92 protein-coding genes and 4 tRNA genes (2 of these 96 running past the window's edge) are annotated in these 115,343 nt (G+C 48.0%); 34 read left to right on the plus strand and 62 right to left on the minus strand.

Annotation, left to right across the window (positions count from 1 at the left end):
- Window positions 1-465: the final stretch of a DNA polymerase IV gene (gene dinB / locus HPS57_RS01725; protein WP_172179558.1), read on the plus strand. 612 nt of this gene lie to the left of the window's left edge; only the last 465 of its 1,077 coding nucleotides appear in the window; its start codon lies off the left edge, out of view; the stop codon is at window positions 463-465.
- A gap of 281 nt (window positions 466-746) precedes the next feature.
- Entirely contained in the window at window positions 747-2,381 is a 1,635-nt protein-coding gene (locus tag HPS57_RS01730; protein ID WP_172179560.1) for a family 43 glycosylhydrolase, read from the plus strand.
- Between the two features lie 111 nt (window positions 2,382-2,492).
- Here HPS57_RS01730 and HPS57_RS01735 read toward each other — a convergent pair whose 3' ends face one another.
- From HPS57_RS01735 to HPS57_RS01745, 3 genes are all read right to left on the minus strand, one after another.
- The gene (locus tag HPS57_RS01735) at window positions 2,493-4,802 is read right to left on the minus strand and encodes a TonB-dependent receptor (RefSeq protein ID WP_172179562.1); all 2,310 of its coding nucleotides are present in this window, start codon (window positions 4,800-4,802) and stop codon (window positions 2,493-2,495) included.
- The gene (locus tag HPS57_RS01740) at window positions 4,799-5,224 is read right to left on the minus strand and encodes a hypothetical protein (protein ID WP_172179564.1); all 426 of its coding nucleotides are present in this window, start codon (window positions 5,222-5,224) and stop codon (window positions 4,799-4,801) included. Before HPS57_RS01740 ends, HPS57_RS01735 begins: the two co-directional genes overlap by 4 nt.
- A gap of 664 nt (window positions 5,225-5,888) precedes the next feature.
- Window positions 5,889-7,544 carry a LuxR C-terminal-related transcriptional regulator gene (locus HPS57_RS01745; RefSeq protein WP_172179566.1) on the minus strand — a complete coding sequence of 552 codons (1,656 nt, stop codon included), beginning with the start codon at window positions 7,542-7,544 and terminating at the stop codon, window positions 5,889-5,891.
- Between the two features lie 197 nt (window positions 7,545-7,741).
- Here HPS57_RS01745 and HPS57_RS01750 point away from each other — a divergent pair.
- A tRNA-Ser gene (locus tag HPS57_RS01750) sits at window positions 7,742-7,829 on the plus strand.
- 202 nt (window positions 7,830-8,031) lie between these two features.
- Here the strand turns inward: HPS57_RS01750 and ilvC are convergent.
- The 6 genes from ilvC to HPS57_RS01780 form a co-directional block, all read right to left on the minus strand.
- Window positions 8,032-9,075 carry a ketol-acid reductoisomerase gene (gene ilvC / locus HPS57_RS01755; protein ID WP_172179568.1) on the minus strand — a complete coding sequence of 348 codons (1,044 nt, stop codon included), beginning with the start codon at window positions 9,073-9,075 and terminating at the stop codon, window positions 8,032-8,034.
- 12 nt (window positions 9,076-9,087) lie between these two features.
- Window positions 9,088-9,909: an acyl-[acyl-carrier-protein] thioesterase gene (locus tag HPS57_RS01760; RefSeq protein WP_172179570.1), complete on the minus strand. Its 822-nt coding sequence runs from the start codon at window positions 9,907-9,909 to the stop codon at window positions 9,088-9,090.
- Between the two features lie 33 nt (window positions 9,910-9,942).
- The gene (gene ilvN, locus HPS57_RS01765) at window positions 9,943-10,542 is read right to left on the minus strand and encodes an acetolactate synthase small subunit (RefSeq protein ID WP_172179864.1); all 600 of its coding nucleotides are present in this window, start codon (window positions 10,540-10,542) and stop codon (window positions 9,943-9,945) included.
- 289 nt (window positions 10,543-10,831) lie between these two features.
- Entirely contained in the window at window positions 10,832-12,529 is a 1,698-nt protein-coding gene (gene ilvB, locus HPS57_RS01770) for a biosynthetic-type acetolactate synthase large subunit (RefSeq protein ID WP_172179572.1), read from the minus strand.
- A gap of 9 nt (window positions 12,530-12,538) precedes the next feature.
- Window positions 12,539-14,341 carry a dihydroxy-acid dehydratase gene (gene ilvD, locus HPS57_RS01775; protein WP_172179574.1) on the minus strand — a complete coding sequence of 601 codons (1,803 nt, stop codon included), beginning with the start codon at window positions 14,339-14,341 and terminating at the stop codon, window positions 12,539-12,541.
- 137 nt (window positions 14,342-14,478) lie between these two features.
- Window positions 14,479-15,432, minus strand: coding sequence for a D-2-hydroxyacid dehydrogenase (locus HPS57_RS01780; RefSeq protein WP_172179597.1), 954 nt, complete (start codon window positions 15,430-15,432; stop codon window positions 14,479-14,481).
- A 415-nt stretch (window positions 15,433-15,847) separates the two neighbouring features.
- Between HPS57_RS01780 and kdsA the strand changes: the two genes are divergently transcribed.
- Window positions 15,848-16,609, plus strand: a complete 762-nt coding sequence (gene kdsA, locus HPS57_RS01785) for a 3-deoxy-8-phosphooctulonate synthase (protein ID WP_172179599.1) — start codon at window positions 15,848-15,850, stop codon at window positions 16,607-16,609.
- A 57-nt stretch (window positions 16,610-16,666) separates the two neighbouring features.
- Window positions 16,667-17,629 (plus strand): KpsF/GutQ family sugar-phosphate isomerase, encoded by a 963-nt coding sequence (locus tag HPS57_RS01790; RefSeq protein WP_172179601.1) that lies wholly within the window; start codon window positions 16,667-16,669, stop codon window positions 17,627-17,629.
- Between the two features lie 224 nt (window positions 17,630-17,853).
- Here the strand turns inward: HPS57_RS01790 and HPS57_RS01795 are convergent, their stop codons facing one another.
- The 6 genes from HPS57_RS01795 to gap all read right to left on the minus strand — a co-directional run bounded on the left by HPS57_RS01795 (window position 17,854) and on the right by gap (window position 27,712).
- The gene (locus HPS57_RS01795; RefSeq protein ID WP_172179603.1) at window positions 17,854-19,227 is read right to left on the minus strand and encodes a glycoside hydrolase family 57 protein; all 1,374 of its coding nucleotides are present in this window, start codon (window positions 19,225-19,227) and stop codon (window positions 17,854-17,856) included.
- Between the two features lie 99 nt (window positions 19,228-19,326).
- Window positions 19,327-20,628 carry a glycosyltransferase gene (locus HPS57_RS01800; RefSeq protein ID WP_172179605.1) on the minus strand — a complete coding sequence of 434 codons (1,302 nt, stop codon included), beginning with the start codon at window positions 20,626-20,628 and terminating at the stop codon, window positions 19,327-19,329.
- A gap of 21 nt (window positions 20,629-20,649) precedes the next feature.
- Window positions 20,650-22,590, minus strand: coding sequence for a glycogen debranching enzyme N-terminal domain-containing protein (locus HPS57_RS01805; protein WP_172179607.1), 1,941 nt, complete (start codon window positions 22,588-22,590; stop codon window positions 20,650-20,652).
- A gap of 186 nt (window positions 22,591-22,776) precedes the next feature.
- Entirely contained in the window at window positions 22,777-23,778 is a 1,002-nt protein-coding gene (gene miaA / locus HPS57_RS01810) for a tRNA (adenosine(37)-N6)-dimethylallyltransferase MiaA (RefSeq protein WP_172179609.1), read from the minus strand.
- A 75-nt stretch (window positions 23,779-23,853) separates the two neighbouring features.
- The gene (locus HPS57_RS01815; protein WP_172179611.1) at window positions 23,854-26,451 is read right to left on the minus strand and encodes a rhamnogalacturonan lyase family protein; all 2,598 of its coding nucleotides are present in this window, start codon (window positions 26,449-26,451) and stop codon (window positions 23,854-23,856) included.
- Between the two features lie 250 nt (window positions 26,452-26,701).
- Complete coding sequence (gene gap / locus HPS57_RS01820) at window positions 26,702-27,712, minus strand: type I glyceraldehyde-3-phosphate dehydrogenase (protein ID WP_135940305.1); 1,011 nt, start codon at window positions 27,710-27,712, stop codon at window positions 26,702-26,704.
- A 152-nt stretch (window positions 27,713-27,864) separates the two neighbouring features.
- On the opposite strand from gap, the gene mscL reads away from it, so the two are divergent.
- Together mscL and HPS57_RS01830 are read left to right on the plus strand one after the other, a co-directional pair.
- Complete coding sequence (gene mscL / locus HPS57_RS01825; protein ID WP_172179613.1) at window positions 27,865-28,257, plus strand: large-conductance mechanosensitive channel protein MscL; 393 nt, start codon at window positions 27,865-27,867, stop codon at window positions 28,255-28,257.
- Window positions 28,258-28,422: 165 nt separating this feature from the next.
- A complete protein-coding gene (locus HPS57_RS01830) occupies window positions 28,423-30,087 on the plus strand; it encodes a SulP family inorganic anion transporter (RefSeq protein ID WP_172179615.1) in 1,665 nt (554 codons plus the stop codon).
- Window positions 30,088-30,219: 132 nt separating this feature from the next.
- On the opposite strand, the gene HPS57_RS01835 is transcribed toward HPS57_RS01830, so the two are convergent.
- The 3 genes from HPS57_RS01835 to HPS57_RS01845 form a co-directional block, all read right to left on the minus strand.
- The gene (locus tag HPS57_RS01835) at window positions 30,220-30,954 is read right to left on the minus strand and encodes a Bax inhibitor-1/YccA family protein (protein ID WP_172179617.1); all 735 of its coding nucleotides are present in this window, start codon (window positions 30,952-30,954) and stop codon (window positions 30,220-30,222) included.
- A gap of 626 nt (window positions 30,955-31,580) precedes the next feature.
- Window positions 31,581-32,828 carry a type II toxin-antitoxin system HipA family toxin gene (locus tag HPS57_RS01840; RefSeq protein ID WP_172179619.1) on the minus strand — a complete coding sequence of 416 codons (1,248 nt, stop codon included), beginning with the start codon at window positions 32,826-32,828 and terminating at the stop codon, window positions 31,581-31,583.
- A 3-nt stretch (window positions 32,829-32,831) separates the two neighbouring features.
- Window positions 32,832-33,152 (minus strand): helix-turn-helix domain-containing protein, encoded by a 321-nt coding sequence (locus HPS57_RS01845; protein WP_172179621.1) that lies wholly within the window; start codon window positions 33,150-33,152, stop codon window positions 32,832-32,834.
- A gap of 356 nt (window positions 33,153-33,508) precedes the next feature.
- On the opposite strand from HPS57_RS01845, the gene HPS57_RS01850 reads away from it, so the two are divergent.
- The 5 genes from HPS57_RS01850 to HPS57_RS01870 all read left to right on the plus strand — a co-directional run bounded on the left by HPS57_RS01850 (window position 33,509) and on the right by HPS57_RS01870 (window position 36,246).
- Complete coding sequence (locus tag HPS57_RS01850; RefSeq protein WP_172179623.1) at window positions 33,509-33,838, plus strand: ArsR/SmtB family transcription factor; 330 nt, start codon at window positions 33,509-33,511, stop codon at window positions 33,836-33,838.
- A gap of 102 nt (window positions 33,839-33,940) precedes the next feature.
- On the plus strand, window positions 33,941-34,171 hold the full coding sequence (locus HPS57_RS01855) for a thioredoxin family protein (protein ID WP_172179625.1): 231 nt from the start codon (window positions 33,941-33,943) through the stop codon (window positions 34,169-34,171).
- A complete protein-coding gene (locus HPS57_RS01860; RefSeq protein ID WP_172179627.1) occupies window positions 34,168-34,542 on the plus strand; it encodes a nitrophenyl compound nitroreductase subunit ArsF family protein in 375 nt (124 codons plus the stop codon). The genes HPS57_RS01855 and HPS57_RS01860 overlap by 4 nt, the downstream gene beginning before the upstream one ends.
- A complete protein-coding gene (locus HPS57_RS01865; protein WP_172179629.1) occupies window positions 34,542-35,264 on the plus strand; it encodes an aromatic aminobenezylarsenical efflux permease ArsG family transporter in 723 nt (240 codons plus the stop codon). The genes HPS57_RS01860 and HPS57_RS01865 overlap by 1 nt, the downstream gene beginning before the upstream one ends.
- 13 nt (window positions 35,265-35,277) lie before the next feature.
- Window positions 35,278-36,246, plus strand: a complete 969-nt coding sequence (locus HPS57_RS01870; RefSeq protein ID WP_172179631.1) for a permease — start codon at window positions 35,278-35,280, stop codon at window positions 36,244-36,246.
- Between the two features lie 354 nt (window positions 36,247-36,600).
- On the opposite strand, the gene HPS57_RS01875 is transcribed toward HPS57_RS01870, so the two are convergent.
- Complete coding sequence (locus HPS57_RS01875; protein ID WP_172179633.1) at window positions 36,601-37,248, minus strand: enolase-like domain-containing protein; 648 nt, start codon at window positions 37,246-37,248, stop codon at window positions 36,601-36,603.
- A 14-nt stretch (window positions 37,249-37,262) separates the two neighbouring features.
- On the minus strand, window positions 37,263-38,492 hold the full coding sequence (locus tag HPS57_RS01880) for a porin (RefSeq protein WP_172179635.1): 1,230 nt from the start codon (window positions 38,490-38,492) through the stop codon (window positions 37,263-37,265).
- A 66-nt stretch (window positions 38,493-38,558) separates the two neighbouring features.
- On the opposite strand from HPS57_RS01880, the gene HPS57_RS01885 reads away from it, so the two are divergent.
- The 4 genes from HPS57_RS01885 to HPS57_RS01900 all read left to right on the plus strand — a co-directional run bounded on the left by HPS57_RS01885 (window position 38,559) and on the right by HPS57_RS01900 (window position 43,153).
- Window positions 38,559-39,551 (plus strand): lysylphosphatidylglycerol synthase transmembrane domain-containing protein, encoded by a 993-nt coding sequence (locus tag HPS57_RS01885; RefSeq protein WP_172179637.1) that lies wholly within the window; start codon window positions 38,559-38,561, stop codon window positions 39,549-39,551.
- Window positions 39,548-41,005: an aminoacyl-histidine dipeptidase gene (locus HPS57_RS01890; RefSeq protein WP_172179639.1), complete on the plus strand. Its 1,458-nt coding sequence runs from the start codon at window positions 39,548-39,550 to the stop codon at window positions 41,003-41,005. Before HPS57_RS01885 ends, HPS57_RS01890 begins: the two co-directional genes overlap by 4 nt.
- A gap of 278 nt (window positions 41,006-41,283) precedes the next feature.
- Window positions 41,284-42,207 carry a magnesium transporter CorA family protein gene (locus HPS57_RS01895; RefSeq protein ID WP_172179641.1) on the plus strand — a complete coding sequence of 308 codons (924 nt, stop codon included), beginning with the start codon at window positions 41,284-41,286 and terminating at the stop codon, window positions 42,205-42,207.
- Window positions 42,208-42,238: 31 nt separating this feature from the next.
- The gene (locus HPS57_RS01900) at window positions 42,239-43,153 is read left to right on the plus strand and encodes an alpha/beta hydrolase (protein ID WP_172179643.1); all 915 of its coding nucleotides are present in this window, start codon (window positions 42,239-42,241) and stop codon (window positions 43,151-43,153) included.
- Between the two features lie 128 nt (window positions 43,154-43,281).
- Here the strand turns inward: HPS57_RS01900 and alaS are convergent, their stop codons facing one another.
- From alaS to HPS57_RS01945, 9 genes are all read right to left on the minus strand, one after another.
- Window positions 43,282-45,921 carry an alanine--tRNA ligase gene (gene alaS / locus HPS57_RS01905; RefSeq protein WP_172179645.1) on the minus strand — a complete coding sequence of 880 codons (2,640 nt, stop codon included), beginning with the start codon at window positions 45,919-45,921 and terminating at the stop codon, window positions 43,282-43,284.
- A gap of 166 nt (window positions 45,922-46,087) precedes the next feature.
- The gene (locus HPS57_RS01910; RefSeq protein ID WP_172179647.1) at window positions 46,088-46,435 is read right to left on the minus strand and encodes a MerR family transcriptional regulator; all 348 of its coding nucleotides are present in this window, start codon (window positions 46,433-46,435) and stop codon (window positions 46,088-46,090) included.
- Between the two features lie 19 nt (window positions 46,436-46,454).
- The gene (locus HPS57_RS01915; RefSeq protein WP_172179649.1) at window positions 46,455-47,633 is read right to left on the minus strand and encodes an MFS transporter; all 1,179 of its coding nucleotides are present in this window, start codon (window positions 47,631-47,633) and stop codon (window positions 46,455-46,457) included.
- 64 nt (window positions 47,634-47,697) lie between these two features.
- Window positions 47,698-48,717 (minus strand): pectinesterase family protein, encoded by a 1,020-nt coding sequence (locus HPS57_RS01920; RefSeq protein WP_369811422.1) that lies wholly within the window; start codon window positions 48,715-48,717, stop codon window positions 47,698-47,700.
- A 56-nt stretch (window positions 48,718-48,773) separates the two neighbouring features.
- Window positions 48,774-51,032: a RelA/SpoT family protein gene (locus HPS57_RS01925; RefSeq protein ID WP_172179651.1), complete on the minus strand. Its 2,259-nt coding sequence runs from the start codon at window positions 51,030-51,032 to the stop codon at window positions 48,774-48,776.
- A gap of 56 nt (window positions 51,033-51,088) precedes the next feature.
- Window positions 51,089-52,432, minus strand: a complete 1,344-nt coding sequence (locus HPS57_RS01930) for a lytic transglycosylase domain-containing protein (RefSeq protein WP_172179653.1) — start codon at window positions 52,430-52,432, stop codon at window positions 51,089-51,091.
- Between the two features lie 8 nt (window positions 52,433-52,440).
- Window positions 52,441-53,148, minus strand: a complete 708-nt coding sequence (locus HPS57_RS01935; protein ID WP_172179655.1) for a DUF5683 domain-containing protein — start codon at window positions 53,146-53,148, stop codon at window positions 52,441-52,443.
- Window positions 53,149-53,283: 135 nt separating this feature from the next.
- Complete coding sequence (locus HPS57_RS01940; protein WP_172179657.1) at window positions 53,284-54,192, minus strand: ParB/RepB/Spo0J family partition protein; 909 nt, start codon at window positions 54,190-54,192, stop codon at window positions 53,284-53,286.
- A gap of 3 nt (window positions 54,193-54,195) precedes the next feature.
- On the minus strand, window positions 54,196-54,957 hold the full coding sequence (locus tag HPS57_RS01945) for a ParA family protein (protein ID WP_135939373.1): 762 nt from the start codon (window positions 54,955-54,957) through the stop codon (window positions 54,196-54,198).
- 230 nt (window positions 54,958-55,187) lie between these two features.
- On the opposite strand from HPS57_RS01945, the gene surE reads away from it, so the two are divergent.
- Both surE and lpxB read left to right on the plus strand, forming a co-directional pair.
- Entirely contained in the window at window positions 55,188-55,967 is a 780-nt protein-coding gene (surE, locus tag HPS57_RS01950; protein WP_172179659.1) for a 5'/3'-nucleotidase SurE, read from the plus strand.
- 21 nt (window positions 55,968-55,988) lie between these two features.
- Complete coding sequence (lpxB, locus tag HPS57_RS01955; protein WP_172179661.1) at window positions 55,989-57,116, plus strand: lipid-A-disaccharide synthase; 1,128 nt, start codon at window positions 55,989-55,991, stop codon at window positions 57,114-57,116.
- Window positions 57,117-57,206: 90 nt separating this feature from the next.
- Here the strand turns inward: lpxB and thiD are convergent, their stop codons facing one another.
- From thiD to pyk, 10 genes are all read right to left on the minus strand, one after another.
- Window positions 57,207-57,977, minus strand: a complete 771-nt coding sequence (gene thiD, locus HPS57_RS01960; RefSeq protein WP_172179663.1) for a bifunctional hydroxymethylpyrimidine kinase/phosphomethylpyrimidine kinase — start codon at window positions 57,975-57,977, stop codon at window positions 57,207-57,209.
- A 13-nt stretch (window positions 57,978-57,990) separates the two neighbouring features.
- Entirely contained in the window at window positions 57,991-58,527 is a 537-nt protein-coding gene (locus tag HPS57_RS01965; protein WP_172179665.1) for a thiamine phosphate synthase, read from the minus strand.
- Between the two features lie 6 nt (window positions 58,528-58,533).
- Window positions 58,534-59,664, minus strand: a complete 1,131-nt coding sequence (gene thiH, locus HPS57_RS01970; protein ID WP_172179667.1) for a 2-iminoacetate synthase ThiH — start codon at window positions 59,662-59,664, stop codon at window positions 58,534-58,536.
- A gap of 45 nt (window positions 59,665-59,709) precedes the next feature.
- Window positions 59,710-60,399: a HesA/MoeB/ThiF family protein gene (locus tag HPS57_RS01975; RefSeq protein ID WP_172179669.1), complete on the minus strand. Its 690-nt coding sequence runs from the start codon at window positions 60,397-60,399 to the stop codon at window positions 59,710-59,712.
- A gap of 4 nt (window positions 60,400-60,403) precedes the next feature.
- Window positions 60,404-62,092 carry a phosphomethylpyrimidine synthase ThiC gene (thiC, locus tag HPS57_RS01980; protein WP_172179671.1) on the minus strand — a complete coding sequence of 563 codons (1,689 nt, stop codon included), beginning with the start codon at window positions 62,090-62,092 and terminating at the stop codon, window positions 60,404-60,406.
- Between the two features lie 29 nt (window positions 62,093-62,121).
- Window positions 62,122-62,892: a thiazole synthase gene (locus HPS57_RS01985; RefSeq protein WP_172179673.1), complete on the minus strand. Its 771-nt coding sequence runs from the start codon at window positions 62,890-62,892 to the stop codon at window positions 62,122-62,124.
- Window positions 62,893-62,932: 40 nt separating this feature from the next.
- Window positions 62,933-63,547, minus strand: a complete 615-nt coding sequence (locus HPS57_RS01990; RefSeq protein WP_172179675.1) for a thiamine phosphate synthase — start codon at window positions 63,545-63,547, stop codon at window positions 62,933-62,935.
- 9 nt (window positions 63,548-63,556) lie between these two features.
- Window positions 63,557-63,754 carry a sulfur carrier protein ThiS gene (gene thiS, locus HPS57_RS01995; RefSeq protein WP_172179677.1) on the minus strand — a complete coding sequence of 66 codons (198 nt, stop codon included), beginning with the start codon at window positions 63,752-63,754 and terminating at the stop codon, window positions 63,557-63,559.
- A 457-nt stretch (window positions 63,755-64,211) separates the two neighbouring features.
- Window positions 64,212-65,354 (minus strand): site-2 protease family protein, encoded by a 1,143-nt coding sequence (locus HPS57_RS02000; protein WP_172179679.1) that lies wholly within the window; start codon window positions 65,352-65,354, stop codon window positions 64,212-64,214.
- 174 nt (window positions 65,355-65,528) lie between these two features.
- Window positions 65,529-66,980, minus strand: coding sequence for a pyruvate kinase (pyk, locus tag HPS57_RS02005; RefSeq protein WP_172179681.1), 1,452 nt, complete (start codon window positions 66,978-66,980; stop codon window positions 65,529-65,531).
- 518 nt (window positions 66,981-67,498) lie between these two features.
- Between pyk and HPS57_RS02010 the strand changes: the two genes are divergently transcribed.
- Together HPS57_RS02010 and HPS57_RS02015 are read left to right on the plus strand one after the other, a co-directional pair.
- Entirely contained in the window at window positions 67,499-67,798 is a 300-nt protein-coding gene (locus HPS57_RS02010; RefSeq protein WP_135939387.1) for an HU family DNA-binding protein, read from the plus strand.
- Between the two features lie 221 nt (window positions 67,799-68,019).
- Window positions 68,020-69,591: an Rne/Rng family ribonuclease gene (locus HPS57_RS02015; RefSeq protein WP_172179683.1), complete on the plus strand. Its 1,572-nt coding sequence runs from the start codon at window positions 68,020-68,022 to the stop codon at window positions 69,589-69,591.
- Window positions 69,592-69,806: 215 nt separating this feature from the next.
- Here the strand turns inward: HPS57_RS02015 and HPS57_RS02020 are convergent, their stop codons facing one another.
- The 3 genes from HPS57_RS02020 to HPS57_RS02030 all read right to left on the minus strand — a co-directional run bounded on the left by HPS57_RS02020 (window position 69,807) and on the right by HPS57_RS02030 (window position 73,440).
- The gene (locus HPS57_RS02020) at window positions 69,807-71,948 is read right to left on the minus strand and encodes a peptidylprolyl isomerase (protein ID WP_172179685.1); all 2,142 of its coding nucleotides are present in this window, start codon (window positions 71,946-71,948) and stop codon (window positions 69,807-69,809) included.
- A 220-nt stretch (window positions 71,949-72,168) separates the two neighbouring features.
- The gene (locus tag HPS57_RS02025; RefSeq protein WP_172179687.1) at window positions 72,169-72,756 is read right to left on the minus strand and encodes a lipocalin-like domain-containing protein; all 588 of its coding nucleotides are present in this window, start codon (window positions 72,754-72,756) and stop codon (window positions 72,169-72,171) included.
- A gap of 27 nt (window positions 72,757-72,783) precedes the next feature.
- Entirely contained in the window at window positions 72,784-73,440 is a 657-nt protein-coding gene (locus HPS57_RS02030) for an HAD family hydrolase (protein ID WP_172179689.1), read from the minus strand.
- Window positions 73,441-73,645: 205 nt separating this feature from the next.
- Between HPS57_RS02030 and HPS57_RS02035 the strand changes: the two genes are divergently transcribed.
- The 5 genes from HPS57_RS02035 (at window position 73,646) to HPS57_RS02055 (ending at window position 82,000) form a co-directional block, all read left to right on the plus strand.
- Window positions 73,646-73,717: transfer RNA gene (locus tag HPS57_RS02035), tRNA-Cys, on the plus strand.
- A gap of 399 nt (window positions 73,718-74,116) precedes the next feature.
- Entirely contained in the window at window positions 74,117-76,237 is a 2,121-nt protein-coding gene (pelA, locus tag HPS57_RS02040) for a pectate lyase (RefSeq protein ID WP_172179691.1), read from the plus strand.
- A gap of 41 nt (window positions 76,238-76,278) precedes the next feature.
- Window positions 76,279-77,595 carry a pectinesterase family protein gene (locus HPS57_RS02045; protein WP_172179693.1) on the plus strand — a complete coding sequence of 439 codons (1,317 nt, stop codon included), beginning with the start codon at window positions 76,279-76,281 and terminating at the stop codon, window positions 77,593-77,595.
- 50 nt (window positions 77,596-77,645) lie between these two features.
- Window positions 77,646-79,115: a pectate lyase gene (locus HPS57_RS02050; RefSeq protein ID WP_172179868.1), complete on the plus strand. Its 1,470-nt coding sequence runs from the start codon at window positions 77,646-77,648 to the stop codon at window positions 79,113-79,115.
- 17 nt (window positions 79,116-79,132) lie between these two features.
- Window positions 79,133-82,000, plus strand: coding sequence for a glycoside hydrolase family 95 protein (locus tag HPS57_RS02055; RefSeq protein ID WP_172179695.1), 2,868 nt, complete (start codon window positions 79,133-79,135; stop codon window positions 81,998-82,000).
- A gap of 234 nt (window positions 82,001-82,234) precedes the next feature.
- Here HPS57_RS02055 and HPS57_RS02060 read toward each other — a convergent pair whose 3' ends face one another.
- The 19 genes from HPS57_RS02060 to HPS57_RS02150 all read right to left on the minus strand — a co-directional run bounded on the left by HPS57_RS02060 (window position 82,235) and on the right by HPS57_RS02150 (window position 104,566).
- Window positions 82,235-82,720, minus strand: coding sequence for a hypothetical protein (locus HPS57_RS02060; RefSeq protein ID WP_172179697.1), 486 nt, complete (start codon window positions 82,718-82,720; stop codon window positions 82,235-82,237).
- Between the two features lie 674 nt (window positions 82,721-83,394).
- Window positions 83,395-84,843: an NADH-quinone oxidoreductase subunit N gene (locus HPS57_RS02065; RefSeq protein WP_172179699.1), complete on the minus strand. Its 1,449-nt coding sequence runs from the start codon at window positions 84,841-84,843 to the stop codon at window positions 83,395-83,397.
- Between the two features lie 14 nt (window positions 84,844-84,857).
- Window positions 84,858-86,354 (minus strand): complex I subunit 4 family protein, encoded by a 1,497-nt coding sequence (locus HPS57_RS02070; protein WP_135939398.1) that lies wholly within the window; start codon window positions 86,352-86,354, stop codon window positions 84,858-84,860.
- 18 nt (window positions 86,355-86,372) lie between these two features.
- The gene (gene nuoL, locus HPS57_RS02075) at window positions 86,373-88,340 is read right to left on the minus strand and encodes an NADH-quinone oxidoreductase subunit L (RefSeq protein WP_172179701.1); all 1,968 of its coding nucleotides are present in this window, start codon (window positions 88,338-88,340) and stop codon (window positions 86,373-86,375) included.
- A gap of 19 nt (window positions 88,341-88,359) precedes the next feature.
- Window positions 88,360-88,668: an NADH-quinone oxidoreductase subunit NuoK gene (gene nuoK, locus HPS57_RS02080; RefSeq protein WP_135939400.1), complete on the minus strand. Its 309-nt coding sequence runs from the start codon at window positions 88,666-88,668 to the stop codon at window positions 88,360-88,362.
- Window positions 88,669-88,671: 3 nt separating this feature from the next.
- A complete protein-coding gene (locus HPS57_RS02085; protein WP_172179703.1) occupies window positions 88,672-89,184 on the minus strand; it encodes an NADH-quinone oxidoreductase subunit J family protein in 513 nt (170 codons plus the stop codon).
- A 2-nt stretch (window positions 89,185-89,186) separates the two neighbouring features.
- Window positions 89,187-89,714: a NuoI/complex I 23 kDa subunit family protein gene (locus tag HPS57_RS02090; RefSeq protein ID WP_172179705.1), complete on the minus strand. Its 528-nt coding sequence runs from the start codon at window positions 89,712-89,714 to the stop codon at window positions 89,187-89,189.
- Window positions 89,715-89,729: 15 nt separating this feature from the next.
- Entirely contained in the window at window positions 89,730-90,812 is a 1,083-nt protein-coding gene (gene nuoH, locus HPS57_RS02095) for an NADH-quinone oxidoreductase subunit NuoH (protein WP_172179707.1), read from the minus strand.
- Window positions 90,813-90,823: 11 nt separating this feature from the next.
- On the minus strand, window positions 90,824-92,392 hold the full coding sequence (locus HPS57_RS02100) for an NADH-quinone oxidoreductase subunit D (protein ID WP_172179709.1): 1,569 nt from the start codon (window positions 92,390-92,392) through the stop codon (window positions 90,824-90,826).
- A gap of 12 nt (window positions 92,393-92,404) precedes the next feature.
- Window positions 92,405-93,061 carry an NADH-quinone oxidoreductase subunit B gene (locus tag HPS57_RS02105; protein WP_172179711.1) on the minus strand — a complete coding sequence of 219 codons (657 nt, stop codon included), beginning with the start codon at window positions 93,059-93,061 and terminating at the stop codon, window positions 92,405-92,407.
- Window positions 93,052-93,402 carry an NADH-quinone oxidoreductase subunit A gene (locus HPS57_RS02110; RefSeq protein WP_135939406.1) on the minus strand — a complete coding sequence of 117 codons (351 nt, stop codon included), beginning with the start codon at window positions 93,400-93,402 and terminating at the stop codon, window positions 93,052-93,054. Before HPS57_RS02110 ends, HPS57_RS02105 begins: the two co-directional genes overlap by 10 nt.
- Window positions 93,403-93,647: 245 nt before the next feature.
- Window positions 93,648-93,720 (minus strand) — tRNA-Lys (locus HPS57_RS02115).
- A gap of 269 nt (window positions 93,721-93,989) precedes the next feature.
- A tRNA-Lys gene (locus HPS57_RS02120) sits at window positions 93,990-94,062 on the minus strand.
- 127 nt (window positions 94,063-94,189) lie between these two features.
- Window positions 94,190-96,763: an ATP-dependent helicase gene (locus tag HPS57_RS02125; RefSeq protein WP_172179713.1), complete on the minus strand. Its 2,574-nt coding sequence runs from the start codon at window positions 96,761-96,763 to the stop codon at window positions 94,190-94,192.
- 85 nt (window positions 96,764-96,848) lie between these two features.
- Window positions 96,849-97,592: a monofunctional biosynthetic peptidoglycan transglycosylase gene (mtgA, locus tag HPS57_RS02130; RefSeq protein WP_253946431.1), complete on the minus strand. Its 744-nt coding sequence runs from the start codon at window positions 97,590-97,592 to the stop codon at window positions 96,849-96,851.
- 28 nt (window positions 97,593-97,620) lie between these two features.
- Window positions 97,621-98,319: an OmpA family protein gene (locus HPS57_RS02135; protein ID WP_172179717.1), complete on the minus strand. Its 699-nt coding sequence runs from the start codon at window positions 98,317-98,319 to the stop codon at window positions 97,621-97,623.
- A gap of 437 nt (window positions 98,320-98,756) precedes the next feature.
- A complete protein-coding gene (locus tag HPS57_RS02140) occupies window positions 98,757-101,393 on the minus strand; it encodes an endonuclease MutS2 (RefSeq protein WP_172179719.1) in 2,637 nt (878 codons plus the stop codon).
- Window positions 101,390-101,992, minus strand: a complete 603-nt coding sequence (lolA1, locus tag HPS57_RS02145; RefSeq protein ID WP_172179721.1) for an outer membrane lipoprotein periplasmic chaperone LolA1 — start codon at window positions 101,990-101,992, stop codon at window positions 101,390-101,392. The genes HPS57_RS02140 and lolA1 overlap by 4 nt, the downstream gene beginning before the upstream one ends.
- 60 nt (window positions 101,993-102,052) lie before the next feature.
- Window positions 102,053-104,566, minus strand: coding sequence for an FtsK/SpoIIIE family DNA translocase (locus HPS57_RS02150; RefSeq protein WP_172179723.1), 2,514 nt, complete (start codon window positions 104,564-104,566; stop codon window positions 102,053-102,055).
- Between the two features lie 107 nt (window positions 104,567-104,673).
- Here HPS57_RS02150 and HPS57_RS02155 point away from each other — a divergent pair, with 107 nt between their 5' ends.
- From HPS57_RS02155 to nudC, 9 genes are all read left to right on the plus strand, one after another.
- Window positions 104,674-105,378, plus strand: coding sequence for a 3'-5' exonuclease (locus tag HPS57_RS02155; protein ID WP_172179725.1), 705 nt, complete (start codon window positions 104,674-104,676; stop codon window positions 105,376-105,378).
- Window positions 105,371-106,564 carry a class I SAM-dependent rRNA methyltransferase gene (locus tag HPS57_RS02160; RefSeq protein ID WP_172179727.1) on the plus strand — a complete coding sequence of 398 codons (1,194 nt, stop codon included), beginning with the start codon at window positions 105,371-105,373 and terminating at the stop codon, window positions 106,562-106,564. The genes HPS57_RS02155 and HPS57_RS02160 overlap by 8 nt, the downstream gene beginning before the upstream one ends.
- 201 nt (window positions 106,565-106,765) lie before the next feature.
- Window positions 106,766-108,091 carry a tRNA lysidine(34) synthetase TilS gene (gene tilS, locus HPS57_RS02165; protein WP_172179729.1) on the plus strand — a complete coding sequence of 442 codons (1,326 nt, stop codon included), beginning with the start codon at window positions 106,766-106,768 and terminating at the stop codon, window positions 108,089-108,091.
- Between the two features lie 67 nt (window positions 108,092-108,158).
- On the plus strand, window positions 108,159-109,628 hold the full coding sequence (locus tag HPS57_RS02170; protein ID WP_172179731.1) for a right-handed parallel beta-helix repeat-containing protein: 1,470 nt from the start codon (window positions 108,159-108,161) through the stop codon (window positions 109,626-109,628).
- 28 nt (window positions 109,629-109,656) lie between these two features.
- The gene (gene cdd, locus HPS57_RS02175; RefSeq protein WP_172179733.1) at window positions 109,657-110,142 is read left to right on the plus strand and encodes a cytidine deaminase; all 486 of its coding nucleotides are present in this window, start codon (window positions 109,657-109,659) and stop codon (window positions 110,140-110,142) included.
- A 27-nt stretch (window positions 110,143-110,169) separates the two neighbouring features.
- Entirely contained in the window at window positions 110,170-110,973 is an 804-nt protein-coding gene (locus HPS57_RS02180; RefSeq protein ID WP_172179735.1) for an MBL fold metallo-hydrolase, read from the plus strand.
- Window positions 110,974-111,018: 45 nt separating this feature from the next.
- Window positions 111,019-112,512 (plus strand): glycoside hydrolase family 10-like protein, encoded by a 1,494-nt coding sequence (locus HPS57_RS02185; RefSeq protein WP_172179737.1) that lies wholly within the window; start codon window positions 111,019-111,021, stop codon window positions 112,510-112,512.
- Between the two features lie 42 nt (window positions 112,513-112,554).
- Window positions 112,555-114,288, plus strand: a complete 1,734-nt coding sequence (locus HPS57_RS02190; protein ID WP_172179739.1) for a bifunctional metallophosphatase/5'-nucleotidase — start codon at window positions 112,555-112,557, stop codon at window positions 114,286-114,288.
- Window positions 114,285-115,067, plus strand: coding sequence for an NAD(+) diphosphatase (gene nudC / locus HPS57_RS02195; protein WP_172179741.1), 783 nt, complete (start codon window positions 114,285-114,287; stop codon window positions 115,065-115,067). The genes HPS57_RS02190 and nudC overlap by 4 nt, the downstream gene beginning before the upstream one ends.
- 127 nt (window positions 115,068-115,194) lie before the next feature.
- Here the strand turns inward: nudC and HPS57_RS02200 are convergent, their stop codons facing one another.
- Window positions 115,195-115,343 carry the final stretch of a glutamine synthetase III family protein gene (locus HPS57_RS02200; RefSeq protein ID WP_172179743.1) on the minus strand. It continues 2,041 nt past the right edge of the window, so the window shows 149 of its 2,190 coding nt (coding positions 2,042-2,190); the start codon falls outside the window, past its right edge — the gene reads right to left on this strand; it ends in the stop codon at window positions 115,195-115,197.

Below are 115,343 nucleotides of genomic sequence, written 5' to 3' on the forward strand. Positions count from 1 at the left end.
CAATGGTCACTGCAAGGACTGACGAAGGAGTTCGGCAAAGCGGGGAGGATCTACTACAATTTCGCCCGTGGCATAGACGAGCGCCCCGTGATTGCCGAAAGGGAGCGCAAGAGTGTCGGATGCGAGACAACATTTGAGAAGGACATCCACAAGAAAGCGGCTGTAATCATCGAACTCTACCACATCGCAGAGGAGCTCATACGGCGGCTTGACAAATCGGGGTTCCAAGGATATACACTGACTCTTAAAGTGAAATATCACGACTTCACGCAAATAACAAGAAGCCATACCGACAGCATCGTGTTCTCAAAAATGAACAACATTCTCCCTGTTGCCAAAAGACTTCTTGCCGATGTTGAGTTTGACAAGGAGCATAAAATCCGACTTCTGGGGCTCAGTGTGTCCAACCAACGGGACGAACTGCTCCACAAAACGAATTGGACAGAGCAAGAACTCGGACTATAACCGCCAACCCAAGCATACCACAGGACGAGGCTTAATTGATAAAAAACAGTGGAAGGTGTGGCGGAGCCACAGTCCTTATGGTAACCCCTGACTTTAGTCATGGGAAAGGTCAATAATCCATACATAATGTGTGGCAGCGCCACACTCCTTTATAGCCTTTTGAAGAATAATACTATAAGATACTAATGTACAAAAGCTTGATTGCTTGGCATTATTTTTTATAGTACACTACTTAAAATAAAATAATACACCTAACTAAAAAAAACAAAATGAACTACAAAATGAAACGAGCATTAATGCTTTTGGCTATGACGGCAGCCATGACAAATGGCTCTGCAAAGCCTGAAAACACAGAAAGAACAATACGCAACGACTGCTTCTGGCAGACAGTCGATGGGGAGACTATCTATTCGCAAGGCGGAGGAATATTCCGGTTCGAAGACCCGGAGACAAAGAAAATGCGCTATTACTGGTACGGCGTGAAATACTACGCCGCAGAGGAATACCGCAAAGACCCTTCGGTCACCCTGCCGAATGCGCAATATGATTGCGTGACATGCTACGTCTCTGACGATTTGGCCAACTGGAAATCCCTTGGCGAAGCAGTCAGCCACGAAGAGATTGACAAGCATGCCGGCCGGACATGGCTGGGACGACTCGGCGTGGTGAAGGTGGACAGTGTCTACGCCATGTTCGTGCAGTGCGGCAGCCAAGTGCTTGTGGCAGAGTCTGCCAATCCTGCCGGCCCGTTCAAATGGGGCAGACTGATAAACATGAAGGACATGGTGGGCACGACAAACACAGGCGACCAGACTGTTTTCGTGGACGAGGACACAGGCAAAGGCTACCTGGTCTGCAGCAAAGGCAGCGGGCGCAACCGCATCTTCGTGGCGGAAATCGGACGCACCCAGGACGGCTCAATAGGACTTTTGGACTGCACAAAGGTCTATGAGGGAGCTGGCCGTGAAGGAAACTGCATGTTCAAGTATGGCGGAAAGTACTATCTCTGCGCCTCAAACCTCTACGGCTGGGACTGCTCCTACGCCTATTTCCTTGTCGCCGACAATGTGAAAGGACCTTACCGTGAGGCGATAGCCGGCTACAAGCGCCCGGACAACGACTATCCGCTGAACATAAGCAACGCCATGCAGATAATGCCGGGCAGCGAGCGCGACTATGCGCACCTCTCGCAAACGGGATTCTTCTACACACTGCGCGGCACCGGCGGCGAGCTTGTCCTGTACTGCGGCGACCGCTGGGCGGAGTTCGCAGGCAACGGCATCGGCTACAACCAATGGGTGCCATTGTCGTTTGACGGGGAAATCCCTCACTTCAACTCCATTTCGGAATGGCATCTTGACCCTAAGAACGCTTCATGGAGCGTCGGCAGCAAGAACAACTATGCCATAAACGGCAGCTTCGACGCCGACCGAAGGATAATCCCTCTCGCCGCCAAACCGCGCCAAGACTACCTCACAGGGTGGACAACAGAATTCCTGAAGGGCAGCATCGCCACTGTGGCAGACACACTCTCCCCTCGCCTTAACCACGCGAAAAGCCGAGAGGACAGACGGCAGACCACCGGCGAAATGGCACTCCTCATCACTGACACTCAGCCTTTCGAGCGCCGTGTCAGCCAGGAAATAACCGCCACGCCATACGTCCCCTTGCCCGACGGCTGCTACACGATGACGGCAAAAGTCAAGACAGAACAGCCATTCAAACAGCTCCGCATCTTCGCAGAAACAGGAGGCAGGGAGTTCAAGGCTTCTGCCAAAAAACAAAAAGGCGAATGGCAGACCGTCGAACTGAAAGGAATCCGCCTGACAGGTGGCAAAGTGAAGATTGGCATCCACGCCAAAGGCAATACCAATGCACGCTGCCTTGTGGACGACATCACCCTCATCCGCGAGTAAAGTCCACAGAAAACACCCCTTCCGCAACAACACTGAAACAACATCCCGACAAAGGCATTTTCCCGAGTCGCCGGCTTGACCGCCTCGAGTTGGCGACTCGGGAAAATGGATTCAGAAACGTGCTTTCTCCGTTGTGCCGGCACCTGTGCCACGGTATCGGTCACGTATTGTGTTGAAACGGTACTGCAATGTGAGCATAACGGAACGTGAAGAGGTGAAATCACGCCGGGCTGTCTGCACAGCATCACTATATAAGAAGAAATCCTTGCCCGACTTGTCAAAAATGTCCTTTGCCTCAAGCGTTATGCTGAACGTGTCTTTGAAAAAGGCTTTATACAGTTTCGCATTGACATGCCACGGAGTGTTCGACAAATAAGTGTTCCTGTCATAGCCACGTGTCATCAGCTGCGCATCCACATTCAGCCAGATGCCCAAAGGCATTTTCACGGCATTCTGCCATTGGAACATGAAAATCGGAGTGTTCATCGACATCGGTTTGCCACAGACATCAAGCGTAAGCCACTGCTTCATCATGCCCACATTGACCTTTGGCTGCCATGGTCCGACCGTAAACCGGCCGCCGGCAAACGCCTGAAAACAATGGCGACGGTCAAGATTCTCCGTCTTTATGAGTGTTGCCTCTCCATTCTCTCCATAAGGTTCGGTCACATGGTACACACCGTCCTTGAAATAAGTGTAGGACAGTTGTGCAAAGAACCGGTGCCATGACGCCGTCAATCCGACAGTATGCAGCTTGGCAGGGTTCAGGTACGGGTTGCCTGTCTCGTATGTCATACGGTTGATGTAAGAGACAGTGCCGTCAAGTTGCCCGTAGCCCGGACGCACCGTCTTACAGGAATAGTCAAGTCCCATTCTGACTTTGCCTATTTGCGCGGCAATGTTTAAGGAAGGAAAGATATTGTTATATGTACGGCTCTGGTCATCATTGCGTTGCCCATTCTCATAATAATCGAATGTCACATGCTCATAACGCACACCGACACCGACATTGAACACCCCTATCTGCTGACCGAACTCCACAAAAGAGGCTATGTTGCTTTCCTCCACACGACTGTCTGAGCCTCCCATTTCCGCAAGGTTTGTGGCAAAGACATTGGTGTTGCGTGAGTTGGTGTACTCCTCCCCTATTTCTATGCCGCCTTTTCCTATCGGATAGCTTATGACAAGTTTTTCCGCAAACATAAGGCTGTGGGTGGATGTCCTTGTGGTGACAATGCGGCCGTCGCCCGACTTGCTCTGCTCATCGTTGAACGCTGATTCGCGGTTTTTATACCAAAGGTAGTCGGCATTAAAGTCTATGCCGAGTTTTCCGGCAGAACCATTGTAGTAGATGTTGGCATAATGGCGCGGAAGAGCGAAGGATTCCTGCTCGACATTGATGTCATATTTGTCAAGCAACGTGCCATTCCGCGATATTTCCGACGGCATGCTTCCTGTTTGCTTGTGGCGGTTCCAACCGTTCTGATAGTATGCGCCTAACGAATGATTGCTGTTTATCATCCAGGAGAATCCCACTTTTCCCGTCATGTCGTTATACGAATCCTTGCCCGAAGTGCGGATAAGCTGTTTGTAAATGTGCTCCGCAGTTGTTGTGGTCATGTCGTTAGTGCGGTCAAACAGACTGTTGCCATGCCACCATCCATAGTTTGCAAACAGCTCAAAACCACGTGTGCGGTATTTCAAATCAATAGAGTTGCCGGTACGGAAATAATGCAGGAAACCGTTATCCGTCCTGAATGTTCCGCTCCATCCGTCACCTTTCGGAGTCTTTGTGCGTATGCGTATCACCGATTGCACGTCAGCCGAATATGCCGCACTTGGATTGGTGATGACCTCTACAGCCTTTATGTCCTGAGAATTCAGCTGTCCAAGGTCTTGAAGATTATTGACCTTGCGCCCGTTGACATAGATTGCCGGTGCACCTTTTCCGAACACCTCCACAGCCCCACCATTGCTAACGACCATCGGGACTTGTGCCAGCACATCATTAGCAGTGCCTGCAATGGCGAGTGAAGTGCCTTCAACGGTTGTCACCAAGGCATTGCCTTTCAGCGTTGTAGTCGGACGGACCGATTTCACGACAACATCGCCAAGTTGGACAGCAGCGGGTCTTAGGATTATTGTCCCCATATCACCGGACGCGGGTACAGCGACAGAAGCGGCATCATAGCCGACAAACGAGACTTTCGCCGTCAGCCTACAGTCCGATTCCAAAGCAAGGGAAAAGCTGCCTGCCTCATCCGTTATGCAGCCTGCCATGTAGTTTGAATCGCAATAAAGTACAATGTTGGCGAAAGAAAGCGGAGCATTGCTTTCGTCAAGCACCGTGCCCTTAATGTCACGGCAGAGTGCCGGACAAGCGGACATAATGCCGATTACAAATAAAAGAATCTGTTTCATCGTGCCCGTTTTTTAAGTTCCACAAGTGCATCAATAAGACTTCCGTCAAGGTTAATCCCTGCTCCCTTCATTTCTTCTGTCACTTTCCGCTTGACCTCATCAAGCATACGCCCATTAAGGTCTTCCCAAGAGTACACCTTTGAGAAATCATCATTGCCAACAACACGTGCATTCCGCTCTACTTTATTGCCAAGCGAGTCTGCCACATAATAAATCACGCCTGCACTGCAACCTCCTTTCACATCTTTGACATCGAACATGCCGACATATTCCACCATGCCTTTGGAACCAAGATGTGAGAGTACGGCATGTTCAAGGTTACGGTCACGACAGTCACCTTTACCGGAAAGATTACCACACGAAAAGAACATTGTCGAAGCCATCATAAATGCGATGGCACGAATTGAGATAGTTTTAGACATAAGCATCAAAATATTATTAGTTTTTTTAATAGTCCAACCAGCTAACACTTAACCGCTGATTTCTGATGCAAAATTACGCCTAAAACTATCTTAACTCCAAATATACAAATCTAAATTTACATTACACAAAGTATTGATTATCAGCACCACAATCCATTAAAAGTCTTAATATCGGCATTTCCAACCTTAATGTTTGCTTAATGCTGCCCGGTAAAATTCCACAAGTTGTTGTGAAATCAAATTTTCATATAAAATGTTTCGCACAAGATGTGGCAGAGCCACAGCCCTTATGGGAAACCTCCCCGATAAGCTAAACGAGCAGAGCGAAACTTGTTTCAGCTATGCCGTGGCGAGGGGAGGTAGAGCGAAGCTCAAACATCCCTGACTTCAGTCATGGGGATTAGAGATAATCTCCATAAGTTGTGTGGCAGCGCCACACTCCTTTCTGTTTCAACTCCTTAACCACAATAAAGGAGTGTGGTTCCACCACACAATGCAGAGAGCATTCTTGTTGTCCCCACTGCTGAAGCAGGGGGGGGGTACCGTAAGGACTGTGGCTCCGCCACACTTTACAGCGAAAATCCTGTTGCTGTATGCGAAGATAGGGGCTTGTCACAACTGAAATTGTATTGTATATGTTTACCGGAGAGTAATAAATGTTTGCTTAATGCGCCAATGTTTGGTGCAAGAACGCCACAATATCTTCCTTTTCCGGCACGCCGAGCTTCTTCCTCACTGAGGACTTGCGCACATAGATCGTTGCAGTCGTCTGGCTTGTGATGACACCGATTTCCTTTGTCGAGAAGCCTGCTACCATGAGGACTATAATCTGCGTTTCCTTCAGCGTAAGCATGTCGCCGAAACGTGCAATGAGCTTAGTGTGGAATCCGGAATAAAGATTGTCTATTACGGCAAAGATGTTGTCCCAATTAACCAATGCGCCGTTTGTCTCACCGTCCAATGACGAAATCTTGCGCAGCATCTCACGGTTCTGCTCCGTAGGAGTCTCTGCCACCATCTTGATTATGCCGAGTTGCCGGAGCATTGCACGGCGGAGCGCGTCAGAGGAGTTTGAGCCTGAAGGAGATTCAGGCGCTTCCTTCAGCTCGTCAACCATTTTCTGCAAAGCCTCGGCACGCTCCTCCGCCTCAACAACCTTTAGGCGGCGGTCGTGGACAACCCAGACCGAAATTCCCATGGTAAGCAGCAATGCCAGAATCAGGATTATGAGGACGGCCGCTTTCTGCTCGTTCTTGGCTTTGAGCACCAACGTTGTGTTCTCATTCCTCAAAGCGTTCCGTTCCGTCTCCCATTGCGACGCAGCCATCCTGTTGAACCGCTCCTGCTGGCGGTTCGTGACACCTGCAATATGCTTCACCGATAACTTCCGGCTCTTGCGGTAGTCAATCATCGTGCGTAAAAGCCTGCTGAAACTTTGGAAATAGGCGTTTTCGCTCTGTTCTTTCTCCGAAGCCATGCTGTCAGCGATGTCCAATTCCGAAGCTGCACCCGCAAGATCGCCTCTGTTGAAATGGTTCATCGCTTTCTGAAGATACAGGTAATGGGCAGCACCATTGTCCGGCGCTTTGCGGAAAACCTCATCTATCGCATGGTCACTTTCGCCGTATCGCCCCAACTCCGTAAGAATCTGAGCCCTGTCCATCTCAAACTGGAACTGCTTGTCGCCTATCTTGTTCGCCTTTGCAAAAGCTATAAGCTCATCAATAAGCATCAAAGCTGAGTCACACTTGCCGGCATACTCATAAGCCTCGCACAAAAGATACTTGTATTCCAGTTGCGCTTTAGGAGACTTATCGATACGCTGCAACCTTTTCAATATCGCAACATTCTTCTCGCCTTCATACAGTGACGCGCCCAAAAGCGCCCTCATGCGCAATGGCTCAACGACAACGCTGTCAGGAATTCCGGAACTTGCCGTCAGAGAATCCAGCAATCGCACAGCACCCTCAGTGTCGCCCACCCAAAACTTATGCCACGCATAAAGAGTCCCGCTTTCTACAGATTTTGCAATGTCCCGACCCTTATAGTATTCATAAGAACAATGTATCAACGAGTCAGAAACCATTGAACGGTTTTGTGCCTTATGCGCAAACGCCATGACATAATAGAACTTTGCCTTAAGAGAATCCTCCGCCAAATCGGAAGGCTCTACCCCCTCTATCATGGCCAATGCACTGTCGGGACTGTTCGGGACAATGCGCTCCGCATCGTCCAGCAGACCATTCTGATGTGACGCCGACCGTGTGCATGAAGCAATGACAGCAACTCCCAACACCAACATCCATATAAATTTCCTCATACGCTTTCCTTCATTATAAATACGCATGCAAATTTCGTGAAAAATATCGAGATATGCAAGAAATCACAAAAGATTTGGACAGCAAAAACAGGCACACAAAACCGATTTTCTTAAAATATTCTAATAATCCCCGCCATTTGCCGCATATACAGAAAATTATTGCTACCTTTGCATCGCTAAACGCAAAAGCATGCCTTGGAGAGGTGCTCGAGTGGTTGAAGAGGCACGCCTGGAAAGCGTGTAATCGGCAAAACCGATTCGCAGGTTCGAATCCTGTTCTCTCCGCAAAAAAACAAAACGGCTTGGTACTGAAAAAAGTATCAAGCCGTTTTTTTGTTCCATTCTGTCAACATCACTCTCCAACTAACAAATAAAATATGCTCTCTTCCCAAAGGTCGCTGTAAGCACATCGGGAAGAGAGCATATTTTATTTGTCTTTCCATTGAGCATACGGTCGATCCCAATATGCTTAATGAAAAAGATATTATCAGTTGTTTTCTGGGCGGAGCTGGCGTACCACCTCTGCTGTGCGCCACATCTCTGACTCACGGAGGGCAGCGAGTTCTTTCTCAAGTCCTACGCGATAGTCAGGCTTTGAGTTTGCGTCAATGGAGATTTGTGCCTCGTTGCCGGACTTGACGGAGGCGTAGAGTTTCTCGACCACCGGCTTGCATGCGTCGTGGAAAGGTCCCATCCAGTCGAGTGCGCCGCGCTGTGCCGTGGTAGAGCAGTTGGCGTACATCCAGTCCATACCCTTGGCAGCAAAGAGCGGCATGAGTGACTGTGTCAGCTCCTCGACGGTCTCGTTGAATGCCTCGGAAGGAGTGTGTCCGTTCTCACGGAGCACCTCGTACTGTGCAAGGAGGAGTCCCTGGATGGCGCCCATCAGTGAGCCGCGCTCGCCTGTAAGGTCGGACGTTGCCTCACGCTGGAATGTTGTCTCGAAGAGATAGCCTGAGCCGATGCCGATGCCGAGGGCTATGGTGCGCTCCCATGCGCGACCTGTGGCGTCGTTGTAGACGGCGTAAGAGGAGTTGAGTCCGCGTCCTTCGAGGAACATGGTGCGGAGTGATGTTCCCGAGCCCTTCGGGGCTACCATGATGACATCGATGTCCTTGGAAGGGACACAGCCTGTGCGGTCGGACCATGTTATGGCGAAGCCGTGGGAGAAATAGAGCGCCTTGCCCGGGGTGAGGTACTGCTGCAGTGTGGGCCATACGGACATCACTGCCGCATCAGACAAGAGGCACATGACGATGGATGCTTTCTCGGCAGCTTCCTCGATGGAGAAGAGTGTCTCGCCCGGAACCCATCCGTCGGCGACGGCTTTCTCGAAGGTCTTGCCCTGGCGCTGGCCGACAATGACGTCGAAACCGTTGTCGCGAAGGTTGCAGGCCTGTCCCGGTCCCTGTACTCCATAACCGATAACCGCGATCTTCTCGTCCTTAAGTACTTCACGAGCTTTTTCAAGCGGGAATTCCTCACGTGTCATTACCTCCTCGATAACGCCACCAAAATTCATTTTTGCCATAGTGTGATAATTTTATTTGTTATACTTAACTATTTTGTTTTTGAACTTAACAGACGAGCGCACACATTCTGTCTCTGTTGTGTGAGAATCATCAGTGTGCACCACCTTTGTAATGCGCACCTCGTATTCGTCCTCGGTCATCTGCTCTTTGTAGAAGCGGAGTGTGTCTCCTGCATAACACTCTGCCACATAGGCTATCTCAAGACGCGAAAGAGTCTTGCTCTTGTATGCCTCCAATGGGAAGAGGTCAAGCACATGCTCTATGTACTTCACGGAATTGACATGCCCGTTGACATCTATGTCGCTGTATTTCGCCACAAGTTCCGACGCCATTGGCACGTCCTTGGACATTTTCACCCTTCCGGGCTTGGCTATAGGGCATTCCTTGTCTTTCTCTGCCCAACTCATGATTTCACCGTCACGGATGTCCATCAGGTTGCATGGCTGCCGTGTCCCTGTGTCGATGAGGGCCCAGATGGAGCGGCCGTAGCCTATGGAGCGGCCGTCATGGGACTCTATGCGGAAATTACGGTTTGTGAAATAGCGCATTGCCGATTCCACCCATGTCTCGACAAAGAAATGTTCATACTGCTTAGGCATGTCCGTCATCTCGATCACAAGGCGCGACAGCACCCAAGTCTTGTTGACAGTGTTCAGGTACTTCATTCCAAAACCTCTGTCGGAGGAGTGGAAATCTGCCGCATTGAGCAGATGGTTGCCGAGATGCCCCATAAAGAGACTGTGGTCAATGTCGCAGTGGAATGGTTCGGCGACATTCTCGTAGCGTCCCACCCTGCCCCACTTTGCTATTCTTTCTTCTACGGATAACTCCATGCTTTGTTTGTTGTTTTTTTTATTCCAAAGGATTTATTCTGCCTGATTGTCACGCTCTTCCTCACGCTGTGTGAGATACTGGTCAAGGCGCTCTATGCAAGAGCGTGTGATTGCGATACGTCCCGAACGCACAAACTGCAGGACGCATCCAAAGCTGTCAAGCTGCCGGAACAGTCCGAGCACCTCCTCTGTGACACCAGTCTTCTCAACAATGGTGTATGTAGGGTTCACCTCCACCATTCTTGCAGAGGCGTGCCGCACGCTGCGGGAGATTTCCGGATTGGCGAGAACCATAGGGGTCGACAGCTTCAGGAGCGATGTCTCAACCATGAATATCTCGTCATCGACGAAACAGTTTGCCTGAAGGACATCAATCCTTTTCTCAATCTGCTTGACAAGCATCTCTGCCATGTCCTTCTTGCAGTAGCAGGTGATTGTGTACTTGTGCACACCGGGAGTTGATGATGAGGAGACGTTAATGGACTCTATGTTAACCTGACGGCGGGTGAAGACGGCCGTTATCTGGTTAAGGATGCCGGCATAGTTCTCGGAATATATTATCAGAGTGTACAGTGTCAGACCTGCACGGCTGTTGAGCAGCGCACCCTCACGCCCCGGAACCGACGGCCGCATGACAGCATTGCGTGAGAAGCTCTCAACCTGCATGCCCTGTGCGGCGTCAGTGTCAAGCGTCGCCCTGCGCTGGCGGGCAAGGTTTTTCTCGTAAGAGTTATAGTCATGGGAGGCGGCAGCACGGACAGCATCGTTGAATCCTTGCAACTCGGGAGTAATCTCCAGTTGTTCCTCACACTTTCCACAAGTGTTGCAATCGCCGCATTCCGCAGCACCGGCATTTTTGTTTGTTTCCATTTTTCTATGTTTTCTCGTTATGACAATATGTTTGTCTTCATGGAACAATCTGTTAATTCACTTCCAGAAGCATCTCATCGACACTTCCGCCCGGAGGTGTCATTGGGAGGACATTGTCCTCTTCCTTCACCGCACATTGCAGGATATATGGTCCGTCAGTAGCCAACATCTCACGCACTGCAGCGTCAAGGTCCTTGCGGTCAATGACGGTCCGGCAAGGGATGCCATAGCCTTCTGCTATCTTCTCATAATCAGGATTGAGCATCGGGGTGAACGAATACCGCTTGTTGAAGAACATGTACTGCCATTGGCGGACATTGCCAAGGTAGTTGTTGTTCAGGATAATCATCTTCACAGGGCACTGCTGCTCCATGATTGTGCCAAGCTCCTGTATCGTCATCTGGAATCCGCCGTCACCGCAGAACATACAGACTGTACGGTCAGGAGCGCCGAATGTCGCGCCTATTGCCGCCGGAATACCGAATCCCATTGTGCCGGCACCACCGGAGGTGACAATGGAACGTGGCTTCGAGTATTTGAAATAGCGGCATCCGAACATCTGGTTCTGTCCGACGTCCGTCACAAGAACAGCCTCATTATTGGACAATTCACTGACCTTGCGCACAACCTCGCCCATAAGCAGAGGGCCTTCTGTGGGGTTAAGTGCGGGAGAAATCACCTTATTGTATTCTTTCTCGGCATAAGGCTTGAAGCCGTCAATCCATGCATCATGCTTCGCCTCGCCAACATAAGGCAGGACATCGGCAAGGGTCTGCTTGCAGTTGCCAAGCACAGCAAGATTGACTTTCACATTCTTGTTGACCTCAGAAGGGTCTATCTCAAAATGTATGACCTTCGCCTGTTTGGCGTATGTCTTCAGATTGCCTGTGACACGATCATCAAAACGCATGCCGACAGCTATGAGCAGGTCGCATTGGTTGGTCATCACGTTTGGCGCAAGATTGCCGTGCATGCCGAGCATGCCCATGTTAAGCGGATGGTCGGTAGGCGCAACCGACAGGCCGAGCATTGTCTGTCCGAAAGGAATCTGCGCTTTCTCACAGAGAGCAAGCAGTTCCTCACGCGCTCCGGCTATCTCTACGCCCTGACCGACAAGCATGAACGGCTTCACACTATTGTTAATCATGTGTGCCGCCTCTTGGATTGTGGACACGTCTGAAAGCGGATTAGGGTTGTAGCTGCGTATGAAATCCACATGCTGCGGCTCATATTCAAACATCGCTGTCTGGGCATTCTTTGCGAAATCAAGCACCACAGGCCCCGGGCGTCCGCTTCGTGCGATGTAGAAAGCGCGGGCAACAGCCCATGGAATGTCCTCCGCACGGCGAATCTGATAGTTCCATTTTGAGATAGGCTGTGTAACACCTACAACGTCAATCTCCTGGAAAGCGTCAGTGCCAAGCATTGCCGCACCGACCTGACCGCAGATGACCACAAGCGGAGTGGAGTCTATCATCGCATCGGCAATGCCGGTAATGGTGTTCATTGCGCCAGGACCTGAGGTCACAAGAGCACAGCCCACCTTGCCACTGACACGCGCATAGCCCTGTGCGGCATGGACAGCCGCCTGCTCATGACGTACAAGAATATGGTTCAATCTGTCTCTATGGTCATACAGAGCATCGAATGTCGGCATAATCGCGCCACCCGGATAGCCGAAAAGTGTGTCAACACCTTCGTACTCAAGTGAACGCATAAGTGCCTCTGCTCCGGAAATCTTTTCTGTCATTTTCCTTGTTTAGTCTATTATTCTTACACCACCCTTGTCTGCCGAAGATACCGATTGCGCGTAGGCACGGAGAGCCTTTGAGACAACACGGTTGCGCTTCAACGGCTGCATGGGGCGTGCCGCAAGTTCCTCATCTGAGAGTTTCACATTTATGGAACGGTTCGGTATGTCTATTACGATTATATCACCGTCCTTGATTTTTCCTATATTGCCGCCATTGGCTGCCTCCGGAGAGATATGACCGATGGACAGTCCTGATGTTCCACCGGAGAAACGGCCGTCGGTAATCAGCGCGCACTCTTTGCCCATGTGCATCGACTTGATGTAGGAAGTCGGGTAAAGCATCTCCTGCATGCCCGGTCCTCCCTTCGGTCCTTCATGGGTTATCACGACGCAGTCGCCTTTCTTCACCTTTCCGCCAAGGATTCCCTCACAGGCATCCTCCTGAGAATCAAACACTACCGCAGGGCCTTCAAAATGCCAAAGCTCAGGGGCTACGCCGGCAGTCTTCACGACACAGCCGTCCTGTGCTATGTTTCCGAAAAGTACTGCCATGCCGCCATCCTTCGTGTAGGCATGCTCTATGTCACGGATGCAGCCGTTAACGCGGTCTGTGTCGAGAGTCTCCCATCGTGTATCCTGCGAACCCATCGTTGTGGAGAACTTTCCTCCCGGTGCGGAACGGTAGATGCGGTCTGCCTCCGGGTCTATCTCGCTGCCCGTTATGCTGTATTTCTTGATGTCATCACCGAGTGTTGCACCGTTGACACGCTTGCATGAGAGGTCAAGAAGGTCACCCTTGGCAAGCTCGCCAAGGATTCCGAGGATGCCACCGGCACGGTTTTCCTCCTGAATGCTGTATTTCTGCCAGTTGGGAGCGAGTTTGCAGAGGAAAGGAACTTTGCGTGAAAGGGCATCGATGTCTGACATGCTGAACTCCACTTCCCCCTCCTGAGCGACAGCAAGGAGATGAAGCACGGTGTTGGTGGATGCACCCATGGCAATGTCAAGCGTCATGGCATTGAGGAAAGCCTGACGGGTGGCTATGGAACGCGGCAGGACAGAGTCGTCGCCGTCCTCATAGTATGCGAACGCATTCTTCACAATCTGGCGTGCAGCATCCTTGAAAAGTTGGATACGGTTGACATGGGTTGCCAATATCGAGCCGTTTCCCGGCAGGGAAAGTCCGATAGCCTCTGTCAGCGAGTTCATGGAATTGGCAGTGAACATGCCGGAGCAGGCACCGCAACCGGGGCATGCACAGCTCTCTATCTGAGCAAGTTCCTCATCACTGACCGTAGGGTCGCCGCCCTTAACCATGGCAGTAATCAGGTCGGCATTCTCACCTTTCCACTTTCCTGCCTCCATAGGGCCGCCGGAAACGAACACCGCAGGGATGTTAAGACGCATGGCTGCCATAAGCATACCCGGAGTGACCTTGTCACAATTCGAGATGCAAATCATGGCATCCGCCTTATGGGCATTGACCATATACTCAACGGAATCAGCGATGACATCACGTGAGGGCAGCGAATAAAGCATGCCGTCATGCCCCATGGCAATGCCGTCATCAACCGCAATGGTGTTGAACTCGGCGGCATAGCATCCCATGCTCTCAATCTCGGCCTTCACTATCTGACCGATTTCATGTAGATGCGTATGTCCCGGAACAAACTGTGTGAACGAATTGACAATGGCTATAATCGGTTTGCCAAACTGCTCGCGCTTCATGCCATTGGCAACCCAAAGGGCTCTTGCGCCTGCCATACGGCGTCCCTCTGTACAGACAGCACTGCGAAGTTGATGTTTCATAATATGTTGTATCTTTATTTTTCTTTTTACCAAGCCTTGAACAAGCGGATGACAAGACCCCTTAAACAATTATCTTGCAAAGATAGGTAAAAATCCGTTATCCACCAAAAGTTTAAGCAAAAATTTGCTTTTTACTTTCAATTTATCACATTTTTGGGCGCATTTCTAACAAAACCGTAAATGTTTTGTGCACAAATCCGCACCAAACGTTGTCTTGCCTCCACTGTCGCCCAAGCAATGTGGGGAGTGAGATAACAGCGTGGGGCAGTCAGCAAAGGATTGTCCTCACGAGGCGGCTCAATGGACAGCACATCGGCACAATACACACCGAGATTTCCATTGGCAAGTGCATTGGCGACATCCTGCTCATTCACCAACGGGCCGCGACTCATATTCATAAGTATGCAGCCTTTGCGCATACGCCCGAGAGTGTCGGCATTAATAATCTCAAACGTGTCATCGGCAAGCGGACTGTGCAGGGAGATGACATCACAGCCGGCAAGCATGGCTTCCCATGTCACTTTCCGTACATAGCCGGGCAGACTATCCTGCCCCTTGCTCGTAACAGCCATTACCTCCATGCTGAATGCATGGGCTATCTCCGCCACTTTCATGCCGATGTTCCCAAGACCGAATATTCCGAGAGTCATCTGCGCCAACTCACGCTGAGGCACATCCTGATAGCTGAAATCCGGTGACGAGCACCAGCACCCGCGACGGTTTTCGTCAGCATAACGGGCTACACCGTTGACAACATTGAGCAGATGCGCAAAGACCATCTGAGCTACAGAGTCCGTGCTGTAAGCAGGAATATTGGTGACCGTGATGCCTTTCTCACGGGCATACCGATAGTCCACAACGTTGTAACCGGTAGCCAGCACACCGATATATCTCAGCTTCGGCAGACTGTCCATCTCATGTCTGCCTATCACGACCTTGTTTGTTAGGATTATGTCTGCATCCGCAGCACGCTCGACAACGTCCTCCGCAGCGGTGCGGTCATAGCAAACGAACTCCCCAAACTGACTAACCTCTTCCCAGCTGATGTCACCGGGATTGACTGTATATCCGTCAAGAACTACTATTTTCATTGTATATATAATGTGAAATTTTATGATTATCCATAACAAGCGTTATCATCTATTTTTATTTAACGACTACGTACAACACACTTGTACACAACACGTTATACGAAACAGGCAAAACAATATTTCAAAAGGTAACCTTTGACCATGCAAAAGGTTACCATTCACAATGCAAAGTGTCACCTTTGGCACAGCAAAGTGTCACCTTTGCCCTTTCACATCTGCAAAGATACAAAATTCATCCGACTTTCCAAAAAAATACATGATAATTATCACTGTCGGCAATGATTACGTTTGCATAACAAAAATGTCAGCATACGCAAACAAAAAAGCAGCAATCAATGGCCGCAATACAAAAAAAATCAGTACCTTTGCCCATGAATGTGCAAACAAAGCATATTTCATAAACAACAGACATATTATGAAACCAATATTCATCGCAGGACCATGTGTCATAGAATCGGCAGAACTTCTTGACATTGTTGCCAAGGAAATCACAAGAATAAACAGCCGCTTGTCCACAAACATTGTCTTCAAGGCAAGTTTCGACAAGGCTAACCGTACATCCATAAAATCATTCCGAGGCCCCGGCATAGAACAGGGCATGAGGATGCTCGGAGACATCAAGGACAAGTATGGTCTTCAAATACTTACAGACATACACGAAAGCCATCAGGCTGAGGTGGTGGCTGAGGTGTGTGACATAATCCAGATTCCGGCTTTCCTTTGCCGACAGACTGACTTGCTGGTGGCTGCTGCAAAGACGGGGCGCACGGTGAACATCAAGAAAGCGCAATTCCTTAGCGGACAGGACATGCGGTATCCTGTCGAGAAAGCACTTGAAGCGGGTGCAAAGGATGTGTGGCTCACCGAACGTGGCAACTGTTTCGGCTACAACAACCTTGTTGTGGATTTCAGAAACATATCTGACATGCTTGACATTGTGCCGCGCGTGATTATGGACTGTACACACAGCGTGCAGCGACCGGGAGCCAGTGGAGGGAAAACAGGTGGCGACCGGAGGTTTGTCCCTGCCATGGCAAAGGCTGCAAAAGCGTTCGGTGCCACGGGATATTTCTTCGAGGTGCATCCTGCCCCTGACAACGGGCTGAGTGATGCAGCGAACATGCTTGAGCTGGAGAAACTCGAATCTCTCATAAAGGAATTGGTTATCGCGGATTGACAACAACCGACATATTGACAAACAAAACAGCGTTTCTGACGAAAACGTACAATAAAAATGAATGACAGACTATCCAACGCACGCGATTACGCCATTGCATGCATGAAAGAGGAAGCACAGGCTGTGCTGAACATGATACCAAGTCTTGACGAAAACTTTGAGCGTGCCATAAGGATGATACATGAATGCCACGGCAAAGTCATTGTGACCGGTGTCGGAAAGAGCGGACATATCGGGGCAAAAATAGCGGCGACACTGTCAAGTACAGGGACACCGTCATTCTTCATCAATCCGTTGGACGTGTTCCATGGTGACCTTGGAGTGATGACACAGGATGACATTGTCCTCGCAATAAGCAATTCCGGACAGACCGATGAACTACTTCGGTTCATACCTATGGTACTGCACATGAACATTTCGATAATAGCCATGAGCGGCAACCCGGACTCGTTACTTTCAAAATACAGTTCTGTACATCTCAATACGAAGGTGGAGAAAGAGGCTTGTCCGCTTAACCTTGCGCCGACAAGCAGCACAACGGCGCAGCTTGTCATGGGGGATGCTTTGGCTGTGGCACTCATGCAGGTGCGCGACTTCAAGCCGCGCGACTTTGCACAGTTCCACCCCGGAGGTGAACTTGGCAAAAGGCTTCTTACGACAGCACGCGATGTCATGCGGACGGATGACATGCCTGTCATTCCGCAGGATATGCATCTTGGAGAGGCGATTATACATGTCAGCAAGGGAAAACTCGGTCTGGGCGTGGCGCTTAAGGACGGGAAAATCATTGGAATCATAACAGACGGCGACATCAGGCGTGCCATGGAGAAGTGGCAGGCTGAGTTCTTCAACCATACTGTCGCTGACATTATGACACGGAAGCCGAAGTGTGTGGCTCCGACAGCTAAGATATCGGAAATCCAAAACATAATGCACGAACATAAAATCCACAGTGTGCTTGTTACAGACGATGACCACAGGCTTCTCGGAGTGGTAGACCATCATTCGTGCATGGTGTAAAAAAGCACCGATTATCGACAGGCAACAAAAGTCACGACGGCAACGTGTGGCGTAATGACCAAAGGGTTTTGTAACACTAAAAACAAGGTTTTAAATAGGAAAAGGAGACTATCTCACACTTGTGAGACAATCTCCTTTCTTCTTATTCCTAAACCTTCAATCAGCAAGAGGCACACAGCCATTGGTTAATGCCAACGCCTCTCGCTTGCAATAAAGCCGGCACATTATTTCTTAGCCTCATCCTTTGCAGTTTTCTTGGCTGTTGTCGTCTTCTTTGTTGCAGATTTCTTTGCAGTTTTTTCAGCAGGAAGAACCTTCGCAAGCTTTGCCTGCAAACGCTCGATTTCCTTATGCTGCTTCTCAATCTCCTTTGTCTGGTTAGTGATTGTGGTAAGCATATTCTCCAGTTCCTCATTGTCTATGCCACCGTATAGTGCACGGACACGAGAGATGAAGTCACCAAGGATGTTCATGTAGTTTGTGAACGCATCGAAAGGACCGTCATAGATGCCACGGTCAATGTCCCAGTTGCTTGCCTTGGTGGTCATGAAGCGGAAGTTGTTGGATGCCTGGAGGTAGTCCCAATCCTGCAACAGACGAGGGTCATTGGCTATCAGCAGACGGTCAGCAACGGAGTATAGCTTGTTGAAAGCCTCCTGCTGCATCTGGTTGCCAAGCCATACCGAGCAGTCGCGCTCTTCATCAACCCATGACAATGTGTCAGGAACATCGATGGAACCTACTGAGTCGAACTTTTCAAACACCTCACTTGGAGTAGCCCATTCAATGCCTCTTTCGCTTGCCTGTGACGGCAACGCCTTCAGGAAGTCAAGGATATGGCTTGACAATGGCTGTGCTATGCCAAGAGCTGTAAGCTCCATGAAGATATTCACAACTTGTTCCTCGGCAGGGCAAGATGCTATATTATTCATATAAGTATCAGCCATCAACGGATAACCTGACCAAGATTTGTTGCTGAAACGGAGTGATATATCGTCCGACAGGTTGACATCACGAAGCAAAAGTTTCAGGTTTGGTGCCATGTTGCAGTTATAAACATAATGCGGGGACTTCCAGCCAAGGACATGCTTTGCACCTTCTGTCAACATACCCTTATAACCAAGTGATGCCACCTGTGCACCAATCTCGTCTGTATAGATAAGGGATGAGTTGCGGACTACTGTTGGACGCTTGCCAAAACATTCCTGAATCTTGTCGGACATCTTCTCAATGTCACGCTTGAAACTTTCCTCATTGACAAGACCTGCAAGACCGTGAGAATAAGGTTCTGTCAAGAATTCCACACGTCCTGTCTCATTCATCTTCTGCAGTTTCTCGATGACTTGAGGAGCGTGCATCTCCAACTGCTCCATACCAACACCGGAGATTGAGAACGCAACCTTAAAGCCCGGTGCGGTGTCAAGCATCTCCTGCAGGGCGTCAAGAGCAGGCATATAAGAGTTGTTTACAATATAGTTGACACTCTGCTCGTTTGCATAGTCATCATAATAGTAATGGTCTGTACCGATGTCAAAGAAGCGGTAACGTTTGAGATGTGTTATCTGGTGTATCTCAAAATATAAACATATTGTTTTCATAGCGTGGTTCTTTTAACTTGTTTAATGTTTGGATGCGATAAAATCGCTTTTCATTTTCTATTGTTTATGTGCTATTATGCTTATTATCAAGCTATTTCATCACTTGATGTAGTTACGGAGATATTCTTCATTGTCAAACCATCCCTTTGCAAGAAGCTGGTCGTAGCATTGGCGTATGCGCCAGCCGACTTTTTCCCATGTAATCCGGTCAACCTCCTTCAAGCCTTCCTCAGCTATGTATTTATGGAAGCCTTCATTGGTGCACAATGAGTAGATCGCGTCTGCCATTGCGTGGATGTCCCAATAGTCAACCTTCAACACGTTGGTGAGAATCTCACCGCAGCCGGACTGTTTGGAGATGATAGACGGACAACCGCACTGCATGGCCTCCAATGGGGCTATGCCAAACGGCTCTGAAACTGACGGCATGACAAAAACATCGGAATTCTTATAGCACTCATAAACCTGACGTCCTCGCTGGAAGCCCGGGAAATGGCATTTGTCTGCAATGCCATAACGAGCGGCAAGCTCTATCATAGCGTTCATCATGTCACCGGAACCAGCAAAGCAGAAACGGACATTCTGTGTACGCTGCAACACAAGTTTTGCTGCCTCAATGAAATATTCCGGACCTTTCTGCATAGTGATACGTCCAAGGTATGTGACAACCTTCTCGTTAGGAATCTTCTTCGGGACAATATTGCGATACTCTTCCGAGAGAGGATAAACGGCATTGTGCATGGCAACACACTTGCGTGGATCCTGATGATACTGGTTGATGACAGTCTGACGGGTCAGCTCTGACACACACATGATACAGTCAGCATGATCCATGCCATTCTTCTCTATCGAGTAGACCGTCGGATTCACCTTACCGCGTGAACGGTCGAAGTCTGTGGCATGGACATGTATGCACAATGGTTTGCCACTCACCATCTTGGCATGTACTCCGGCTGGGAATGTCAGCCAGTCATGGGCGTGAATCAAATCAAACTGCTCGCTTCGTGCCAAAACGCCGGCTATGATTGAGAAATTGTTTATCTCGTCATGCAGATTGCCAGGATAGCCTCCTGCAAAGCCGATGCAACCCATGTCATCAAGCCCCTGCATATAGTTGAAATCAGCATAGATGTGGTCACGGAAACGATAGTAATCTTCCGCCGTATGACCGACAAAGCGATTCTTTATATTGTCATATTGCACGTCACGCCATGCAACAGGCACCTGTGACATATTGATGATTTTCAGGAATTTCTCTTCGTCACCACATGGCTTTGGCATACAGAATGTTGTCTCCACATCACCCTGCAATGACAAGCCTTTCGTGATACCGTAAGAAGCTACAGCAAGTCCGCCATAGATTTTAGGAGGGAACTCCCATCCAAACATTAGAACTTTCATAGTATGTTTTCCTCCTTATTATTAATAGGTATAAGATTCAAGTAGTTTTGACATACGGAGCAGCTCCGCCACATTCATTGCAAAAGCACATCCTCCTCTTCCATGGAATGGAGGGTTGCCGTCAAAGAGCTCAGGCATAGTTCCCACCGCATGGTAGAACATCTCATCCTCAAAGCCTACCATCTGACGGTGCACAAAGGACAAGCGTGAACGCTTATGCAGCTTCAGGACAGCTTCCATATAAAAACCGCCAAGCCAAGGCCATGCTGTTCCCTGGTGGTAAGCCCAGTCACGCTGGTTCTGTGTGCCTACGTAATAAGGAGTGTACTTGCCACTCTTTGGTGACAAAGAACGGAGGCCTTTTGCTGTCAGAAGCTCACGGGTACAGAAATCTATGACACTCTTCTGCTGTGCTGTCTCCAATGGGGAATAGTCAAGCGCAACGGCAAATATCATGTTCGGACGCACTTCTGCATTAGGCACACCATTGTCAACATAGTCCCAAAGGTAGCCGCTTTCATTCACAAACACCTCTTGGAAAGACTGCTTGATGGCATTAGCCTTGCTCTCATATTTGTCAGACGCGAAACCGTCATTCTTGAAACGTGCCAATTCCGCAACAAACTTCAAGGCATTGTACCACAAAGCGTTTATCTCCACGACATAACCGGAGCGCGGCACGACAGGTTTGCCATACACAGTTGAGTTCATCCATGTCATGGCCTTTGACGCACCATTGATTTTCAGCAGTCCGTTGTCTGCAACAAAGATGTTAGGATGCTTGCCGGCCTCTATGGTATTGATGATGTTCCATACAAGTTCGCCATACAGTTCAAATGCCTTCTCATCGCCTTGCGAGTGAGCATATTGCTGTATAGCCCAAACAGCCCATAACGGAACATCTGGCTGTTCTATCTCCGCAATGTCATATTGTAAAGGCTTGCCTATAAGAAAATCATTAAGAGCTTTGCCTGCCGTTTTCATTATCAGTTCAAAACGGTCCGGCTCTTCAATGGCAAGCGCAAGACCGGGCAAAGAAATGAATGTGTCTCTTGCACGGCACTTGAACCATGGATAGCCGGCAATTATGTATGAGCCATCTTTCTTGTGATTATAGAATTGATGCGCTGAAGAGTAAAGGGAGCGGAAGAAATTGTCTCGTGCAGGACGATGGTCACACTCTTCATCAAAAAGTTTTTTCAAGGTGGAAGGTTTTATCTTTGAGGTGCAGGCTGCAAACACAACACTTTCTCCTTTCTTCATTGTCACCTCAAAATATCCAGGCACATAAAGATCCTCCTGGAAAGCATATCCACGCTCCTGTTCTTTAGGGTATTCTATGCCACGATACCAGTCAGGAGCAAAGACGAACTCATTCTTCTTTGACAGCTGCATGTTAAGCTCAGGATAGCCGGCATATAAGGATGTCTTTATACCATTCTCTATTTCCTGGTATTCACGTGACGCGACACCATTCTCATGGCACAAGTCATTCACACTGCGGAATGCAAGAAAAGGACGCAGACGGAGCTTTGTCTGTGACGGTCCGTCAACAAGAGTGTATCGTATAAGTATGCGGTTCTCGTAATGCTGGAAGATTTTCTCCCTTTTCAAGACAACACTTCCCACGCGATAAAGTGTTGTCGGAATATGGTCGCAGTCAAACTCCCGGATGTATTTATGTCCTTTCGGGGCATAATTGTTTCCCTGATACTTGTGAAGTCCCAAATTGAACTCCACATCATGCTGGACAACACTGCAATCCAAAGATGACAGCAGCACATGATTGTCATCATCAATCTCCGGAACCGGTATAACAAGCAAACCATGGTACTTTCTTGTGTTGCAGTCTACGAGAGTAGAATAACTATAAGCCCCTGAGCGGTTTGTGCGCAGCAGTTCCTTGCTCAAAACGGCCTCCAAGTTGGTCATCGTAGCCTTCTCAAATTTAAGATAACTCATAGTTGTATTTTAAGGTTAATAATATTTATTTCATAGATTTCTTGAGGACATCCTAAATGTTCCTCTAACATTATGGCAAAGATAGCAAAAAAGTTGCTTGATTAATATCAAACAACTTCTTTTTTAACATTATTTACTATATATATTCCATGTTTTGCCGAAGTATTGCAACTTACATCCTTATTTTCACTTTTCTGCCTGCTGGCAGACAGAGTCATATATCTCACGTATCCGGCTTACTTTTTCCTCCATCGGGAGAAGCGCTGAAACCCAGTGAATCTTTATGCCACGTCGCTCCATGCCTCGGAACCATGTCATCTGACGCTTTGCAAACTGATGGATATGTATCTCCAACTGTTCGAGCATATCCTCGTAAGAACGGCGGCCGATGACATATTCTGTCACATATTTATATTCAAGACCATAGTATATCAAGTCATCAGGATGTACACCGTTAGCAAGAATGGTCCTTATCTCTTCAACCATCCCCTCGTCAACCCTTGCCTTAAGGCGGGAACTGATTTTGCTCCTGCGTTCGTCCCTCGGTATGTCAACACCTATAACGACAGTGTCTATCACAGGGAAAGGTCTGTCTTCCGTCCTATGCTCAAGGTTGTATGCCTCTATCTCTATAGCTCTTATGGCACGCTGTGGCGAGTCAACGTCAGTCTTGTTGTGCATGTCGGAGTTGTTCCTCTCTTTCAAATCCGTCAAGATAGCGGTCAGCTCTTCCATGGACTTTGTTGACATCTCTGCCCTAAGCTGTTCGTTCTTTGGCACGGGAGAAAGATTATACTCACGGATGACCGATTCGACATAAAGTCCTGAACCTCCGCAAAGTATTGGCAGCACTCCCCTACTCTGGCAATCAGAGTAAGCATTAAGGAAATCCTGCTGGTATTGGAATATATTGTACTTGGCTCCGGGTTCACAAATGTCAATCAGATGATAAGGGACATCAATGATTGCAGGCACGCCGGGCAACGCCCACTTCCTCATATCTTGGGTGGACATGTCAACAGAATAGTCGCACAGATCCTTGCCCGTTCCAATATCCATCATACGATATACCTGACGAGAATCACCAGATATAATCTCTGCCGGCTGTCCTTCAGCAATATAGCTTGCAGCAAGATGTGCCGCCAATGTTGTCTTACCAGATGCTGTCGGTCCGACAATTGTTATCATCTTTCTTTCCATTTGTTACTTCTAATAAATGTGAATGGCAGCATTTAGCACACCGCCATTCACATTAACATGATTTTATTTCACAAAAACTTTCTTCCCGTTCTTTATGACAATGCCTTTTGTTCCTTCTGCAACACGCTGTCCTGCAAGGTTGTAGATAGCATTGCACTGAGCCTTTTCAGGCACAGCAATCCCTGATATTCCAGTCTGTACTTTCTCATAAGTGAAAGTGACTTTCAGGAATATCTGCTTGTTCTTTCCCTTGGAATCGACATCAGATGTGGTAATCTTTGAATTATCAAAGTTCAGCACAATTGCCTGCTTTGCACCAAGATTGCTGTAAGTACGGTTAACAGGTGTCTGTCCAGCCTTGCCACCCGGGAAAACGAGTGTGCTCTCTGCAATGTCCGCGCCGTCAACCGCAACACTTGTCATAGTGATTGAACGGTCGGCTGTGGTGGAAGTGTTGTTTGAGTACCCTTCCACATACATCTTTGTAATTACATAGCCTTTATTCACGGAGAACGTTATAGTGTTGTCTGCATTACCGGTACGCACTTTTAGATAGCCGTTTGACACTGAATTGGTAATCTCACCATTTGCGCCTGCTGTATAGCATTCGCCGACAATCACGCCCTTGTCCTCAGCAGGAGCTTTCAATGCTTCTGATCCATCAGTGGCAGGAACGACCTCCGGAGCATGGCTCTTGACATTTGTCTGGAATACCGTTCCGTCAACGCCAAGATAATCAGGGAGATAATACCCGAGATGAGGAGGCTGATTGTAGGAAGAGTTCTGCCAAACAACGCCCATACGGTACAGGTGGTCTTCCATAAGGCAAGGCACCTTGTAGCGTGTAGGTTCAGGGGTTGAGTAGATAAGAATGTCGCATGTAGGCGCGCTCCAATCTGTCTCATAGCCTGTCATTATGATTTCCTCACGCCAGTCGCCGAGGATGTCGGCCTGAAGGCATGGGTTTGCCTTTGTTGTATTGACAGTCTGCGGTTTGCCGTATCCGGCAAACTCCAAGAAGGTTGTTATGCTCTTTGATGCAGTGTTGTATGCTCGGATACGTGGAGCGCAACCGGTTGTTTCGTTATAACGGCCGTCGAATGTCTGGTCATACGGGTCTCCAGTCCAATAGATGCGGAAACTTGTGTCAGCCTTCTTCGCAAGAACAACATTGTTTGTTGCACAATCGTAAGTGTTGCCGTCATGTGATGACCAGAACTCAAAACCACGGTTGGCAGGAATGAAGTCCGCAGCCAAACCACGCCCATTATCCTTCTCGCCTACGGCACTTGCAAGAATTTTTCCGGTTGTCGCATCGTGGACATCGTATCCATAAGGCGAATCCTCATGAGGCATCATCACCTCCAAACCCGGACGGTCAGGGCATAAGTCTGCCAAATGAATGGCATCACCATGACCAACACCGGTAGAACACATCAGCTGTCCGTCATGCCCGATTGTAGCACCGCCTGTAACGATGTCGTCATAGCCGTCACCATTGACGTCACCTACTGAAATACCATGAACACCTTGACCATAGCTTGACTTACCGGTTCCTGTAAAAAGAGTCTTGCCTGTTGCGTCGATAACGCTCCAAGCGTCCTTTGAACTGCCTTTATGCAACCATCTGGTCTTTAGCTCTGTACCATTCCAATCAACAGCCCAAATGTAGCATGCTGTATAATATCCTCGCTGGAGGATAGCTGTCGGCAATGAAGCCTGTCCGTCAAGATACGCAACTGCAGCATTGTATCTCTCACCACGGTTATAACTTGTGTCTCCCCATTTGGAATTATAAGCACCGTCAGCAGAAGGGAAATCAATCATAGCACGGTTTGGTGAATACCATATTGTATGCATGGCAGCACCAGTCTCACCGTTAAATACAGTAAGAAGCTCTGCTCCTTCGGTGACACGTCCTTTACTGTTAACCGTCACTGCATCAGGGCTGATGCCCTTTATCGCATTGTCCTTTGCAGCCTGGGTAGCGTAAGCACCCTTACCGTCCTTTGTGTCAGGACCTGTCTTTGTTATAAGTTCTGCCTTGCCGTCACCGTCCATGTCATAAACGATGAACGGTGAAGTGTGCTGTCCCGAGCGTATGGAATGGCCGATGTCTATACGCCATTTCTGAGTTCCGTCAAACTCATAGCAGTCCAGATATGCAGGAGAAGCATATCCATCCTTTCCGCTGTCACGGCTGTTGTCCGGCAGCCATTTGACAATCAGCTCATAATCGCCGTCACCGTCAACATCTGCCACAGAACAATCGTCAGGACGGTAGCGGCCTGTTGTCTTTCCATTCTTGTCCTTGCGGTTAGCAGGACGAGGAATGGAGATTTTATTGTAGATGCTTTCCCATGCTTTACAAGAAGCCTCATCACCATTGCTTGACAGCACTTTGTATGTATCGCCACTGTTTCCTTCTTTATCAAGATAGTTTGTGACATCCGCAATGCCTTCTTTTATCTTTTCGCCATTACGGTACAAGGTAAATGTTGCACCGCCATCAGCCTTCAAATAACGCCAAGACACCAAGATTCCCTCTGATGTCTTAACTGCCACGGGAGCGCGGTTCAACTTTTCCTTTACTTGGGTTCCTGCCGATGCATCAGACATCGCCAATGCCATGAAGCATGCGGTAATAAAAAATTTCCTCATTAGTTATTTAGTCTTGTTAGTGTAAAATCTGTTGCAAAATTAGTCAAAAAAAACGAAAATTCCAAAAACAAACAACCGAAAGCCTGTTTTGCACCCATTTTTCGTATAAAAACGCACCTAACAAAAACATTGCAAATACAGAAAAAGCCACTTGGACTATTCCAAGTGGCTTTGTAATATTTCAACGGATTATCCCGTTTCCCATTGACTGTTTGGAAACGATTCCTCACAATCACAATGGAGAATCAGATTAACCGTTAACCTTCTTCATGTGTGCGATGAGCTCGAGAACCTTGTTAGAGTAACCGATCTCGTTGTCGTACCAAGACACAACCTTAACGAATGTGTCTGTAAGAGCGATACCTGCCTTTGCGTCGAAGATAGATGTGCGTGGGTCGCCGAGGAAGTCAGAAGAAACTACAGCGTCCTCTGTGTAGCCGAGAACACCTGCGAGCTCACCTTCAGAAGCCTTCTTCATAGCCTCGCAGATCTCTGCGTAAGTTGCTGGCTTAGCGAGGTTAACTGTAAGGTCAACTACAGAAACGTCGAGAGTAGGAACACGCATAGACATACCTGTCAACTTGCCGTTGAGCTCAGGGATAACCTTACCTACAGCCTTAGCAGCACCTGTTGAAGATGGGATGATGTTGCCGGAAGCAGCACGACCACCGCGCCAGTCCTTCATAGATGGACCGTCAACAGTCTTCTGTGTAGCAGTTGTAGAGTGAACAGTTGTCATGAGACCGTCTGTGATACCGAAATTGTCGTTGAGGACCTTAGCGATAGGAGCGAGACAGTTAGTTGTGCAAGATGCGTTAGAAACAAACTGTGTACCCTTAACGTACTTGTCGAAGTTAACACCGCAAACGAACATTGGAGTAGCGTCCTTTGAAGGAGCTGACATAACAACGTACTTAGCGCCAGCCTCGATGTGAGCCTGTGCCTTCTCCTGTGTCAGGAAGAGACCTGTTGACTCAACTACGTACTCAGCCTCAATCTCGTTCCACTTAAGGTCAGCCGGGTTGCGCTCTGCAGTTACGCGGATTTCCTGACCGTTAACAATCAGCTTGCTGTTCTCAACATCAGCCTCGATTGTGCCGTCGAACTGACCGTGCATTGTGTCATACTTGAGCATGTATGCGAGGTAGTCTACTGGGCAGAGGTCGTTGATACCTACAACCTGAATGTCATCGCGGTTCATAGAAGCGCGGAAAACGAAACGACCGATACGGCCGAAACCGTTAATACCAATTTTTGTCATTGTTTGTTGTTATTTTAAAGATAATACCTAACGTATGTCATTTTTGACACTGCAAATTTACAACTTTTCTTGGAAACAATAGCCACTTTAACAAAAAATGTAGTACATTTGCAGTGCAAATCAAACTTTTAAATAATATAAATCAATTTCATATGAGCAAATTTGTTGATGAATTCAAGCAATTCGCCATGCGTGGCAATGTAATGGATATGGCAGTCGGTGTAATCATCGGTGGAGCATTCGGCAAAATCGTGTCAAGTCTGGTCAACGATGTCATCATGCCTCTCATCGGTCTCTTCACCGGAGGCGTTGATTTCAGCGGCCTGTCCTTCAAAGTCATTGACGCTGAGGTAAAGTACGGACAGTTCATCCAAAACATCGTTGATTTCCTTATAGTGGCTCTCTGCATCTTCATGATGATAAAAGGCATCAACTCACTGAAGAAAAAGCAAGAAGAAGTCCCTGCCAAACCGGAAGCACCTGCCGAGCCTTCCAATGAGGAGAAGCTACTTACGGAAATCAGGGATTTGCTGAAAAACAAATAATTCCCACAAGTAATCCCATATCAAAACAACAGTAACTGTTATATTGGTATGGTTGTATGCACAGCATTCTTTCCATAATGACAGAATGCTGTGCAAATAATTATGTCAGAACGTTACTACAACTCTAATTTACAATACCCAAACAAAGATTATCAAAATAACATCATGTACAAACCAAAACTTATTTCTTGCTTAAAGAACTACAACAAACAAACTCTCATGGCAGACATCATGGCGGGCATCATCGTCGGCATTGTGGCGCTGCCACTGGCAATAGCATTCGGAATTGCGTCAGGAGTGTCTCCTGAGAAAGGCATAATCACGGCAATTGTTGCCGGATTCATGATTTCCGTATTTGGAGGAAGCAAAGTGCAGATTGGCGGTCCTACGGGAGCTTTCATCGTCATCATATATGGCATAATAGAGCAGTACGGCATGTCCGGACTCACCATTGCCACACTGATGGCAGGCGTGTTCCTTGTCCTCTTCGGACTATTACACCTCGGCACAATAATCAAATATATCCCCTATCCTATTGTCGTAGGATTCACTTCAGGCATTGCAGTGACCATTTTCTCCACACAGATGAAGGATTTCTTCGGCCTTACAATAGACAAGGTGCCTTCTGATTTCATCGAGAAATGGATATGCTATTTCCAAAACTTTGACACTATCGACCTTTGGTCGCTCGGCATAGGTGTGCTCTCTGTGCTCATTATCGTACTTCTTCCTAAGATTTCAAAAAAGATTCCCGGCTCCCTGATTGCCATTATCGCAACGACAATCGTTGCCATTGTGCTCAAACAGTATGCCGGAGTGGAAAGCATCGAGACCATCGGTGACCGCTTCAACATCTCTTCCGAACTCCCCGGTGCTGAGGTTCCTGAGCTTTCATGGCTTACAATCAAGGGACTTGTCTCTCCGGCTCTTACCATTGCCATACTCGGTGCTATCGAGTCACTCCTCTCCGCAACAGTCGCTGACGGTGTAATCGGCGACCGCCACAACTCCAACAATGAGCTTATCGGTCAGGGACTTGCAAACCTTGTGTGCCCACTCTTCGGAGGTATTCCGGCAACAGGTGCCATAGCACGTACCATGACAAACATAAACAACGGCGGAAAGACTCCTGTTGCCGGAATCATCCATGCAGTTGTGCTTCTGCTCATATTCCTGTTCCTCATGCCGTTGGCACAATATATTCCGATGGCTTGCCTTGCCGGAGTACTTGTAGTTGTGTCATACAACATGTGCGGAATACCGTCTTTCCTCGGCATACTCCGCAATCCGAAGTCCGATGTCACAGTGCTTCTCGTGACATTCTTCCTCACAATCATCTTCGACCTCACCATAGCTATCGAAGTAGGCATAGTCATTGCATGCTTATTGTTCATGCGACGCATGGCGGAAACCAGTGATGTGCATCTCGTGCGCGACATAGACATCGAAGCTGAGTCCGACCTTTCTGCACACAATGATGAGCACCTTGTGGTTCCAAGCAACGTGGAGATGTACGAGATTGACGGTCCGTACTTCTTTGGAGCGGGCAACAAAGCCGAGGAACTGATGTCACGCTTCAACGAGAAGCCTGCTGTCCGCATCATACGTATGCGCCATGTGCCGTTCATTGACTCTACAGGCATCCACAACCTCACCAACATCATTATCTCCTCCAAGCAGCAGGGCATCGACGTTGTCCTTTCGGGAGTAAATCCAAAGGTTCATGCTGTCTTGGAAAAGGCTCATTTCTACGACCTTATCGGTGAGGACCATATCTGTCCGCACATTGATGTTGCACTGGAAAAGGCAAAGGAACTGGCAAACAACTAAACTCTTCCATACAACACACTGCAAACACATTGCAACAGAAAACGCTGCACCACAAAAGTCCTTACATAACTTTTTGTGGTGCAGCGTTTTTATTATTACTAAAATGCGCCGTTAGTGGATGCGCATTCTGCATTAGTCTCTCCTGCTTCCGAGAATGCGGAGAAGATAGATGAAGAGGTTGATGAAATCAAGGTAAAGTGTCAGAGCACCAAGCAATGCAAGTTTCTGTGCACCTTCGTCATCAGCATCCTGCTCGTAGAGCATGTGCTTGATCTTCTGTGAGTCATAGGCTGTCAGTCCCACAAAGATAAGCACTCCGGCATAGCTGATGATGGACTGCAGACCGGTAGAGCCGACAAACATGTTGACCACCGTTGCGATGATAATGCCGATAAGTGCCATCATAAGCAGTTTGCCCATGGATGTGAGGTCGGTCTTTGTCGTATAACCAATCAATGACATCACTCCGAAAGTGCCAGCAGTGATGAAGAACACCTGTCCGATACTTTCCATTGTATAGAGCAGGAAGATGCTTGACAGCACCGCACCGTTGATGACACTGTAGAGAATGAACATCATCGTGGCTGTCACGACACTGATTTTGTGGAGCATGCCTGAGATTCCGAAGACAAGTCCGAACTCAGCAATAATCAGTCCCCAGAAGACAAGGCGGTTACCGAATATCATTTCGAGAAGTCCCGGAGAGTTTGCCACACCATAGGAGGTGATACCTGTGATAATCATTGCCAGTGTCATCCATGTGTAGACCTTGCGCATGAGTGCCGGAAAGCTGACTGACGGCACATAGGAACGGCGTGAACCGCCTTCCATTTCGTTGACCATACGGTCGAATTCTTTGTATTCCATAACTTTGTTATTGTTTTTATTTGTTTGTCTTTATTGTACTTCATATACCCACGGAAACAATACCCTGTGGTACATTCATATCTGCAAAGGTATCATTTTTTCCACTAAAAGCAACAAAAATACATATAAGTGCATAAATATTATATTATTTTATAGGTTTATGAGTGAATTTTATCGGATGACAATGCATCATTTCTCCTTATGCCTTCCGTGACGGGTCACGTATCACAAGGCGGCAGATCCCCTACTCCATAACCAACAAACAGTATGCCCAAAACGATATGAGTTTTCTAATGTCCTATTTATCATAACGGGCAAAATACACACTTCTGCCTCCTTTCCTTTACTATTTCAGCCTCAAAAAAGGGCAATTTGGCAACGAAACATAAAGAAACGAGCACTAAACAATAAGTTTCTGCACTGCAAAAGGTAAGGTTTTACACTGCAAATCGTTACCTTTTGCAGTGCAGAATGCCATAAAAAGATGCAGAGACTGGCGCGCGTTTTACACCAACAAACTAATAACCAACCACTTATCTAAAACCAAAATCCATACAAAATTTGCGAGCAACATTCTGAAAAATATTTCTACGCAATTCTCAAGAGGGAAAAACACACTGAGTTTTCTAATTTTCCAGTCGGTCCTTAAACATATTTTGCTCAGACTGTGACAAGCCTATGGATGTCGCAACCTGTTTCCAAGATGACATCACAGCCCTCACATCGTTTATAATCCGAGTTGCCGTTTTCCTGGTAAGCATATAATCCTCACACGAATCCAGCAAAACATCCAGACTTGCCTCTGTGGTATACGCGTTGATCAGAAGACTTTGTTCACGCTTCAATGTCGGATTCAAGTCGTATGCCGGAGACAGTGTCCAACCTCTGTTGGTCAACAAGAAACCATGATTACGGAAATGGTCATCGGAGTTGCCAATGGCAATGTTGAATGCCACTCTGCAATAGAGTTCCTGAAGATTACGCTCCACGTCACAACATCCCTGAAGAATAAAGTCCACAATGTCAAGATAGCCATTACCCGTAGAAGCATTCTGACCGTCTGTCAGTCCTAACATCGTCATAGCCGAAGCGAAATGGATGCGACGACCATCCTCTGTACGGTCAAAACGTTTTGAAAGTAAAGTGTGGTATTTGCTGCCTGCCGCAACCACTCTGGTTTCTGCGCAAGTGATTCCGGCAGCTTTTGCCATCAAATGTGCGAAATGCTCCCAAAGTCCTACATCATACAAATCTTGGCGTGAGGGAAACTTTGCTACGTACAACTGCTTATTTCCATCAACGACAGAAGCTTTTGGACGGGCACCACCAAGCGAAGTTCCCGGTCTGACGAGTTGCATGATCCATTTCTTATCAGGCAATGTACTCTTTTCTTCACTGAGTTCTATCTCATGACTGGCGGCTATCAGTTCGCGAATATCGGTAACAGGAGGAATCTTAAGTTCATTGGCCGCATTGATGAAATCGCCATCAGGAGTTTCCTTGAAACGGAAGCCACCCATTCGGGAAGCATCGTCAATGCCAAGAAGATAGTCCATTGAAGAAAGTCTTCGTACCGGTCGTTTCTCTTCTGCTGCAAGTATCTGTTCACGACGAAGCACAAGGGTTCGTCCCCAACGGTCAGGCAAAGAATCCGAGAAGCATCCGAAAATGTCCTTGCCCGGCAGAGTGTATTGCATCCCCACATAATTATTTATGTCATCGCTCAACGTCAAACTCCCATGCTTCTTCAACCAACCGGCATCAAACTTAAAGCCATAGGTTTCACCACCACGTATATTCTCCATGGTAAGTTCTCCAACCAATTCTATGTCTTCAAGCCAATTGAAATCAGCATATACAAACAATCGTTCCATACCTTACACTTTTTTGGTTGCACGTTCTCTTCGTTTCAGCTGCAAGTCTTGCAAGCCTCTTCCGATGGGGTCATCCTTGGCTATCAGCAGAATGTCGTCATCAAGTTGAAGGGCATACAGCACACGGAGGTAGATGCCAATGCTTACAGTAGGCAGTCCCTTCTCTACACGGGACAAAGTGAGTTCGGAACATGTGGCACGTTCTGCCACCTGAGCCATACTAAGGTTTCTCCGCAGACGAGCAAGGCGTATCTGCTCGCCTACAATCTGCATCTTCTCAGTTAACTTTCTGGGAAGTTTTGTACCCATTGTATTCTTTGCCATTTTCTATGCAATGTTTATTTACATATGCAAAAATACTATTATTTCTTTATTTTATGATATGTTGATTACAAATATATGACTGTTGGCATTGATATTTAATGAACTTTACCCATAATTAACATACTTAACCTACAAATCATACTATTCCGTCAAGAAAAAGTTGAGCATGTCAGTTTGAGTTTCTTTATAATTGGCGATTCTCAGGAGAGAAAAACACACTGAGTTTTCTAATTCCCCCTATCGCGTTGCGCTTCTTGCGAATGGTCGTATGATGTTAATGTAAATGAAATTTTTGCTTTTTATTTGGCAAAAACAATTATTGTTCGTAAATTTGCAAACAACAAACAAAAAGCACCATGACATCAAAAGAATATACCATCAAGCAGGAACTGCTTGCCAAGTTTGCAAAAGCATTGGGTCATCCGGCACGCATAGCCATCTGCACTTTCCTTGCCCGGCAGAAGACTTGCTACTTTGGTGACATACACGATGAACTCCCCATTGCCAAAGCCACTGTCAGCCAGCATCTGACGGCACTAAAAGAGGCAGGATTAATCCAAGGCGAGATTGAGGCTCCAAAAGTGAAATACTGCATCAACCGTGAGAACTGGCAGATGGCTCGCGACTTGTTCGGAGAGTTTTTGAACCAGTGTGTGTGCAAGGAAGAAGGCTCTTGCTGCGGATAAAGACAGAAGGCGGTTTAACCTTTCATATCGGTGTGCCGCCTTTAATCAAGCATTTTATGTTCGGTGTTTTACGAACTACAAACTCATGTCTTATATACAATTATGAAAGAAATCAAAGTTCTTGGTACAGGTTGCGCAGGATGCAAAGCCTTGTACGCTACAGTGGAGAAAGTGGTAAACGACCTTAATCTGGATGCTTCCGTGCAAAAGGAGGAGGACATCATGAAGATTATGGAGTACAACGTCATGTCGCTTCCGGCTCTGGTGGTAGACGGGAAGGTCGTGGCAAAAGGAAAATTGAGTTACGAACAAGTAAAAGGAGTGCTTGTATGAAAAGGTTTTTCATCATGATGTTTGCCATGCTGTCAGTCAGTATGACAGCAATGGCTCAGAACGTAGAGGTGCTTTATTTCCATGGCAAGCAGCGTTGCAAGACGTGCATGGCCATTGAAAAGGAGACAAAGACCGTGGTGCAGGAACTGAAAGGCAAGGCAAAATTGAGCGTTATAGACATTTCCACTCCGAAAGGCAAGAAACTGGCTCAGAAATACAAGGTCTCCTGGTCGTCGCTTTACATTGTGTCCGGCAAGGGAAAGAATGAGAAAGCCGAGGACATGACTCGTTTTGCTTTCTCCAATGCACTGAGAAACGCCGAAGGATTCCGTAAGGAACTGAAATCCAGAATCCTTAACACCAACAAGTAATGGAGTTTTTACAACAACTGTCAGACAGCAGTCAGGTGCCTATACTCACCGCCTTCCTACTCGGTTTGCTGACCGCCTTGAGCCCTTGTCCGCTTGCCACCAACATCACTGCCATAGCCTTCATTGCCCGCAAAAGCCCGGATGGCGACAAGTCTTCGGGCGTATTGTGGAGCGGTGTACTCTATGCCATCGGACGTTGCATGGCTTATACGGGATTGGGGGCACTCCTTATTTATATCCTAAGGACAGGAGCTGACACGTTCAGCCTGCAGCAGACCATTTCCGAATGGGGCGAAACAGTGCTCAGACCGGCTTTGGTGCTGATTGGCATCATTATGCTTGTGAGTGAGTTCGTGACTTTTGGCGGAAAGTTTGGTTTCTCGGCGAGCGAAAAGACAGAGAGGCTGAGCGGTCCCGTTGGCAGTCTGTTGCTTGGCATACTCTTTGCGCTGGCTTTCTGTCCTACAAGCGGACTGTTCTATTTCGGTATGCTCATCCCCATGTCAGCTGTCGAAAGCGGAGGCTATCTTTTGCCATTTGTCTTCGCCATAGCCACAGCATTGCCGGTGCTTTTGGTAGCTTGGCTTCTGGCATTCAGTGTGAGTTCCATGGGACGTGCAATGGGCAAGATAAACGCGTTCCAACGTTGGTTCAACCGCATTGTGGCTTTGGTGTTCATCATTGTAGGCGTAAATTATTGTCACACATATTTCATCGCATAACAAAATAGGACTTATGATACAACAATTTGCTGATTGGCTGATATATACGGTGTGTGGACTGGATGCCTCCACACACTTGGGAGCAGCCCTGAACTTCTTTGTCTACGACACCATTAAGATTGTCATCCTGCTCTTCTTCATCAGCATCCTGATGGGCATCATCAACGCTTATTTCCCCATAGAAAGACTGCGTGCCTATCTCACCACCCATAAGATGTACGGAGCACAGTATCTTTTGGCAAGTATCTTCGGAGCAATAACTCCTTTCTGCTCCTGCTCCAGCATTCCGCTCTTTATCGGTTTCGTCAAAGGCGGCATTCCCTTGGGCGTGACATTTGCATTTCTCATCACCTCTCCATTGGTCAATGAGGTTGCGGTGGCCATGTTCCTCGGTTCGTTTGGATGGAAAGTGACGCTCATTTACGTAGTAAGCGGCATTCTGTTGGGCATACTTGGAGGCATTGTCCTTGGCAGGATGAATTTGGACCGCTTCCTCAGTCCTTGGGTTTTGCAGTTGCAAGCACAGTCAATGGCACAAAGTGAGCAGTGGGAAAGTGGGCGTATCTCGTTCCGTGAGCGTTTGCCCCGGATTGTAAAGGACGCTTGGGGAATAGTAAAAGGAGTACTGCTGTATATTATAATAGGTATTGCAGCAGGAGCTGTCATTCACGGCTATGTACCCGAAGGTTTCTTTGAAGAATACATGTCCGCCGACCGTTGGTATGCAGTTCCATTGAGCGTCATTCTCGCTGTGCCAATGTATGCCAATGCGGCAGGCATCGTCCCTGTGATTCAAGTGTTTGTAAGTAAAGGCATACCATTGGGCACTGCCATTGCTTTCATGATGGCTGTGGTAGGACTTTCATTCCCCGAAGCCACAATGCTTAAAAAGGTGATGACATGGAGACTGATTGCTGTTTTCTTCGGAACTATCTCACTGTTCATCATCTTGTCAGGATATTTGTTTAATTTGTTCTTATAACTACAAACAAAAACCCTCATGCGGATTCAAGAATCTGCATGAGGATTTTGTAATTGGTTGATTTTCCACTGCAAAGATGATGAACATTATCAAAACCACAGAACTTGTGAAAACAGTTTCATGTATCACACAGATTCTTTACGTTCTTAGAACTCCTCAAGCAGTATCATTCCATATATTCAACAATTTATGTTGGTTGTTTCTCCATTGCATCAATAACATAAGTTGCAAACCACTTGGGAATATTGTCAGAAATTACTGATATACAGCCAAGAAATTGCACTTCTATCTTGAATGTATAGACCGTCTTTTGAAGATGAATCATTCAATCTTTAGACGCATGAGGGACATTTCTCACTCGTCCACCTCACATCGCCACAGCTTGCCGCCACGGATTTCGATGTCCATCTCAATGTTTTCCTTATAGGAATAATCAGGCATGTATATCATAAAAGGTGCGACACGACCGGCAAGAAGCGCAATGTTGCGCAAGCCGACATTACTCTCGCAGGTTGCTCCGAGGATTACCTCCTCGCCTTTCTGCTGCGCATCGCGGATTCTTTCGATAGCTCCCGTTATGCCGCCGTCAAGCATCGGGCGGACAAGGAGGCTGCCTTCCGGCAATTCGGAGACAACGGGAATTCCCATTTCGCTATGGGCAAAAGGTGTGTCGTAAAGCAACGGATTCTTCTGATAGTCAAACATTGCTGACTCCAAAGCGAAGAGCAGTGCAGGATAAGGACGCAGAAATGCCGTATAATCCTCACTGCGCAATGCCTTGTCCACCAGTCCGGCAATGACTTGCATCATGCCTTCCAGGTCTATTTTGCCTGAAGGCATGTCGAAAGTCTCGGGCGTCACAAGACATTCGCCTATACCGATTCTGTCACTTTCCTCATCCATTATGGATATGACAGCGAACTGTCTCTCACTGTTTAAGCCTCCCTCCAAGGTGCAAGGCTTGTTAAGAACCAATGTTTTCGGTCTGATATTTATCTGCATATTTCCCTCCCCGGTTAAAATCTGACATAAGTTTCCAACCAAAACTCGCAATAGTCCGCCTTGGCAAGATTGCGGTCGTGGACATAATTGAACTGCGGCTGGAACATAAGGTTTTTATGAAGTCTTATGTGTGGCGTAACACTGTAAATGGATTTTGCTGAGCCCCATGTCCCTTGGTCGCGGTAGACATCATACTTTACATAAGTCTTCAGCCACGGTGTGCAAGGCACGCCGAGGGTGGCATACCATGCATCGGCACGCCCTGTGCCACCGGAAACATAAGCCTCGCCATGCTCATCAAGGGAAAAATCAGCATACCGATGACCGACGGAATGGACGTATTCAGAGCGGAAAGTCCAGTCGGCAGCATCATATTTTGCGGAGACAGCATAACGTTCACGGTCGGTAGTGACACCGTTGTACGTGAAGTTGCCCGTCCATCCGAATACTCCGAGCACAAGTCCCTTGATGGGCTGAATCTGGATTGTGCCAAGGATGTCCTTGTGCTTGTTGGCATCGGCACAGTTGATTCCCTGTCCGTTGGCTACCATAAGCTGGTAATGAAGAAGGCTGTGCTTGTCCTTCCCGACAGGGAACAAGTCGCCCTGAACCTGCAGACCTTGGTCGCGTCCGCTGCTGTTCTCACCCGGATAATCGCCAGAATTTGACAATTTCAGCATGACCTGCGAGTAGTTTCCGTTGCCTACATCCCATGGATTCATAGGGTTCTCGAAAGTGAAAGCACGCTTAAACTGACCAATCTTCACACGGAACTCCTTGAATTTCTGCCATTCAAGGAAATAGTCCTTCATGTGAAACTTGTCATTGTTGGTCTGAACCTGTATGCGGTAGGCAAAATCCTTCAGTATTTTCCCGTCAACATAAAGACGTACGAAACGCTGGGAGAAGCCGTCTCCGCTCTCCTTCCCCTCCTCTGTGGAATAGCTGTATTTGCCCACGAAATAGCCACCGAACTTAGGTGCACTGAAATTGTCTGTTAGTTTATTCGTCGCAGACTTGTCCTGCTTGTCCATTTCCCTTGCAATGGCTTCGTTGACATATTTTGTAAGAAAGCCCTCCTCAAGTTTCTCTTCAGAAGCAAACTCATCCTCCGTGTCTGCAAAAACAGCCATCGGCTGGAGCAAAACAGTAAGAGCCACAGCACATCCTTTGAGCCATGACGCCGGTCCTTTGCGGCAGTGATGCAAGGAAAAAGCTGACCATAATCCTGTCGTTTTCATCATAATAAAAGTTATTTTTGTGATTCCAAATGCAAAGTTACGAATTTATTTTATAATTTTGCAGTTATTATGGAAAGAATCATCCGAAAGACAATCAAAATACTGTTGCCATTTGTCCTTGGCAGCGCGATACTCTATTGGATGTACCGTGATTTTGACTTCCAAGGGATGTGGAGGTTTATGGAGAAGGAAATGGACTGGACATGGATGTGGCTGTCATTCCCCTTCGGCATCCTTGCACAGGCATTCCGTGGCTGGCGGTGGCAGCTCACATTGGAACCTATCGGTGAGAAGCCACGCACATCGACAAGTGTCAACTCCATTTTCCTGTCTTATGCAGTAAGCCTGCTCATACCGCGCGTAGGCGAGTTCATGCGGTGCGGTGTGCTTAACAAGAAGGACGGAGTGTCGTTCCCAAAAGCTCTCGGCACGGTTGTTGTGGAAAGGATGGTCGATTCTGTCCTTATCCTTATGATTACAGCCTGCACACTGCTGCTCGAAATGCGGGTGTTCGGCATTTTCTTTGAGAAGACCGGAGTGAACATCAGCGATTTCCTTGGCAGATTCACCACAACGGGCTATGTCGTGACAGCCATCTGCGGCATTGCTGCGCTCATCTCTCTTTACTTTGTCAGGAAGAAACTGTCTTTCTATAATAAGGTGAAAGCCACCACACAAGGCGTGATGGAGGGTCTGATGTCATTAAAACAAGTTAAGAACATCCCACTGTTCCTGTTCTACAGCATCGCCATCTGGGCAAGCTATTTCCTGCATTACTATCTGACTTTCTTCTGTTTCGACTTTACAGCCGACCTCGGTGTGATGTGCGCGCTAGTCACGTTCATCGTCGGTTCGATTGCTGTGATAGTCCCAACACCTAACGGTGCAGGTCCTTGGCATTTCGCAGTGAAGACAATGCTGATACTTTATGGTGTGGCTGACATAAACGCACTTTATTTCGTGCTCATCGTACATACCGTTCAGACGCTGCTTGTAGTGGCTTTGGGTATATACAGCTGGGTGGCATTATCATTGACAAACTCTAAAAAACAAATACTATGAACGAGATTAAGAACCTTAAGCCGGAATGCATCTGGCGCAATTTTGACCTGCTCACACAAGTTCCACGTCCTTCCGGACACCTTGACAAAATCCGGAAGTTCCTCCTTGACTTCGCAGAGAAGGCGGGAGTGGAAGCGTTCCAAGACCCTGCCGGAAACATCGTCATGAAGAAACCGGCGTCACCGGGCATGGAGAACCGCAAGGGAATCATCCTGCAGGCACACATGGACATGGTGCCACAGAAATCCCCTGCATCCGCACATAACTTCGAGACCGACCCTATCGAGACACACATTGAGGGCGACTGGGTGTATGCCAACAACACTACTCTCGGCGCTGACGACGGTATGGGCGTGGCTGCCATTATGGCAATCATGGAGGACAAGACTCTCAAGCATGGTCCTCTGAACGCGCTCATCACTGCCGACGAAGAGACTTCCATGATCGGTGCAAACGCCCTGCCAGAAGGGGAACTCGAAGGTGAGATACTTCTTAACCTTGACACAGAGACAGAAGGCGAGATGATTATCGGCTCTGCGGGCGGTGTTGATGTCACTGCAGAGATAGAATATAAAGAGGTGGCAACCGACAGCGAGGACAAAGCCGTGAAAATCCTTATCGACGGACTGCACGGAGGACACTCAGGACTGGAGATTGGCCTGGGACTTGCCAATGCCAACAAACTCATGGCGCGCATCGCTGTTGACATCATTGCAAACCTTGACGCAAGACTCGCGACGTGGAACGGCGGCAACATGCGCAATGCCATCCCACGCACCTGTGAAGCTGTCTTCACCGTTCCGGCAGAGAATGTTGAGGAACTGAAGGCGATTGTGGCAGAGTACAACGACACATTCTGCAACGAATACAAAGGCATTGAGAACAGCATCACAGTGACAAGCGAGGACATGGAGTTGCCAAAAACACAGATTCCGGAAGAGATTGCCGACAATGTCATCAACGCAATCAATGCCTGCCATAACGGAGTATTGCGCTATATACCGTCCATTCCTGAGATTGTGGAGACATCAAGCAATCTTGCCATCGTAAACATCGGCGACGGAAAGGCTTCGGTAAAGATACTCGCACGCTCTGCCTCCGAGTCACAAAAGGAGTACATCGCTTCTGTGCTTGAAAGCGCATTCTGCATGGCAGGGATGAAAGTGACGCTCTCCGGAAGCTACGGCGGATGGGACCCGAATCCTGATTCTGAGATGATAAAGATTATGTCGGCTATCTATGAGCGTGAGTTCGGCAACAAACCTCTCGTTAATGTCGTGCACGCTGGCTTGGAATGCTCCGTCATCCTTGGCAAATACCCAGGACTTGACATCGTCAGCACAGGACCGACACTTGAGCATCCGCACACTCCTCAGGAGCGTTGCCAAATCTCCACGATGTGGAAGTTCTGGCAGCTTATCAAGTGTACCCTTGAAGAGGTTCCGGAGAAATAACAGGCTTTTGCACAACAGATATTTTGAAGCAGGATACAACGGTTTGTTGTTAAAAAAAGTATAAAACAACAACTTGTATCATTGATTTTAGGAATATATTTACTACCTTTGCACCTGATTTCGGTGTAAAGGTAGTTTCTTTATGCCAATGTTTAACCAATAAGAACAAGAAATGGACGATTATCATCCGGAAAACGAAACCATGTGATTCTGGGGATACGACCTTTGGGATTGTAGGCCTCAGGAAATGTTTTGTGTACAAAAAAGGCTTACAAATTATGAAGAATTATTGGAATACCGAGCATCAATTGAAGCAGATTGATGAATGGCAGCCAAACTGCTGGATACAGGTGACATGTCCTACTGACGAGGACCGCCGTCACTTGGAAGAGACATACAAGATTCCTGATTATTTCCTTTCCGACATCTCCGATAACGACGAGAGGGCGCGTTACGAATATGACGACGGATGGATGCTTATCATCCTACGCATACCTTACGTCAAGGAGATAAGGTCACGCACGCCATATACCACAGTGCCTTTGGGCATCATACACAAGCGTGATGTCACCATCACTGTCTGCAATTTCGAGACAAACATGATGATTGATTTCATCAGTTTCCACAAGCGCAGAGGCGAGGGATTCACGGACTATGTGGACATGATTTTCAGGCTTTTCCTCAGCAGTGCGGTATGGTATCTTAAACGCCTGAAGCAGATTTCACAACGCATCGACCAGGCAAAGAAGGACATGGAGGATGTGGACAACGAGGCTCTCATCGGCCTCTCACGCCTGCAGGACTCCCTGACTTATTTCCAGACATCCATCCGCGGCAACGAGAACCTTATGGCAAAGCTGAAATTCAAGCTGCAGGTGGACGAACTTGATGCCGACCTCATCGAGGACGTCAACATCGAGATGTCACAGGCACGCGAGACAACGAACATCTACTCGAACATTCTTGAATCGACAATGGAGACTTACCGTGGTATCATCAACAACAACATGAACACCACCATGCGCACGCTTACCTCCGTGACAATCATCATGATGTTCCCCACCCTCATCGCATCCCTGTTCGGCATGAACCTTGTAAACGGCATGGAGAACAACCCGTTAGGCTTCGCCATCGCCCTCTTCATGTCCATCTTCGTCAGCATCGCAAGCTGGGCGGCCCTGAAGTGGAAACAGCTGATATAAATCCCCAATTAAAAATACCAATAATATTTTAATGAAAAAAGACTTCATACTATCATTATTACTAAGTAATTTCTTTATATTTCCTGCCTTGGGACAAGAATTCATACCATTATGGCATAAAGGAAGCATTCAAGAGAATACATGTGTAAGTCCAAAAGACAGTATGAATCATGAAATTATATTTACAGTAAAGACACCTGGTATCTATGCATTTTTACCCTCTGATTTTACCAGAAACGGAAGTGCTGTACTAATAATTCCCGGAGGAGGATACGCACATCAAGCATATCGTCTGAGCGGTTTTGAGATAGCGAAATGGTTCAACACAATGGGAATAACGGCATTTGTTTTGAAATACAGGCTCCCACTTGCAGGGAAGTCAGGTATGTACCATAGCGCACCTATAGAAGATGCACAAAGAGCAATGAAAATAATAAGAGGGAATCATGCACATTTTAAGATAGACAGAAACAAAATAGGAACATGGGGATGCTCTGCCGGAGGTCATCTTGCAGCGTGTCTATCAACCATGGATGATGTAATTTCTCATACAGGAGACACACTTGATACAATTCCTGCACGACCAAATTTCACAATATTAGTCTCACCTGTTATTTCCATGGATGAATATGCACATAAAAGCAGTAGAGAAAACCTGTTAGGCAAATTCTGCAATAATAACGAAAAAGCAATGTTTTCTTGTGAAAAAAGAGTCACTGCCGAAACTCCACCAGCATTTATCATTCACGCAGCCAACGACCGCACTGTCTCTTACATCAATAGTGTCATGTATTTCACTGCTCTTCAGAATAAAGGAATAAAGAACTCTTCACTTCATATATATCCTAAAGGGGGACATGGAATCAACCTGACAAATAACCCTGATTTAACTGATACATGGACAGCGCTTGCAGCAAAATGGATGAAAGAGTTAGGAATTCTATGACAATTGTAAGCTATATACAGTCTTCATGAAAGACTAAGTCGGAATTAAAATATTGAATAAAAAGCAATAACGGAAAAATGAGAATCTCATTATAAGATTCTCATTTTTCCGTTATATATATCCTTATATTACAGCGCCTGCTTGACGAGCTCCAGCACCTTGTCGCACGCCTCATGGAGACCGTCGGCATTCTTGCCGCCCGCCTGGGCGAAATGAGGCTGGCCGCCGCCACCGCCCTGGATGAGCTTCGCTGCCTCACGGACGAGTTTGCCGGCATTAAGTCCGGCAGCAACCATGTCGTCAGAAAGCATGATGTTCAATGATGGCTTGCCCTGTGACTCTGCTCCGATTACGCATACCAGCTTCTCAGGGACAGCCTCGCGAATCTTGAAGACAAGGTCTTTGGCTGCGGCTGCATCAATGTTGATGACTGTCTTGATGACTGTTGTGCCGTCATTGAGGTGATGAGCCTTGTCGATAAGGGCTGTCTTCAGACGCTCTACCTGCTGTGCCTTGAATGACTCGACCTGCTTCTTCAGGTCAGCATTCTCAGAGATGAATTTCTCAATGGCAGTGTGAAGGTCTTTCGCATTGTTGAAGAGAGCCTTGATGTCCTTGATTGTGTCCTCCATCACATAGCAGCGCTCCTCCCAGTTCTTGCCGGTAGCTGCCTCGATACGACGGATGCCGGCAGCGACAGAAGCCTCGGAAAGTATCTTGAACATGCCGATGCGTCCTGTTGAGGTGGCATGCATACCGCCACAGAACTCTACGGAAGGGCCGAACTGTATGACACGGACCTTGTCGCCATATTTCTCTCCAAAGAGAGCGATAGCACCAAGTTTCTTTGCCTCTTCGATTGGAGTGTCGCGGTGCTCCTGCCGGCTGATGTCCTCACGAATCATGGAGTTGACAATGCGCTCCACCTCGCGGAGCTGCTCATCGCTGACTTTCTCAAAGTGGGCGAAGTCGAAACGCAGAGTGTCAGGGGAGACATAAGAGCCTTTCTGCTCGACGTGGTCGCCAAGCACTTGCTTCAAGGCATAGTCGAGAAGGTGGGTCGCTGTATGGTTGGCAGCTGATGCGTCGCGCTTGTCTGTGTCGACACAAGCCATGAACTCTGCCTCCATGTCCTTCGGAAGTTCCTTTACGATATGTACGGTCTGACCGTTCTCACGCTTTGAGTCGATGACTGCCACTGTCTCGTTCTCGCTTACAAGGACGCCCTGTTCGCCTACCTGTCCGCCCATTTCGCCATAGAAAGGAGTGTTGTCGAGGACAAGCTCGTAGAAGGTGGTCTTCTGCTGCTTCACCATACGGTAGCGTGTGATGCGGCAGTTGTGTTCTGAGAAGTCGTATCCGACAAACTTCTGCTCTTCGTTTATGTCAAAGTCGCCGACAGTGTTCCAGTCGCCGTTCTCCACCTGCGCCGCATTGCGTGCACGGGCTTTCTGGGCTTCCATTTCCACATTGAACTGCTTCTCGTCCACCTCTATGCCTGCTTCACGGCAGATAAGTTCGGTAAGGTCGAGAGGGAAACCGTAGGTGTCGAACAGGCGGAATGCCTTTGAGCCGTCAAGGACTGTCTTGCCTTCTGCCTTCAAAGCGTCGACTGCCTCTGTAAGCATGGAGATACCTTTGTCAAGGGTGCGGAGGAATGAGTCCTCCTCTTCCTTTATCACACGACCGATAAGCTCGCGCTGTCCCGGCAGTTCGGGATAGGAAGAGCCCATTTCCCGGATAAGCACAGGAAGGAGCTTGAACATGAAGGACTCCTTCTGGTCAAGGAATGTGTAGGCATAGCGCACTGCACGGCGGAGGATACGGCGGATGACATAGCCGGCCTTGGCATTGGAAGGGAGCTGTCCGTCGGCGATGGAGAACGCTACGGCACGCAGGTGGTCGGCAATGACGCGCATTGCGACATCGATGCTCTCCTCCTTGCCGTATTCCTTGCCTGAGAGGCGGCAGATTTCCTTGATGATAGGCTGGAAGATGTCTGTATCGTAGTTGGAGTTCTTGCCTTGGATGGCGCGCACAAGTCGCTCAAAACCCATACCGGTGTCGATGACGTTCATGCCGAGTGGCTCGAGATGTCCGTCAGCCTTGCGCTCGTACTGCATGAAGACGATGTTCCAAATCTCGATGACCTGCGGGTCGTCCTTGTTGACAAGCTCGCGTCCCGGCACTTGTGCCTTCTCCTCCGGAGTGCGGGAGTCGAGGTGAATCTCGGAGCAAGGGCCGCAAGGACCTGTGTCACCCATTTCCCAGAAGTTGTCATGCTTGTTGCCATTGATGATATGGTCGGCAGGGACGTGCTTCAGCCAATAGCCGGCAGCCTCGTCGTCGCGTGCAAGTCCCTCCTTGTCATCGCCCTCAAAGACTGTGACATAAAGGTCGGCAGGGTTGAGTTTCAGAACATCCACAAGATATTCCCATGCCATGTCGATGGCACCTTCCTTGAAATAGTCACCGAATGACCAGTTGCCGAGCATCTCGAACATTGTATGATGATACGTATCGTGTCCCACTTCCTCAAGGTCGTTGTGCTTGCCGGACACACGCAGGCATTTCTGGGAGTCGGCACGGCGGCGTGGCTCCGGGTCGCGTGTTCCGAGGATCACGTCCTTCCATTGGTTCATGCCGGCATTGGTGAACATCAATGTCGGGTCGTCCTTCACTACCATTGGCGCACTTGGCACAATGGCATGTCCCTTTGACTCAAAATATTTCTTGTATGAGTCACGGATTTCGTTTGCTGTCATCATCTGTATATTCTTTATTCTATTTTGTTTTTTACTTCTATATCACTCTGTAACAACCACTTACATTTCTTCCGAAAAAAGGTTATCTTTTACACGGTAAAGTGTAACCTTTCACATGGTTAAAAGTAACACTTTGCACAACAAAAGGTCACCTTTGAGTTGAGAGCATCTACTGCAATGTGTCCAGTTGCTTGCGTATTGCCTTGAGTTCGTCACGGACAGAGACAAGTGTGTTGAGGATTTCCGTGCTCTTGTCAACGACAGTGGGGTTCTTCATGATCATCTTGCGTGCCGCCGCAATCTTGAATCCGCGCACCTTGACAAGGTTATGGATGTTACGGATTTGCTTTATGTCAGCTTCAGTGTATTGGCGCACATTGTTCGATGTGGTCTTCGGATGGAGAGTCGGAAACTCTGTCTCCCAATAGCGGAGAAGACTTTCGGAAACGTCAAACATCTTTGCCACTTCCTTTATCGAGTAGTAGAGCTTTAGCTTCTTATTTGTATTCAATGCCATAACTGTATAAATAGAGGGGTTATCGTAATCTGTTCCGTTCAAAACTCTTGCGGACATAGGTGAAGAAGAACACCACACCGAATAAGTTCACCGCTGCTCCAAGCCAGAATGCGGGACCATAGCCGGACATCTCCGCCAATATGCCTCCAAACACCACTCCAAGTCCGACGCCGGCATCCCATGATGTGTACAGCGTGGAGTTTGCCGTACCGCGCAGGCTGTTCGGCGCAAGGTTCACAAACATTGTCTGCACCGCCGGAAACATGTGACCGTTGCCAAGACCGATGATCAATGCCGAGGCATAGTATGCCCACAAGTCAGGAACAGCGGCAAACAGTATGTAGCCGAAGACAGAGATGCTCACGCCGACGGCTGCATTATGTGTTATGTTGCCGTCGCGCAATGCTTTTGCACCTTGCAGACGTGAAAGCATCAGTCCTACACTCAATATGAGGAAATACATCCCCGTGCCGCTTGTTATCCCCAACCGCTCACGCCCGTAGATGGCAAGATAGGTGGAGAGGATGCCGTAACTCAGTCCGAAACAGCAGGTTATCAGTGCCTGGCTCCACCCTTTTGTAAGGAAGAACCGGTCGAGCTTCATCCTCGGCAGTTCCGCTTTTTGCGTGCATTCCCGGGATTTCACCTTTATCGAAGAGGCGACAAGCAGTCCTACGCCGCTGACAAGCATGGATATGGCAAACAGGATGCGGAAATCATGTGTGACATCGTAGATCAGTATGCCTACGGAAGGACTCAATGCCGTGGCAAGATTGTTGGACAATCCATAGTAGCCGATGCCTTCCGCACGGCGTGAGGATGGCAGGACATCGATTGCCACCGTACTGTTGGCGATTGTCGTCGCGCCATAGGGAGCACCGTGGAGTGTCCTTATGATTGTGAACAGCAGTAGCGAGCCTCCTATAAGGTAACCGCCGAAGAGGATGAACATCACGCCATAGCATGCTGTCAGCACCTTCTTCCTGTCAAAACTGTCAACGATGTATCCACTGAACGGACGTACCAGCATGACGGTTATTGTGTAGCCTGACAGCACAAGTCCTATGGTATGTTTTCCCGCTCCATAAGTATCGGCAAGATACAACGGCAGAATCGGCACTATCAGCATGAAGGAAAAGTACAGCATGAAATTCGCTGCCAATGCCTTCACATAGTTGCTATTCCATAATTTGTCCATTGTTGTCAAGAGATTCCTGCTGTTTTTCCGACAGTTGTCTGCCGGTGAATCTTTTACCTAATATTTATCTGAGCCACCCGGTATCACCGCCGAACACCTCTGCCGGTGTTATCTTCGCAGCCTCTTTCTTTGTCAGTTGCTTTGCCCACGCAACACGGCCTTCCGTCTTTGCACCTTCCCCACGGTTGTTGTACTCCAGGTAACGGGCCGTCTTTTCGTTTTCCTTATTGCCCCAGTTATGCCAGCCCTGAGGGAGAATGTGTGCGCCCAACTCGCAATTCATGAACAGAGTGTATCCGTAAGGCCGCCATGGACGTCCAAGATAGCATTTCTTGATTGCCTGTCCGCCACGGTTGCTCTTTGCTGCGGCATCACCGGTAAGGCAGGTTATCTTGCAGTTGTTGAAGACATATCCGTACTTCTGGTCTTTCGGAGTTGACGCTGCTGTGACATAGGAGTCGGACTTGTTGACTATCTCGCAGTTCTCAAACCATACCGTTGAAGGACCGAAGATGAAGTCTGTCGTTCCCTCAATGTAGCAATCCTTGAAATACTGGCGCGCGCCTCCACGGCCTGTATAGATTGTGTCCTGATGACCAAGGAAACGGCAGTTCAGGAACACACATTTGTCACCTTCGACATGGAGGGCTACTGCCTGACCGAGCCTTGCAGAGTTGTTCTCGATCGTGATGTTCTTGAATGTTATGTTTGAACCGGTTATCTTCACCGTGAAAGTGCGGAAAGTGCCCATTGGCTTGCCTGTCTCCGGCAGTTTCACGTTTGCATGGTCATCCCATGTGATTATTGTGTTGTCACGGTCTTCGCCACATATTTCTATATTGGTGAGCCATGTCGGCACATCGATCTTCTCTTTGTAAATGCCTTTCTTCACGAAAATCACCTTATGGTAGTCCATGAAAGCGCGGCAAACCTCTATCGCTTCCGCAACATTGCGGAACTCTGCCGTGCCGTCACGGGCAACAAACAGTGTGTCCGGATTATCATACTTGTTGGCGGCTTGGAGTGAGACAGCACTCATTATGGCAGCAAATGCCAGCAAAACCTTTTTGAAGTTGTTCATCATTTTGTTTTATTAAGGGATTGTATTTCAACAGTTTGTCCATTGTGTCAGTGACGGTTTCACTCCATAGATATTTCCTCTATGCCGTCAACGCCACGTAATTTCTTTATTATGTCCTGCACCTCGGCACGGTGATGAACCCTGATTGCAAAATGTGCCTCAAAGAGTTCATTTTCACAATTTATGTTCACGCTCTTTATGTTCAGCTTCAACTCGTCAGAGAGTATCCGGGTCACATCCTTCAGCAAGCCGATTCTGTCGATTCCCTTTGCCATGATTCCTGCATCAAACAGCATCATGTTGTGCATCTTCCACTTCGCGTCGACAATGCGGTTGCCGTAGCTTGACTTCAAACGGATTGCCACAGGACAGTCACGACGATGAATCTTTATCCGGTTCTTGTTGTCTATATATCCTAATATGTCATCACCGGGAATGGCATGGCAGCAGTCCGGGAATATGTATTTGCCGATTGTCTCCTCCGTAAGATATACAGGCTTTTTCTTGTCAAAATCATCTGTGACTATGAATTTATCCTCAGTCTTGGCAGGTTTCTTTTTATCTGATTTTATGAAAGGGACAAACTTGCGCCAGCCTGCAATGTCAACAGCCTTTCTCTTCTTGCCTGTGAGTTTCTTGTACAAAACATCGTCCAGTACAAAAGACTTGCGCCCTATGCCCAGATACAGTTGTTCATGCTTATGCACTTCAAGAAGGTCGCAGAGCTTGTCGACAAGGGATACAGCCATTTCTGTATCATGGTCCTTGAACCATTGTCGCAGTATCTCTTCGCCTTCACTGCGTATGATTTTCTCATCACGGCGCAACTGAGCCTGAATCTTGCCTTTTGCCTTCGCTGTAAACACAAAATTTATCCATTCCGGCTGTACGTGCTGTGCCTTTGATGTCAGCACCTCCACTTGGTCACCGGACTGCAGTTTATGGCTTAACGGCACCAACTTGTGATTGACTTTTGCGCCAATACAGTGGCTGCCAATGAACGTATGGATATTGTATGCGAAATCCAAGGCTGTACAGTCGGCAGGCATGGTCACAATTTCTCCTTTCGGAGTGAAGACAAATATCTCGCTTGCAAACAGGTTCAGCTTTATTGTGTCAAGGAAATCCATTGCATCAGGCTGTGGGTCATCAAGGATTTCCTTTATTGTGCGAAGCCAGTCGTTCAGTTCTTTGTCACGGTCATCATCAGGAGTGTTTTCTCCTGTCTTGTATTTCCAATGTGCGGCAAATCCCTGCTCGGCAATCTCATCCATGTGCTTGGAGCGAATCTGCACCTCTATCCACCTTCCGAGCAGTGACATCAGAGTGACATGGAGAGCCTGATAACCATTTGCTTTCGGATGGTTAAGCCAATCTCTGAGTCTGTCAGGATGTGCCTTGTACAGTTTGCTGACAGCGACATATATCTGGAAGCATTCGTTTATCTCATCTTCGCCCTCACGAGGACTGCAGATGATACGCACGGCAAGTATGTCATATATCTCGTCAAACGTGACATGCTTGTTGCGCATCTTGTTCCAGATGGAGTACGGGCTTTTGACTCTTGCCTTGATTTCGTAATCAATGCCCATTTTGTCAAGGGCGGTACGTATAGGCGATGTGAACTCATCAAAGAGCATGTCACGCTTGTCCTGTGTGGACTTAAGCTTCTTGCAAATGTTTTCGTACTCCTCAGGATGCTCATAACGGAAGCTCAGGTCTTCAAGTTCTGTCTTTATCTTGTTCAGTCCCAAGCGATTTGCCAACGGTGCATAGATATACAGCGTCTCGCCGGCAATCTTATATTGCTTGTTTGCCGGCTGGGATGCAAGTGTTCGCATATTGTGAAGACGGTCACATATTTTTATAAGTATGACACGGATGTCATCGCTCATGGTCAGCAGCAGTTTCTTGAAGTTCTCTGCCTGTGCCGATGCCTTGTCACCGAATATGCCGCCGGAAATCTTTGTCAGTCCGTTGACAATCGTGGCTATCTTAGAGCCGAAAATGCTTTCTATGTCATCAATGGTATAATCCGTGTCCTCCACCACATCATGCAGCAATGCAGCACAGATACTTGTAGAGCCGAGCCCCATTTCCTTACAGGCAATATAAGCCACAGCAAGTGGATGCATGATGTACGGCTCGCCTGATAGACGACGCACACCACGATGTGCCTGGCGTGCGAAATTGAACGCCTGCGTTATGATGTCCACTTTCTGACGATGGGATGATTGCATATAGCAGTCCAGTAATTTACGGAAAGCTGCATCAACCATACTCTCGTCATCCGTTCTCTTGAGAATATCTTCTGCCATAGACTGTATTGTACTATATGAAATTCAGGTTTCCAAAGATGATTCAATCAGGCACGTCACCTTACCCTCAACTTCTTTCCTGCACGTATGTTTGTGCCGGAAATCTTGTTCAGTTTCTTCAGTTTCGCAACCGTTGTATGATTCTTTCGTGCTATTTCTGAAAGTGTCTGCCCGCTCTTGATAGTCACACTCTTCGAGCCACGTCCTCCTCTGCTTCGCCTGCTGCTCCGTCCTTTAGAACGTTTGTATGAGACAGACTCGCGGCGTGTGGACATCACAACATCGGCAACCTCCACTTCCGTACGTTTTTGCAGCAACTCATCAGCACGGTAAGCGTAAATGGAGTCCTCCCTGTCTATGAACATATTCACATACGCCACAGGCAGGCGGATAGGAGAAGGCTCCGCAGAGCCCGGCACAATGTTATGCCTGTACTGAGGATTTATGGCGCAAAGTCCGTCCATGTCAATGTCCAGCACCTTTGCAACCTGCTCCAAGTGAACATCACGAGTGACCATCACCGTATCCGTCTTAACCGGCAAAGTTGTCACCATAGGACAGATATTGTGCTCACAATAATAGTTCATGATATAGTTCGCTGCAATGAACGCCGGGACATATCCTCTTGTCTCTTTGGGGAGATAAGGATAAATCTTCCAATAGTCCTTCACCCCACCGGCACGATGGATAGCCCTGTTGATAGACTCCGGTCCGGCATTGTAGGCTGCAATAACAAGATTCCAGTCTCCAAAAATACGATAAAGGTCACGCAAATAATGTGCAGCAGCATAGGATGCTTTCTCCGGGTCGCGGCGTTCGTCAACCAAAGTGTTCACTTTCAGGCCATACTGCTTTCCTGTCGCAAGCATGAACTGCCAAAGTCCGGTAGCTCCGACACGAGACACTGCCCTTGGATTCAATGCAGACTCTATCACAGGAAGATACTTCAACTCCAATGGCATGCCATAGGTCTCCAATGCCTGCTCAAATATCGGCATATAGAAATTATTGGCACCGAGCATAAGACTTACGGAACGGCGCAATTTTGTGGCATAACGCTCTATGAATTTCTGCACGACTTCATTGTACGGCATTTCCATAAGAGTAGGCAGTCTGCGTAGACGCTCTCGGTAAACATCCGGCTCAAAATACGGATTCACATCACGCATGTTGCAGTCCTCATCCTGTTTCAGATAAGTCTGAACGTGATACGAGTTCAGAAGGGAGTCAAGATCCTGCATCATTGCCTCGGGAACCTCTATTGTCTCTTCGTCACCATTATCGTCTTTAACCACAACATCCTTGTCTTCATCCTCAACGTAAACAACCTGTGCCGTGGCTGTCCCCCAGACACCACCTGCCAACAAAGCTGCTACTGTAATGTATTTCTTTATATTCATAGTCATTTTTAAAAGTTCAACTTGCAACGCACTCCCACCCCATTATTCTGCAGGCTGCTGCGCGACGCCATCATTTTCTGTCCCCTTCCGTCGATAAACGCAGGGGCTACCTTCATCGTCAAATCATCACTTATGTCAAACTCGGAGAGAGAAGCGTCAACATACGCGTCCACAATAGATAGCGCATATACACCTATCATGCAGAATATGCTCAAGTCACGCCACCTGCGGAACTTGTCCCTTCGGGACTTGAAAATAGGCTTGTATCTCTCGACTATCTGTTCCTGAGTCATCTCCGTGTTTCCAAGATGTATGAATTTCATGTAACTGTCCGTAGACGGATCGTCATCTATCATATCACGGTAAGCGCGGTCATAATCAGAATACATCTGCCCGTTCCATCGCAAAGCATAGGCGCAACCGACAAATCCTCCATAGACAATCGGGAGCTTCCAGTATTTACGGTTGTAAATCTGGCCTCCGCCGGGAATGACAATAGCCATCCACATCGCCTTCTTCACATTCGGCTTCCATGTGTTCCAATCCCTTGCCTGTTTTTCTGCCTTTGCCTCCACAGCCTTCTCTTCGTTGGAAGAAGACAAGAGTATGCTTTCCATATCCTTGCCAACAACAGAATCCTGCACTATCTCCATTTTCTTGAAGGTAGTGTCAGCCATTTCCTGTGCAGCCACATCAGCATTGGTAATAATCAGCACAAGCAATATGTTCAGTATGTGTCTGATACTTTTTTCTTGATTTATTGAAAACAACATCCCACTCTACACATTATATTTATAGAGCATGTCACATCAGGACATAAAAGAGTTTTTTGATTCCTGCCCACTCTTTCATCAATTCAGCGTGTCCAGAATCCTCAGCAGTTCCTCTTCATTGGCAAAAGGGATAGTTATCTTTCCCTTTCCGTTATTGCCACAAGAAAGCTGCACCTTCTGCCCTATCCTTTCAGCAAGATGCCTGCGCACTGCCTCAAGAGGCTCCGGCAAAGCAGGAGTTCCCTTTACCTTCTTTTTGCCAAGCTCCACAGTCTCACCATTCTTCAGCTGCTGTACAAGCTCTTCGACCTTACGCACAGAGAGATTGCTCTTTATTATGTCCTTGAACAGCTTTATCTGCATCTTCGGATCATCAAGTGAAAGCAACGCACGCGCGTGTCCCATATCAATTTCCTTCTTCTGCAATGCCATCTGCACCTGTGCAGGAAGTTTCAGCAATCGGAGGAAATTTGCCACTGTCGTGCGCTTCTTGCCGACACGTTCGGCAAGCCTTTCCTGAGTCATGCCCGTATTGTCAATGAGATGCTGATAGCCCAACGCTATTTCAATGGCATTGAGGTCCTCACGCTGGATATTCTCCACGAGAGCCATCTCCATGACATTCTCGTCATTGATGGTGCGGATATATGCCGGCAATGATGACAACCCTGCCAGTTGGGAAGCACGCCATCGGCGTTCACCGGCAATTATCTGGTAGTGATTCTCTGATAATTGGCGAAGCGTTATCGGCTGAACTATGCCTATTTCTCTGATACTGGTGGCAAGTTCCATCAGTGCCTCTTGGTCAAAGTCACGGCGTGGCTGGTCAGGATTCCGCTCAATCTGTGTGATAGGAATCTCGTTGATCATTGAAGAGCCGCTTGTCTGCACATCGTTAGTGGAAATCAATGCTCCCAATCCTTTTCCCGGAGCGGATATATCATCAAGTCCACGTCCAAGCGTGGTGAATTTCTTTCTTACTGCCATTTGTTATTTCTTGTTGATAATCTCCTTAGCAAGAGCTATATGGTTTTTTGCTCCATTAGAGTCCGCATCGTAAAGGATGACAGGGATTCCATGACTTGGAGCCTCGGATAGTTTTACATTTCTCTGGATTACAGTCTTGAACACAAGCTCCTGGAAATGGCGCTTCACCTCATCATATATCTGGTTTGCCAATCTCAGGCGGCTGTCATACATCGTCAGCAGGAATCCCTCTATCTCCAAAGCCGGGTTCAGTCGTGTCTTTATAATCTTTATTGTGTTCAGCAGTTTTGTAATGCCCTCCAGCGCAAAGTATTCACACTGCACAGGAATGACAACGGAATTGGCTGCCGTCAGGCAGTTTACCGTGATAAGGCCGAGTGACGGCGAGCAGTCTATCAGGATATAGTCATACTCGTTTGCCACCGGTGCGAGCATTGTCTTTATTATCATCTCACGCTTGTCAACGTTAAGCATCTCCACCTCCGCACCTACAAGATTGATATGGCTTGGCACAATATCCAGTCCCTCAATGTCTGTAGTGTATATCGCCTCGCGAATATCCGCATGGTTGATTATGCACTCGTATATGGAGCATTCCACATCCTGTATGTCAACACCAAGACCACTGGACGCATTCGCCTGTGGGTCAGCGTCAATGACAAGTACAGACTTCTCCAGCGTTGCCAATGAGGCAGCAAGGTTAATCGTAGTCGTAGTCTTACCCACTCCACCTTTCTGATTAGCGATAGCTATTATCTTTGCCATAATATGAAATATTATCTTTTTTCATTGTCCCCGGCTCAAAGTACCGGATATTTGGGTACAAAGTTAATGATTTTATTTGAGAAATTAGCATATTAGCCCAAAAATTAGTAATTTTGCATCGTTATTTAAGTTACATTGATAGTTACAAGCACCATGCGGCACATACATCCCTGCTTTGCAACACTTGCCGGACTGCATGGAAAATGCTTTGGAAAAGAAAACAAAAGATTATGGAAAGACCACTTATTTTAATATCCAACGACGACGGATACCGTGCAAAAGGAATACGCGAACTCGCAAAAATAGCGATGCAGTTCGGAGAAGTTCTCGTCTGTGCCCCTGAGGGTGCGCAGTCAGGAAAGTCAAGGGCGTTCACAATGAGCGACATCACTCTGCATAAAGCCAGCAGCGTCGAAGCGGGCTACCCTGAGGACGTGGATGTATGGTTCTGCACCGGCACGCCTGTGGACTGTGTGAAAATGGCGTACGGAACATTATGCAAACGCAAGCCGAAACTTATCCTCGGAGGCATAAACCATGGCGACAACGCATCCACAAACGCACATTACAGCGGAACGATAGGCGTGGCGTTCGAAGGCTGCATGAAAGGGATTCCGTCCATAGCGTTTTCTCTTTGTGACTTCGAGCCTGACGCCAATTTCGAGCCAATGCGCCCTGTGGTGGAGAAAGTCATTAGGAAGGTGTTTGACGAAGGTCTGCCACACTTCACCTGCCTGAATGTAAACGTGCCGAAAACAGCAACTTATGACGAGCTGAAAGGCATCCGCGTGTGCCGTATGGCTGACGGCTATTGGCGCAATGAGGTGTCACCTCAGGACCGAACCGACAGACAAGGAAACCAGATGTACCTGCTTGAAGGATACTATAAGAGCAACGAACCTGACGCAGAGGACACTGACGCATGGGCAATACGCAACGGATATGCTGCCGTAACTCCTTGCACCATAGACATTACTGACTACAATCTTTTCAAAACACTTGAGTTCTAACTTGCAAAATCCGGCAGAAATATGAAATACTACCTTATCGTCGGAGAGGCTTCCGGTGACCTTCATGCAGCGCATCTGATGACAGCCTTGAAGCGTCATGACCCGAAAGCTGAGTTCCGCTTCATAGGAGGAGACAACATGCGTGCTGCAGGTGGCACTATGCTGCGCCACTACAAAGAAATCGCATACATGGGATTCATCCCTGTGCTTACGCATCTGCGCACGATTTTCAGCAGCATGGCACAGTGCAAGAAGGATATTCTCGCATGGCAGCCTGATGTTGTCATTCCCGTAGACTATGCCGGATTCAATCTCAATATATGCAAATGGCTCAGGAAACTCAAGGCTGATAAGAAACCGAAAGTGTTCTACTACATCGCCCCAAAGATATGGGCGTGGAAGGAATACCGCATAAAGAATTTCAAGAGGGATGTCGACGAAATGTTCTGCATCCTGCCTTTTGAGGTGGATTTCTTCCAAGGGAAGCACAACTATCCCGTACATTATGTTGGCAACCCGACCGCCGATGAGGTAAGAAAGTTCAAGAGTGGATACACCGAGACAAAGAAGGAGTTCTGCAAGGCGCATGGGCTTGACCCGAAACGGCCTATCGTCGCATTGCTCCCGGGCAGCAGAAAACAAGAGATAAAGGACAACCTCATGACAATGCTTGAAGTGGCAGACATACTGCCAGACTGCCAATATGTTGTGGCTAAAGCCCCTTCGGTCGAAATCAACGACATAGGCACACCTGTCGTTGAGAACGCTACCTATGAGTTGCTCTCCCACTCCACAGCGGCATTGGTGACGAGTGGCACGGCGACATTGGAGACAGCCTTGTTCAATGTGCCTCAAGTGGTGTGCTACAAAACGCCTGTACCTCAAATCACACGATGGGCTTTCGACCATATTATACAATGCAAGTACATCTCACTCGTGAATCTCATTGCCGACAAGGAAATCGTTCCCGAACTTTTCGCCGACAGATTTTCCGTGGAAAACATCAGTTCCTGCCTGTCGGACATACTTCCCGGCGGAAAGAAACGCAGTAAAATGCTGGACGAATATAAAGAGGTACACATAAGGCTCGGCAACGAGTCCGCACCGGAGAACGCAGCACAGATAATGACTGCGTTGCTGAAGCAATGATGCAGCAATATGGATTCTGTTGTCAGTATAATACGATTAGGACAGCCCTAAACTCTACATTGGCACAATAGCCATTACATATTTTATTCATCAGAACACCCACAACGGACCATTTCCTTTGCCTATATAAAGGGAACGGCCTTGTTTTATCCCTTTATCAATCAACTCTTTCGCTCCGCAGACAGCATCCTGCAGGTTCTTTCCTTCTGCCAGCAAAGCTGCTACAGCGCTTGACAATGTGCAACCGGTGCCATGAAGGTTAGTAGTGGCTATGCGTGGTGATGTATATTCACGAACACTTCCATCAGCACAATACAAGCGGTCTGTCATCACATTTCCACCGGCATGCCCTCCCTTTATCAAGAACGACGATCCATAGCACTCCACCAACATACGTCCGACATTACCGGCATCCGCCATAGTAACACCCGCCAGTCGTTCTGATTCCGGAATATTTGGAGTGACAAGTGTACAAAGCGGAAACAACCCACGCTTTATAGCATCTATGCACTCATCACTCATCAGCTGCGTGCCACTGGTGGAGAACATCACCGGGTCACATACAATGGGTACATGAAGATGCCCAATGGTGTCTATAATGATACGTGCAGACTGTGCATCAGGTATCATTCCTATCTTCACAGCAGCCACTTCAACATCACTCAGCACAGAATCAAGCTGTGCCTGCAACATATCTGCAGGTACAGTCATCACACCCTGCACTCCCACTGTGTTCTGGGCTGTCAGTGCAGTGATAACCGTAACAGCATAATGCCCCAAAGACGTGACAGTCTTAAGGTCTTGCTGAATGCCGGCACCGGCACATGTGTCGCTGCCGGCTATGGTAAGTACAGTCTTCATAACTCATTAATTTTCACCTCCACGCATCTCCTAATATCATTGCACCTCCAAAACCAAGAGCCTTTAGTGCCGGCAAGGCAGCGAAAGTCACCCCACCGAGTGCATACACTTTGCTGTCTATGATACCGTCGGCTACAGCACGACAAATATCGTCATGTGTAAAGGCAGAGCAATAACCTTGCTTTGAAATGGAATCGAATATTGGCGAAAGGGACAGATAATCGTGCTCATCCTTATAACGCACAACCTCATCCAACGAATGACAACTACGGCTCACACCACCTTCCCACCCAACAGGCGGCTGCGGATTACGGCGGTTCAGATGCACCCCGTAAAGCGAATAACGCTGAGCAAGAGTGAAATGGTCATGCACCACCAATCTGTTACGCCATTCCGCAGGCACACTGCGCACCAACCGCTCCACCTCATCATATTCTGCCCCGGGCTTGCGGATATGCACCAAGGTGACACCACTGCGCAAAAACATTACTATCCGCTCGGCTTCCGCATCAATGAATGTCGGCATTGTTATCACTATTGTCGTGAACATCGATAGTTATTGCTTTACAAACAAATCAAAAGAAGCGTCCCAATCCTTCCACACAGGCTCACGCCCCAACCGCTTCAAGCGCAGGTTTATCTCTTTGGCTGTGCGGTTGTCAGAGACAGTGAACTGCTCAAGTGCCTGCGGATAGGTGTGGTATCCGCCGGGATTAACCTTTGACTCCGCTGACATTGTCGTTACTCCAAGTGTGCACATATTGTCACGAATGAACTGCGGCTCACGTGTGGAATATGATATGTCCACATCATGGTCAAAGATACGCATGGCAAACGTAACCTGCGCCAATTCCCTGTCCGTCACGAAGCAGTTAGGTCGGAATCCCTCATTCTGCGCAGGGCGCATACGCGGGAAGTTCACAGAATACTTTGTCCTCCAGTAATGCTTCTGCAGATAGCGCAGGTGATAAGCCATCATCACCACATCTGTGCGCCACTCCTTCTCCAGGCCTAACAATGCTCCCATGCCTATGGAATGCATTCCTGCCTTACCCATACGGTCAAAACCGTTGACACGCCACTCGAAATCAGACTTCATTCCTGCCGGATGATACAGCTTATAGTTCTCCCTATGGTACGTCTCCTGAAAGCATATCACACCATTAAGACCATGCTTGGCCAACTCGTGATAATCCTCCATGCTCAACGGCATCACCTCAATCTTTATGTTGGAGAAATACTTCTTCGCCAAATCAATAGCCTTAGCCAAATACGGCACTCCGGCCTTCGCAGGATTCTCACCTGTCACAAGCAGGATGTTCTCAAATGGCGCAAGTTTCTTTATCGCCTTATACTCATTCTCGATTTGCTCCGGCGTAAGGATAGTGCGCGCCATGGGATTGGAGCGGTGGAAACCGCAATAGACGCAGGAGTTGGAGCAGGAGTTTGTGATATACAGCGGTATGAACATCGACATTGTCTTGCCGAAACGCTCCTCTGTATATTTGCGCGACAGCCGTGCCATCTGTTCCAGATATGGCTCAGCTGCCGGAGAGACAAGAGCCATGAAGTCATTGACATCACGATGCTCCTTTGCCAAAGCGCGCCTGACATCGGTATCGGTCATCCGGGCTATGCGTTCTGTTGTGCCATCCCAACTTATCTTTAGTAATTCTTCTGAAAACATATTTTTCTTTATTATTAAAATATCAAATCGCTAACATTATGGTTGTCAGATATTTACCACAAAGCTCTGCATCGTCCGCAGGTCTATGCTCCACAAGCGGTCTATGAGCGGCTCGCCATAACTGCATATCAGCTGCAAGACCTGCGCTGCCTGCACACTACCGACAACAGCCGGTGTAACGCCCACAACCTCTTTTCCGCAATACGGCATGGCAGGTGCGGCCTCATCAGGATACAAGGTGCGATAGGTGGCATGCCCTTTGCACAACACACAGACCTGGCCTTCAAAAGCACAGACTGCCCCGTAAACCATTGGCTTGCCTTGTGCATGGCACGTGTCACTGATAACATAACGCACAGCGAAATTATCCGTACCGTCAACAACAATATCATAACCGCCTATCAGCCGTCCTGCATTGTCCGGCGTGAGCCTCTCATTGCAGGCATTGACAACAATTCCACTGTTCAATGCCGACAAGCGTTCCTTGGCACACAGTGCCTTCGCACGCCCAACCATGCCTTCATCATATAATACCTGCCGCTGCAGATTGCTCACACTCACCACGTCATCATCAACAATACCTATCGTGCCTACTCCTGCACCGGCGAGATATGCGGCAACCGGTGAACCTAAGCCACCTGCGCCAACAATCAGGACACGTGCATCTGACAAACGGCGTTGCCCTTCTGCACCAATCTCAGGCAGTAGGAGCTGCCTTGCATATCTTGATTCCATCAGTCTACAGTTTTCTAAGGTCGTGGGACAGTTTGGCAGCACAGAAGTTAGGGCCGCACATGGTGCAATACTCTCCGGTCGTATGCCCGGCCTCCTCGAAATACTGCAACGCACGCTCAGGGTCAAGCGACAAATGAAACTGGTCCCGCCAGCGGAATTCAAATCGGGCCTTTGACAATGCGTTGTCCCTAACCTGCGCCCCGGGGTGGCCTTTCGCCACATCTGCAGCATGTGCAGCAATCTTGTATGTCACCACACCTACACGCACATCCTCCTTGTCAGGCAGGGCAAGATGTTCCTTCGGTGTGACATAGCACAGCATGGCCGTACCCATCCATGCTATCTGCGCGCCACCTATGGCACCGGTGATGTGGTCATATCCCGGAGCTATGTCGGTCACAATAGGACCAAGGGTATAGAAAGGCGCTTCGTGGCAGTGGTCAAGCTGACGCTCCATGTTCTCCTGTATCTTCTGCATAGGCACATGACCCGGTCCCTCTATGAATGCCTGCACATTCTTGTCCCAAGCACGCAACACGAGCTCGCCCATCGTGTCAAGCTCTGCAAACTGTGCCGCATCGTTAGCATCGGCAATGCATCCGGGACGCAATCCGTCACCCAAAGACAGTGCGACATCATACTGCGCCACAATGTCGCATATATCGTCAAAATGCTCATACAGGAACGACTCCCTATCATGTATCAGACACCATTTGCTCATGATAGAACCTCCACGGCTCACTATTCCGCACAAGCGTGTGTCAGCAAGACGCACATTCTGCCGGCGTATGCCGGCGTGTATAGTGAAATAGTCCACACCCTGCTCACACTGTTCTATAAGTGTGTCCTTGTAGATTTCCCATGTCAGGTCTTCCACACGACCGTTCACTTTTTCCAGAGCCTGATAGATAGGCACAGTACCTACGGGCACAGGGCAGTTGCGTACTATCCATTCTCTTGTCTCATGGATGTTAGCTCCCGTTGACAGATCCATAAGCGTGTCACCGCCCCATTTGCATGACCACACAGCCTTGTCCACCTCCTCTTCTATAGATGATGTGGTGGCGGAATTGCCTATATTTGTGTTAATCTTCACAAGGAAGTTGCGGCCTATAATCATAGGTTCAGACTCCGGGTGATTAATGTTGGCAGGCAGCACGGCACGACCGCGGGCTATCTCGTCACGCACAAATTCCGGTGTGATATGTGTCCTGATGCCCAACTCCTCGCAGTTCATATTCTCACGTATTGCCACATACTCCATCTCCGGGGTTATTATCCCCGCCTTGGCGTATGCCATCTGTGTTATGCTCCTGCCCTTTACGGCACGGCGTGGTAAACGTATGTGCTCAAAACGCAGACTGTCAAGCGAATGGTCAGCGAGCCTCTGCTTGCCATACTCACTCGTCACCTGTGGCAGTTCCTCCGTATCGCCACGCTCCACTATCCATTGCTCACGCACCCTTGGCAATCCCTTCTTCAAATCCACCTCTATGCTTGGGTCTGAGAAAGATCCACCGGTGTCATAGATATAGACCGGTGCATTCGGCACTATATGAGGTATGCCATGCTTGTCCTTTGTTACTGTAGGCGTGAGATTCACCTTGGTCATCCCAACCTTTACCGACGGGAAAATCTTTCCTGTCATGTACGCCTTTTCCCTTTTGGCGTACGCTTTATTATCGTTAGGCATAAGTCTTTCTTTGTTTTTTTCAATGTTATTCAGTCAAGAAACGCTGTCAGCGGCGAGCTTGCCTCTGCCGAATCGCTGACGGCACCCAGTCCGGCTTCGTATGCGCGGCGACCTGCCACGACAGCCTCCTTGAATGCTATGGCCATCTGCACAGGGTCGCCGGAGACAGCTATGGCAGTGTTCACCAGACAGCAGTCTGCACCCATCTCCATAGCCTCGGCCGCATGGCTTGGCGCACCGATACCGGCATCGACAACCACCGGCACCATGGACTGCTCAATGATAATCCGGAGGAAATCCTTCATGCGCAGCCCCTTGTTGGTGCCTATGGGTGCCGCCAACGGCATGACTGTTGCCGCACCGGCCTCCTCCAGATGCTTGCACAATGTCGGGTCTGCCTGGCAATAAGGCAGCACAACAAAGCCCAACTTCACCAGCTGCTCCGTAGCCTTCAGTGTCTCCACAGAGTCCGGCAACAGATAGCGTGGGTCAGGGTGTATCTCCAGTTTCAGCCAGTTGGTGCCGAAAGCCTCACGCGCCATCTGCGCCGCAAAGACAGCCTCTTCCGCATTGCGCACTCCGGAGGTGTTAGGCAGCAGCTGTATGTTCCTGTTCTGCATGATGTGCGCCAGCAGGTCGTCGTGGCTGTCCTCAAGCTCCACACGCTTCATGGCTACCGTAACCATCTCTGTCCCACTTGCCTTGATAGCCTCAGCCATCAAACTGTTGTTACCGAACTTTCCTGTTCCAAGGAAAAGGCGGGAATCAAATTCTCTTCCCGCAATGACTAATTTGCCCATTATTTTATTATGTATTATGAAAAACGATTATAAGTAACCATTAACTTGTCAGTGCAATAAGTTTCCTAATCTCTGCCACAGGGTCGCTGGCACGCAACACCGCGCCACTCAGTGCCACACCGCTGACACCTGTCTGCATAATGTCCGGTATGTCATCTGCCGTTATGCCTCCTATCGCCACCACCGGCAGCCTTATGCCATCGGCCATAATGGCTTGCATTATGCCACGATAGCCGTCAAGCCCCAAAACAGGTGACAGTCCTTTCTTGGTGGTGGTGAAACGGAACGGACCGCAGCCAATATAGTCAGCGCCGGCAGCATGATGTTGCCGCACATCGGCAATGGTGTTGGCTGTGCCTCCTATAATAAAACCGTCGCCCAACAGATGCCTTGCTTCCGCTATCGGCATGTCCTTCAAGCCAAGGTGCACGCCGTCAGCGCGCAACTCCTTTGCCAGCTCCACACGGTCATCGAGGATGAACGTGGCTCCGGTAGCATGGCACATGCGCTGCGCAGCTGTCGCAACAGGGCGCACCTCATCGTCGCCTGCCCCTTTCATACGCAACTGCACCCACCGGCATCCTCCCTCAAGAGCCATGCGTATGGAGTCAAGATAAGAGTATTCCTTTGTATAATGTGAGATAAACTGTAGCATACTCTTTCCTTATCCTCCACAAACCGCTTTGATGATTATCACACTGTCTCCATCCCTCAGGCTTGTCGCTGCCCAAGCATCATGCTGCACCATCTGTCCACCCAATGCCATAGCCACACCACACTCCGGCAGTCCAAGTTCCTTTGCCAGTTCTCGCAGGTCAGACGCAAAAGTCTCAGTAGTCTTGTTGTTGATTTTGATATTCATAATCCTGTTGTTTTTATCGTCCCGGAGAGGATTATGCCATATAACATAAACCCGGACAACGGCTGAAAACATGCCGTCACCCGGGTTTACTCATATATAAAATGATACGATGATATCATTCTCATTTCCTACGGCAGCATTATCTGCATCAGGTCAATGGGTATAATCTCAGCCTCTGCCCAAACCTTTCTTCATAAAGGTATCGGAACAAAAGCACCCCGAGTCTTTGTTATTTGCCTGCAAAGATACTGCTTTTCCGGCAAACAACCAAATATTTTTGGTGGAAAATTATTTTCATACAAAACATTGCCATATAAATGGTAAAATGAAAGGTAACACTTCACCATGCGAAAGATAACACTTTACACTATAAAAGGTATCACTTTGCAATGCAAAGTGATACCTTTTGCAACACCACTGAAAATCAATGAGATACGAAACGTTATTTTAAGTATTCTCAACCGTTGCTTTTCTGCAACATCCATTGCATTATCGCCAAATCGCTCCTTACCTCTCCTTGGAACAAATACTTGTCTTGCGAAGCCTTTAGCGTGTCGTAAAGTGCCATGGCTTTGGAGCGGTCGTTGTCTATGTACAATGCTATGGCGCACTGAATCCTTAATTTTGAGGACATCACATTGCTGTACTGCTTTATGTAATTCCTAAGTTGCGTGTCAAGCAATGACACCGCTTGCTCGCATCGCCCTGTCACCATGGCACAGAAAGCGAGTTCGCAGGCTATCTCATTGACATACAGCGGAATGATGTCTGCCTTATGGGAATAGAGTTCTTCAAGTTCGGCGTATGCCCTCTCCCACTCCATCATGTCAACAAGGCGTGAAGCATGCATCAACGGAAGAGAGACTTCCAACGGATTCCGATAGTCGATGTCCGTAGTCCGGTCAAACAGTTCGTCAGGCATATCTTTCGGACGCACACCGTTTTGGATGAATGCATTGGAGCGAAGTGAAGCAACCAACGCTCTCTTGCCCAACGGATTATTGCGCAGGTGGAGCATGTTGTACGCGTCGTTGCCTATTCCGCCCAACTTCATCGGCACTCCGTTGAGGACAATAAGGAAAAGGTCTGCCAGGCAGAAAACAAAGACTGCCTCAAACATGAATGCGTTTAGGTCGAGCCACAGCAAAGGCAGAGCTGCCGGAAGCAACAGCAGATTTGCCAGCACTCCTCCTGCATTGTACCACATTGTAGGCACTTGTTCCAACGGCACGTCAGGTGGTGTCAGCAGACACTGGCCGCCTGTGCCTGCTATGGAGAAGCGTTTGACATGCAACTTTCCGTCAATACGTATGAAAGTCATGTTGAATATACGGAATGACACGAACTTATATCCGGAAAGAAGTCCGCAGACAAGATGTCCGGCTTCATGCACAGGAATAAGGATCAGCAGCGATACAGCAAAAGCTGCCACTCCCACCAAGAATGAAAGCGCAGCTTCCGCTATGTCAGCAGAACACAGCTTTGCCACCACTCCCGTAAGAGAAGCATCCGTAAAGACTGCCACAAGAATGGTTGCCACCAGCACTCCGACTGCCATACCTGCGAAAAGACTGAGAAGAAGTTTAAGACCTGTTTTCATTACTTGTATCGAACAATTTGGCCAACAGCAAAAAAATAAAGAGTATCTTCCTTGGTTGCATAAGGAAGATACTCTGAAAGTTATCAATTGTGCTACCTCTTGATTGCCGCATATTCAAATGCCTAAATGATACTGCTTGCACATGCAAAGTGCCCTTGACAGGCACCGGCAGCATCAATTCGCTGCATCTGTGGACCTCGGAGGAGTGATAGAATTGCCGTTAAGGATGTCCTTAACACGCATAATCTGCAGAATGGAAGCATACGCACCCTCTGTGAAAGGTCCGCTGATGTAAGCGACACGGTCGTCAAGAAGCAAGTTGTTGCTCTCAAGGAGAGACCTTATGGCAGAGACAAAATGCTGCTTCGGGTCGTAATCAGCAGGGACAGAGACAGCGTGAATGCCGTAGCTGAGTGCCAGTTCGCGATGCACATGGGCATTGTAGCAGACAGCAATCACAGGTATTGAACCGCGGTAGCTTGACAGTTTGCGTGCTGTCGAACCACTCTTGCAGTCTGTGATGATAGCGCGGACACCGAGTTTCTCTATAGCATCGATGGCACAGTTTGACAGATAGTCCGCAGTGTCAATCATCTCCTGCATCTCCACCTTGCCGACATCCGAGTTATGGATGTCGTGCTCCACACGGTCGGCAATTTGGGCCATTGTCCTTACCGCCTCCACTGGATATTTTCCGCTGGCTGTCTCGCCGGACAACATGAGGGCGTCAGTACGGTTGTATATCGCGTTGGCGATGTCCGTCACCTCGGCACGTGTAGGGCGAGGGTTATTAATCATTGTATGGAGCATCTGTGTGGCTACGATCACCGGAGTCTTTGCAACGACACATTTCTTTATAATCTGACGCTGGATGGACGGAATCATCTCCAGAGGCACCTCTATGCCAAGGTCGCCACGAGCTATCATGATGCCGTAAGAAGCGTTGATGATGTCATCGATGTTGTCCACACCCTCCTGATTCTCAATCTTGGAGATGATCTTTATGTCGGAATTGTGAGCGTCAAGTATGTCTTGAACAGCCTTGACGTCCGCAACACTGCGGACAAAAGAATGTGCTATGAAATCAATGCCTTCTTCGATTGCAAGAAGGATGTTGCTCTTGTCCTTCTCGGTAATTGCCGGCAGGTCGATATGCTCTCCTGGCACATTGACACTCTTGTTTGCGCCAAGCTTGCCGTCGTTCATGACTCTTACACGCACCTCATCACCATCTATTGACAGGACTTTCATGTCAAGCTCGCCGTCATCGAAAAGAATCTCGTCACCTATTTTTATATCCTTGGCTATGTCAGGATAAGAAAGGCATATTACATCATGAGTGGTCTTCTCTCCCGGACGGCCAATGATTGTCACCTCCTCACCGGTGGTGTACATTATAGGTTCGTCCACATAGGTGGAGCGCACTTCCGGTCCCTTAGTATCAATCAGGATTCCAAGGTCAGGGGAAACAGTCCTCGTATTTCTGATAATCTCACGCAGACCGTCAGGAGTAGCATGGGCAGTGTTCATTCTTATAACGTTCACTCCGGCATCATACAGTGCGCGGATGAACTCCACCGAACAGCGGCGGTCACTTACCGACGCAACAATCTTTGTCTGTTTCATATAATATTTTGGAATTTTATGATTTTTCTGTTCCGAAATTATGGGTTTGTAAGTCCTGGGGCTTTTGCAAAATTACAAATAATATTCCAAATAGCAAAGAAAAGTGAAAAAACTTAGATTTTATTTCAGAAAAAATTACTTACTATGCCTAAAATTTCAATTCTATAACATTCGTTTTACAACAGCCGCCATTCGGGCGCAACATGCAGCGTTTGTCCACATGCTCTTTAATGTTTTTTAGCTTGGTATTTATTCTGTACATATTCAAAACCTTCAAAATCACCGGATGCGGAAAGCTTGGCAACCATGTCGTGCACATCACAGAAGCAAGACTTGGGATAAAGATGCAATAGTCAAGAATAAATGGAAACTACATGCCTAAATATCAGTTAAAATCAACTCTTTAGCAAAAAAATCCTAATTTTTGATTATCTTTCAACTGCCAAGGCAAATCTTTCAACAAATTTTTATAATTTTGCAGTTCGAAACAACAAAATAAATAACACACTTAATAAAAAATGACAAAAGCAGATATCATTAACGAGATTGTCGACAGGACTGGCATTGCCCGCTGCGATGCTGCTGCTGCTGTAGAGGCATTTATGGAAGTTGTCAAAGATAATATGGTCAAAAACAACGAGAATGTATACCTCCGCGGATTCGGCAGTTTTATTGTAAAGAAACGCGCAGAGAAGACAGGCCGCAATATTTCTAAAAATACAACAATCATAATTCCTGAGCACAACATACCTGCATTCAAACCTGCAAAGAGCTTCCTGCAGATGATGAAGGGTGAAGAGGTTACCGCACAGGATTAAGAGCGAAAAGAAACAAGCAAACAAACAAAATATTAACCACCTAAAATCAAATCATTATGCCAAACGGTAAGAAAAAGAAGGGCCACAAGATGGCAACTCACAAGCGTAAGAAGAGACTCCGTAAGAACAGACATAAGAGCAAGTAAGTTTTTTACGGCTAAATTTAAGGGCGTGTTTTCCACATGCCCTTTCTCTTTATTTAAAAAACAAAGGTAAAAAGTATGACAAGCGAATTAGTAATTGATGTAAAAGCGGAGGAAATATCCATCGCATTGCTGGAAGACAAGAATCTCGTGGAGTATCAGACAGAGACAACATCACAGTCGTTCTCCGTGGGAAACATCTACCTTGCAAAAGTCAAGAAGCTGATGCCCGGACTCAACGCCTCCTTTATCAATGTGGGCTATGAGCGTGAAGCTTTCCTACACTACCTTGACCTCGGACCGCAATTCGCAAGCTACGAGAAGTATCTCAAACAGGTGAGAAGCGACCATCGGAAACTCTATCCTTTTGAAAAAGCCATGCGCCTGCCTGATTTGAAAAAGGACGGCAGCATAGCATCCACACTCACAAAAGACCAAGAGGTGCTTGTGCAGATTGTCAAAGAACCAATCTCCACAAAAGGACCACGCCTGACATGCGACCTTTCATTCGCAGGACGTTACTTGGTGCTCATGCCATTCCATGATAAGGTTTCCGTTTCCTCGAAAATAAAAAGCGGAGAGGAACGCTCACGCCTGAAGCAAATCATCCATAGCGTCAAACCACGCAATTTCGGAGTGATCATCCGCACTGTAGCGGAAGGATGCGATGGAACGGAACTTCAAAACGAGCTGCAGATTCTCATCAAACGCTGGGAAGATGTCATCAAGAAGGCACAGACTGCCACACCATTGCCACAGCTTGTCTATGAAGAGACAAGCCGTGCCATAGCACTTCTTCGTGACATGTTCAACCCGACATATTCTGCCATATACGTCAATGACAAGGCAATATTTGATGAGGTCAAGGACTATGTCACCCTCATTGCTCCGGAGAAAGCCGGCATAGTAAAACTCTACGAAGGCAAAGTGCCTATCTTTGATAATTTCAACATTACCAAACAGTTGAAATCAGGATTTGGCAAAACCGTAAACTACAAGCATGGTGCCTATCTCATCATAGAGCATACGGAAGCGATGCATGTGGTCGATGTCAACAGTGGCAACCGCACAAAAGCAGAGAACGGACAGGAACAGAACGCACTTGATGTCAACCTTGGTGCTGCAGACGAACTTGCACGACAGTTGCGTCTGCGGGATATGGGAGGAATAATCATCGTGGACTTCATTGACATGCATCTTGCAGAGGATCGCCAGCTTCTCTACGAGCGGATGTGCAAGAACATGCAGCAGGACAGAGCAAGGCATAATATCCTGCCTCTGTCAAAATTCGGACTGATGCAGATCACACGCCAGCGTGTCCGTCCGGCTATGGACATCCATGTTGAGGAAATCTGTCCAACATGCTTTGGCAAAGGAAAAATAAAGTCAAGCATCCTTTTCACCGACCAATTAGAGCGGAAAATAGAATACCTCACAAAGAAAGTAGGAGAGAAACACATAACGCTACATGTCCACCCATACGTGGAAGCGTACATAACAAAGGGACTGTGGAGCATACAGCGCCGATGGCAGTTGAAATATGGCTTTGGAATAAACGTTGTTGCATCGCAGAAACTTGCTTTCCTTCAATATGAGTTCTATGACAAGAACAACCAGTTCATAGACATGAAGGAAGAACACGACAATTAAACAAAGAAAAGCTGAAGCAGACTGCATAAGTCACAAATTGGCAAATACAGACAAACGTGCCATTGTGAATGTAACCGGCACAACTACAAGAAAAGAAAGAGGATATTCCATTACAGGGACAAAGCCTGACAAAAACACTGAGCGTTCTATATATAAAAATAGAGTCGGCTTGCAGAATTGCAAACCGACTCTATTTTTATTCCATAATCCTTTTATCAGAAGAACAAGTAACGGTTATCCTTAACTTCTGCATTCTGATAGAGCTCCTGCATGAAATTGCCGGCATACTGCATCATCTTCTGCTTCAGTGTTGCCATTGTTGCCTTCTCGTCGTACTTTACAGGACGGTTAGACTTCTTCACAACCTGGAAGAGATAAACACCGCCATTGCCCTTAACAGGATTCTTTGAGAACGCACCGGCCTTTACAGATGCGACAGCACCTGAGAGAGCAGGCTCTGCTGCACCTGTAGCCTGAACAAACACAGGAGCCGCGAATGTCACCTGATTAACAGAAGCGACCTGTCCGCCCTTTGCCTTTGCAGCAGCAACAGACTTGACATCCTTCACCTTTGCCATAAGAATCTCTGCCTGCTTGTCACGGAGAGCCTCAGCCTTGACAAATGACTTCACACGCTCATCATCCAAAGTGCGGTAACCCTCTTTGTTGACCTTCGTAAGAACCATGACAAGGAGAGTGTTATTGTCACCACACTCATAGAGAGGAGACACTGCACCTTCTTCTGCTTCAAACAGCCACTTCATGGCATCGCGTGTAGCACGTATTCCTGCAATGTTATGCTGTGCTGTAGTAACATCATTGAGAGGCATAACCTGATAGCCGTTCTTTTTGGCATTCTTCTCCAGCTGCTCAGCATTCTGAGTCTCGCTCACGAACTGGCTGAACTTGTTGTAAGCCTGTGAATAAGTGTCCTTAGAGAAATTATTGTCACGCTTCACAACAGCAGCAACATACTTTGTTGTAGGAGCCTTGCGGTCAAGAACCTGAACAATGATGTTTCCGGAAGTCAGCTGCACATTTGCTGTCTGGCCAGCACCGAGATTCATCAAAGTCTGGAGATAAGCCTTTGAATCCTTGTCCATTGATGGAGAAGACTCATACATAGCACCTGTGAGCCATGTCTTCTCGCCTGTCTGTCCATATTTCTTGGCAAGAGCCTCGAAATCAGCACCACCGTTCACAGCATTGTACACAGAGTCAGCCTTCACACGAGCAGCATCAGCTGTCTCAGCACCAACCTGGATAACACGGAACTGTATTGAGTCCGGCATCTCCTGCTTTGAAATCAGCTTCACTACATTATATGTATTGTCCAACTTGTTCTCAACAGGACCATAAACCTGTCCTGCGCTCATAGAGTCCAGACGCGCTGCGATATCACGTGGGAAAGCTCTTCCTGACTGTGGCAGACCAAGGTATGAAACCTGTGATGCACTCTTGCGCACAACCTCTGTAGGGTCAGCAGCTGTTGCGAGTTGTGATGCGAAACCCTGCATCTCCTTGATAGTAGCCTGACGGTCAGCAGTGCTTGCAGCTACCTGCACACTGACATACTTCACGTCACGGCTTTCAACTGTCTGACGGAACATGTCCTTCATTTCCTCATACTTTGCCTTAAGGTCTGCATCAGAAACCTTTGCCTCTGACTCCTTTACAGACGTATAAGGGAATGCAGCAAGCTGTATGTTTGCCTCCTCATTCTCATCCTTGAAAGCCATCTTTGCCTCCATAGGGTTAGACATGATACAGTTGGCGAGGAGCACCTGATACTTTCCAGCAAGGATCTGCTGACGGAGAGTCTTCTCAATGAAAGTCCAATACTTATAGACTGTAGCATACTGCTCTGCCTGCTGAGGGTTTGTTGCCTGCATCTGCTTGTAGTCAGCGAGGAACTTCTTCAGCGCGTTAGCATCAAAGCGTCCAGTCTGCTGGTTGACGAAAGGAGTCTGTGCCAACATAGGGTTTGTTCCCTCTTTCAGGACATTCTGAAGTTCCTGGTCTGTCACTGTAAGACCGAGTTTTGAAGCTTCATTCTCAACAATGCTTGTCTGGACATAAGTGTTCCATACCATATCCTTGACCTGATTCAGCTCTTCCTCGGAGAGGTTCTCGCGACCTTGGGTCATCTTTATAACCTCCTGATACTCATCGACGAGAGCCTGAAACTCCTGAACACTGACTTTCTTTCCAAGCACCTCACCGACCTGCTGACGAGAATCGTTACGCAGAGCGTCAGTAGAGCGTACCAATTCCTCTGCTATAAAAGCAAAGAGAGCGAGACCTACTACGCCAATAAGGACAGGTCCCCAGCTACGGATTTTACCAATTGCTGCCATTTCTTTTTTAGTTTATTTTTATTATTATTTATTTTCTAATTAATATTTCTATGGTATAATACCACATTTAGCGCACAAAATTACAAAAAATATCGCAAACACGCAAATTTTCAGTATAAAACTTGCCCAAAACACACTTATAAAAAAGACAATAAAGACAAAAGCCATGAACCGCAACAGCAATTCATGACTTCCATATATCCACTGACTGAGCAATCGGCTACTTTGAGAAACGGACACCGATAAGCATGCCGTTAAAATTCTTCATAAGTGAAGAGACGGCTGTAAGTTCTTTTGTGCCTGCTGTTCCTGCAACATTCTGCAAAAAGTCCTTCAACTTTGTGGCATCACCGACTATCACGAGCGAACCATTCTCCAACTGAGGAGTAAGACTGCAAGGTTTTGTACGTCCCTTGAATGTCAGGTGCACATCGTTATCAGAGATAGTGTATGTACCCGTAATCTTCTTATTCTTGAAGTTCACACAGAAAGTCTTGTCACTCTTGAACGTGATAGACATCTTGCCCTTGGTCATTCCCACCTTTGAGAAATATGTCTGCAACTTATCTTCTATCTTGGTACTTGCAGCCGCCCCACCAAGACTCGCAATGGTATTGTCACTTTTAAGCACCACCGCCGGACGCTGATAAGTCCACGTTCCCTGTATCTGCTTGGATGTCGGGACAAGTTTTGTCGACAGAACCTCTGTCACCTTACCAAGCAACTCACTCAACTGCGCATTTGCACTCGCATTGAAACAAAGCAGCATCACTGCCACCGCAACCATTCTGATAGTATTCTTTCCCATGGTTTTCTTTACTGATTTTATCGTATGTTACATATTGTTTTCCTTCTCAAGCAGAGCCATCAACTTTCCCGTCCAGTCCTCGCCGTTGACCGGGCATAAAGTCCGGAAGCCCAAAGAGGCTGCCATTTCTATATTCTTCGCACCATCATCCACGAAAAGAGCCTCGCTCGGAGATATACCCTCATGTTCAAGAACATGCCGGAAATACCTCTCACTCGGCTTCATGGCTCCTATTTCATAACTCTTATAGCATGCATCAAAATAATCACTGACAGGCTTTCCCTCAGGACATTCGTCATCCAAGCCACGGCTGAACTCACTGCTGCACGCCCATGCCATCATGAACGGGTTGGTGTTGGACACCATAACAAGCCTGTACCCCATATTGCGGAGCTTTCTGAGAATGTCTATATTACGCTTTGGCAAATCGCTTTTGTAGCCCGTCCAAGCCCACTTGCATTCCTCCCAAGTGACCTCCTTGCCACACATTGCCGACATTTCTGCAACAAATCCGTCCGCCGAGAGCCTGCCGTCCTCCACGTCACCGAACATCCCAGCCTGTGTGTAAGCATCAAGACGCTTCTCCACATCAGGCACTCCCAATGCACCGAAACGGCGCATCGCCTCTTTTTGGTCAAGAGTTATAATCACTCCTCCAAAGTCAAACAAAATAGTCTTTATCATTGTTCTTTATCCAATTTCGGCACAAAGGTACAATATTTTCCTCAAAACAGCAAAATTCGAGAGGAATTGTTTACAAACAACACCCTTATTTGTTAATATTATTTAAGAAAGAGGCTTTCTCTATTCAATTATTTCTCCATTTCGTTTTTTCTTCGTACCTTTGCACTCGCAAATGACAAATCGCAGGCATCACGCCACATCACACGGTGCGTTGGATGAACGGTTTAGTCTCTGGTCTGCAAAACCAGCCAAGGCGGTTCGACTCCGCCACGCACCTCGAAAGACTGCTTGATATATTCAGGCAGTCTTTTTTTATATTACTTATTCGCTCCCAACCGCCAACCATGCCACACCGCCTCACACTCTGCAAAAAAGCCCACTATAAGAGACTGGAACACAACATGTTATCTTTCACACAACAAAAGGTAACACTTTGGCATACAAAAGGTAACAGTTTAGGACATGAAAGGTAACCATTTGCCTTGCAAAGTGTTACCTTTGGTTTTGCCACTTGTAATGGCAAGAATCAGATCTGGCATTTCCCTTGTCTTCAAGCCCAATATTTATGGTTCACAAACTTTTATAACCATATTTCTTGGCTGATACGTTTTTTTTGTGTAACTTTGCCACTAATAACTAACGGAATCAAAACACACCACATTATTTTATTATTACAATGAAAAGAACAGCTTCGTTTTTCATCCTTGTTTTCTTTGTATATACCGGAATTTTTGCACAAAGCAACCGCAGCAAGAAGACCAACCTGCTGCGCTCGACAGACAAGGCATTCTTCATGACCGAAGAGGCTCAACGCATAGGAAACCAAGTCGTGGCATACCAGCGTGTGACTGGCGGATGGCCTAAAAACATCGACATGTGCCGGCAACTGAGCAAAGAGGAACTTGCGGAAGTCATAAAGCAGAAAAGCCGACGCAACGATTCCACTACTGACAACAATGCGACAACGACACAGCTTCTCTTCCTTGCCCGACTCTACAAGGCTACAGGAGGCAAAGAATGGAAAGAGGCATGCAAAAAGGCAGTGGACTACCTCATCAGCGGACAATACGAAAACGGAGGCTGGCCGCAGTTCTGGCCTGAGATGCGCGACTATCAGGTGCACATAACCTATAACGACAATGCCATGGTGAACACGCTTTCACTGTTCCAAGACATCATCAATGGAAAAGAGCCTTTTGACAGTGACCTGTTCGACAAGGCAACAAAGGAACGGTTGAAGAAGTCGTTTGACAAAGGCATCGAGTGCATCCTCAACACACAAATCGTTGTGAAAGGGAAACCTACGGTATGGTGTCAGCAGCACGACCGCAACACAATGAAGCCTGCCCCTGCACGTGCTTATGAGCTGCCGTCGTTCTGTTCGCAGGAGAGTTGTGAGATAGTGCGTCTGCTCATGACACTGCCAAATCCTGACAAGCGTGTGAGAAAAGCCGTCCACAGTGCAATGGCGTGGTTTGACAAATACAAATTGACAGGCTTGCGTGTGACAAGGACAGGCGAAAAAGGCAGCACAGACAGAGACACAAAACTCGTCAAAGATGCCGGCGGAAGCCCTTTGTGGGCACGGTTCTATGACCTTGACCGCTGCGAACCTTTCGTATGCGACCGTGACGGCATACCACGCCGCAGCCTGGAAGAGATAGGCAGAGAGCGACGCGGCGGCTACAGCTGGTTCAACAACTACCCTGCCCTACTCTACCCTCTGTACGAGCAATGGGCTGACAAATACGACAAGCGGAACAAAGTGCGCATCTCCCTTTCTACAAAAGGTGCGAACGAGAACGGCACGATAGATATGTCGCGCAAGCCTTCGCCTGACAAACGTAAGTTCAACGTTATAGTAAAAGCGGGTGAAAGCATACAGCAAGCGATAGAGAAAGCTCCTTTGGACGGAGCACAACCGTTCAAAATCCTGCTTCTCAAAGGCACTTACAGCCAGAAAGTGATTATCGACCGCCCTAACATTATCCTTGTCGGAGAGGACAGGGACAGCACAATCATCGTCCTTGCTGAAGGGGCGAAGAGCATGCCAGAAGGCGAATACCGTGGCAAACCGATAGGACGCGGCGTGATTTCTATCACGGAGGACGGCAACGACTGTGTTATCAGCGGACTGACGGTCTATAACAATTATGGCACAACCGTGGAGAACACCACCTCGCATCAGTTTGCCATTTATGGCCGTGGCACACGCACAATTGTGGTGAACTGCAACGTATGGGCGGACGGCAATGACGCTCTTGCGCTTTGGGCGAAAGGCGGGGACGGCATGTACTACCATGCCGACCTTGATCTTCGTTGCCCGGGAGTGGACTTTCTTTGTCCTCGCGGCTGGTGTTATGCCACCAGATGCAGGTTCTACGGTGACGGACGTGCTATAATATGGCATGACGGACGTGGTGATAAGACCAAGAAACTTGTCATAAAGGATTCATCCTTCGATGCAAAACGCCCCACTATCCTCGGTCGTTGGCATCACGACTCGCAGTTCTTCCTCGTCAACTGCCACATGTCGGAGAACATTCTTGACACGAACATTTCCTACGCTTACAGCGACAAAGTGCTTGACCCGTGCCCTTGGGGACAGCGCACCTATTATTTCGGATGCACTCGCGACGGTGGCAACAGTGGCTGGCTAAGGAACAATCTGCAGGAATCGGAGGAGAAGCCGGAATTCCATGCCATCACAGCCTCATGGACATTCGACAACAAATGGAATCCTGAAAAGCGCCTGCGCGAGCTTTGGGATGTCGTGCAATATAGCATTTTGAAATAAAAATATAATAAACTACAATAATGAACACACACATTTTTTCCATGAAAAACATACTGACAGCCATTCTTTGTTTGCTGACTATCACCGGCAACGCCTATGCACAGAAAAGCTCTCTTCCGAAAGTGAAGAAATGCCTCTATGACTTTGTCGTTCCGGACAATGGCGATTTTGCTGCTGCAATAACAGCTGCAAACAACAGAAAAGACACAGCCAAACGATTCAGGATATTTGTGCGGCAAGGAAACTATGTAATTCCGGCCTCCACAACAGCCACCATAACGGGTATGGACGATAAAGAGTATCCTGACCCGCGAACAGACCTTACTGCAAGCAATGTGTCTGTCATCGGGGAAAACATGGAGACTACATCTATCAAAAACACATGTCCGGAAATCACTATTGACGGCAAATGGGGACCGGCGTGTCCTATCGAAGGATTGAGGAAGGCATACACGCTGCATAATTGCGGTACGGACAACTATTTCCAAGACATAAAGTTCATAAACGGAATGAAGGACCATACCGGACGTGGCGAGGCCTATGAGGAGAGTGGCGACCGCACTGTATGCAAGAATGTAGGACTGTGGGGATATCAGGACACTTACTGTTCAAACCGTGATTCGGCACGCTACTATTTCGAGGGCGGAGTGATACGCGGCCGTACTGACTATTTATGTGGCAAAGGAGACATACTGTTTAACGGTGTGGAGTTCAGGCAATGTGAGAAAGGTGGATACATCACAGCACCTTCACGCTCAGTGAAATACGGTTATTTGATGTACAATTGCTCCGTGACAGGTGAGACTCCTGACATTGACGGGACATATACACTCGGGCGACCATGGGGAAAGGGGACGCCAATCAACTTATGGATAAACACAAAGTTTTATGTTCGCCCTTCTGCAATAGGATGGGCAGAGATGTCAGGTGGATGGCCTGCAAGGTTTGCGGAATATGGTTCGCATGACAACCAAGGAACAATAATTGACCTCAGCGAGCGCAAAACTGTATGGAAGCATAAGGACGGAGATGCTCATGAGAACAATCCGTTGCTGTCTGCCGAAGAGGTTGCGGCTATAAAGCCTGAGACTGCACTGCTCGGAAATGACAACTGGAAGCCGATGGAGATTGCTGCCGACGCTCCAATGGCAAAGAATGTGAGAATCAAGAAAGGATGGCTTTTGTGGGAAAACAATGACAACACACTTTGTTGGGTTGTCTGCAAGAACGGCATTGCATGGCGTTTCACAACTGCTCCGAAAGTCAAGATTGATGACGACGGCAGCACCTATTCTGTCAGAGCCGCCAATGAGCGTGGAGGATTAGGACGTGAGGTTAAGGCTGTGAACCGGAATTAAATCCATTATCGACAATCATCATGATTAAAAGAATTATTCTTGGTGCAAGCATGGCTGTTGCTTTCGCAGGCGTAGCACAAGCACAGCAGTTGCCGGCATTCCCCGGAGCGGAAGGTTTTGGACGATATACCACAGGAGGACGCGGAGGAGAGGTTTACCATGTGACCACATTGGATGATAACGAAACAAAAGGAACACTGCGCCATGCTTTGATGCAGGAGGGCAAAAGAACCATTGTTTTTGATGTTGCCGGCACAATATTCTTGAAAAAGCCACTACGGATTGTTAACGGCGACCTTACCATTGCAGGGCAGACAGCTCCCGGAGGTGGCATTTGCATTGCAGGCAACCAGTTCTCACTCAACGCAGACAACACCATTATGAGATATGTGCGCGTGAGAGTTGGCAACGAGCAAGGCGGCAGTCCTGACGGTATCGGCGGCACGGACTTCCACCGTATGATTATCGACCATTGCTCTGTCAGTTGGAGCGTGGACGAATGTTGCAGTGTCTATGGTGGCGAGGATTTCACCGTGCAATGGTGCATTTTCTCCGAACCACTGAGGTTTGGCGGTCATCAGAAAGGAGGAAGCCACGGCTATGGGGCAATCTTCGGTGGCGCGCGTGCCTCTTATCATCATAACCTTTTGGCACATGGAGAAAGCAGAATGCCACGACTTGGACCAAGACCAGGCACACAGACGCGCGAACATGTTGATGTGAGAAACAACGTAATCTATAATTGGGCGGGCGCAGGCTGCTATGGTTTTGAGGGCATGGCTGTCAATATGGTGAACAATTATTACAAGCCGGGACCTGCAACTCCCAAGAACAATCGTGTCGGATACAGGATTGCGGCACCTGGAATACGCACCACACGATATGTTACAGGAAAGGACGGAAGACCAAACGCTTGGAAACCAATGGAGCATGTTTGGGGACGGTTCTACATTAACGGCAATGTCATGGAGGGCAACGATGATGTAACTCGTGACAACTGGACTCATGGTGTGCTTGAACAGATAGATCCAAAGACAAACGATGGTTTGTTCAATGACTCCATTGCAAAGGCTATACAACTAAGTGAGCCGATAGATTATGGCACGATAACCACACATTCCGCTAATGAGGCGTTTCATAGAGTGCTGGAAGAAGCGGGATGCTCCAATGTGCGTGACATCATTGACCGGCGCATCATACAAGAGACACTCACCGGAACAGCAACATTCCATGGCAGCATGTCTGACGACAGCCGTTCTTTCCCTGGATTCATAGACTCACAAAACGACGTTATTCCTGCCGGAGAGACTTCACCATGGCCGGAACTAAAGGCAACAAAAAAGGAACTTGCAGACCGCAAAGACACCGACGGTGACGGCATCCCTGACAAATGGGAAAAAGCCCATGGACTTAATGCCAAGGACAAAACGGACGGCAACCTCTGCACATTGAGCAAAGAAGGCTATACTAATCTTGAAGTTTACCTTAATTCTCTTGTGGAAATTAAAGTTCCAAAATAAATTCAAAAAGACAATTTATGCGAAACAATTTATCCTTCCTTATCCTCTCACTCTTCTTCTGTGCCGAAACCATGGCACAGCAATTCTCCCCTACTACAACAATCTGGACAAACAGAACGATAGAAAGCATACTTGCCCAAGCCGGGAAATACAAGACCGCAAAGGATGTAAACCCTAACGCTTCAAAGACAGAAAAGACCAATATCCAAGTGCCTTATGGCAATGACGGACGGGATTTCCTGACTGAATGGGCATACTCGGAATTTGTCTGGACTAACTTCTATCCTGTAGGAAACGGACGCATGGCTGCCATGGTTGCAGGCGGAATTGACAATGAGGTCATACAAATCAACGAGGATACAAGTTGGGACGGCTCGCCTTATGGCACACTGAAGGACGAGAACGGTAACACATTGACCTCAATGGATGAGGTTTACAAGGCAAAACGCATCACAACCGTTAACCCTACAAGTGGAAGTGTGAAAGGCAATAGCAAATACTATAAGGACATAGCTGCGCAAGCCCTGAAGATTGACAATGCTCATACAAAAGAAGCTGTGCAATACCGATATGACCTTGAGAGCATGGTCGAGGCCAAATTCCTTGGCAATCCTAAACGCCAAAGGGCATACAAATCGTTTGTGGAGCTGTACCTTGATTTCGGGCATAACAGCGCAAACGCCAAAAACTACACTAAAAGTCTTGACCTTACAACAGGCATCGTCACTGTCGAATATGACATTAACGGAACCCACCATAAGCGTGAGACATTCGCAAGCTATCCTGACCAGGCGATAGTGACACGTATCTCCACTGACAGAAAGCAGGATTTCCATGCCACACTGCACAGCTATCATGCCACAGACACAAAATATTTCACTTATAACAAGATAAGTGACAATGAGATAAGTCTGCGTGCCCACATCACTGACGGCAACAAAGACGGCAGCATCGGGTGCATCAACGCTGTCTGTTTCGAGGCACGTCTGATGCTTCGTGGAGACGGAAAGTTCCATGTTTCAGCAGACAAGAAGTCCATAAAAGTGAAAGGTGCAAAAGACACTGAGATTTATGTCGTTGGCGCTACCAACTATGTGGATTACCTGAATCTTGACAATGAGAAACCGACACGTGACTGTCACCGCTATATTGCTAACATAAAGTCCAAGACTTATGGCAAAATCATGCAACGACATAATGCTGATTTCACTCAGATGTTCAATCGCTCAAACCTTGAAATAGCGAATGTTGATGCAACAGACTACAGCAGTGTGCCGACAGAACTACGTGTAAGAAAGAATGCAGAGGGCATGTCAGGATTCATGTTTGGTGGCGGTTCAAAACTTTATGCTAATCCAAAAGTGAACACGACTTACACTGACGGAGACAACCAGCTTGCAGTGCTTGAGTTCAATTACGGCAAATATCTAATCATTTCCGGTTCACGACCGGGCAGAAAAGCCACACAGCCCGATGACATTGACATAGCGGAAAGCCAGCCACTGAACCTGACAGGCAAATGGAATGCTGCAATGTCGGCAGGATGGAATGGCAAATATACTATCAATATCAACACAGAAATGAACTATTGGGCTGCACAACCACTGAACATTGGCGAGTGTGAACGCCCTCTGACAGACACTTTCCATGAACTTGCAAAGAGCGGAAGCATAACAGCCGACTACCAATATGGCATAGGCAACAGCGCAACTTATAAGCCGGGAGCGCCGTGGGTGATGCACCATAACTTTGACCTTTGGCGCGGCACACAGCCTATTGACAACGCTACGGCAGGACTATGGCCTACCGGTGGTGCATGGCTGCTTGACCATGCTTGGCAGTATTATCTGTACAACAATGACAAGGAGTATCTCCGTGAACTGTATCCTTACATGGCAGGAGCAGCACGCTTCTTCACTGACTTCTTGATTGTTGACCCTCAGACCGGCTATCTCATCACTGCCGCATCATGTTCTCCCGAACAAGGAGGTGTGCAGCCCGGTCCTGCTATGGACACACAGCTGATACGCAACTTGTACGATATGGTGCGGAAAGCTGCCAAAATCCTTGGAAAAGAAAATGAAGATGCACAGCTTCTTGCAAAGATAGAGGAACAGATGCCTACAACATATTTTGCCGAAGAAAAGGGACGCTTGGCACCTAACCTCATTGACGGACAGGGATTGATACAGGAATGGGTGCGCGGAGATGTAGGGTTTGACTTCTCAAAGAAGAACAATCCAGAAGAGGGAAAGTACAAATTCATCCATAACAAGTACACCGGTAAGGACATAAGCATCAATGAGCATTTTGCGAGCAACAACAGTATGCACCGCCATTGCTCACACTTATGGGAGATTTACCCAGGCACTCACCTCTCTGCTTTCAGCACAAATCCTGCCGAACAAGCTTTGTTCAAGGCTTTCCGCAAATCTGTTGATGCGCGCGGTGCAGGCACCGGACATGGCTGGGGAGTGGCGTGGCGCATCAGTCTTAATGCAAGGGCACTTAACGGTGAGCAGTCATCAAAGATGTTGGAGCAGCTTTTCCAGACACGCACATCGCCTAACCTGTTTGACCAGCACCCTAATTTCCAGATTGACGGAAACTATGGAGCTACGGCAGGCATATTGGAAATGCTCATACAGAGCCACGACGGTGCTGTCACACTGTTGCCGGCGATTCCACAAAGATGGGCAAACGGTTCGTTCAAAGGTTTCGTCACTCGTGAGGGAGCAGTGATTGACCTTGTATGGCTGAATGGCAACCCCACGGAATTGACCATCCATGCCACAAAGACCCAACCTCTCCGCATACGAGTAATAGGCATGGAAGAACAAACAATAGATATGGAAAAAGGCAAGACATACACCCTGAAATTATAGTTTGAAATAAGCATCAACAGTAATCCCCGTGTCATTCTCTCATGGCACGGGGATTCTTGATATTACAATAGGTTACCTTTTGCACTGTCAAGTGTCACGTTTCATGACACAAACCGTTACGTTTTAATTTGTCATTCGTAACCTTTTGTTTTTTCATGTCAGACAATCTTGGCTACGTTAAATATATCACTGAAAAACTATCGATTATAAAAACTTTCCAGATATAGTAAAGTCCTACAAAGAAACTTCTACATTAGACAGTATTGTTGCTGTTGCGTGATGTCCCTCTGGCAAAACAGCCTTTGTCCCAGGAATAAAGATGCATGGCCATACAAAAAGAGCAGTGATAACAGACAAAGGAGTCCTATTCTTGCCATAAACTCTGCAACTTCCACTCAAAGGAGCTTTTGTTCCATCCCTCAAGACTAAGTTTGAGAAATTCATTTCCAATCGTCCTTTCGTGCCTGCAAGTGAGGATTTCTTGGCTTCTGTTACACGTGCCTCAACCATAGAACCTGCCGGTATAGCGGTTTTTCCATTAACCATAACAGGACTTGTGACACGGAAACGAACCATATCACCTACCTCAACGTTCTTAGCCTGAACAGTTTGTGCAGCTTCCACCTCAATCGTGGTTCCGGTTTTGATTGTCACTGTCTCTTTTTGTGCAAAAGAAAAAGTGCTACAAAGTAGCAAACATGAGACAAAAATCTTTCTCATAATACAATACATTGCCTCCCAGTCCCAACTTGGCATTAAAGTTTGTTCCTTCAAAAGGCGTGGAACTGTATGCCCACGTCTCTATGTGAAGGTGCTAGGAAAACCTTAATGTGCAGATATGGGAATAACAGCCCCACGCATATGCGTGAAGACAGTTAAGCCATCGTCTTGCACATTGTGATTAAGTTTCCTAGGCTTTTCACATACAAGAAGAAGACATAACGCCTCTTTTTAACCGAAATGTAGTGGAAAAGGATATAATGTCCAATTCCACTTACAAATTTAGCGATTTTTTTTGTATTAACAAAGGAATCATTGAAGAAAATACAGAAAAACCAATTTTATGGGCTTCAATTGGAATAATTCAAATTAAAAATTTACATTACAATACAGTTCGTATTGACTATTTTACAACATAAAAGAGTGTGGCGCTGCCACACATACATAGAGAGCATTCGCACTATCTGCAGGGCTGAAGCCCGCAGTTACCATAAAGAATGTGGCTCCGCCACAATTATTAATGAAACAGCTATATCAATGTACTATTTCCGAAATATTCATTCTTTATCACTCTATAATACAAAAAACAAGTCCTGCACCACAAAGATGATGCAGGACTTGTTATATAGAGTTTTTAGCTAATGAGAATGTCTCGTCACTATAAAGCCTTTAGCTTACGCAGCAGCGAATATCCATTCATAGAAGCAGCTGCAAACACCGAAGAGTGCAACACCCAATGTGCAGAGAGCGAGGGCAAGGCGTGTGTTGCAGTCAGACTGGAATGTTGGGAGCGGCTCAGAATCGTTGTTGATGTACATTGCCTTCACGATCAGAAGATAGTAGTAAAGTGAGATTACTGTGTTGAGCAATGCGATGAACACGACAACATAAGCTGCGACAGAACCTTGCTGGCATGCTGCCATGAAGACGAAGAACTTGCTGAACATTCCGGCAAATGGTGGGATACCGGCAAGACTGAACAATGCGAGCGTCATAAGGAACGCGAGCTTAGGGTTAGTCTTGTAGAGTCCGTCGTATGATGACATTGCTGTTGTGCCGTTGTTATTCTCTTCCACTGCGCTGATTACGGTGAACACCGCCATGTTGGCAACAACATAGATGAGCACGTAGTAAGAGAGTGCTGTCACACCATAGGATGCGATAGCAGGATTGCCTACACCTACAACAGCAAGCATGATGTATCCTGCCTGCGAGATAGAGCTGAACGCCATGAATCGCTTGAGGTCGCTCTGACGGATAGCCATAAGGTTGCCGACAGTGATGCTGGCAACAATAAGGATGTACATGAGCATCTCCCACTCTGCCGCCATTGGCTGGAAGACCTTCATGAGAAGTGTGCAGAGAGTGAACGCTGCTGCTCCCTTAGAGATGACACTGAGATAACCTGTTACGGTTGTCGGAGCACCCTGATATGTGTCAGCTGTCCAGAAATGAAATGGCACAAGGGAAATCTTGAAGCCAAGGCCTGCAACGAAGAACACAAGTCCGATGATTGTCAGAGTTGAGAAGCCATTGTTAAGGGCTGCTGTGAAATCATCGAAATAGAGTGCGCCTGTAGAACCGTAGAGGAATGAGATGCCGTAGAGCATCACACCACTTGAGAACGTTGCAGTAAGGATGAACTTTGCTGCAGCCTCTGCACTGTGGTGACGGTACTTGTCAAGAGCGACAAGGCATGCCATAGGCACGGACGCCATTTCGAGTCCGAGGAAGAACATGAGGAAATGACCTGCGGACATCATCATGTTCATACCGAGGAGTGTAGAGATTATGAGCATATAGAACTCACCTTCCTTGAACGCTGTGTCAGGACGGCTCATCCAGTTACGGCTCTGAATGACAACAATCAGTGTGCCGGCAGCAAGAATCACCTTCATGACGTTGGCTGCGGTTGTTGCAACGTACATTCCACCGAACGCCTCTGCCGGCTCTCCACAGAAGAAGGTAACGACAGTCTGCACAAGAAGCATCACGCACATCAGCGGATTGAACCACTTGCGCTCTGCTGTCTTGGAAGAAGCGAAATCAGCGATGAAGGCTATTATCAGAATAGCAACGAGTGTTGCCTCCGGAACCATATATAGAAATTGTGAATAATTCATATACTTTCAGTTTTTTAGCCAATAATATTACTTAAAACAGCTGCAACGCCACCGTCAATCACATTGCTTGCCCAGAGTGGGAAGCTACCGAGTGCTGCAACGCAGAAAATGAGGCAGCACACTGTGAAGCGCTCGTCCCATGTTGCATCAGTAAGTTTTTCGTATTCAGGCTTTTTCACCTTCTCGAAGAGGATGAAGCCAACAGTACGAAGGATGTAAACGGCTGTCACAACGATTGATGTACAAGCGATGATTGTGCAGCAACGATGGAATGTATCGTTGTTCTCGAATGAACCGACGAAGATTGTCATCTCGGCGATGAAACCTGAGAAGCCCGGAAGACCGAGGTTTGCGAGACCTGCTATCACATAGCCTACTGAGAGGAATGGCATAATCTTCATCAAACCGCCCAACTGACGGATGTCACGTGTGTGTGTACGACCGTAAATCATACCGATAAGGGCGAAGAAGAGTGCTGTCATCAAACCGTGGGAAAGCATCTGAAGGATAGCACCTGTACAAGCTGTCTTGGTCATCATGAGGAGAGCGAAGAGCACGAGTCCACAGTGGCTGACGGAAGAGTAAGCGTTGATAAACTTCAAGTCGGTCTGGACACATGCAGAGAATGCTCCGTAGACAACAGAGATTGTTGTAAGTATAAGGAACACCCATGCCAACTGCTGTGCTGCTTCAGGAAGAAGGAACATAGCAATGCGGAAACAGCCGTAACCTCCGAGCTTCATAAGCACTCCGGCGTGAAGCATGGACACAGATGTAGGGGCACAGCCGTGACCGATTGGTGACCATGTGTGGAATGGGAACAGTGCGCCGAGCACACCGAAACCGATGAACACGAATGGGAACAGAACCTTCTGAACAGCAACAGGGATAGCATGTGCACCACCTGTCTGATGAGCGATTTCGAGAAGATTCATTGTCTGTGCACCGCTGAAGAAGTAGATTCCTACAAGTCCGATGATGATAAGGGCAGAACCACCCATAAGCATCAAGGTCAGTTTCATTGCGGCATACTCTTTCCTTCCTGAACCCCAGAAACCAATGAGGAGGTACATAGGGATGAGGGCTACCTCATAGAACATAAACATTGTGAAGAGGTCAATGCTTATGAAGAAGCCGTACACACCTGTTGAAAGGAGTGTAAACCACATGAAGAACTCTTTTGTCAGCGGCTGCAGCTTCCATGAAGCGAATGTGCCGGTAAAGACAATGATACTTGACAGCAGAAGCATGACAACGCTGATACCGTCAACACCTACCGCATAAGAGATATGGAGCGGTGCGAACCATACTGTGCTGAATGTGTACAGCATCTCTGCCTCATTGCCGGCGGCACGCTGGGAGATGAAGTCAATAGTCAGCCACGCACTCAGGGCGAGGAGACAGGATGAGCCTGCCACCATCACGCCACGCACCTGTTCGATGTTGCGTGCCAGCCAAAGGCCGAACAACATCAGGACGGGGATTACTACGAATAATGTTAATATACTCATTTTTCTTATTCCTTAATTTTAGATTGCCAACAATATTAACGACAACGCAACAGCACCTGTGAGGAACCATACCGCATAGCTGCGCACGTCACCATTCTGCCATGAGCGTATGCTCTCACCGCTTTCGTTAGTGCCCCATGCTGTGAAGTCGATGAGTCCGTTGATGATTTTCTCATCAATCCATGCCACCGGTTTGGAGACAAAGCGGAAGAGAATCTTGTGTGTGACGAACATGTAAACCTCGTCCATATAGAAACGCTTGTATGCCGCACGATGCAGACGTGGGAACATCTTATACATCTTCTCTGCGATTGGCTGCTTCTCACCTTTATATATATATGTGGCAAGACCGATACTCAGAAGTGCAATGACTGTTGAGGTAATGGCAATCTGAGTGTCAAGATGAATTTCATAGACCTTACCTGACGCGCTCACAAATGAACCGAAGTTCAGTGCCCATCCGCAAGTCAGTGTGATGACTGTAAGGAATATCAGAGGGAATGTCATTGTCAGAGGTGCCTCGTGAGGAGTGTGCGCTGCATGGAGCTCCTTGTTCTCTGTTCCCCAGAAAATACCGTAATAGAGACGGAACATGTAGAATGCTGTCATTGCGGCAACACCTGTCATTATCCAACCTACAACCGGGCTGTACTGGAAGCAAGCAGTGATAATCTCGTCCTTGGAGAAGAATCCTGAGAACGGAGGAATACCTGCGATTGCAAGGCAAGAGAGAAGGAATGTGATGTGAGTGATTGGCATATACTTGCGCAGACCACCCATTGCTGACATCTCGTTAGAGTGGACAGCGTGGATGATACATCCTGCTCCAAGGAACAGACATGCCTTGAACATAGCGTGTGTAAACAAGTGGAACATTGACGCCATATAGCCAAGCTGTGCGTGGTTGTCAAGGATGACTCCTTCCTCGTGGCTTGGAAGACAAACGCCAAGTGATACCATCATGAATGCAATCTGAGAGATTGTCGAGAACGCAAGCACACGCTTGATGTCGCTCTGGGCACAGGCAATGGCAGCAGCATAGAATGCTGTGAACACACCAACGTACACAACAATGGACATCTGGTCAGGAGCATACTGAATCCAAAGTGGGAACAGACGTGCAATCTGGAACACACCGGCAACGACCATCGTAGCAGCGTGGATAAGCGCACTGACAGGAGTAGGGCCTTCCATAGCGTCCGGAAGCCAAATGTGCAATGGGAACATTGCCGACTTACCGGCACCACCGATGAACATCAGCACGAGGGCTGTCGGGATAATCAGACCACCGGCAGCAACAGCACGGGAAACATCGCCCTGAAGGAATGGAGCTGCGCCCTCTGCCATCTGAATCTCTGTACCTGTGAAATTGAAGCTGAAAGAACCTACATAGTAGCCATAGATAAGAATACCGATGAGGAAGAACATATCAGCGAAACGTGTGACAATGAACGCTTTCTTTGATGCGTGAACTGCCGCATGCAAAGGATAGTAGAATCCGATGAGCAGATAAGAGCTGACGCCCACCAACTCCCAGAACATGTACATCTGGAAGATGTTTGTAGCGACAACAAGTCCGAGCATGGACATTGTGAAGAGAGAGAGGAAAGCATAGTAACGCTCAAAACCTTTCTCACCGTGCATGTATCCGAAAGAATAGATGTGCACCATAAGGCTCACGGTAGAGATGACGATGAGCATCATTGCTGAGATAGGGTCAAGCAAGAAACCAAGGTCAAAACTCAACGAGCCAAGTGGCAGCCAAGTGAAGTTGAACGGCACAATTGTAGGCAGTGTGCCGTCAGCAAGACGTTCAGTAGTGAAGTAAGTGATTGCCGTATAATAGGACAATACAGTCACTGCACCGAGCGATAAGGTGCCGATAAGACCGGCAGCCTTATGCGACATCTTCATGCCGGCGAGTCCCAGTACAAGGAATGAGAGCAGCGGCAGAAGAAGAATCAAAAATACATAACTATATTCCATTGTGATTTTCCTTTCCTGTTTATTTCTTTAATTCCTTTATACTGTCCACCTGGTCACTGTTGCAGTTACGGTAAACATTAATGATAATAGCCACAGCCACAGCAGTTTCAGCGGCGCTCATACCAATAGAGAACAGGGTGAAGAAGAATCCGTCAAGCTGTTCAGGGAAGAGGATGCGGTTGAAAGCGGCAAAGTTGAGGTCAACGGAATTGAGAATCAGCTCTACCGAAATAAGCATGGCTATCAGGTTGCGACGGCTGATGAAGCCGAACACTCCAATGAAAAACAATAGTGCGCTAAGCACAAAGAAGAATTCTACCGGTACCATAGCTTATTCCTTTCTTGAGATTAAGATTCCACCGATGATGCATGCCAAAAGGAATACGGAAATGAACTCGAAAGGGAGCACATAACCATACTTGCCAGCACTGACAAGTGCCTTGCCAATGACATCCATGCCGACTTCCTTGTCGGCCACCTGTGCGAAATTGTTAACAAACTGATTCTTTAAGAACACACCTACCACTGTGGCGAAACCTGCGAGAGTCACAAGAGAACCGAGTATCACACGGCTGCCTTTAGCATGCTCGACAAGCCCCTGAAGAGTGCGCTTGCTGACAAGCTGTATGGCAAAGATGTAAATCATCGTGACACCACCGGCATAGACAGAAATCTGCGCGGCACCAAGATAGGTGTAGTCCAGCAGGAAGTAAAGTCCCGCCACACCAAAGAGCACGAACAACAGGAATGTTGCGGCTCTCATTATTCGCTTTGTTGTAACACATATAATGGCTGAGCCAAGTATCACAACAGCGAGTATTGCAAACATTATTAAATTAGCCATTGTTATTTTTTCTTAGTGTTCCATGTTCCGATTTCTATCGGGTTGCCACCGTCGGTGATGTTTGGCAGGGCAACCTCAAACTTCTCCTTATCCAAATGGTGCACAAGGGCGTCACGGCTGAATGTGGAGTTCTCGAAATCATTAACAAACTTGATAGCGTCATGAGGACATGCATTGACACACAACTCGCAGAACATACATTCTCCAAGGTCGTAACGATAGTCTTCAAGCACACGCTTTTTCTTGCCGTCCTCAGTCTCTATCTGCTTCTGAGTGATCTTGATTGTGCCATTCGGGCATGCCATCTCACACAACTTGCAAGCGATACATTTGTTGTTGCCATTCTCGTCAAGCGGCATGATGAGGCGTCCGCGGTGACGTGCAGAAACATGAAGGGTTGTCTTGCGGTTCTCCGGATACTGCTCTGTGACCTTCGGTGTGAAATATTCTTTCAATGTCACGCCAAAGCCTGTGCACAGAGACTTCACTCCGTCAACAATACCGCCGAAATATGATTTTTCTTGTTCCATATCTTTGTTATTTATTTAGAAGTGAAGTCCGAACGCTACCACCAATGTCATCAGCACAAGGTTGAGGAGTGACAGTGGCATGAGATACTTCCACTCGAGTTTCAGAATCTGGTCGATGCGCAGACGTGGGAATGTCCAGCGAATCCAAAGCAGAATCCATATAATGAAGAATGCTTTGCCGAGGAACCATACAATACCAGGAATGTAATCCATCACAGCATTGAAACCGTCCAATCCAGCTACATGCAGAGGCATCCAGCCACCGAGGAACACTGTTGCAGCAACACCGGCACAGATGAACATGTTCAGGTACTCTGCCAGATAGAAGAAACCGAAGCCCATACCGGAATACTCTGTGTGATAGCCGGCAGTCAGCTCACTCTCTGCCTCAGGAAGGTCGAAAGGACCACGGTTAGCCTCTGCATTACCTGCAACGATGAATGTCAGGAAAGCGATAATCGCAGGGATATGTCCCTTGAAAATCAGCCATCCGTCAGCCTGTGCCTCAATGATGCCTGAGAACTGCATCGTGCCTGTCAGCACAACGGCAGAAATCAGACAGAGACAGAGTGACATCTCATAAGAAATCATCTGCACGGCACCACGGAGAGCGGAGACAACAGAATATTTGTTGTTTGAGCCCCATCCTGCAAGGAAGATGCCGATGATTCCCAAACTTGAGATAGCTGTCATAAGGAAGACACCCACATTGAAATCCAGCACGTGTGCACCCTTGTTCCATGGCATGAAGGCGAAAGCGCCGACACTGCCGACAAGAGTGAGGAACGGAGCGAGGATGTAAAGCACCTTATCTGCCTTCTCCACAAAGAAAATCTCCTTTGTGAGCATCTTCAACACGTCACAAATAACTTGGAACACACCCCAAGGACCGACACGCATAGGACCGAGACGGCACTGGAAGTAGGCACACACCTTGCGCTCCATGAAAATGAGTATAATCGCCAGAATGGCGTATGCTGCAAGGATGAATACTCCCACGAGCACGCACTCAATAAGTATTGACAGGAAATCGCCGAGACCCAATGTGTCACGCAACAGACTGTCAAACCATGTTGTTACTATACTAAAGTCAAACATATTATTCTTTATTATCTGTCAATATCCGGTATCACATAATCCAATGTCGCGCCAATAGCGATGAGGTCACCAATCTTCTCGCCACGGCAGATGTCGTCCATTGCGCTTACGAGTGGCAATCCCATAGGACGGAACTTCAGGCGCAGAGGATTCTTGCCGCCGTCACTACGCAGGTAAACACCAATCTCGCCACGTGAGCCTTCGCATGAAGTATACCAAGAGCCTTCAGGAACCTTGATAATCGGCTTCTGCTTGATGTAGAAATCTCCCGCAGGGATGTTGTCGATAAGCTGCTCGATGATGCGGACACTCTGCTTCATCTCTTCCATACGCACAAGGTAGCGATCCATACAGTCGCCCTTTGAGAGAACAACTTGGTCGAAATCCACCTGTCCGTACATGTCATAAGGATGATTCTTGCGCACATCGTTAGCCCAGCCTGCCGCACGTCCCGTACCACCTGTACAGCCGTAAGAGATGGCATCCTCACGGTTCAACACGCCTACCCCGTTGAAACGGTTGCGGAGAATGATGTTGCCAGTGAACACATCCTCGTACTCCTTGAACATCGGCTTGATGTAGTTGCAGAGGTTCTTGACATTCTTCACGAAGTTCGGATCAATGTCAGCCTGACATCCGCCGATACGGTAATAGTTCTGGATAAGGCGGCCGCCGGTTGTCTCTTCCATACAGTTGAGCACCTGCTCACGGTCGCGCATACCATATATAAAAGGTGTAAGACCGCCAAGGTCCTGTGCGCAACAGCTGTAGAACAGGAGATGAGAGTCAAGACGCTGCAACTCATCCATGATTGTGCGGATGTACTTGATGCGGTCAGTCAGCTCCACTCCCATTGCCTCTTCGACAACAGAGCAAAGAGCATGACGGTTCATCATCGCCGAGAGATAGTCAAGACGGTCTGTAAGAGCCAGTGTCTGTGGGTAAGTGTAGCTCTCGCACATCTTCTCTATTCCGCGGTGGATGTATCCGCAATGAGGGTAAATCTTGCGAATCTCCTCACCGTTCAGGATTGTCTGCAGACGGAGCACACCGTGGGTTGCAGGGTGCTGAGGACCGATGTTGATGACATAGTCGTCATCGGTGAACAGCTTGTGCTGTGTCTCTGTCAGATTTCCGTTCTTGTCAAGATTATACTCTATGGTGTAGTCCGGTTCCGGATCATCCTCCAGCGTGTAACGGTTGTTCTCAGGACTCATGTCGTAATCCTTGCGGAATGGGTAGCCTTGGAAATCGGAGCGCAGATAGAGACGGCGCATGTCCTTGTTGCCAAGGAACTTGATGCCATAGAAGTCATAAACCTCACGCTCAAGAATCTCCGCGCCTTTCCACAAGTTGCTCACCGTAGGGATGTAAGCATTGTCACGGTCGCTGTTGACAGCCTTCACACTGATACGCTCGTGCGTGTCGGTGTTCTCAAGAATGTAGACAGAGCCAAGACCTTCTTCACCGAAGTCCTCACCGACAATCGTTACGAGGAAATCAAAATGCTTGTCATTCTTAAGTTTCGCCATTTCTGAGGCGAAATCCTTCAATTCAAACTGTTTGTTTTCTAATTTCATAACTTCCTCCGATTATTGGTTGTTTTCAGCCTTAGCCAATGCTTCCTCAGCCTCTTTCAGCTTAGCCTCGTCAACATTGCCTGTAACTACTATTGGTTTCTTCTCCTTATGGTTTGTTCCGCCAAAGAATTTCTCAACCTTGACCTTACGCTGCAGCTGCATCATGCCGTAAAGGATAGCCTCCGGACGTGGAGGGCAGCCCGGCACGAACACATCGACAGGCACAATCTCCTCGATGCCGTTGACCACGTGGTAGCTTGACTTGAACGGTCCGCCGGAAATGGCGCATCCACCGACAGCCACAACATACTTAGGCTCAGCCATCTGGTCATACAGACGCTTCATCACAGGAGCCATCTTGTGGGTGATTGTACCGGCACACATGATGAGGTCGGCCTGACGCGGAGAGTTACGTGTCACCTCGAAACCGAAGCGCGCAAAGTCGTAACGCGCACATCCCACAGCCATGAACTCAATGCCGCAGCAGCTTGTGGCAAAGGTAAGTGACCAAAGTGAGTTGCTTCGTCCCCAATTGATTGCCTCATCAAGAGAACCGACAACCACATTCACACCACCCTCATGAAGTTCCTTGACAATATCCTCAAGAGACTCATTGTCCTTGAATTCCGAATACGGAATACTTTTGATAACGGGCTTCTTTACTTCCATTCCAATGCTCCTTTCCGCCAGGCATAAGCAAGGCCAAATACAAGTACCAACAGGAAGAATCCGATGCTGACAATAGCAAGCGGACCAAAGTCTTTCACCATAACTGCCCATGGATAGAGGAAGAGTGTCTCCACATCGAACATGAGGAACAGAATGGCAAACAGATAGTAGCCTACACCAACAGGTATCCAGGAAGAACCATGAGTAGGAATACCACACTCGAATGGCTCACCTTTGACCTTGTTGTATGTACGCGGACCAATCAACTTGGCAATGACATAAGCTGCCACAACCAAGAAAACAGCCGTTACCAGAACGGTAATAAACAAAGTAAAATACATATATATTTGAATAATTATTAAGATTGTCAGCCCAAAAGCTTTCAAACAGGGTACAAAGTTAATAAAAAAAATGCTAAATATTAAATAATATTTATCTTTTTATTCCAATACACGGCAAAAATTGACAAAATACTCTCTATTCCACACAATTATCCGCAGAAAAGGGCGCAGACCACGCCATAACCGGAAATTTCACACGGACAAAAAAAAAAGAGACAACCACAAAACTTGCGATTGTCTCTTTGTACACTCTTAGGGGCTCGAACCCTAGACCCACTGATTAAGAGTCAGTTGCTCTACCAACTGAGCTAAGAGTGCAGGTGCTTTGTATTGCGAAATGATGTATTTCTCAAAAGCGAGTGCAAAGGTACGGACTTTTTCTGAAACCACCAAATATTTTCGCAACTTTTTCTGTTTTTTATTTCCCCACCACTCAAATTACAGCTTCGAAGCAAGCCGACACTTCTTTTAATAATATAATAACGACATCCTGCGCCACACCCCGAAACAGCCGCCAAACCGAACTCCATCACCATACAAACATCAAAACAAAAAAAGACAGCTACAAAACTGTAACTGTCCTTTCGTACACTCTTAGGGGCTCGAACCCTAGACCCACTGATTAAGAGTCAGTTGCTCTACCAACTGAGCTAAGAGTGCAGATGCTTTATGTTGTGAAATAATGTATTTCTCAAAAGCGGGTGCAAAGGTACGGACTTTTTCCGAAACCACCAAACAATTCAATGTTTTTTTTTCGATTCGGCGAAAAAGCAGCCTTGTTTTTGATTTATGTTAACCTCCTAAACTTTGCAAACTTCAAAAGGAGCTGTTTTGTGCCACAGTTCCGGAACTCCACCGTAGCCTTTGTATTTTCGCCCCTTCCTTCCACTTTCAGTACCGTGCCGATGCCAAAACGCTCATGCTCTATGCGCACTCCGGCATCCAATCCGCTCGAATTTGGTTGCGAAGCAGTGGAGGCATTCTGTGCTGACAATGGCGAGCCGCCATTTCCTGCCGCGCTCTGTCCGCCATAGGCAGTGTCCGTTTTCCCAATCCTCGTCATGCGACGGCCTGAGAATGTCGCAGCACGCCGGATTTCCTGCTTAAACTCTGGTGTGAAGGTTTCCTGCGGAGCTTCTTCCTTTCTCCCGAAAACGGCTCTCGGCTTCGGGTCTGCCTTGAACTGCGAAGCCACAGGACGCGAATTCTGATAGCCACGCCCGCCGGACATCCACTCCGGACGGTCTGAACCGAAAGAGCCTTTCGGCTTGTCCCATGGCATCCTGCCTTTTGAAGTCCACGACGAGCCACTGTCGTCATACTGGAAATTATGAATTTCAACAAACGTGGAATCTATGTCGTTCAAGAAACGTGACGGCGTGCCGAACTCCAGTTTGCCATAACGGTAACGGTTCTGCGCGGAAGTCAGTATGCAATGCTTCTCCGCACGAGTGATGGCAACATAGAAAAGGCGGCGTTCCTCCTCTATGGCACGCTGTGACTCTGTGCATTTCGCAGAAGGGAATATGTTCTCCTCCATGCCAACGACGAAGACTGTCGGGAACTCCAAGCCTTTCGCCGAATGGATTGTCATCAGCGTGATCTTGTCGTCTTTTTCAGCGGAATCGGCAGATTTCTTGTCATCATCCTCACTCTCAAGGTCGGACATCAGTGATATTTCCTGAAGAAACTCCCCGATTCCCACATATCCTTCCCCACTCTCTTCACGCCGGGTGTCAACGAATTCACGCAGCGAGTCTATGAATTCCTGCAGATTCTCCTGTCTTGAAATGTCATCAGGGTCTGCTCCAGAATAAATGTCCTTCGACACTCCACTCTCCACTATTATGCGATGTCCGAGAGCATAAGCGTCCTCTGTATCCGTGGAGGAAGCGAAACCGCTCATCTGTTCAGCAAAAGCCATCAGCTTTGCCATTGTCCCTTTGTTGACATCCAGACTGTACATGGCAGGAGCTTTCACCACCTCCCATGGAGAGACAGCAAACTGCCGGGAAAGCGCGAAAACCTTGTCCATCGTTGTCTTACCTATGCCACGGGCAGGATAATTGATGATACGGCGCAGCGCTTCCTCGTCATGCAGATTGACAGCAAGGCGGAAATAAGCCACAACATCCTTTATTTCCTTACGCTGGTAGAAAGAAAGTCCACCATAGATGCGGTAAGGCATATTGTCCTTTCGCAGCTGTTCCTCGAATGTGCGCGACTGTGCGTTTGTCCTGTACAGTATCGCAAAATCACCATAATGTGCCCCTTCGCTGCGCATCAGGCGGCGGATGTCCTTGGAGACAATGACGGCTTCCTCACGGTCGGAATAGCAATACTTCAGTTGCAGTTTATCGCCCTCTTCGTTATCGGAGTACACACTCTTCTTTATCTGCCGGCGGTTGTGCCCTATCAGACTGTTGGCTGCTTGGACAATGTTCTGCGTTGAACGGTAGTTCTGCTCAAGTTTGAACAGGCGCGCGCCACTCTCCGGAGAGGATGCGGAAGGGTTCCCCACCCCATTCGTTGCGTCACCGAACTTCTGACGGAAGTCCAGAATATTATCAATGTTCGCTCCACGGAATCCGTATATCGACTGTGCGTCATCGCCGACAACACAAATATGGTTATGGTCACGCACTATTTGCAGCACAATCTTCTGCTGCACAGCATTCGTGTCCTGATACTCATCGACAAGGACAAACTTGAACCTTTCGCCATATTTCTTCCTCACACCCTCGTTTTGCTTGAAAAGGAGGTACGTGTAGAGAAGCAGGTCGTCGAAATCCATTGCGTTGGATGTTTTCAAACGCTTCTGGTATTCCTCGTAAACCTGTGGCATGCGCGACATCCTTGTATCATTGTCACGCACGGTATAGCTGCTGTTGGCTGCATAATCCACAGGCAGCTCAATGTTGTTCTTTGCCATTGAAATGCGGCTATGTACAGTGGCTGGCTTGTAAATCTTGTCGTCAAGCCCGAACTCCTTCACTATTGAGTTGAGCAAAGAGCGGGAATCACTCTCGTCATAGATGGTGAAAGAGGAAGCATAGCCGATGCTTTCTGCCTCGGCACGCAATATTCTTGAAAAGACAGAGTGGAACGTGCCCATGTGAAGATACCGCGCCGCATCATTGCCCACAAGCTGTCCGATGCGCTGCTTCATTTCGTTTGCAGCCTTGTTGGTGAATGTCAACGCGAGGATTTCCCATGGTTTGTAGTTATTTTCAATGAGGTGGGCAATCTTATAGGTAAGCACACGGGTTTTGCCGGAACCTGCTCCGGCAATCACCAATGAGGGACCGTCACAATATTCCACAGCCTCACGCTGCGAGGTGTTCAGTTCTTCAAGATTCATATAAATACTATTGGGGCGATTATGCAAGTGAGAGAAAAGGCTGCTTCATGTCACCAAACAATAAAAAGCAGCCTTTTTGATATATTCATTTTTTATTCTTATACACACCACCGACGACCGTGGAGGTATTGATAGCCTCCCCCTCTTTCGGGAAAGAAGGGATGAAGCGCATCTCACGCTGTATGCGCTGCTGGCGCTGGCGCATATAGTAACTTGGGTTAAGTGAAGAATATTTCCTCGGGTTAGGCAGCGTTGCTGCAATAAGGGCGCAATCGGCGCGTGTCAGGTCATGGCTTGTAATGCCGCCAAAATGATATTTTGCCACAGCGTCAGCACCATATATGCCCGGTCCCATCTCTATGGAATTGAGGTAAACCTCCATGATGCGCTGCTTCGACCAGAACATCTCTATCAGGAACGTAAAGTAGCTCTCCAGTCCCTTTCGCACCCAGCTCCTGCCCGGCCACAGGAAAACATTCTTTGCCGTCTGCTGTGATATTGTTGAAGCACCATGCACCGTACCGCCTCTGCTGTTGTGCATGACCGCCTTTTGTATGGCATTGAAGTCAAAACCGTGATGTAGCAGGAAGCGCTGATCTTCACTCGCCATGACAGCGACAGGCAGATGCTTGGAAATTTTGTCCATGCTGACCCAATGGTGGTGCATGGCAATGGTCTGCCCGTCCTTTATCTGCTCCATCGTCCTTATGAGCATAAGCGGAGTGATATAGACAGGCACGTACTTGAACAGTAGCACCGCAAGGATTGTTGACGCAAAGAAGATTGCGACCACGGCGGCCACAATCTTCTTCAATAGTCCGAATGTCAAAGTGTTAAGCAAACTCATTTATGCTATATCACTTGAGTGTGCCGGCATTAGCCGCATCAACCATAGCCTGGGAAGCATACAGGTAAACCTCCACACGACGGCTTGCAGCAGCGTTCTCGGAACCATCGCTGTTGCGTACAAGGTACTGTGGGTCCTCGCCAAAGCCCTTTACGGTCTTTATCTGTGCAGGAGCGACACGGCAGGTGTTCATGAGATAGTTGGACACTGCATAGGCACGGTTGTTGCTGAGGTCAAGGTTAAGCTGATCGGAACCATCGGAAGAAGCGTAGCCGTAGATTGCCACGTCACAGTCTGTGTAGACGTTCAGCACGCTGTTTGCGAACTTGCTCAGCGCATTCTGTGCAGCCGGCTGAAGCGCAGACTTGCCTGTACTGAAAAGGATGCCATTGTCAAAGGAGACCTTCACTGCCTGCAGACCGTTTGCATCAGTCACGCTCTCGACAGTAGCATTCTCAACCTGTGCGGCAGCAGCCTTTGCCTTATCCATTTTCTTGCCGATGAGATAGCCGGCACCTGTGCCGACAGCACCGCCAATGGCTGAACCTATGAGTGCGCTCTTACCACTCTTGCCGGCAAGACCGCCGATGATTGCGCCGAGAGCTGCACCGCCGCCACCGCCGGCAAGCATACCTGTCTGCTGACTTGAACCACAACCTGCTAACACAAGTGCTGCAAGAGCAACACATATTGTCTTAATACCTTTCATAGCCTTTGTTTTTTGTTTAATGAATCAATCTATAAAATTATTGGGTGCAAATTTCGTGAAAAATATTGAGATATGCAAGCATTTTTGCGTTAATTAACGCTGAGCGGCATTAACGCGGCTATTACGTGAATAATAATTCGAGTTTTCTCCCGCAAGGCTATCCTTTTGCCCAAGAATCCGAAAAATGGCAAACATTTGATGAGTGTACAGCCATGCAGAAATACAAGTATAGCGAGTGACATAATGACAGGTAACCTTTCACATTATAAAAGATTACGGTTGACCTGATGAAATGTTACCTTTCGCAGACCAGAGGGTAACCTTTCGCCGGGCCAACCGTTCTTTAACGTTTATTAAGTTTTTAGTTTGCTAAAAGCAAGCGAATGCCTGACATTTTGCTGCATATTGCACCGTTTTGCTTACAGAGATGTCTTCCGTCAGAACTCCGCTATCGTTATGCCTGTTCCACCGAAACGGATGTCCTCGTCACGGTAGAGGATAACATTCGGCACAGAGCCAAGATACTGGCGGATGAGCTGACGAAGGATGCCGTTGCCTTTGCCATGCAGGATGCGCACTTGCTGCACTCCGACAAGGATGGCATCGTCAATGAAATACTGCACTGCCGTGAGAGCCTCATCGCCACGCATCCCGCGCACATCCAGTTCGTGGTTGAAATTCCGCGTGCGGTCATCCATTGTCGAACGAGTCATGTGGGAAACCTTCGCCGTCTCTGCCGCAAGAGCAGCCGCAGTGGCAGAAAGACCGCCACGCAGAGCATTGGCATCCGTGGCTGTCTGTGACGCAGCCTCCTGTCGCGCATGTTCCAGACGGTCGGCTTTCACCTTTGAGCGCATGCCGCCCGGGAATGCCACGGTGGCTATCTTGCCCTGCATGGACTCCACTGTGCCAATGGTCTTTGTGCCACGGATGCGGACACTGTCGCCGACAGCGACAGGCTTTGACTCATCGACACGCTGTGCCGCCTCACGCAGAACCTCTGCTGCCTTTTTCTCCGCAGCACTGAGCGCACCCTCCACCTTGTTGCGCTTTCGCTCCTCGCGACGTCGCTGGCGCTGCTGGATCTGCTCTATCTTCTTCTGTATGGCATCGTCCTTCGCCTTCAGGTCAATCTCATCGACTTCATGCTCAAACTCACGCAGTTCCTCGCGGATGCGCTTTGTCTCCTCCTTCTCCGCCTGTGATTCGCGTATTTCCTTGATGGCAAGTTCTATACGGCGGTTGCTCTCGTTGATGATTTCCTTTGCCTCAGCCTTCGCCTTAGCGATAATCTCACGGCGTTCCTTGTTAAGCCGCTCTATCTCCTCACGATACTGAAGGACGGTTTTCTCCATATCCTTCTCGTGCTGGTGGATGGTCTGTCGCTTTCCCTCCCAGTAACGCTTGTCACGGACAATGTCCTGCAAGTACTTGTCACTCTGTATGTAATCCTGACCGACTATCTCCGTGGCTGCCTTAATGACAGACTCCGGAAGACCGATTTTCCTTGCTATCTCTATGGCGAACGACGAACCGGGGCGTCCGATGGCAAGTTGGAACATGGCGCGCATCTCGTGGCGGTCGTAAAGCATTGCACCGTTGGCGACTCCGTCGTGGCTGTTGGCAAACTCTTTCAGGTTCTGATAGTGCGTTGTGACTATTCCCCAAACCTTGTTCCTGCACAGCTGGTCAAGCACACTCTCGGCTATTGCTCCGCCAATCTGCGGTTCTGTGCCTGTTCCGAACTCATCGATGAGTATCATTGTGGCGGAGTCAGCACTGCGCAGCATCTGCTTCATGTTCATCAGGTGGCTGGAGTATGTCGACAAATCGTCGGAAATGCTCTGCTCATCGCCAATGTCCATCATTATGTTCTTGAACACTCCCGTGCGTGACCGATCGCCGACAGGGATTGAAAGACCGCATTGCAGCATGTACTGCAGCAGCCCCGCTGTCTTCAGGCAGACAGACTTTCCTCCGGCATTCGGGCCGGAAATGATGAGCATCCGCTTCTCTTCCGTCAGCGTTATGTCAAGCGGCACAATGCGTTTCGCAGGAGAAGTGTCCTCCGGAACGCGTTCCCGCTCATGCTTCTCTATGGAAAGCTGCAGCAGAGGGTGGCGCGCCTGAATCCAATCGACCACAGGAGACTGCTCCACCTCCGGCTCGAAAGCCTTCAGAGTCTCTGCAAGCAAAGCCTTGGCGCGTATGAAATCAATGTGTGCAAGCAGACGATAGGACTCTCCTATCATACGGATGTGAGGGCGTATCAGGGAAGCCACATCCTTCAGGATGCGGACTATCTCGCGGCGTTCCTCCGCCTCAAGCTCACGGATTTTGTTGTTTGCCTCAACAACCTCTGTCGGTTCGATGAACACTGTCCTGCCGGAAGCCGACTCATCGTGCACAATGCCCGAGATTTTGCGCTTCATGGCAGGCACGACAGGAATGACAAGTCTGCCGTCACGCAGTGCAGGAGTGACATCACGCTCTATGAGTCCTTCACGCTTGGCATTGTTCAGGATTCCGTTGAGTGTCCTGGAGATCGAGCCTTCCATGCTTCTCAGCTCATAGCGGATGCGCCCCAATTCACGTGTGGCATTGTCACGCAGATGTCCCGTGCTGTCAAGTATCTTCTCTATCCTGCCGATTATGTTCGGGAATATGCACACTCCCTCCGTGAGTTTCTGCAAGGCAGGATAGCGGTAGATATACTCACCGTCCACTGTCTCGTCGGCATCACGTGAAAGGAAGATTATTATCTTATGTATAGTGCCGAGGGAACGCTGCAAGTTCCAGAGTTCCTCCTCTTCGAGATGCGTGCCTTCAAGACGCAGGCGCGCTATCTCCTCGCGCATGTCGAAGAAATAGTCAAGAGGGAAATCGTCAGTCTCCTCCTTCAGACGGCGGAACTCCCTGACCTGCCGGAGCCATGAGTGAATCTCCGAAGCATCGGTTGAGAACAGCATGTCATCGACCATCTTGCGTCCGAGACCGCACATGCAACGTTTGACGAGCATCTCACGAATCTCGTCAAACCCAATCTTATGTTCAAAATTTTCAGGATATATCATCTCAAATCTATGATTTCTGCTTTAGGATAGTCCTTTGAATTAAAACTGAACTCCTTGTCGGAAATGGCCTTCTTGCTGAAATTCGAGATTTGTATCGTTATCCACTGTCCCTTCTGAAGCATGCGCACCTGGGTCGGAACATACTTGCTGTTCACTGTTATATACATCTCAGATATTGCCTGTTTTCCTGTCGCAACCATGTGGACGAGGCGCGTCTTGCCCTGAATCTTCTGTGAAAGTTTGTAGCCTTTCTTGTAAAGGGAGATGAAGGAATAAGGGTTCATCATCTGCTGCTTGCCGACAGACGGGTTGGCAACGTTCACTTCGTTTGTCGAAGCCATGTATGTCCACTGCGTCTTGCCATTGTACCACATTGTCGCATTCGGTGTGTGCGCACGGAATTTCGAGCCTTTTATGGCGATTGATCCGGTCTGTCTGCCGATTTTCCCTCCGGAAATGGTGAAGGAAGCACTTGCTCCGCTCTTGTTACCCACAACGGCAGCCACCTTGTCGAGTGTCTTCCTTGCATCCTCGGCATTGCCGGCAAAAGCATGCAACGCAACGAAAACAAGACTGAATAAAAGTAATATCTTCTTCATTTGTTTTATCTCCTTATTGTTATTATGAATGGTCTTTAGGATTTTCAATCATTTTGTGCATCATTGGCGCAGTTGCGCGATAAGCGTGTCCAGAGAATTCTCGTCCGTCACAAGCACTTCACGCGGCTTTGAGCCTTGTGCCGCACCGACGATGCCAAGGCGCTCAATCTGGTCCATCAGTCGGCCTGCACGGTTGTAGCCGATGGAGAACTTGCGCTGGATGGCAGAAGTCGAACCTTGATTGCTCATCACGATGAAGCGCGCCACCTCTTCAAACAGCGGGTCAAGGTCGGCAAGACTGCTGTCACCGACACCTCCTGCCCCTGCCTCATCTGTAGCCGGCTCAGGCAATTCCATAGGGTGCAGAGGGCCGGGCTGTGATGCTATGTAGTTGGCAATGTCCTCAACCTCCGGTGTGTCGACAAAGGCACACTGCACACGGGTCGGCTCCTGACCGTTGAGGAAGAGCATATCGCCACGTCCCACAAGCTGGTTGGCGCCCGGACGGTCAAGGATTGTGCGCGAGTCGACTATCGCCCCGACACGGAAAGCGATGCGTCCCGGGAAGTTCGCCTTGATGTTACCCGTGATGATTGATGTCGTCGGACGCTGTGTTGCGATAATCATGTGGATGCCGACTGCACGCGCAAGCTGTGCGATACGCGCTATCGGGAGCTCCACCTCCTTGCCTGCCGTCATGATAAGGTCACCGAACTCATCGATGATTACCACAATGTACGGCATGTACTCGTGTCCCTTCTCCGGATTGAGCTTGTGAGAGAGGAACTTCTGGTTGTACTCCTTGATGTTGCGCGCACCAGCAACTTTCAGCAAGTCATAGCGCTTGTCCATAAGCGTACAGAGCGATTTCAGTGTGCGGACAACCTTTGTCACATCGGTGATAATCGGGTCTTCATCCTCATCCACCGACGCCATGAAATGCTCGGCAATAGGACCGTAGACAGAGAACTCCACCTTCTTCGGGTCGACAAGCACGATTTTCAGCTCGTTAGGATGCTTTTTGTAAAGCAGTGAGGTGATTATCGCGTTCAAGCCGACAGACTTTCCCTGACCTGTCGCACCGGCAACAAGCAAGTGAGGCTGTTTGGCAAGGTCAACCATGAACACCTCATTGGTGATTGTCTTACCGAGAGCAATCGGCAGTTCCATGGTCGATTCCTGGAATTTCTTGGAGTTAAGGATTGACTCCATGGACACAATCGCCGGTTTGGCATTAGGCACCTCGATACCGATTGTGCCTTTGCCCGGAATAGGAGCGATGATACGAATGCCGAGTGCGGCAAGGGACAGCGCGATATCGTCCTCAAGATTGCGTATCTTTGAGATGCGGACACCCTCCGCCGGAGTAATCTCGTAAAGCGTGATTGTAGGGCCGACAGTCGCCTTTATCTCACGAATCTGCACACCGAACGAGTTGAGCACCTCCACGATGCGCTTCTTGTTGGCAATGAGTTCCTCTTTGTCAATATACGGTTTGCTGTCGTTGTCGTACTTTTTCAGCAGGTTCAGCGTCGGGAACTTGTACGCCGTGAACGGCTCACGCGGATTTATCGGAGTGGAAAGGTCATAGTGCGTAAGACTCTTGCCGCGCGCTTTTTCCTCCCTTGCTCCTGTTTCCACCACGAGTTCCACATCTTTGCCCGTTTCAGGTTCCGGTTTTCCGGAAATGTTGCCCGATGATTCCGGTTCGGAATCAGTCAGGACAATCTCACCGGTCTCCTCGTCCACCATTGTGCGATTGGCTGTATCCTCAGTGTTGTCTGGCTGGTCGAATGTCGCCACCCCTTCATTGAACGATACAGTCTGTGCGGCAGGGTTCTCATAAGTTGTGCTTTCATTCCTCCATGTCTCCTCCGTCTCGCCTCCGCCAATCTCAGCAGAGAATTTCACCTTGCTTGTAATGTAGCCGATAGGATTCAGGAGATGGCGTATGAAGGCAATTGTCTCGGAAGTGAGGAATGTCAGGAACGCCACCGCCACAATGCCAAGCACGACGATAAGTCCCGGAGAACCTATCACCCCTTCAAGGAACTGGCGGCAGTTTTCGCCATGATCGCCGCCGGGATAGAACACTTGGTCGGTCATTATCGGTGTGAGGAACTTCGCGAACGTGACGGACATCCACACCATGGTGAGCGCAGTTGAGAAAAACCATTTCCACAGGTTCACCTTATATGCGCCCATAAGCTGCAGGCCGCAGAACATGATGAACACAGGGATGAAGAATGCTGCAATGCCGAACCAGCGCGCAACAAGGAAGTAACTCACGAGCGCGCCAAACGAGCCGCAGACATTCTGGAACGAATCGTACGAGCTGATAAGTTCCCCGGGGCGGAGTTGTATGACAAGGCTTTGGTCATAAGCCCCTGTAAAGAAATAGCTTACCATGGATATCATCATGAGAATGGCAAGGCCTAATAACACGAGACCTACGACAAAATCCACCTTTTCGTTATGGACAACGCTGCCTATTCCCATAACGTCAGCGTATGTTTTCTTTACCTTTTTACCTGATTTTGCCGCTTTTTTATTGTTGTTTTTTACAGTGGACATACTTATGTGATTATTTTTCGTAAATGCAAAAGTAATTGAAAAAAATCATAATCCTACTATATTCCTTGATTTTTTTTGTTAATTTTGCAAATGGTAAAGATTGACAGATGAAAAAACATATTACAAACAAGTTTGACAAAAAACTGATGCCAACACTCCCACGTGCGGTGTTCGAAGGGAAAATCGTGGTGGTTCTCAACGAATCGGAGGCAGAAAAGGCTGTTAGCTACCTTTTGTCGCAAGACATCCTCGGAATGGATACCGAGACGCGCCCTTCATTCGTCAAAGGGCGGCAGCATAAAGTCGCTTTGCTGCAAGTCGCGACACACGACATTTGCTTCCTGTTCCGCCTTAACCTCCTGAAGGACTCCCCTGCCGTGAAAGCGTTCCTTGAGGACAGGACGGTGAAGAAAATAGGGCTTTCATGGCATGATGACATAAGAAGCCTGAGCAACAGAATAAAATTCACTCCGGGAACGTTCATCGAACTTCAGGACGAAGTGAAGTCAGTCGGGATAACAGACCTCAGTCTTGCAAAGATTTTCGCTAACCTGTTCCAACACCGCATCTCCAAGCGCGAACAACTTTCCAACTGGGAGGCCGATATCCTTCAGGACAAGCAGAAGCGGTATGCGGCAACGGATGCATGGGCGTGCATCATGATTTACGAAGAGCTTGTGCGACTGAAAGAGACCGGCAATTACGAACTTGAAATCGTGCCCGAGCCGGAACCTCAGGAGTCTGCCGGAGATGCCGCCCAAATTGTTACAACAGAAGAGGAACAAAAAGAAACCACACATCGAAATGTATAAGACCATCCAACTGAAAAGAGGCAAAGAAGAGTCTCTCAAACGTTTTCACCCATGGATTTTCTCCGGTGCCATCCAAGCTATGGACAAAGGCATCGAGGAGGGCGAAACAGTGCGTGTCGTAACCTCAAACGGCGAGTTCATCGCAGCAGGGCACTACCAAATCGGAAGCATTGCCGTAAGAGTACTGACATTTGACGACATCAATATCGACTACAACTATTGGAAAGACAGGCTCACATCGGCACTGCAGATGCGCCGGAGCATAGGAATTGCCGACAATCCTGACAACAACACGTACCGTCTTGTACATGGAGAAGGCGACTGCATGCCGGGACTTGTCATCGACTGCTATGGCAAAACGGCTGTCGTGCAGGCTCATTCCGTCGGCATCCATGTGTGCAGGAACGACATTGCGAAAGCATTGGTGGACGTCATGGGTGACAGAATAGAGAATGTCTACTACAAAAGCGAGACGACACTGCCGTTCAAGGCGGAGCTGTCTTCGGGCAATGAGATGAAGTCGGGATTCCTTTACGGAGGTTCGGACGAGAACACTGCCATAGAGAACGGACTGAAATTCCGTGTCGACTGGCTGTACGGACAAAAGACAGGCTTCTTTGTCGACCAGCGAGAAAACCGCTCTCTGCTTGAACGCTACTCAAAGGGCAAACGTGTGCTGAACATGTTCTGCTACACGGGAGGCTTCTCTTTCTACGCCATGCGTGGCGGTGCGGAAATCGTGCACTCTGTCGACAGTTCGGGCAAAGCCATCGAACTGACCAACGCTAATGTGGACATGAACTTCCCAGACGACACCAGACACAGGGCTTTCTGTGAGGATGCCTTCAAGTTCCTTGAGAAAAATGGCGACAAATATGACCTCATCATCCTTGACCCTCCTGCTTTTGCAAAGCACCGTGCTGCACTGCGCAATGCACTGAAGGGGTACACAAGGCTGAACGTCAAGGCTTTCGAGCATATAAAGAAAGGCGGAATACTGTTCACTTTCTCTTGTTCGCAGGTTGTCACGAAAGACAATTTCCGCAACGCTGTGTTCACAGCCGCCGCACAAGCAGGAAGGACAGTGAGGATTCTGCACCAGCTCCACCAGCCCGCCGACCACCCTATCAACATATATCATCCTGAAGGCGAGTACCTTAAAGGGCTTGTCTTGTACGTGGAATAGACCGTCTGCGCATCGGGTTGCGACAGGTAACAACCATAGTGACACGCCCCTTAAAAACAATAAGGTTTCATGGGCATTTCAAAAGGTAACACTTTACCATGTCAAAGGCAACGCTTTATCATGCAAAAGGTTACCTTTCATTTTCCTCTCGTCATACTTTGGTTTTCAAAATCCGTAACACTCTCATCCTGACCGATATACATGATTCACACTGTTGCCACTTTCATACACACAAACAAGCTGCTTTCCAAAGACGGTCTGCACCTTGTGGCACTATCCGGAGGCGCGGACAGTGTCGCATTGTTGCTTGTGCTTGCCGACCTTGGGTACAGCGTTGAGGCTGTACACTGCAATTTCCACCTTCGTGGGGAAGAAAGCAACCGTGACGAATCGTTCTGCCGTGAGCTGTGCGAGAGTGCCGGAATAAGGCTGCATGTCGTACATTTCGACACACAATCTTTCGCAAAACTGCATGGCATAAGCATAGAAATGGCGGCAAGGGATTTGCGATACTCTTACTTTCATCAACTGAAGAAAGACCTTGGTGCTGAGAGTATTTGTGTTGCACACCATAAGGACGATTTGGCAGAGACGGTGCTCATGAACCTTGTACGTGGCACAGGACTGTTAGGACTGACAGGCATCCGCCCCAAGAACGGGGATGTTGTGCGCCCATTCCTATGTGTCGGCAGGAAGGATATAGAAGCTTTCCTTGCATCGCGAGGGCAGGAGTTTGTGACCGACAGCACCAATCTTGTCGACGATGTGACAAGGAACAATGTCAGACTTAACATCATTCCGCTTCTGAAAAGAATCAACCCCTCTGTCACAGACTCCGTTGCAAGTACGGCGCAGCATGTCGCCGACGCGCTGAAACTGCTTGAAGAGAGCACTGACGAATGGATTGCGAAATGCACAAGAAGTGCCGATGAGACAATAGAAATCAACATCAAGGCATTGCTTGGCAGCCCTTCACCAAACCATATCCTGTACTCCATACTCAGCAGAAGAGGCATTCCGTCACAAATCATCACAGAAATAAGCAGGCATCTGCACTCCCAAACCGGGACAATGTGGTCGCACAAAACGACTGTAATCTTGCTTGACCGAGGCAACATTATCATTTCCGACAAGCCGGAAGACTTCAAAAAGACAAGAATCCCTATAACCGGCAAATATCTCCTGAGCAACGGCAGGCACTTAAGCATTGACATTGTCGAGCAGACAAAAGACTTCACCATTGACAAAAACCCTTTTGTCGCACAAATGGATGCAGGGACAGTGGAGTTTCCTTTGACAATCCGCGAGGTGGAGAATGGCGACAGGTTCACTCCGTATGGGATGAAAGGCAGCAAACTTGTCAGTGATTTCCTGACCGACAGGAAGGTAAGCCTTATCGAAAAGAAGAAACAGCTCTGCCTGACCGACAGCAACGGAAGAATAATATGGCTTGTGGGACATCGCATCGGTAACAGCAACAAAATCAGCGAGCATACAATAAAAATCCTTCGCGTGCGTTATTTATAAAAGACTCCGCCCCTTTGCACAAGGGCAAACCGGAGCCTGCAAAACAAGAAAACGCAAAAAATTCTGAATGAAAAAGACTTTCAAACTATACCTGTACCTGGCAATCGCACTGGCAATCACCGCTTGCACGAATGACGATTCTTTCTCATCGTCGCCAAGCAACGTGCTCACATTCTCCAAAGATACTGTCCTGCTGGACACCGTATTCTCACGAGTGCCTTCGTCCACAAGAGATTTTTGGGTGTTCAACCGTAGCGGTGACGGCATCAGATGCTCGTCGATACGCCTGCAAAACGGTAACCAGACAGGGTATCGTGTGAATGTCAACGGTGTGTATCTCGGGGAAGTTCAGGGTTACCAAATCATCAACGAAGAGATACGCAAAGGGGACAGCATACGCGTGTTTGTCGAACTGACATCACCGTTGAACAACCAAAACAAGCCTCACCTTGTAGCGGATGACCTTGTCTTCACCCTTGAAAGCGGTGTGCAGCAGAAAGTTAACCTCAAGGCATGGTCATGGGATGCGGAAATGATGAGGGATGTCGTCATTAGCGAGGATTACACTTTGGGTGGCGACAAGCCAACAGTCATCTATGGCGGAATAACCGTTAACAACAGTGCTACACTCACTATCCCTGCCGGAAAAACAATATATTTCCATGCAGATGCCAGCATCGATGTCCATGGCAGACTGATATGCAGCGGTGAGCAAGGCAAAGAGGTCGTGCTGCGCGGCGACCGTTTGGACAACATGTTTGACTATCTGCCTTACGACGGAGTGTCGGGACAATGGAAAGGCATAACGTTCCATGAAGACAGCGAAGGGAACATACTGAATTATACAGACTTGCATTCCGCAAACACCGGCATAGAATGCCTGAGCGATACTTTCAGAACAGAGTACACAACCACACAGCTGGCTGTCACAAACTCTACAATACACAACTGCAAGGGCTACGGCATCTATGGTTTCAACAGCAAGATAACTCTTGAAAACACGCAGATTTCCAACACGTTGTATGAAAGTTTGGCAACTTATGGCGGAGATGTGGATGTGAATTTCTGTACCATTGCGCAATTCTATCCTTTCGATGCGGCACGTGGAGCGGCACTTTATTTCAGCAACAAAACTGACGATGTGCAATTTCCGAATATGCGCTTAAATGTCAGGAACTCCATTATCACAGGATATGCGGAAGACGTTATCATGGGAGACAATGACGACAAAATCGGCAAACCATACAAATTCACGAATTGCCTGTTGCGCACACCCGCTATCGAAGACGAGGAACTCTCCGTTGACAATATCTTTGAAGACATCGAAGACTCGGACATCGCCGGCTGGAAGAACTTCAAAACTGTTGACACAGACCTGCTCCAATACAATTTCAGTCTGGTCAAAACATCACTCGCCATAGACAAAGCATCGACAGAAAGCCCTTCCCCGGCTTATGACAGGGCAGGCAACAAACGCGACGAAAAACCTGATATGGGTTGCTATGAATACATTACCCCACCAACAACTGAGGAATAACACATTACGAACCTATAATCTAAACACAATGGACACACTGAACATAAACATCTCAATAAAGAAACACAAGCCTGAAGAACTCACGGAAGAAGACCGCATGCTTGTCGAAAAAGCAATAAAAGCGACATACAACTCATACTCACCATACTCACATTTCAGTGTCGGTGCATGCTTGCTCCTTGGCGACAACTCCACCGTAATCGGGGCAAACCAAGAGAATGCCGCTTATCCTTCCGGTCTGTGCGCTGAAAGAAGTGCTATTTTCGCAGCTCAGTCACAGCACCCTGACCAGCCAATCAAGGCAATCGCCATCGCTGCACGCAACACAAGCGGAAACCTGACAGCACAGCCTGTCACCCCATGTGGCTCCTGCCGGCAGGTGATTATTGAAATAGAGGAACGCTACAAGCAGCCTGTGCGCATACTGCTCTACGGAACAGAGGCTGTCTATGAAATAGAAACAGTGCGCGACCTCCTGCCTCTGTGCTTTGTAAGCGAGGACATGGAAGGATGATTCTGAAACAAACACACTTAACATACAATGCTACATTTTATTTGCTTCGGAAGCGGTAGCAGCGGAAATTGCTATTACCTGTACACCGAAACCGAAGGCATACTGATTGATGCAGGCATAGGGACACGCACACTGAAGAGACATTTCTCTGACTATGGGTTGTCAATGCAGAAAATCAGTGCCATACTCATCACACACGACCACGCAGACCATATCAAATCAGTAGGAGCAATCTCCACGGAGTTCTTCCTGCCTGTCTACTCCACTGCCGCTGTACACCACGGCATTGAAGAGAATTTCTGCGTGCGAAAGAAAATCAAACCGGGATTTGAACGTTATGTCGAACACGGCGAAACTTTCGAGATCGGTGAATTTTCCGTGACATGCTTCAAAGTGCCGCATGACAGTCTTGACAACAATGGCTATCTCGTGCGCTATTGTGATGTGGCATTCTGCCTCATCACAGATGCCGGTATGGTCACTGAGGAGATGAAACCTTACATCGCACAAGCCAATTATCTTGTGCTGGAGGCCAACCACGACACTGAGATGTTGCGGAACGGACCTTACCCGGAGTATCTCAAAAAGCGCATAACAAGCAACAACGGCCATCTCTCCAATGTCCAGTGCGGCATTGCTCTTGCGGAGAATGCATCACCGGAGCTTAAGCATGTATGGCTCGCCCACCTCTCGGAAGAGAACAACCACCCGGAATTGGCACGCAAGACTGTTGAAATGCAGCTCCGCGAATACGGCATTGTCGCAGGCAAAGATTTCCAACTTGATGTGCTTAAGCGCAAAACACCGTCCGAAGCCATTGAACTTGTATGAACATTTTGACAAAACAACAGTAACATAAAGAATCCACATAACTTAATGAAACAGATATTCGTATTCCTTATCCTATCATTCCTTCTACCGGCAAACCTTATCCAAGCGCAAGTGAAACGTGAATTCCGTGGTGCTTGGATTCAATGTGTCAATGGACAGTTCATCGGCATGAGCACACAAGAGATGCAGAAAACATTGGCATACCAGCTTGACGAACTGCAAAAAGACGGATGCAACGCCATATTCTTCCAGGTGCGTCCCGAATGTGACGCACTGTACGAAAGCCGTCTCGAACCTTGGAGCCGGTTCCTTACAGGCAAGCAGGGCGTAGCCCCTTCACCTTATTGGGACCCATTGGCATGGATGATAGAGCAATGCCATAAGCGCAACATGGAACTGCATGCATGGATAAACCCTTACCGCGCAAAGACAAAGTTCACACGCGAACTGGCTGACAACCATATCGCAAAGACAAACCCTGAGCTGGTGTTCCAATACGACGGTCTGCTTTTGCTTAATCCTGCTTATAGGAAAAACCGTGAGCATATCTGTCGTGTTGTACTGGACATCATCACACGCTATGACGTTGACGGGCTGCACATTGATGACTATTTCTATCCCTACCCTGCCGCAGGTCAGCAGATTCCGGACGCCGGTGATTTCAGAAGATACAGCAACGGAATAGCAGACATACGCGACTGGCGCAGATATAACGTGGATTTGTTCATGGAACAACTCTCAAAAACCATACGCAATGCAAAACCGTGGGTGAAATTCGGTGTCTCGCCTTTCGGCATCTACCGCAACAAAAAGTCCGACCCAAGGAACGGTTCTGACACCAACGGACTGCAGAACTATGACGACCTGTATGCCGATGTCCTCAAATGGGTGAACAATGGTTGGGTGGATTACTGTGTGCCACAGATATATTGGCAGATTGGACACAAGGCTGCCGACTATGCAACCCTCATACGCTGGTGGGACAAGCATTGCGGAAACCGCCCACTGTTCATCGGCGAAGATGTCGAGCGCACTGTGAAATTCGCTGATCCTGCGAATCCAAACGCCCACCAGCTTGACGCAAAGATGCGCCTTCACCGTGAGATGAAGCATGTCAACGGCCATGTCCTCTGGTATGCAAAAGCAGCAGTGGATAATGTTGGCAATTATGGAACACTGCTGCGCACCAAATACTGGAAGAAGCCGGCATTGATGCCTGAAATGAAATTCATCAGCAAGAACGCCCCGAAAAAGGTAAAAAGCCTGAAAAGTGTATGGACATCTGACGGATACATGCTTTTCTGGACCGCACCAAAGTCCAAAGATTGGAGCACAGAGGCAACTAAATATGTTGTCTATGCTTTCAAGAAAGGCAGCAAGATTGACACAAGCAGCGCAGCGAACATTGTCGCCATCACAAGCAACACGTTTGTCAAACTCAATTACATCCACGGAAAGGAAAACTACACATTCGTAGTCACACCACTCAACCGCATACACAACGAAGGCAAAACCGCCAAGAAAAAGGTGAAACTATAACATGCGACGTATCGCCTCTCCTATAAACAAAATAGTAAAACAATGAGAAAAACAGCATTACTCCTTGTTCTGTTCCTGTCTATACCTATCATCATACAGGCAAAAAAACAAACAGTGACACTCCGCATCTTGGAGACATCCGACGTGCACGGGTGCTTCTTTCCATGGGATTTCATCAACAAACGCCCGATGAAAGGAACACTCGCCAGACTCTCCACATATTTAAATAATGTGCGCAGCGAGAACCCTGACGGGGTTATCCTACTTGAAAACGGTGACATACTTCAGGGGCAACCTATAAACTACTATTACAATTACATCAGCCCTGAGAAGACAAACATCGCCGCACAGTGCATCAACTACCTGAAATATGATGCACAGAACTGGGGCAACCATGACACTGAGACGGGACATCCATGCTATGACAAATGGGGCAAGGAGATTCAGGCTCCTGTCCTCGGTGCAAATGTCATAGACAGAAAAACCGAGAAGCCTTACCTGAAACCATACACAATAATAGAACGCAAGGGCATAAAAGTGGCTGTCATCGGCATGATTACCCCTGCAGTCCCAAACTGGCTGTCAGAGAATCTGTGGTCAGGGCTGGCGTTCGAGGACATGGTCGCTTCTTCCCGCAAATGGATTGAGACTGTCAGGAAAGAAGAGAATCCGGACATAATCATCGGGCTGTTTCATGCCGGACTGAGCGGTGGAATAAGTGCCAACGGATACGACGAGGACGCTTCAGAGCGTGTTGCGAAGGAAGTGCCAGGATTCGATGCCATACTTTTCGGACATGACCACCGTATCTATAACAACAAAGTCGTGAACTGTGAGAACAAAGAGGTGCTGCTCTGCAACCCGGCAAGCAATGCGCAGAATGTCGTTGATGTAACAATTGCCATAACAAAGAACGGCAAAAAAGTCATTTCCAAGACCATTGACGGCAAGATTGTTGACATCAGGAACATGGATGTTGACAACAAGTTCATGGCACATTTCACAAAAGACATTGAAGATGTCAAAGAATGGGCTGACAGGAAAATAGGCACAACCGACACAACTATCACCACACGCGACAGTTTCTTTGGTTCAAGCGCCTTCACAGACCTTGTCCACAATCTGCAACTTAGCATCACCGGAGCTGACATTTCACTCACAGCACCTCTCACATTCAATGCCACTCTTGCAAAAGGGGACATCACCGTTGCCGACATGTTCAACCTTTACAAGTTTGAAAACCAGCTTTATACAATGAAGCTCAGTGGGGAGGAAATCAGGAAACATCTTGAAATGTCATACGACCTTTGGGTGAACACCATGAAATCTCCTGACGACCACATCATGCTGCTTGACAACACATCCAGCAATGATAACCAGCGCTCGGGATTCAAGAACATGACTTTCAATTTCGACTCTGCCGCCGGAATAATCTATACTGTGGATGTCACAAAGCCTGACGGCAGCAAAGTAAACATCATAAGCATGGCTGACGGCTCGCCTTTTGATGAGAAGAAAATATATAAAGTTGCCGTCAACAGCTATCGTGGCAATGGCGGCGGCGAACTTCTCACACTCGGAGCCGGCATCCCGAAAGAGAAACTTGATGAAAGAATCATCGCACGCACGGAACATGACCAGCGATGGTATCTCATGAAAGAGATAGAGCGACTCGGCAATATCAGCCCGAAAGCAAACAACAACTGGAAATTCATACCGGAAGAATGGGCAAAACCGGCAATAGAACGTGACCGCAAAATAATATTTGGAGAATGATGAAATATTGGTTTATATTCTATAAGGACTTGCTCCTCTTGCAAAAGGACAAGGAGGGAACGTACACAATCCCTTTCCAAGAGGAGTGTCCTGTCACACTTCAACCTTCACATACAATCCACAATATAACACCGCTTGCCTGTGATGACGGGAGTTCTTATCCAGTAAAAGCGATACGCATCGACAATCCCACGGATATGGAAGGATATGAGATGATAGGATTAAGGCAGTCCTACCACCTCATTCCGCTAGACCTGTACAACAAAGCAGGCAAATGCGAAGAAATCCTTTATTGGGATGAGCAGACAAGATTCTGCGGATGTTGCGGAGCTCCAATGGAACTTTCCACCGACATCTCAAAGAAATGCACACAATGCGGCAGGGAAATATGGCCCTCACCAGCCACGGCAATCATTGTCCTCATACACAGAGGCGATGAAGTTTTGCTTGTAAAGGCAAAGAATTTCAAGCGTGATTATTACGGACTCGTTGCTGGATTTGTAGAGACAGGCGAAAGTCTGGAAGAGACCGTGAAACGTGAAGTAATGGAAGAGACTGGTTTGGAGATCAGCAACATAAGGTATTTCGGTTCACAACCATGGCCCTACCCTTGCGGTCTGATGATTGGTTTCACTGCCGACTATGTCTCGGGAGAAATCCATATCCAGAAAGAGGAACTAAAAACCGCCGGTTGGTTCACACGCGACAATATGCCACCTATTCCTGAAAAGCTCTCCATCGCACGCAAACTAATTGATGATTGGCTGGTAAAATCATAGTGCAGCCCTATATACCATTTACAGCATATCATTACAAACCAACAAATTGCATTAACGTAAATATACAAAATAAGCTGTGTCTATTTTGACACAGCTTATTTTGTATATGCTGACAAAGTACTCTCTCTTACTTTATGAACAGCATTTCCCTATATTTAGGCAGTGTCCACAACTCATCCGAGATAAGGAGTTCAAGGCTGTCAATCTCTGTTCGGATTTCCTCCATGATTGGAACAACAGTGTCATGATAAGCCACAGCCTTCTCTCTTGCAGAAG

Source organism: Palleniella intestinalis (genome assembly GCF_013166595.1).
Classification (GTDB): domain Bacteria; phylum Bacteroidota; class Bacteroidia; order Bacteroidales; family Bacteroidaceae; genus Prevotella; species Prevotella intestinalis.

Coding starts and splice junctions, on each gene's coding strand:
- HPS57_RS01745 (WP_172179566.1), bottom strand. CDS start 7,544: ATGAGGAAATTTATATGGATGTTGGTGTTGGGAGTTGCTGTCATTGCT.
- thiS (WP_172179677.1), bottom strand. CDS start 63,754: ATGAATATCAAAATCAACAACAAGACTACTGAGACTTTTGCGTCTGAC.
- HPS57_RS02110 (WP_135939406.1), bottom strand. CDS start 93,402: ATGTATTTTACTTTGTTTATTACCGTTCTGGTAACGGCTGTTTTCTTG.
- HPS57_RS01925 (WP_172179651.1), bottom strand. CDS start 51,032: ATGGCAGAAGATATTCTCAAGAGAACGGATGACGAGAGTATGGTTGAT.
- HPS57_RS02185 (WP_172179737.1), top strand. CDS start 111,019: ATGAAACAGATATTCGTATTCCTTATCCTATCATTCCTTCTACCGGCA.
- ilvD (WP_172179574.1), bottom strand. CDS start 14,341: ATGAAACATCAACTTCGCAGTGCTGTCTGTACAGAGGGACGCCGTATG.
- HPS57_RS01850 (WP_172179623.1), top strand. CDS start 33,509: ATGACATCAAAAGAATATACCATCAAGCAGGAACTGCTTGCCAAGTTT.
- HPS57_RS02025 (WP_172179687.1), bottom strand. CDS start 72,756: ATGGGAAAGAATACTATCAGAATGGTTGCGGTGGCAGTGATGCTGCTT.
- HPS57_RS02060 (WP_172179697.1), bottom strand. CDS start 82,720: ATGAGAAAGATTTTTGTCTCATGTTTGCTACTTTGTAGCACTTTTTCT.
- HPS57_RS01920 (WP_369811422.1), bottom strand. CDS start 48,717: ATGATGAACAACTTCAAAAAGGTTTTGCTGGCATTTGCTGCCATAATG.
- HPS57_RS01835 (WP_172179617.1), bottom strand. CDS start 30,954: ATGGAATACAAAGAATTCGACCGTATGGTCAACGAAATGGAAGGCGGT.
- pelA (WP_172179691.1), top strand. CDS start 74,117: ATGAAAAGAACAGCTTCGTTTTTCATCCTTGTTTTCTTTGTATATACC.
- HPS57_RS01815 (WP_172179611.1), bottom strand. CDS start 26,451: ATGAGGAAATTTTTTATTACCGCATGCTTCATGGCATTGGCGATGTCT.
- HPS57_RS01780 (WP_172179597.1), bottom strand. CDS start 15,432: ATGAAAATAGTAGTTCTTGACGGATATACAGTCAATCCCGGTGACATC.
- cdd (WP_172179733.1), top strand. CDS start 109,657: ATGGACACACTGAACATAAACATCTCAATAAAGAAACACAAGCCTGAA.
- HPS57_RS01975 (WP_172179669.1), bottom strand. CDS start 60,399: ATGGAATCAAGATATGCAAGGCAGCTCCTACTGCCTGAGATTGGTGCA.
- HPS57_RS02085 (WP_172179703.1), bottom strand. CDS start 89,184: ATGGCTAATTTAATAATGTTTGCAATACTCGCTGTTGTGATACTTGGC.
- HPS57_RS01790 (WP_172179601.1), top strand. CDS start 16,667: ATGAATGACAGACTATCCAACGCACGCGATTACGCCATTGCATGCATG.
- HPS57_RS02125 (WP_172179713.1), bottom strand. CDS start 96,763: ATGAATCTTGAAGAACTGAACACCTCGCAGCGTGAGGCTGTGGAATAT.
- ilvC (WP_172179568.1), bottom strand. CDS start 9,075: ATGGCAAAAATGAATTTTGGTGGCGTTATCGAGGAGGTAATGACACGT.
- HPS57_RS01795 (WP_172179603.1), bottom strand. CDS start 19,227: ATGAAAACAATATGTTTATATTTTGAGATACACCAGATAACACATCTC.
- HPS57_RS02045 (WP_172179693.1), top strand. CDS start 76,279: ATGAAAAACATACTGACAGCCATTCTTTGTTTGCTGACTATCACCGGC.
- HPS57_RS01840 (WP_172179619.1), bottom strand. CDS start 32,828: ATGGAACGATTGTTTGTATATGCTGATTTCAATTGGCTTGAAGACATA.
- HPS57_RS01965 (WP_172179665.1), bottom strand. CDS start 58,527: ATGTTCACGACAATAGTGATAACAATGCCGACATTCATTGATGCGGAA.
- HPS57_RS01885 (WP_172179637.1), top strand. CDS start 38,559: ATGGAAAGAATCATCCGAAAGACAATCAAAATACTGTTGCCATTTGTC.
- thiC (WP_172179671.1), bottom strand. CDS start 62,092: ATGCCTAACGATAATAAAGCGTACGCCAAAAGGGAAAAGGCGTACATG.
- HPS57_RS01915 (WP_172179649.1), bottom strand. CDS start 47,633: ATGGACAAATTATGGAATAGCAACTATGTGAAGGCATTGGCAGCGAAT.
- nuoK (WP_135939400.1), bottom strand. CDS start 88,668: ATGGTACCGGTAGAATTCTTCTTTGTGCTTAGCGCACTATTGTTTTTC.
- HPS57_RS01740 (WP_172179564.1), bottom strand. CDS start 5,224: ATGTCTAAAACTATCTCAATTCGTGCCATCGCATTTATGATGGCTTCG.
- HPS57_RS02190 (WP_172179739.1), top strand. CDS start 112,555: ATGAGAAAAACAGCATTACTCCTTGTTCTGTTCCTGTCTATACCTATC.
- HPS57_RS01985 (WP_172179673.1), bottom strand. CDS start 62,892: ATGGGCAAATTAGTCATTGCGGGAAGAGAATTTGATTCCCGCCTTTTC.
- HPS57_RS02170 (WP_172179731.1), top strand. CDS start 108,159: ATGAAAAAGACTTTCAAACTATACCTGTACCTGGCAATCGCACTGGCA.
- HPS57_RS01735 (WP_172179562.1), bottom strand. CDS start 4,802: ATGAAACAGATTCTTTTATTTGTAATCGGCATTATGTCCGCTTGTCCG.
- HPS57_RS02020 (WP_172179685.1), bottom strand. CDS start 71,948: ATGGCAGCAATTGGTAAAATCCGTAGCTGGGGACCTGTCCTTATTGGC.
- thiD (WP_172179663.1), bottom strand. CDS start 57,977: ATGAAGACTGTACTTACCATAGCCGGCAGCGACACATGTGCCGGTGCC.
- HPS57_RS02015 (WP_172179683.1), top strand. CDS start 68,020: ATGACAAGCGAATTAGTAATTGATGTAAAAGCGGAGGAAATATCCATC.
- HPS57_RS01760 (WP_172179570.1), bottom strand. CDS start 9,909: ATGGAGTTATCCGTAGAAGAAAGAATAGCAAAGTGGGGCAGGGTGGGA.
- HPS57_RS02150 (WP_172179723.1), bottom strand. CDS start 104,566: ATGTCCACTGTAAAAAACAACAATAAAAAAGCGGCAAAATCAGGTAAA.
- HPS57_RS01880 (WP_172179635.1), bottom strand. CDS start 38,492: ATGATGAAAACGACAGGATTATGGTCAGCTTTTTCCTTGCATCACTGC.
- HPS57_RS01845 (WP_172179621.1), bottom strand. CDS start 33,152: ATGGCAAAGAATACAATGGGTACAAAACTTCCCAGAAAGTTAACTGAG.
- HPS57_RS02010 (WP_135939387.1), top strand. CDS start 67,499: ATGACAAAAGCAGATATCATTAACGAGATTGTCGACAGGACTGGCATT.
- ilvN (WP_172179864.1), bottom strand. CDS start 10,542: ATGCGGCCGTCGGTTCCGGGGCGTGAGGGTGCGCTGCTCAACAGCCGT.
- HPS57_RS02140 (WP_172179719.1), bottom strand. CDS start 101,393: ATGATATATCCTGAAAATTTTGAACATAAGATTGGGTTTGACGAGATT.
- HPS57_RS01890 (WP_172179639.1), top strand. CDS start 39,548: ATGAACGAGATTAAGAACCTTAAGCCGGAATGCATCTGGCGCAATTTT.
- mscL (WP_172179613.1), top strand. CDS start 27,865: ATGAGCAAATTTGTTGATGAATTCAAGCAATTCGCCATGCGTGGCAAT.
- HPS57_RS02055 (WP_172179695.1), top strand. CDS start 79,133: ATGCGAAACAATTTATCCTTCCTTATCCTCTCACTCTTCTTCTGTGCC.
- lolA1 (WP_172179721.1), bottom strand. CDS start 101,992: ATGAAGAAGATATTACTTTTATTCAGTCTTGTTTTCGTTGCGTTGCAT.
- HPS57_RS01870 (WP_172179631.1), top strand. CDS start 35,278: ATGATACAACAATTTGCTGATTGGCTGATATATACGGTGTGTGGACTG.
- HPS57_RS01895 (WP_172179641.1), top strand. CDS start 41,284: ATGAAGAATTATTGGAATACCGAGCATCAATTGAAGCAGATTGATGAA.
- nuoL (WP_172179701.1), bottom strand. CDS start 88,340: ATGGAATATAGTTATGTATTTTTGATTCTTCTTCTGCCGCTGCTCTCA.
- HPS57_RS01910 (WP_172179647.1), bottom strand. CDS start 46,435: ATGGCATTGAATACAAATAAGAAGCTAAAGCTCTACTACTCGATAAAG.
- pyk (WP_172179681.1), bottom strand. CDS start 66,980: ATGAAACAGACAAAGATTGTTGCGTCGGTAAGTGACCGCCGCTGTTCG.
- HPS57_RS01830 (WP_172179615.1), top strand. CDS start 28,423: ATGTACAAACCAAAACTTATTTCTTGCTTAAAGAACTACAACAAACAA.
- kdsA (WP_172179599.1), top strand. CDS start 15,848: ATGAAACCAATATTCATCGCAGGACCATGTGTCATAGAATCGGCAGAA.
- HPS57_RS02000 (WP_172179679.1), bottom strand. CDS start 65,354: ATGAAAACAGGTCTTAAACTTCTTCTCAGTCTTTTCGCAGGTATGGCA.
- tilS (WP_172179729.1), top strand. CDS start 106,766: ATGATTCACACTGTTGCCACTTTCATACACACAAACAAGCTGCTTTCC.
- HPS57_RS01805 (WP_172179607.1), bottom strand. CDS start 22,590: ATGAGTTATCTTAAATTTGAGAAGGCTACGATGACCAACTTGGAGGCC.
- HPS57_RS02065 (WP_172179699.1), bottom strand. CDS start 84,843: ATGAATTATTCACAATTTCTATATATGGTTCCGGAGGCAACACTCGTT.
- HPS57_RS02160 (WP_172179727.1), top strand. CDS start 105,371: ATGTATAAGACCATCCAACTGAAAAGAGGCAAAGAAGAGTCTCTCAAA.
- HPS57_RS01800 (WP_172179605.1), bottom strand. CDS start 20,628: ATGAAAGTTCTAATGTTTGGATGGGAGTTCCCTCCTAAAATCTATGGC.
- thiH (WP_172179667.1), bottom strand. CDS start 59,664: ATGTTTTCAGAAGAATTACTAAAGATAAGTTGGGATGGCACAACAGAA.
- alaS (WP_172179645.1), bottom strand. CDS start 45,921: ATGATGACAGCAAACGAAATCCGTGACTCATACAAGAAATATTTTGAG.
- HPS57_RS02050 (WP_172179868.1), top strand. CDS start 77,646: ATGGCTGTTGCTTTCGCAGGCGTAGCACAAGCACAGCAGTTGCCGGCA.
- HPS57_RS02180 (WP_172179735.1), top strand. CDS start 110,170: ATGCTACATTTTATTTGCTTCGGAAGCGGTAGCAGCGGAAATTGCTAT.
- HPS57_RS02100 (WP_172179709.1), bottom strand. CDS start 92,392: ATGAAATTAGAAAACAAACAGTTTGAATTGAAGGATTTCGCCTCAGAA.
- HPS57_RS01860 (WP_172179627.1), top strand. CDS start 34,168: ATGAAAAGGTTTTTCATCATGATGTTTGCCATGCTGTCAGTCAGTATG.
- HPS57_RS01940 (WP_172179657.1), bottom strand. CDS start 54,192: ATGGCAGTAAGAAAGAAATTCACCACGCTTGGACGTGGACTTGATGAT.
- HPS57_RS02135 (WP_172179717.1), bottom strand. CDS start 98,319: ATGAAAGGTATTAAGACAATATGTGTTGCTCTTGCAGCACTTGTGTTA.
- ilvB (WP_172179572.1), bottom strand. CDS start 12,529: ATGACAGAAAAGATTTCCGGAGCAGAGGCACTTATGCGTTCACTTGAG.
- HPS57_RS02090 (WP_172179705.1), bottom strand. CDS start 89,714: ATGGAACAAGAAAAATCATATTTCGGCGGTATTGTTGACGGAGTGAAG.
- HPS57_RS02070 (WP_135939398.1), bottom strand. CDS start 86,354: ATGAGTATATTAACATTATTCGTAGTAATCCCCGTCCTGATGTTGTTC.
- HPS57_RS02155 (WP_172179725.1), top strand. CDS start 104,674: ATGAAAAAACATATTACAAACAAGTTTGACAAAAAACTGATGCCAACA.
- nuoH (WP_172179707.1), bottom strand. CDS start 90,812: ATGTTTGACTTTAGTATAGTAACAACATGGTTTGACAGTCTGTTGCGT.
- HPS57_RS01875 (WP_172179633.1), bottom strand. CDS start 37,248: ATGCAGATAAATATCAGACCGAAAACATTGGTTCTTAACAAGCCTTGC.
- gap (WP_135940305.1), bottom strand. CDS start 27,712: ATGACAAAAATTGGTATTAACGGTTTCGGCCGTATCGGTCGTTTCGTT.
- HPS57_RS02105 (WP_172179711.1), bottom strand. CDS start 93,061: ATGGAAGTAAAGAAGCCCGTTATCAAAAGTATTCCGTATTCGGAATTC.
- nudC (WP_172179741.1), top strand. CDS start 114,285: ATGATGAAATATTGGTTTATATTCTATAAGGACTTGCTCCTCTTGCAA.
- surE (WP_172179659.1), top strand. CDS start 55,188: ATGGAAAGACCACTTATTTTAATATCCAACGACGACGGATACCGTGCA.
- HPS57_RS01730 (WP_172179560.1), top strand. CDS start 747: ATGAAACGAGCATTAATGCTTTTGGCTATGACGGCAGCCATGACAAAT.
- lpxB (WP_172179661.1), top strand. CDS start 55,989: ATGAAATACTACCTTATCGTCGGAGAGGCTTCCGGTGACCTTCATGCA.
- HPS57_RS01855 (WP_172179625.1), top strand. CDS start 33,941: ATGAAAGAAATCAAAGTTCTTGGTACAGGTTGCGCAGGATGCAAAGCC.
- HPS57_RS01930 (WP_172179653.1), bottom strand. CDS start 52,432: ATGAATATAAAGAAATACATTACAGTAGCAGCTTTGTTGGCAGGTGGT.
- HPS57_RS01865 (WP_172179629.1), top strand. CDS start 34,542: ATGGAGTTTTTACAACAACTGTCAGACAGCAGTCAGGTGCCTATACTC.
- HPS57_RS01990 (WP_172179675.1), bottom strand. CDS start 63,547: ATGCTACAGTTTATCTCACATTATACAAAGGAATACTCTTATCTTGAC.
- HPS57_RS01900 (WP_172179643.1), top strand. CDS start 42,239: ATGAAAAAAGACTTCATACTATCATTATTACTAAGTAATTTCTTTATA.
- HPS57_RS02030 (WP_172179689.1), bottom strand. CDS start 73,440: ATGATAAAGACTATTTTGTTTGACTTTGGAGGAGTGATTATAACTCTT.
- HPS57_RS01945 (WP_135939373.1), bottom strand. CDS start 54,957: ATGGCAAAGATAATAGCTATCGCTAATCAGAAAGGTGGAGTGGGTAAG.
- miaA (WP_172179609.1), bottom strand. CDS start 23,778: ATGATAACAATTGTCGGACCGACAGCATCTGGTAAGACAACATTGGCG.